This window comes from Micromonospora sp. NPDC005215 (genome assembly GCF_040607915.1).
Classification (GTDB): domain Bacteria; phylum Actinomycetota; class Actinomycetes; order Mycobacteriales; family Micromonosporaceae; genus Micromonospora.
Genome location: NZ_JBEXHQ010000004.1, coordinates 54491 through 165499, shown reverse-complemented (window position 1 = coordinate 165499; position 111009 = coordinate 54491). Strand labels below are relative to the sequence as shown.

General features: G+C 72.2%; 112 protein-coding genes, 1 tRNA gene, 3 pseudogenes and 1 riboswitch (2 of these 117 only partly in view). Of the genes and pseudogenes, 63 read left to right on the top strand and 53 right to left on the bottom strand.

Going from position 1 to position 111009, the window contains the following annotated elements; genetic code table 11:
- The 3 genes from ABZU25_RS05780 to ABZU25_RS05770 form a co-directional block, all read right to left on the bottom strand.
- Window positions 1–245 carry the start of a hypothetical protein gene (locus tag ABZU25_RS05780; protein WP_355028153.1) on the bottom strand. Its footprint begins 253 nt before the window's first position, so the window shows 245 of its 498 coding nt (coding positions 1–245); it begins with the start codon at window positions 243–245; its stop codon lies beyond the left edge, outside the window.
- Window positions 242–1381 (bottom strand): helix-turn-helix transcriptional regulator, encoded by a 1140-nt coding sequence (locus ABZU25_RS05775; RefSeq protein ID WP_355028152.1) that lies wholly within the window; start codon window positions 1379–1381, stop codon window positions 242–244. Before ABZU25_RS05775 ends, ABZU25_RS05780 begins: the two co-directional genes overlap by 4 nt.
- A 173-nt stretch (window positions 1382–1554) precedes the next feature.
- Window positions 1555–1767, bottom strand: coding sequence for a hypothetical protein (locus tag ABZU25_RS05770; protein WP_355028151.1), 213 nt, complete (start codon window positions 1765–1767; stop codon window positions 1555–1557).
- Between the two features lie 126 nt (window positions 1768–1893).
- On the opposite strand from ABZU25_RS05770, the gene ABZU25_RS05765 reads away from it, so the two are divergent.
- The 5 genes from ABZU25_RS05765 to ABZU25_RS05745 all read left to right on the top strand — a co-directional run bounded on the left by ABZU25_RS05765 (window position 1894) and on the right by ABZU25_RS05745 (window position 4399).
- Window positions 1894–2685 carry a GntR family transcriptional regulator gene (locus tag ABZU25_RS05765; RefSeq protein WP_355028150.1) on the top strand — a complete coding sequence of 264 codons (792 nt, stop codon included), beginning with the start codon at window positions 1894–1896 and terminating at the stop codon, window positions 2683–2685.
- Window positions 2682–3236, top strand: a complete 555-nt coding sequence (locus ABZU25_RS05760; RefSeq protein WP_355028149.1) for a GCN5 family acetyltransferase — start codon at window positions 2682–2684, stop codon at window positions 3234–3236. Before ABZU25_RS05765 ends, ABZU25_RS05760 begins: the two co-directional genes overlap by 4 nt.
- A gap of 114 nt (window positions 3237–3350) precedes the next feature.
- Entirely contained in the window at window positions 3351–3641 is a 291-nt protein-coding gene (locus ABZU25_RS05755; protein WP_355028148.1) for a DUF6244 family protein, read from the top strand.
- A gap of 211 nt (window positions 3642–3852) precedes the next feature.
- Window positions 3853–3981, top strand: coding sequence for a hypothetical protein (locus tag ABZU25_RS05750; RefSeq protein WP_355028147.1), 129 nt, complete (start codon window positions 3853–3855; stop codon window positions 3979–3981).
- Window positions 3959–4399 carry a hypothetical protein gene (locus ABZU25_RS05745; RefSeq protein ID WP_355028146.1) on the top strand — a complete coding sequence of 147 codons (441 nt, stop codon included), beginning with the start codon at window positions 3959–3961 and terminating at the stop codon, window positions 4397–4399. Before ABZU25_RS05750 ends, ABZU25_RS05745 begins: the two co-directional genes overlap by 23 nt.
- A gap of 67 nt (window positions 4400–4466) precedes the next feature.
- On the opposite strand, the gene ABZU25_RS05740 is transcribed toward ABZU25_RS05745, so the two are convergent.
- From ABZU25_RS05740 to ABZU25_RS05715, 6 genes are all read right to left on the bottom strand, one after another.
- Window positions 4467–5642 (bottom strand): FAD-dependent oxidoreductase, encoded by a 1176-nt coding sequence (locus ABZU25_RS05740; RefSeq protein WP_355028145.1) that lies wholly within the window; start codon window positions 5640–5642, stop codon window positions 4467–4469.
- A gap of 82 nt (window positions 5643–5724) precedes the next feature.
- On the bottom strand, window positions 5725–6669 hold the full coding sequence (locus ABZU25_RS05735) for an RNA polymerase sigma-70 factor (RefSeq protein WP_355028144.1): 945 nt from the start codon (window positions 6667–6669) through the stop codon (window positions 5725–5727).
- Window positions 6670–6754: 85 nt separating this feature from the next.
- On the bottom strand, window positions 6755–7942 hold the full coding sequence (locus tag ABZU25_RS05730; RefSeq protein WP_355028143.1) for an MFS transporter: 1188 nt from the start codon (window positions 7940–7942) through the stop codon (window positions 6755–6757).
- A gap of 75 nt (window positions 7943–8017) precedes the next feature.
- Window positions 8018–8497, bottom strand: a complete 480-nt coding sequence (locus tag ABZU25_RS05725; RefSeq protein ID WP_355028142.1) for a hypothetical protein — start codon at window positions 8495–8497, stop codon at window positions 8018–8020.
- A gap of 5 nt (window positions 8498–8502) precedes the next feature.
- Complete coding sequence (locus ABZU25_RS05720; protein ID WP_355028141.1) at window positions 8503–8988, bottom strand: GNAT family N-acetyltransferase; 486 nt, start codon at window positions 8986–8988, stop codon at window positions 8503–8505.
- 5 nt (window positions 8989–8993) lie between these two features.
- Entirely contained in the window at window positions 8994–9578 is a 585-nt protein-coding gene (locus tag ABZU25_RS05715; RefSeq protein WP_355028140.1) for a helix-turn-helix domain-containing protein, read from the bottom strand.
- A 143-nt stretch (window positions 9579–9721) separates the two neighbouring features.
- Between ABZU25_RS05715 and ABZU25_RS05710 the strand changes: the two genes are divergently transcribed.
- The 6 genes from ABZU25_RS05710 to ABZU25_RS05685 all read left to right on the top strand — a co-directional run bounded on the left by ABZU25_RS05710 (window position 9722) and on the right by ABZU25_RS05685 (window position 14101).
- On the top strand, window positions 9722–10741 hold the full coding sequence (locus ABZU25_RS05710) for an aldo/keto reductase (RefSeq protein WP_355028139.1): 1020 nt from the start codon (window positions 9722–9724) through the stop codon (window positions 10739–10741).
- Between the two features lie 42 nt (window positions 10742–10783).
- Complete coding sequence (locus ABZU25_RS05705) at window positions 10784–11338, top strand: Uma2 family endonuclease (RefSeq protein WP_355028138.1); 555 nt, start codon at window positions 10784–10786, stop codon at window positions 11336–11338.
- 43 nt (window positions 11339–11381) lie between these two features.
- The gene (locus ABZU25_RS05700; RefSeq protein ID WP_355028137.1) at window positions 11382–11504 is read left to right on the top strand and encodes a hypothetical protein; all 123 of its coding nucleotides are present in this window, start codon (window positions 11382–11384) and stop codon (window positions 11502–11504) included.
- 288 nt (window positions 11505–11792) lie between these two features.
- A complete protein-coding gene (locus ABZU25_RS05695) occupies window positions 11793–12062 on the top strand; it encodes a hypothetical protein (RefSeq protein WP_355028136.1) in 270 nt (89 codons plus the stop codon).
- Window positions 12062–13102, top strand: coding sequence for a hypothetical protein (locus tag ABZU25_RS05690; RefSeq protein WP_355028135.1), 1041 nt, complete (start codon window positions 12062–12064; stop codon window positions 13100–13102). Before ABZU25_RS05695 ends, ABZU25_RS05690 begins: the two co-directional genes overlap by 1 nt.
- A gap of 69 nt (window positions 13103–13171) precedes the next feature.
- Window positions 13172–14101, top strand: a complete 930-nt coding sequence (locus ABZU25_RS05685; RefSeq protein WP_355028134.1) for an LLM class F420-dependent oxidoreductase — start codon at window positions 13172–13174, stop codon at window positions 14099–14101.
- A 23-nt stretch (window positions 14102–14124) separates the two neighbouring features.
- Here the strand turns inward: ABZU25_RS05685 and ABZU25_RS05680 are convergent, their stop codons facing one another.
- Window positions 14125–14562 (bottom strand): hypothetical protein, encoded by a 438-nt coding sequence (locus ABZU25_RS05680; RefSeq protein ID WP_355028133.1) that lies wholly within the window; start codon window positions 14560–14562, stop codon window positions 14125–14127.
- A gap of 20 nt (window positions 14563–14582) precedes the next feature.
- On the opposite strand from ABZU25_RS05680, the gene ABZU25_RS05675 reads away from it, so the two are divergent.
- Window positions 14583–15434, top strand: coding sequence for a hypothetical protein (locus ABZU25_RS05675; RefSeq protein WP_355028132.1), 852 nt, complete (start codon window positions 14583–14585; stop codon window positions 15432–15434).
- Window positions 15431–16714, top strand: a complete 1284-nt coding sequence (locus ABZU25_RS05670) for an FAD-binding protein (protein WP_355028131.1) — start codon at window positions 15431–15433, stop codon at window positions 16712–16714. The genes ABZU25_RS05675 and ABZU25_RS05670 overlap by 4 nt, the downstream gene beginning before the upstream one ends.
- Here ABZU25_RS05670 and ABZU25_RS05665 read toward each other — a convergent pair.
- Window positions 16699–17838 (bottom strand): site-2 protease family protein, encoded by a 1140-nt coding sequence (locus ABZU25_RS05665; RefSeq protein ID WP_355028130.1) that lies wholly within the window; start codon window positions 17836–17838, stop codon window positions 16699–16701. The two genes, ABZU25_RS05670 and ABZU25_RS05665, sit on opposite strands and share 16 nt — an antisense overlap.
- 137 nt (window positions 17839–17975) lie before the next feature.
- On the opposite strand from ABZU25_RS05665, the gene ABZU25_RS05660 reads away from it, so the two are divergent.
- The 3 genes from ABZU25_RS05660 to ABZU25_RS05650 all read left to right on the top strand — a co-directional run bounded on the left by ABZU25_RS05660 (window position 17976) and on the right by ABZU25_RS05650 (window position 18983).
- Complete coding sequence (locus ABZU25_RS05660; protein ID WP_210783943.1) at window positions 17976–18257, top strand: hypothetical protein; 282 nt, start codon at window positions 17976–17978, stop codon at window positions 18255–18257.
- On the top strand, window positions 18254–18664 hold the full coding sequence (locus ABZU25_RS05655) for a PIN domain-containing protein (protein ID WP_355028129.1): 411 nt from the start codon (window positions 18254–18256) through the stop codon (window positions 18662–18664). Before ABZU25_RS05660 ends, ABZU25_RS05655 begins: the two co-directional genes overlap by 4 nt.
- A gap of 112 nt (window positions 18665–18776) precedes the next feature.
- Window positions 18777–18983: a DEAD/DEAH box helicase gene (locus ABZU25_RS05650; protein WP_355028128.1), complete on the top strand. Its 207-nt coding sequence runs from the start codon at window positions 18777–18779 to the stop codon at window positions 18981–18983.
- Window positions 18984–19068: 85 nt separating this feature from the next.
- On the opposite strand, the gene ABZU25_RS05645 is transcribed toward ABZU25_RS05650, so the two are convergent.
- On the bottom strand, window positions 19069–23121 hold the full coding sequence (locus ABZU25_RS05645) for a WD40 repeat domain-containing protein (protein ID WP_355028127.1): 4053 nt from the start codon (window positions 23119–23121) through the stop codon (window positions 19069–19071).
- A gap of 11 nt (window positions 23122–23132) precedes the next feature.
- On the bottom strand, window positions 23133–23462 hold the full coding sequence (locus ABZU25_RS05640; RefSeq protein WP_355028126.1) for a CU044_2847 family protein: 330 nt from the start codon (window positions 23460–23462) through the stop codon (window positions 23133–23135).
- Between the two features lie 383 nt (window positions 23463–23845).
- On the opposite strand from ABZU25_RS05640, the gene ABZU25_RS05635 reads away from it, so the two are divergent.
- Both ABZU25_RS05635 and ABZU25_RS05630 read left to right on the top strand, forming a co-directional pair.
- Window positions 23846–24493: a hypothetical protein gene (locus ABZU25_RS05635; protein ID WP_355028125.1), complete on the top strand. Its 648-nt coding sequence runs from the start codon at window positions 23846–23848 to the stop codon at window positions 24491–24493.
- Window positions 24493–27693 (top strand): DUF87 domain-containing protein, encoded by a 3201-nt coding sequence (locus ABZU25_RS05630; RefSeq protein WP_355028124.1) that lies wholly within the window; start codon window positions 24493–24495, stop codon window positions 27691–27693. Before ABZU25_RS05635 ends, ABZU25_RS05630 begins: the two co-directional genes overlap by 1 nt.
- Before the next feature lie 151 nt (window positions 27694–27844).
- Here the strand turns inward: ABZU25_RS05630 and ABZU25_RS05625 are convergent, their stop codons facing one another.
- The gene (locus ABZU25_RS05625) at window positions 27845–28090 is read right to left on the bottom strand and encodes a PIN domain-containing protein (RefSeq protein WP_355028123.1); all 246 of its coding nucleotides are present in this window, start codon (window positions 28088–28090) and stop codon (window positions 27845–27847) included.
- Between the two features lie 70 nt (window positions 28091–28160).
- On the opposite strand from ABZU25_RS05625, the pseudogene ABZU25_RS05620 reads away from it, so the two are divergent.
- A pseudogene (locus ABZU25_RS05620) lies at window positions 28161–28643 on the top strand (hypothetical protein); the annotation flags it as partial.
- On the opposite strand, the gene ABZU25_RS05615 reads toward ABZU25_RS05620, so the two are convergent.
- Entirely contained in the window at window positions 28565–29419 is an 855-nt protein-coding gene (locus ABZU25_RS05615; protein WP_355028122.1) for an alpha/beta fold hydrolase, read from the bottom strand. The pseudogene ABZU25_RS05620 and the gene ABZU25_RS05615 sit on opposite strands and share 79 nt — an antisense overlap.
- A gap of 289 nt (window positions 29420–29708) precedes the next feature.
- Between ABZU25_RS05615 and ABZU25_RS05610 the strand changes: the two genes are divergently transcribed.
- From ABZU25_RS05610 to ABZU25_RS05595, 4 genes are read left to right on the top strand one after another with little or no spacing between them, the layout of a single operon-like run.
- Entirely contained in the window at window positions 29709–30608 is a 900-nt protein-coding gene (locus ABZU25_RS05610; RefSeq protein WP_355028121.1) for an ABC transporter ATP-binding protein, read from the top strand.
- Between the two features lies 1 nt (window position 30609).
- Window positions 30610–31416 (top strand): ABC transporter permease, encoded by an 807-nt coding sequence (locus tag ABZU25_RS05605; RefSeq protein WP_355028120.1) that lies wholly within the window; start codon window positions 30610–30612, stop codon window positions 31414–31416.
- Between the two features lie 26 nt (window positions 31417–31442).
- Window positions 31443–32573, top strand: a complete 1131-nt coding sequence (locus tag ABZU25_RS05600; protein WP_355028119.1) for a histidine kinase — start codon at window positions 31443–31445, stop codon at window positions 32571–32573.
- Window positions 32570–33214, top strand: coding sequence for a response regulator transcription factor (locus tag ABZU25_RS05595; protein WP_355028118.1), 645 nt, complete (start codon window positions 32570–32572; stop codon window positions 33212–33214). Before ABZU25_RS05600 ends, ABZU25_RS05595 begins: the two co-directional genes overlap by 4 nt.
- Before the next feature lie 10 nt (window positions 33215–33224).
- On the opposite strand, the gene ABZU25_RS05590 is transcribed toward ABZU25_RS05595, so the two are convergent.
- A complete protein-coding gene (locus ABZU25_RS05590; protein WP_355028117.1) occupies window positions 33225–34133 on the bottom strand; it encodes a L,D-transpeptidase in 909 nt (302 codons plus the stop codon).
- A 208-nt stretch (window positions 34134–34341) separates the two neighbouring features.
- On the opposite strand from ABZU25_RS05590, the gene ABZU25_RS05585 reads away from it, so the two are divergent.
- Genes ABZU25_RS05585 through ABZU25_RS05570 form a run of 4 tightly spaced genes read left to right on the top strand, consistent with a single transcriptional unit; the run spans window position 34342 to window position 38969 of the window.
- Entirely contained in the window at window positions 34342–35988 is a 1647-nt protein-coding gene (locus tag ABZU25_RS05585) for a hypothetical protein (RefSeq protein ID WP_355028116.1), read from the top strand.
- A complete protein-coding gene (locus tag ABZU25_RS05580; protein WP_355028115.1) occupies window positions 35988–37451 on the top strand; it encodes an NADH-ubiquinone oxidoreductase-F iron-sulfur binding region domain-containing protein in 1464 nt (487 codons plus the stop codon). The genes ABZU25_RS05585 and ABZU25_RS05580 overlap by 1 nt, the downstream gene beginning before the upstream one ends.
- A gap of 37 nt (window positions 37452–37488) precedes the next feature.
- Window positions 37489–38109, top strand: coding sequence for a redoxin domain-containing protein (locus ABZU25_RS05575; RefSeq protein ID WP_355028114.1), 621 nt, complete (start codon window positions 37489–37491; stop codon window positions 38107–38109).
- The gene (locus ABZU25_RS05570; RefSeq protein ID WP_355028113.1) at window positions 38106–38969 is read left to right on the top strand and encodes a cytochrome c biogenesis protein CcdA; all 864 of its coding nucleotides are present in this window, start codon (window positions 38106–38108) and stop codon (window positions 38967–38969) included. Before ABZU25_RS05575 ends, ABZU25_RS05570 begins: the two co-directional genes overlap by 4 nt.
- Here ABZU25_RS05570 and serS read toward each other — a convergent pair.
- The 5 genes from serS to ABZU25_RS05545 all read right to left on the bottom strand — a co-directional run bounded on the left by serS (window position 38966) and on the right by ABZU25_RS05545 (window position 44301).
- On the bottom strand, window positions 38966–40249 hold the full coding sequence (serS, locus tag ABZU25_RS05565) for a serine--tRNA ligase (RefSeq protein WP_355028251.1): 1284 nt from the start codon (window positions 40247–40249) through the stop codon (window positions 38966–38968). The two genes, ABZU25_RS05570 and serS, sit on opposite strands and share 4 nt — an antisense overlap.
- Window positions 40250–40345: 96 nt before the next feature.
- Window positions 40346–41428 (bottom strand): MerR family transcriptional regulator, encoded by a 1083-nt coding sequence (locus ABZU25_RS05560; RefSeq protein WP_355028112.1) that lies wholly within the window; start codon window positions 41426–41428, stop codon window positions 40346–40348.
- Window positions 41429–41453: 25 nt separating this feature from the next.
- On the bottom strand, window positions 41454–42650 hold the full coding sequence (locus ABZU25_RS05555; RefSeq protein WP_355028111.1) for a saccharopine dehydrogenase NADP-binding domain-containing protein: 1197 nt from the start codon (window positions 42648–42650) through the stop codon (window positions 41454–41456).
- 50 nt (window positions 42651–42700) lie between these two features.
- Entirely contained in the window at window positions 42701–43834 is a 1134-nt protein-coding gene (locus ABZU25_RS05550; RefSeq protein ID WP_355028110.1) for an alcohol dehydrogenase catalytic domain-containing protein, read from the bottom strand.
- Window positions 43831–44301, bottom strand: a complete 471-nt coding sequence (locus ABZU25_RS05545) for a hypothetical protein (protein ID WP_355028109.1) — start codon at window positions 44299–44301, stop codon at window positions 43831–43833. Before ABZU25_RS05545 ends, ABZU25_RS05550 begins: the two co-directional genes overlap by 4 nt.
- A 116-nt stretch (window positions 44302–44417) precedes the next feature.
- On the opposite strand from ABZU25_RS05545, the gene ABZU25_RS05540 reads away from it, so the two are divergent.
- Complete coding sequence (locus tag ABZU25_RS05540; RefSeq protein ID WP_355028108.1) at window positions 44418–47282, top strand: LuxR C-terminal-related transcriptional regulator; 2865 nt, start codon at window positions 44418–44420, stop codon at window positions 47280–47282.
- 12 nt (window positions 47283–47294) lie between these two features.
- Here ABZU25_RS05540 and ABZU25_RS05535 read toward each other — a convergent pair whose 3' ends face one another.
- The 5 genes from ABZU25_RS05535 to ABZU25_RS05515 form a co-directional block, all read right to left on the bottom strand.
- The gene (locus ABZU25_RS05535) at window positions 47295–47843 is read right to left on the bottom strand and encodes a DsbA family protein (protein ID WP_355028107.1); all 549 of its coding nucleotides are present in this window, start codon (window positions 47841–47843) and stop codon (window positions 47295–47297) included.
- A complete protein-coding gene (locus ABZU25_RS05530; RefSeq protein ID WP_355028106.1) occupies window positions 47840–48337 on the bottom strand; it encodes a redoxin domain-containing protein in 498 nt (165 codons plus the stop codon). Before ABZU25_RS05530 ends, ABZU25_RS05535 begins: the two co-directional genes overlap by 4 nt.
- A gap of 64 nt (window positions 48338–48401) precedes the next feature.
- Window positions 48402–49088, bottom strand: a complete 687-nt coding sequence (locus tag ABZU25_RS05525) for a BON domain-containing protein (protein WP_355028105.1) — start codon at window positions 49086–49088, stop codon at window positions 48402–48404.
- A gap of 627 nt (window positions 49089–49715) precedes the next feature.
- A complete protein-coding gene (locus ABZU25_RS05520) occupies window positions 49716–50114 on the bottom strand; it encodes a hypothetical protein (protein ID WP_355028104.1) in 399 nt (132 codons plus the stop codon).
- A 140-nt stretch (window positions 50115–50254) separates the two neighbouring features.
- The gene (locus tag ABZU25_RS05515) at window positions 50255–50392 is read right to left on the bottom strand and encodes a hypothetical protein (RefSeq protein ID WP_355028103.1); all 138 of its coding nucleotides are present in this window, start codon (window positions 50390–50392) and stop codon (window positions 50255–50257) included.
- 385 nt (window positions 50393–50777) lie between these two features.
- Here ABZU25_RS05515 and ABZU25_RS05510 point away from each other — a divergent pair, with 385 nt between their 5' ends.
- The gene (locus ABZU25_RS05510) at window positions 50778–51140 is read left to right on the top strand and encodes an STAS domain-containing protein (protein WP_355028102.1); all 363 of its coding nucleotides are present in this window, start codon (window positions 50778–50780) and stop codon (window positions 51138–51140) included.
- 19 nt (window positions 51141–51159) lie between these two features.
- Here the strand turns inward: ABZU25_RS05510 and ABZU25_RS05505 are convergent, their stop codons facing one another.
- Both ABZU25_RS05505 and ABZU25_RS05500 read right to left on the bottom strand, forming a co-directional pair.
- Window positions 51160–51987 carry a 5'/3'-nucleotidase SurE gene (locus tag ABZU25_RS05505; RefSeq protein WP_355028101.1) on the bottom strand — a complete coding sequence of 276 codons (828 nt, stop codon included), beginning with the start codon at window positions 51985–51987 and terminating at the stop codon, window positions 51160–51162.
- Window positions 51984–52961 carry a PfkB family carbohydrate kinase gene (locus ABZU25_RS05500; protein ID WP_355028100.1) on the bottom strand — a complete coding sequence of 326 codons (978 nt, stop codon included), beginning with the start codon at window positions 52959–52961 and terminating at the stop codon, window positions 51984–51986. Before ABZU25_RS05500 ends, ABZU25_RS05505 begins: the two co-directional genes overlap by 4 nt.
- 188 nt (window positions 52962–53149) lie before the next feature.
- On the opposite strand from ABZU25_RS05500, the gene ABZU25_RS05495 reads away from it, so the two are divergent.
- On the top strand, window positions 53150–53617 hold the full coding sequence (locus ABZU25_RS05495) for an SRPBCC family protein (protein ID WP_355028099.1): 468 nt from the start codon (window positions 53150–53152) through the stop codon (window positions 53615–53617).
- A gap of 127 nt (window positions 53618–53744) precedes the next feature.
- Here the strand turns inward: ABZU25_RS05495 and ABZU25_RS05490 are convergent, their stop codons facing one another.
- From ABZU25_RS05490 to ABZU25_RS05470, 5 genes are all read right to left on the bottom strand, one after another.
- Window positions 53745–54245: a hypothetical protein gene (locus tag ABZU25_RS05490; RefSeq protein WP_355028098.1), complete on the bottom strand. Its 501-nt coding sequence runs from the start codon at window positions 54243–54245 to the stop codon at window positions 53745–53747.
- Window positions 54246–54435: 190 nt separating this feature from the next.
- Window positions 54436–55452 (bottom strand): hypothetical protein, encoded by a 1017-nt coding sequence (locus tag ABZU25_RS05485; RefSeq protein WP_355028250.1) that lies wholly within the window; start codon window positions 55450–55452, stop codon window positions 54436–54438.
- 56 nt (window positions 55453–55508) lie between these two features.
- Window positions 55509–55640: riboswitch (cyclic di-AMP (ydaO/yuaA leader) on the bottom strand.
- Window positions 55641–55751: 111 nt separating this feature from the next.
- On the bottom strand, window positions 55752–56669 hold the full coding sequence (locus ABZU25_RS05480) for a cation diffusion facilitator family transporter (RefSeq protein ID WP_355028097.1): 918 nt from the start codon (window positions 56667–56669) through the stop codon (window positions 55752–55754).
- Between the two features lie 107 nt (window positions 56670–56776).
- On the bottom strand, window positions 56777–58891 hold the full coding sequence (locus ABZU25_RS05475; RefSeq protein WP_355028096.1) for an AAA family ATPase: 2115 nt from the start codon (window positions 58889–58891) through the stop codon (window positions 56777–56779).
- A 108-nt stretch (window positions 58892–58999) separates the two neighbouring features.
- Window positions 59000–59947 (bottom strand): alpha/beta hydrolase, encoded by a 948-nt coding sequence (locus ABZU25_RS05470; RefSeq protein WP_355028249.1) that lies wholly within the window; start codon window positions 59945–59947, stop codon window positions 59000–59002.
- Window positions 59948–60117: 170 nt separating this feature from the next.
- Here ABZU25_RS05470 and ABZU25_RS05465 point away from each other — a divergent pair, with 170 nt between their 5' ends.
- The gene (locus tag ABZU25_RS05465) at window positions 60118–60744 is read left to right on the top strand and encodes a carbonic anhydrase (protein ID WP_355028248.1); all 627 of its coding nucleotides are present in this window, start codon (window positions 60118–60120) and stop codon (window positions 60742–60744) included.
- Between the two features lie 101 nt (window positions 60745–60845).
- Here the strand turns inward: ABZU25_RS05465 and ABZU25_RS05460 are convergent, their stop codons facing one another.
- Complete coding sequence (locus tag ABZU25_RS05460; protein ID WP_355028095.1) at window positions 60846–61175, bottom strand: hypothetical protein; 330 nt, start codon at window positions 61173–61175, stop codon at window positions 60846–60848.
- Window positions 61176–61483: 308 nt separating this feature from the next.
- Here ABZU25_RS05460 and ABZU25_RS05455 point away from each other — a divergent pair, with 308 nt between their 5' ends.
- From ABZU25_RS05455 to ABZU25_RS05445, 3 genes are all read left to right on the top strand, one after another.
- Window positions 61484–61975, top strand: a complete 492-nt coding sequence (locus tag ABZU25_RS05455) for a DUF3145 domain-containing protein (protein WP_112700027.1) — start codon at window positions 61484–61486, stop codon at window positions 61973–61975.
- 87 nt (window positions 61976–62062) lie between these two features.
- Entirely contained in the window at window positions 62063–63796 is a 1734-nt protein-coding gene (locus ABZU25_RS05450) for a glycoside hydrolase family 3 protein (protein ID WP_355028094.1), read from the top strand.
- 55 nt (window positions 63797–63851) lie between these two features.
- On the top strand, window positions 63852–64070 hold the full coding sequence (locus ABZU25_RS05445; protein WP_355028093.1) for a hypothetical protein: 219 nt from the start codon (window positions 63852–63854) through the stop codon (window positions 64068–64070).
- 79 nt (window positions 64071–64149) lie between these two features.
- Here the strand turns inward: ABZU25_RS05445 and fabF are convergent, their stop codons facing one another.
- The 7 genes from fabF to ABZU25_RS05410 form a co-directional block, all read right to left on the bottom strand.
- Window positions 64150–65376 carry a beta-ketoacyl-ACP synthase II gene (gene fabF, locus ABZU25_RS05440; protein WP_355028092.1) on the bottom strand — a complete coding sequence of 409 codons (1227 nt, stop codon included), beginning with the start codon at window positions 65374–65376 and terminating at the stop codon, window positions 64150–64152.
- 2 nt (window positions 65377–65378) lie between these two features.
- Window positions 65379–65618, bottom strand: coding sequence for an acyl carrier protein (locus tag ABZU25_RS05435; protein ID WP_030330276.1), 240 nt, complete (start codon window positions 65616–65618; stop codon window positions 65379–65381).
- 85 nt (window positions 65619–65703) lie between these two features.
- On the bottom strand, window positions 65704–66648 hold the full coding sequence (locus tag ABZU25_RS05430; protein ID WP_355028091.1) for a beta-ketoacyl-ACP synthase III: 945 nt from the start codon (window positions 66646–66648) through the stop codon (window positions 65704–65706).
- Window positions 66645–67571, bottom strand: a complete 927-nt coding sequence (locus tag ABZU25_RS05425) for an ACP S-malonyltransferase (RefSeq protein WP_355028090.1) — start codon at window positions 67569–67571, stop codon at window positions 66645–66647. The genes ABZU25_RS05430 and ABZU25_RS05425 overlap by 4 nt, the downstream gene beginning before the upstream one ends.
- A gap of 78 nt (window positions 67572–67649) precedes the next feature.
- Window positions 67650–68951 (bottom strand): helix-turn-helix domain-containing protein, encoded by a 1302-nt coding sequence (locus tag ABZU25_RS05420; protein WP_355028089.1) that lies wholly within the window; start codon window positions 68949–68951, stop codon window positions 67650–67652.
- Between the two features lie 148 nt (window positions 68952–69099).
- Window positions 69100–69783 carry a response regulator transcription factor gene (locus ABZU25_RS05415; RefSeq protein ID WP_355028088.1) on the bottom strand — a complete coding sequence of 228 codons (684 nt, stop codon included), beginning with the start codon at window positions 69781–69783 and terminating at the stop codon, window positions 69100–69102.
- Window positions 69780–70985, bottom strand: coding sequence for a histidine kinase (locus ABZU25_RS05410; RefSeq protein WP_355028087.1), 1206 nt, complete (start codon window positions 70983–70985; stop codon window positions 69780–69782). The genes ABZU25_RS05415 and ABZU25_RS05410 overlap by 4 nt, the downstream gene beginning before the upstream one ends.
- A 330-nt stretch (window positions 70986–71315) precedes the next feature.
- On the opposite strand from ABZU25_RS05410, the gene ABZU25_RS05405 reads away from it, so the two are divergent.
- Window positions 71316–71636: a hypothetical protein gene (locus tag ABZU25_RS05405; RefSeq protein WP_355028086.1), complete on the top strand. Its 321-nt coding sequence runs from the start codon at window positions 71316–71318 to the stop codon at window positions 71634–71636.
- 31 nt (window positions 71637–71667) lie between these two features.
- Here ABZU25_RS05405 and ABZU25_RS05400 read toward each other — a convergent pair whose 3' ends face one another.
- Window positions 71668–72318: a hypothetical protein gene (locus ABZU25_RS05400; RefSeq protein ID WP_355028085.1), complete on the bottom strand. Its 651-nt coding sequence runs from the start codon at window positions 72316–72318 to the stop codon at window positions 71668–71670.
- Window positions 72319–72570: 252 nt separating this feature from the next.
- Between ABZU25_RS05400 and ABZU25_RS05395 the strand changes: the two genes are divergently transcribed.
- A complete protein-coding gene (locus ABZU25_RS05395) occupies window positions 72571–73185 on the top strand; it encodes a copper resistance CopC family protein (RefSeq protein WP_355028084.1) in 615 nt (204 codons plus the stop codon).
- A gap of 126 nt (window positions 73186–73311) precedes the next feature.
- On the opposite strand, the gene gltX is transcribed toward ABZU25_RS05395, so the two are convergent.
- From gltX to ABZU25_RS05380, 3 genes are read right to left on the bottom strand one after another with little or no spacing between them, the layout of a single operon-like run.
- Window positions 73312–74721 (bottom strand): glutamate--tRNA ligase, encoded by a 1410-nt coding sequence (gltX, locus tag ABZU25_RS05390; protein ID WP_355028083.1) that lies wholly within the window; start codon window positions 74719–74721, stop codon window positions 73312–73314.
- Between the two features lie 51 nt (window positions 74722–74772).
- On the bottom strand, window positions 74773–76050 hold the full coding sequence (locus ABZU25_RS05385; protein WP_355028082.1) for an MFS transporter: 1278 nt from the start codon (window positions 76048–76050) through the stop codon (window positions 74773–74775).
- The gene (locus tag ABZU25_RS05380; RefSeq protein WP_355028081.1) at window positions 76047–77396 is read right to left on the bottom strand and encodes a GH1 family beta-glucosidase; all 1350 of its coding nucleotides are present in this window, start codon (window positions 77394–77396) and stop codon (window positions 76047–76049) included. The genes ABZU25_RS05385 and ABZU25_RS05380 overlap by 4 nt, the downstream gene beginning before the upstream one ends.
- A 188-nt stretch (window positions 77397–77584) precedes the next feature.
- On the opposite strand from ABZU25_RS05380, the gene ABZU25_RS05375 reads away from it, so the two are divergent.
- Window positions 77585–78034: an SRPBCC domain-containing protein gene (locus tag ABZU25_RS05375; RefSeq protein ID WP_355028080.1), complete on the top strand. Its 450-nt coding sequence runs from the start codon at window positions 77585–77587 to the stop codon at window positions 78032–78034.
- A 155-nt stretch (window positions 78035–78189) separates the two neighbouring features.
- On the opposite strand, the gene aceE is transcribed toward ABZU25_RS05375, so the two are convergent.
- Window positions 78190–80928, bottom strand: coding sequence for a pyruvate dehydrogenase (acetyl-transferring), homodimeric type (gene aceE, locus ABZU25_RS05370; RefSeq protein ID WP_355028079.1), 2739 nt, complete (start codon window positions 80926–80928; stop codon window positions 78190–78192).
- Between the two features lie 171 nt (window positions 80929–81099).
- Here aceE and ABZU25_RS05365 point away from each other — a divergent pair, with 171 nt between their 5' ends.
- From ABZU25_RS05365 to ABZU25_RS05330, 8 genes and pseudogenes are all read left to right on the top strand, one after another.
- The gene (locus ABZU25_RS05365) at window positions 81100–81648 is read left to right on the top strand and encodes a hypothetical protein (RefSeq protein ID WP_355028078.1); all 549 of its coding nucleotides are present in this window, start codon (window positions 81100–81102) and stop codon (window positions 81646–81648) included.
- A 26-nt stretch (window positions 81649–81674) separates the two neighbouring features.
- On the top strand, window positions 81675–82079 hold the full coding sequence (locus ABZU25_RS05360; protein WP_355028077.1) for a YjbQ family protein: 405 nt from the start codon (window positions 81675–81677) through the stop codon (window positions 82077–82079).
- A 264-nt stretch (window positions 82080–82343) separates the two neighbouring features.
- The gene (locus ABZU25_RS05355) at window positions 82344–82748 is read left to right on the top strand and encodes a MarR family winged helix-turn-helix transcriptional regulator (protein WP_355028247.1); all 405 of its coding nucleotides are present in this window, start codon (window positions 82344–82346) and stop codon (window positions 82746–82748) included.
- 51 nt (window positions 82749–82799) lie between these two features.
- Window positions 82800–83138, top strand: a pseudogene (locus tag ABZU25_RS05350) (transketolase); the annotation flags it as partial.
- Between the two features lie 474 nt (window positions 83139–83612).
- Window positions 83613–85583 (top strand): annotated as a pseudogene (locus ABZU25_RS05345) (thiamine pyrophosphate-dependent enzyme); the annotation flags it as partial.
- Between the two features lie 112 nt (window positions 85584–85695).
- Window positions 85696–86133 carry a DUF3052 domain-containing protein gene (locus ABZU25_RS05340; protein WP_272612865.1) on the top strand — a complete coding sequence of 146 codons (438 nt, stop codon included), beginning with the start codon at window positions 85696–85698 and terminating at the stop codon, window positions 86131–86133.
- 86 nt (window positions 86134–86219) lie between these two features.
- Window positions 86220–86684: a peroxiredoxin gene (locus ABZU25_RS05335; RefSeq protein ID WP_355028076.1), complete on the top strand. Its 465-nt coding sequence runs from the start codon at window positions 86220–86222 to the stop codon at window positions 86682–86684.
- A gap of 77 nt (window positions 86685–86761) precedes the next feature.
- Window positions 86762–86833, top strand: a tRNA-Val gene (locus tag ABZU25_RS05330).
- Between the two features lie 264 nt (window positions 86834–87097).
- On the opposite strand, the gene ABZU25_RS05325 is transcribed toward ABZU25_RS05330, so the two are convergent.
- Complete coding sequence (locus tag ABZU25_RS05325) at window positions 87098–87553, bottom strand: hypothetical protein (RefSeq protein WP_355028075.1); 456 nt, start codon at window positions 87551–87553, stop codon at window positions 87098–87100.
- Between the two features lie 52 nt (window positions 87554–87605).
- Complete coding sequence (locus ABZU25_RS05320; protein WP_355028074.1) at window positions 87606–88196, bottom strand: TetR/AcrR family transcriptional regulator; 591 nt, start codon at window positions 88194–88196, stop codon at window positions 87606–87608.
- 92 nt (window positions 88197–88288) lie between these two features.
- Between ABZU25_RS05320 and ABZU25_RS05315 the strand changes: the two genes are divergently transcribed.
- Both ABZU25_RS05315 and ABZU25_RS05310 read left to right on the top strand, forming a co-directional pair.
- Window positions 88289–88732, top strand: coding sequence for a nuclear transport factor 2 family protein (locus ABZU25_RS05315; protein WP_355028073.1), 444 nt, complete (start codon window positions 88289–88291; stop codon window positions 88730–88732).
- On the top strand, window positions 88729–88929 hold the full coding sequence (locus tag ABZU25_RS05310) for a heavy metal-associated domain-containing protein (protein ID WP_355028072.1): 201 nt from the start codon (window positions 88729–88731) through the stop codon (window positions 88927–88929). Before ABZU25_RS05315 ends, ABZU25_RS05310 begins: the two co-directional genes overlap by 4 nt.
- Window positions 88930–88933: 4 nt before the next feature.
- Here ABZU25_RS05310 and ABZU25_RS05305 read toward each other — a convergent pair whose 3' ends face one another.
- On the bottom strand, window positions 88934–89686 hold the full coding sequence (locus tag ABZU25_RS05305) for a hypothetical protein (RefSeq protein WP_355028071.1): 753 nt from the start codon (window positions 89684–89686) through the stop codon (window positions 88934–88936).
- A 138-nt stretch (window positions 89687–89824) separates the two neighbouring features.
- Window positions 89825–90565, bottom strand: a complete 741-nt coding sequence (locus tag ABZU25_RS05300) for a 3-oxoacyl-ACP reductase family protein (protein WP_355028070.1) — start codon at window positions 90563–90565, stop codon at window positions 89825–89827.
- A gap of 282 nt (window positions 90566–90847) precedes the next feature.
- On the opposite strand from ABZU25_RS05300, the gene ABZU25_RS05295 reads away from it, so the two are divergent.
- The 3 genes from ABZU25_RS05295 to ABZU25_RS05285 all read left to right on the top strand — a co-directional run bounded on the left by ABZU25_RS05295 (window position 90848) and on the right by ABZU25_RS05285 (window position 93385).
- Entirely contained in the window at window positions 90848–91477 is a 630-nt protein-coding gene (locus tag ABZU25_RS05295) for an HAD-IA family hydrolase (RefSeq protein WP_355028069.1), read from the top strand.
- Between the two features lie 203 nt (window positions 91478–91680).
- Entirely contained in the window at window positions 91681–92139 is a 459-nt protein-coding gene (locus ABZU25_RS05290; RefSeq protein WP_355028068.1) for a GNAT family N-acetyltransferase, read from the top strand.
- Between the two features lie 103 nt (window positions 92140–92242).
- A complete protein-coding gene (locus tag ABZU25_RS05285) occupies window positions 92243–93385 on the top strand; it encodes a polysaccharide pyruvyl transferase family protein (protein WP_355028067.1) in 1143 nt (380 codons plus the stop codon).
- Window positions 93386–93393: 8 nt separating this feature from the next.
- Here ABZU25_RS05285 and ABZU25_RS05280 read toward each other — a convergent pair whose 3' ends face one another.
- Window positions 93394–93600: a hypothetical protein gene (locus ABZU25_RS05280; protein WP_355028066.1), complete on the bottom strand. Its 207-nt coding sequence runs from the start codon at window positions 93598–93600 to the stop codon at window positions 93394–93396.
- Window positions 93601–93682: 82 nt separating this feature from the next.
- Here ABZU25_RS05280 and ABZU25_RS05275 point away from each other — a divergent pair, with 82 nt between their 5' ends.
- From ABZU25_RS05275 to ABZU25_RS05265, 3 genes are all read left to right on the top strand, one after another.
- Complete coding sequence (locus ABZU25_RS05275; protein ID WP_355028065.1) at window positions 93683–94201, top strand: DinB family protein; 519 nt, start codon at window positions 93683–93685, stop codon at window positions 94199–94201.
- 157 nt (window positions 94202–94358) lie between these two features.
- The gene (locus tag ABZU25_RS05270) at window positions 94359–97943 is read left to right on the top strand and encodes an SNF2-related protein (RefSeq protein ID WP_355028064.1); all 3585 of its coding nucleotides are present in this window, start codon (window positions 94359–94361) and stop codon (window positions 97941–97943) included.
- Window positions 97943–98851 carry an SWIM zinc finger family protein gene (locus ABZU25_RS05265; RefSeq protein ID WP_355028063.1) on the top strand — a complete coding sequence of 303 codons (909 nt, stop codon included), beginning with the start codon at window positions 97943–97945 and terminating at the stop codon, window positions 98849–98851. The genes ABZU25_RS05270 and ABZU25_RS05265 overlap by 1 nt, the downstream gene beginning before the upstream one ends.
- 4 nt (window positions 98852–98855) lie before the next feature.
- Here ABZU25_RS05265 and ABZU25_RS05260 read toward each other — a convergent pair whose 3' ends face one another.
- Entirely contained in the window at window positions 98856–99113 is a 258-nt protein-coding gene (locus ABZU25_RS05260; RefSeq protein WP_355028062.1) for a DUF3040 domain-containing protein, read from the bottom strand.
- A gap of 431 nt (window positions 99114–99544) precedes the next feature.
- Here ABZU25_RS05260 and ABZU25_RS05255 point away from each other — a divergent pair, with 431 nt between their 5' ends.
- The 5 genes from ABZU25_RS05255 to ABZU25_RS05235 are packed head-to-tail and all read left to right on the top strand — an operon-like array spanning window position 99545 to window position 105833.
- Window positions 99545–101644 (top strand): DUF1800 domain-containing protein, encoded by a 2100-nt coding sequence (locus ABZU25_RS05255; protein ID WP_355028061.1) that lies wholly within the window; start codon window positions 99545–99547, stop codon window positions 101642–101644.
- Window positions 101645–101652: 8 nt separating this feature from the next.
- Window positions 101653–103035 (top strand): DUF1501 domain-containing protein, encoded by a 1383-nt coding sequence (locus ABZU25_RS05250; RefSeq protein WP_355028060.1) that lies wholly within the window; start codon window positions 101653–101655, stop codon window positions 103033–103035.
- Entirely contained in the window at window positions 103032–104450 is a 1419-nt protein-coding gene (locus tag ABZU25_RS05245) for a ferredoxin reductase family protein (protein ID WP_355028059.1), read from the top strand. Before ABZU25_RS05250 ends, ABZU25_RS05245 begins: the two co-directional genes overlap by 4 nt.
- Window positions 104451–104461: 11 nt before the next feature.
- Window positions 104462–105061, top strand: coding sequence for an FMN-binding protein (locus ABZU25_RS05240; protein ID WP_355028058.1), 600 nt, complete (start codon window positions 104462–104464; stop codon window positions 105059–105061).
- 49 nt (window positions 105062–105110) lie between these two features.
- Window positions 105111–105833: an FAD:protein FMN transferase gene (locus tag ABZU25_RS05235; RefSeq protein ID WP_355028246.1), complete on the top strand. Its 723-nt coding sequence runs from the start codon at window positions 105111–105113 to the stop codon at window positions 105831–105833.
- Between the two features lie 263 nt (window positions 105834–106096).
- Here ABZU25_RS05235 and ABZU25_RS05230 read toward each other — a convergent pair whose 3' ends face one another.
- The gene (locus ABZU25_RS05230) at window positions 106097–106768 is read right to left on the bottom strand and encodes a bifunctional DNA primase/polymerase (protein WP_355028245.1); all 672 of its coding nucleotides are present in this window, start codon (window positions 106766–106768) and stop codon (window positions 106097–106099) included.
- Between the two features lie 247 nt (window positions 106769–107015).
- Between ABZU25_RS05230 and ABZU25_RS05225 the strand changes: the two genes are divergently transcribed.
- The 5 genes from ABZU25_RS05225 to ABZU25_RS05205 all read left to right on the top strand — a co-directional run.
- Complete coding sequence (locus tag ABZU25_RS05225; RefSeq protein WP_355028057.1) at window positions 107016–108245, top strand: helix-turn-helix domain-containing protein; 1230 nt, start codon at window positions 107016–107018, stop codon at window positions 108243–108245.
- Between the two features lie 16 nt (window positions 108246–108261).
- Window positions 108262–108834 carry a flavoprotein gene (locus ABZU25_RS05220; RefSeq protein WP_355028056.1) on the top strand — a complete coding sequence of 191 codons (573 nt, stop codon included), beginning with the start codon at window positions 108262–108264 and terminating at the stop codon, window positions 108832–108834.
- Window positions 108835–108940: 106 nt separating this feature from the next.
- Entirely contained in the window at window positions 108941–109813 is an 873-nt protein-coding gene (locus tag ABZU25_RS05215; protein ID WP_355028055.1) for a Nif3-like dinuclear metal center hexameric protein, read from the top strand.
- The gene (locus ABZU25_RS05210; protein WP_355028054.1) at window positions 109803–110540 is read left to right on the top strand and encodes a C4-type zinc ribbon domain-containing protein; all 738 of its coding nucleotides are present in this window, start codon (window positions 109803–109805) and stop codon (window positions 110538–110540) included. The genes ABZU25_RS05215 and ABZU25_RS05210 overlap by 11 nt, the downstream gene beginning before the upstream one ends.
- A 3-nt stretch (window positions 110541–110543) precedes the next feature.
- A protein-coding gene (locus ABZU25_RS05205; RefSeq protein ID WP_355028053.1) for a bifunctional RNase H/acid phosphatase crosses the window boundary here: on the top strand, window positions 110544–111009 show its start. Its footprint extends 677 nt past the window's final position; only the first 466 of its 1143 coding nucleotides appear in the window; it begins with the start codon at window positions 110544–110546; its stop codon lies off the right edge, out of view.

The window sequence follows — 111009 nt, the reverse complement described above, 5'->3', positions numbered from 1 at the left end:
TCGAGGGTGGGCAGACTGTCGCCAACCTGGTGCTCCGCGCGGGCCGTTGACACGAAGGCGGCCACGTCGTTCGGGGTGGAGGCGACTCCGAAATGGTCGCCGACGGCGACGGCGAAGGCGGCACCGATGAGGTAGAGGCTGCCACCCCAACCGGGCCGGCCGATCTCCACCAACAGGGCGTCGGCCGCGTCCCAGTCGCCGGTGGCCAGTGCCCGGATCAGGTCGCTGAGCAGATCCCCCTTCATCGGGTCAGCCCGACGAGGGTGGCCAGTCGGGCCACGTGGGCGGCCGCCGGGCCGCTGTGGGCGATCTCGGTGATGAGGGTACGGGCGGCAGGGCGGAAGCGGACTTCGGCAGGCGCGACGGTGTCGGCCTCGGCCAGGGCACGACCGGCGGCGGCGGGATCGCCGAGATCGAGGTAGGCGCGGGCGGCGTCGATCAGGTGGGCGGCTCGATGTTCGGCGGGTAGCCGACGCCAGTCGTCGCGGCGGATGGCGGTCCGATGGTGGTGCACGGCCTGGTCGGTGTCGCCGAGGTACAGGGCGGTGACGAAGCGAGCCAGCACCACCGTGATCGGGCCGAATGAGGTGTGGTGGGAGTCGTCGTCTCCGGTGCGTCGGCCTGCCAATGCGGCGGCGTGATCGAGCAGGTCCTCGACGCGGCGACGCTCGCCACACGCGGCGGCGGCCATAGCGGCCTGGAGGAGCAGTGTTCCGCGTACCCCATGGTCGGCGGCGGTGCCGGCGGCGGCGAGGGCCGCGGTGCGGGCGAGTTTGTCGCGGCCGAGGGCGCGTAGCGCCTGGGCGACGGCGATGGTGGCGGCGCCGGCGCGGACGGGGTCGCCGGTGGCGGCGGTGACGGCCCGGTCGGCGGCGAGCCAGGCGAGGTCCGGTTCGCCGAGTTTGACGAGCACGCCGGCGGTGATCCGGTATGCGGGCATCAGCAGGGGTGGTGTGGCGTGGGCGGCGTCCAGTAGGGCGGGCAGCCCTCGCAGAAGCTGGGCGTAGTGGGCGTGCTGGTAGGTGAGCCAGGCATGCGTGACGTGCCGCCGCACCTCATCGACGGGCACGCTGCGGATGGGTCGGTGGTGGTAGTGGGCCAGGGCGGCGCGGACGCCGTCGATACCGTCCAGGCCGGTGACCGCCGTCAGGGGTGGTTTGCGGGGGTCGAGTAGCACGGCCGGGTCGACGCGCAGCACCTCGGCGATCTCCCGCACGACGGAGTAGCGGTCCAGGTTGCGCACGCCGCGCTCGACCTTGTCGACCCAGCTCTTGGACTTGCCGAGCCGGTCGGCGAGCATTTGCTGGGTCATCCGGCGGCGCACCCGCCAACGAGCCACCCGCCGCCCGACGGGCTCGTCGTCCGGTGCGGGCCGGGTCACCGTTCGCGCCCCTCGGGCAGCGGCTGGGTGTGCTGGCCACAGTGGGGGCACCATCTCGCCTTTACCCGGAACGCCAGGAGCCCGAGCAGAAACCCCGGCACCAGGCCACCGAACACCATCGCCACAACTCCGGAAACCATGCGCACTCTCGCTCTCTGAGAAGTTGAGGGAGGTCATGGGCGAGGCATCTCTCGCAGATACGTCGTCACTCGGGCAGCCACCTTCTCGGCCTGCTCGACAAGCGTGAGCAACGGAGAGTTGGTGGGCCGACGCAGCTCCCGCGCGTCCTCGGCCCGAGCGAGAGCAGCCAGATGGACACGGCTTGACTCAAGAGCGCGGTTGACCACTTCGATGTCCCGGGCCAGCTCGCCAGCTTGACCGCCCATGCACAAACCTCCGAGCAATCGGAACGTGACACTAGGTGTCGTTGGATTGATACCAACCATTTCAGTGGCTCGTGAGGTAGTCAAGACCGCCCGATAGATTGGTTGGTACGACAACGGGAGGTGGCAGTGGCTCAGCCGAGATACCGCCAGATCGCGAACGAGCTTCGGGACCAGATTGCATTGGGAACCCTGCGAGAAGGCGACCGGCTGCCGACGGAGCCGCAGCTCCAAGACCAGTACGGCGCCTCGCGCAACACGGTTCGCGACGCGACGGCGCTCCTGGTAAATGAGGGCCTGGTGCAGAGAGTGCCGGGGCGAAGTGGCGGCATGGTCGTCCGTGGGAAGGCCACCCTGACGTTCCATGCCCATCGGGCCGAGATGCCCGCGCAACCGACTGCCGAGACGGACGCGTGGCGCTCAGAGGTGGTGGCGCAAGGATACGAGGCGTCGCAGGATTTCTCTCTGACGATCAAGTCGGTCTCGCCCGACCTCGCCGAACGTCTCCACGTCGAGCCCGACTCGGTCGCCGTGCTGCGGCGGTGCGTCCGGTACGTCAACGGTCAGCCGTCCTCGTTGCAGGACACCTACTACCCCATGGACCTGGCAGAGGAGGTCCGCGAACTGCTCTCGCCCAAGGACGTCCCGCAGGGGACCACCAGACTGCTGGCCGAGCGAGGCCACGAACAGGTGGCCTACTACGACGAGTACGTCTCACGGATGCCGATACCGGAGGAGACGCACCTGCTCGGGCTCCAGCCTGGCACGACGGTCCTGCTGCACATCCGCACCGGCTACACCGAGCGACGCCCTCTCCGGGTCTCGTTCAACGTGTTCGCCGGCGATCGGAACCAGATCGTCACCACTCAGGGCGACATCCGCATCATCGCGAGATTCCGGCCGGAAGAGTCCTCCGAATGATCATCACGCCCGCCCGGCTGGAGGATGTCGACATCATCATGGGGTGGCGGCGCGAGCGAGTGGCCTGGCTCGCCGCCCGAGGTGAGGAGCAGTGGTCCATCCCGTTGCCCCGAACCGCCATCGCATCGACAGTCTCAGCCGGACAAACCTGGATGGTGTGGGACGGTGAGGCGCCGACCGCCACCATCACTCTGACCGCCTACCTCGACGTCGACGGCCTGTGGAAGCCGGACCGGGATCCTGAGGCGCTGTGGCACCCCGAGGACGATCCGGCCGACGCGCTGTATGCGGCAAAGATGATAATCCCGCTCGCCCATGCCGGCGAAAACCTGGGCGGCGAACTACTGGACTGGGCCGGCGGCCGGGCATACGCGGCCGGATTGACCTGGCTACGGCTGGACGCCTGGACGCGCAACCCACGGCTACACGCCTACTACCGGGAACAGGGCTTCCGGCATGTCCGCACCGTCGATTCCCGGGTGTCCGGCGCATGCTTCCAGCGGCCGTCACAGCCCTACCTCAACGGCCGGCTCAAGACGGAGACGGTCTGAGGATCTCGTGTCGGGGCTCTCTGCCCTGCCGATCTTGCTCACAGACGCCAGTCACGGGTATGTATACGTGAGGTCACCTTGCGTAAGCTGCTTCCGACCAATCACGCTCGGTGGATGCTGGACGTTGGCGCCAGGGGAGGGCATGTGAGCGCGGCGCAAATCATCGCGCAGTTGGCCGCTGCATCGCAGAAGTTGGATGAAGCGCAGGCCAAGTTACTTGCGGCGAGGGAGGACGCGAGCCAGGCGCGGACGCTGGTGGCCGGCGCGTTGCAGGGCAGTTCCGGGCAGTTGGTAGGGCAGATTGATGGCCTTGTTGAGGTGCTCGGTCAAGTTGCCAGCCGGCCGGCGGCGACCAAGGAGCAGGTGAAGCAGACGATCGCGAAGGTGCAAGCCCTGGGAAATTAGGTGGGGGTGGTGGCAGCGGATCAAGCCAGCCACCGCGACATCGGCACAAGGGAGGCCGCCTGCCCGCAACGCCTCGGCGGCGGCGAGGGCGCGACGTGCAGCGGACAAAGGGAAGGGCAGGTTCGACCCGCGGCGTGAACTTGTCAGCCCGGAAGCGATCAGTGCCGGTGCTGCGATTGGGTCAGCGGCATGGGCTAGCGTGTCTGAAGTTATGCCGATCACTGCCAAGGCGCTTGTTGGGACGTTGCTGGCCCTCGGTGCGGCGGGCGGCGCACTCAGGGCCTGGGCGGCAAAGCTCGACGAGAAGAAGGGTAAGGATGAAGATCAGCAGCCGAGTTGAGCCGCTGACCCGCAGCGCGATCCACGCGGCAGTGCAACAGGATCGCTCCAAGCTGGAGATGGCGTTGCAGGCGCTGCCCGACGACCAGGCGACGCGAGAAGCAGTCGAGCTTGCCCTGGCCGTCACGCAGCTTGTACTGCGGGAGATCCATCAGGGCAAGCCGAGCGACGAGGAAACCCGAGCGGTTGCTGCCGAGATCGCGCGGGCCGAGGCTTGGGGGCGTGCGACCGAAGAGCAAATCTCCGCCTTCCTCTTGCGGCTGGTCAACGGTGAGCCCTTCGCAGGTGCGGTGCCTACGGAGAACGTCGTCGTCCTGGCGTTCGTCTCAGCAGCAAGTCTGCTGTCGTCGTGTCGGCGCGACGATGAGGAGTGGTGGAACTATCTCGACCGAGTGGAAGCGGCACTAGAGAAGGCATGAGCTGCCCACCACGATCGTGCTGCGCCCTGGACCAGCGATCTCGCCGGAGACCAGGCGGCTTGCCCCCTCACGACGCGGCGGTGGCGCTCTCCGTCCGGGTCGCGACGATGCGGTGGCGGCGCACCGGGTACGGGATCGGGTGGGAGATGCTCCAGGCCGCGCCCGCGCAGACGACCTCCTTGTAGCGGGCTGCCAGCGTGCCCTTGAGCAGGGCGGGCCTGGCCCGGTCGTCGGCGGTCACGTACTGGATGAGGCCGTCGCGCCGGCCGAGGCTGATGCACTGGTTGAAGTACCGCAGCGGGGCCTTCGGGATCTTCGTCCGACCGGTCAGGCGGGTGGCGATGGCGTCGGCGGCCTGCCAGGCCATCGGGGCTCCCGAGGCGCAGGACATCCGCAGCGGTTTCCCGCCCGGTCCTTCGGCGAGCGCGGCGTCGCCGACGGCGTACACGTCGGGGTGGGAGACCGAACGCATCGTGGCGTCGACGACGATCTGCCCGGTGCCCGCGACCGTCAGGGTCGTGGCGGCGGCGATGGGGTGGACGGCGAAGCCGGCCGTCCACACGGTCACCTGGGCCGGGATCACCCGGCCGTCGCTGGTGACCGCGCCGGTGGCGTCGACCCGGGCGATGTCGGTCTGCTCGTGGACGGTGATGCCGAGCCGGGCGCAGACGCCGCGCAGGTGCTGCTGCGCCTTGTCGGTGAGCCAGTCACCGAGAGCGCCCCGGGCGGCGAGCGTGACGTCGAGGTCCGGGCGGGCCTCCGCGATCTCGGTGACCGCTTCGAGGCCGGTCAGGCCGCCGCCGACGACGAGCACTGTCGCGCCGGCCGTGAGGTGGGCCAGTCGGTCGCGCAACCGCGACGCCGACGGCCTGCCGGCGATGTCGTACGCGTGCTCGGCGACGCCGGGGACGCCGTGGTCCGCGCCGGTGCTGCCGAGGGCGTAGACGAGCGTGTCGTACGCGATCTCGTCGGCGCCGAGCGCGACGGTCCTGCGGTCGGCGTCGACGGCGGTGACCCGGGCCACTCGGACCTCGACGCCAGTGCCCGCGTAGACGTCGGTCAGCGGTCGACGCTTGAGGTGCTGACCGGTGGCGAGTTGGTGCATACGGACCCGCTCGACGAAGTCGGCGTCGGCGTTGACGATGGTGATCTGCGTGTCGTCGGGGTGCAGCCGCCTGGCGAGACGCCCGGCGGCGATGGCTCCGGCGTATCCGGCCCCGAGGACGACGATCCGGTGCTTCATGGTGTCACTCCTGTCTCGGTGAGGGTCGCTTCCTGAACCGGACAGCGACCCGATTCCTGACAGGAGTCGGCTGAGAGCTGGGTCACCAGACGCGCAGCAGGGGCTCCCCGTGCGCGGATGCGGACCAGTGCCGGGTGGCGCGTACGAGCTTGTCGGGATTGACCTGGGTGTGCAGGGCCGCGACGCCGTCGGACGTCACCTTCACCGACATGACCCCGACGACCTGATCGTCGAGCACGACCACCAGCGCCGGACCGCCGTTGACGACCTCGGCGTAGAGGGCGGGGCTGCCGCCCACGAGGTCCCGCTTGGCGGTGCTGGGCGCGAACAGGCCACGCAGGAACCTGGCCACCGCCGACGCGCCGACCACCGGTGTGGTCCGGGCCGGGATCTTGCCGCCGCCGTCGCCGATGCTCGTCACGTCGTCGGTGAGGAGGGTGACCAGCCGCTCGGTCTCGCCGTTCGCGGCGGCGGCGAGGAACTCCTCGACGATCCTGCGCGCGGTGGCGCCGTCGACCTCCGCGCGGGGTCGGTCGCCGGCGACGTGTTGCTTGGCCCGCCGGTAGATCTGCTGGCAGTTCGACTCGCTGACGCCGAGAATGTCGGCGATCTCCCCGTGCGCGTACCCGAAGGCTTCGCGGAGCACGTAGACCGCGCGCTCCTTGGCCGACAGCCGCTCCAGCAGGGTGAGCACCGCCATCGAGACCGACTCGCGCTGCTCGGCGGTGTCGAGTGGGCCGAGCATCCGATCCCCGGCCAGCACCGGTTCGGGCAGCCAGGTGCCCACGTAGGTCTCGCGTCGGGCCCGCGCCGAGGTGAGCTGGTTGAGGCACACGTTGGTGAGCGCCTTCGTCAGCCAGGCCTCGGGCGTCTCGACCCGCTGCCGGTCGGCGGCCTGCCAGCGCAGGAACGTGTCCTGGACCGCGTCCTCGGCGTCACTCGCCGAGCCCAGCAGGCGGTAGGCGATCGCCCCCAGGCGAGCCCTGGCGCGTTCGAAGAGCTCGACCTCGTCCGGACTGAGCGGCATGGCTCGATAGTTAACCACGCCCGCCCGCCGGTCGACCTCACCCGTGGAAAACCGCTACCAGCCTCCGGTCTGCACCCGGCGGAGCCTAGCCGGAGTGATCAAGCCCGGGTGCCCGCCGAGTCGTCGTCAGCGGACGGTGGAGCGTGGCGGCCACCGCCGTCAGGCAGATCACGACAGCGGCGACGAGCGGTGGGCGACCGCCGAGGTGGACGGCCACCGAGCCGAGCGGGATGGCCAGCACGAGTGGGCCGAACATCGCGGTGTTCGCCGTCGCGGAAACTCGGCCCAGCAGCGCCGACGGCGTGTGCGTCTGCACGGCAGTCACCGCCGCGACCAGGGTCCAGGGCAGGCCGACGCCGGCGACCACCGCGCCGGCGACCGTGACCGGCCACCACGGCAGGCCACGGGCCAGGCAACCGACAGCGAACAGCACAGTCCCGGCGACGCCGACAGCACTCGGGCCCCGGCTGGCCAGGAGCCTGCCGACGATCAGGCCGCCGATGATGGAACCGGCGCCCTGTGCGCTGGTCAGCACGCCCAGGAACGTCGTCGGGAGGCGGAGGTCGGTGGTCACGATCGTGTAGATCGCCGCGGTCGTGAAGCCGGACATGGCAATCGACACGGCGGCGAGCACGACCGGCACGCCCGTCGTCCGCTGTCCGAACAGGACCAATAATCCGGTACGCAGGCTCCGGTGTCGCGGCGTCGGCTGGACCTGTGGCGTCCGGTTGAGGCGCACCGTCGCGTACAGGATGGCGACCAGGACCGGCGTGGCCGCGCTGAGCACGACGACCGCGTGGCCACCGTGCCAGGCGTAGAGGCCCGCTCCGGCCAGCGGAGCGACGAGCTTCATGCCCTCCTGTGCGCTTGACCGCCACCCGTTGACGTCGCCGAGCTCGGTGGGTGACAGCGCGGACGGCAGCAGCGCCGTCTCGCCCGCGTCGATAAGCACGTAGCTGACGCCGTAGACGGATGAGACGGCGAAGATGAGCCACGTCTGCCCCGGCCCGCGTACCGCGAAGAGGGCCAGCAGGGCGGCGGCCAACCCGAGGTTGACCGCGATGACCAGCGGTCGTCGGGGTGCCCGGTCGAGCAGGCAGCCCAGCCACGGGCCGGCGAGCACCGGGGCGTACACGCACAGCCCGGTGAGGGCCGCGAGGCCGGTGGAGCCGGTCAGGTCCAGGGTCCAGATGCCGGCCACCAGGGACATGGCGCTGCTGCCGAAGCCGGACAGCAGTGAGATCGCCACGAACAGTCCCGCGTTGCGCCGCATGAGTCCTCCAGGTTGAGCCGGGGCGACTCATATCTTTTTCCTTGAGGCTTGCCCGCGCAATGCTGCCGACCGGCGTCAACGTGGCATTGACAAGGCGGCGTCGATCGTCGCTGCGGCGGCTCGGGCGGGTGCCGGCAGACGGTCGTCCGCGTCGGCGAGGTCAGCGACGAGATGCGGGGCCAGCGCGTACAGCGACCCCGGGGCGGCGTCCAGGGCCGCGTCCACAGTGCTGCGCACGAGCGCCGCTCGGCCGAATCGCTCGTTCCACCGCCGGTCCGTGGCGATCCACCGCCCGAGATCGGCCACGGCGGCACGCAGTGCCGCGATCTGTGCCGGGTAGCGGAGGTCGCGGTGCTGCTGCCGGGACCTCCGCGCCGCCACCAGACGCTGTCGGCGCTGCTCGGCGGCCTGCCGGCTGCCGAGGCCCAACGCCTGCGCCACCTGCGACCACGTCGCGCCGCCGTGCCGCGCCCGGTCAATCAGGTCCAACTCCTGCTCGTCCAGGCGGGCACGGGCAACCTGGACGTCCGCCAACTGCGCCAGCTCCGACGTCACAGTGGTCAACGATACGTTGACATCGCGAGGGTCGGTGCGCGCACCATGAACACGTCCACCGGGTCCTCGGCCGTGAGCACGAATCCGTGCCGTTCGTAGAGCCGCCGGGCCGGACTGCCCTGCAACACGTTCAGCCGGACCAGGGTGCCGTCGCGGTCGCACCGGTCCAGCAACTCGCGCAGCACGGCCGTGCCGATGCCGCCGCCCTGCACCTGCGGGGACAGGTAGAAGTGCTCCAACCAGTGGGCGTCGTCCGCCGGGCGCAGCGCCACGCAGCCGGCGAACGTGCCGCCCACCTCGACAACCCAGGTGTACGCCGGGGCGAAGCCGTCCCGCAGGCGCTGCCGCACGCGCTGGTCGTCGTACCGCCCGAGCCGCTCCAGATCGGCCCGCAGCACCACGGCGCGCAACTCGGCCACGGCGTCGACGTCCGCCACCGAGGCCGGTCGCAGCTCCCACTCCTTCATGATCACCACGGTATCGCCGGACATCGGCCCTACGGCAGGCGCAGTCCCGCGACGAGGAGGCCGACCATCCGACGCGCGTCGTAGCGGGGGTCGCCCGCGCCGATGCAGAGATTGCCGACAGCCCGCAGCAACTCGAAGGCGTTCACATCGGGGCGGATGTCGGCCGCCGTGGCGGCGGCGTCGAGCAGTTGGGCGCACACGGGCACGAGGCGGTCGATGAAGTAGGCGTGCAGAGACTCGAAGGCCGTGTTGTCGGACTGTAGCGCCGCGGCGAGACCGTGTTTGGTGACCAGGAAGTCGACGAAGAGGTCGATCCATTGCGTCAGGGCGGCGTGCGGTGTGCTGCTGGTGGCCAGCAGGGTCGGGCCGGCCTGGGCGCACGCCTCGACCTGGTGCCGGTAGACGGCGACGATGAGGTCGGCGCGCGTCGGGAAGTGGCGGTAGATCGTTCCGACGCCGACGCCGGCCCTGGCGGCGATGTCGCGCACGGGCGCGTCCACGCCGGAGGTGACGAAAGCCGAGGCGGCAGCGTCCAGCAGAGTCGCCTCGTTGCGCCGGGCGTCGGCTCGCTTGCGCGGGGCGGGCTGCGCTTCTCCGCTGTCGTTGTCGGCCACCGCGTCGTTACCTCCACCACTCGACTTGGCAAGCGGAACAGTGTTCCGTATTGTTGTTAGCGGAACGCGGTTCCGCTTGTTCAGCATGACAGGGCGGTGGGGCCAGTGCCAAGCCACGCTTTCGTTTGCAGGGAGGAACAGCCATGCGATACCGCACTCTGGGCAGCACCGGGGTCCAGGTCAGCACTCTCGTGCTGGGCGCGATGAACTTCGGCAAACTGGGAGGAACCACCCAGGCTGAGAACACCAGCATTGTCGACGCAGCCCTGGCCGGGGGAGTCAACCTCATTGACACCGCCGACGTGTACGGCCAGGGCGAGTCGGAGGAACTGGTCGGCAAGGCCATCGCCGGTCGCCGGGACGACGTCCTGCTGGCCACCAAGGCCGGCCTGCCCATGGGCGACGAGCGCAACCGTCGGGGCAGCTCCCGCCGCTGGTTGGTCACCGAGTTGGACAACAGCCTGCGCCGCCTCGGCGTCGACCATGTCGATCTCTACCAGATTCACAGGTGGGACCCGAACACCAGCGACGAGGAGACCCTGTCGACCCTGACCGACCTCCAGCGAGCGGGCAAGATCCGCTACTTCGGCTCGTCGACGTTCCCCGCGTACCGCCTCGTGCAGGCCGAGTGGGCCGCCCGGGGAAACCACCTGAGCCGTTACGTCACCGAGCAGCCCAGCTACTCGATTTTGCAGCGCGGGGTCGAGACCCACGTCCTGCCCGTGACCGAGCAGTACGGGCTCGGCGTGCTCGCGTGGAGCCCGCTCGCCTCGGGCTGGCTGTCCGGGGCGATCCGCGCGGGCGAGGAGGTCACCACCAACCGGTCGGCCTTCATGCCGCAGCGCTTCGACACCGCCATCCCCGCCAACCGCGCCAAGCTCGATGCCGTGGAGAAACTGGCCATGGTCGCCGACCAGGCCGGCCTCACCATGATCCAGCTTGCGTTGGGATTCGTCACCGCGCACCCCGCCGTGACCAGCGCGATCATCGGCCCCCGCACCATGGACCACCTGCACGCCCAGCTCGCCGCCGCGGACACCGTGCTCTCGGCCGACGTGCTCGACGCGATCGACGCGATCGTGGCACCCGGCGTCGACCTCGCCGCACACGAGAAGTCCGACACCCCGCCCGCCCTGCTCGACCCGGCACGCCGACGTCGCTGAGCCGAGCAGGCGCGGTGCCGCCTGTCAATTAGGATGAGGCTCATGAGCGCCGAGGCCGTCGGCATGCACATGCCCGCCATCGTGACGCTCGACGACGTGGCGGCGATGAACGCCGCCGACCCGAACGGCCACCGTTACGAGACCAGCCCCGAGGGGGTCCTGTCGGTCACGCCGCCCCCCGATTCGGACCACGCCATGATCGCCAGTCGCCTCTTCGCTTGGCTGATCATGGCGGGTTGGCCCGCCGAGCAGGTGCTTCAGGCGGCCGGTCTGCGCATCTCCGGCCCGGACGGCCACGGCGGTCGCATCCCCGACCTCAGCGTGTGGCGCAAGCCGCCGACCCGCAGCGTCTGGGCGGCGGTCGGCGACGTCGTACTCGTCGTGGAGATCGTCTCGCCAGGCTCGGAGGCGATGGACTCGGTGACGAAGGTCCGCGAGTACACGTCGGCGGGGATCCCGCAGTACTGGGTGGTGGACCGGGACGGCGCGCAGACCGTCACCCTGCATCGGCTGGGCGGGGACGGCACCTACGAGGAGCGGGCACGGATGCCGTTGACGTGGTTGCTCCAGACGATCCCCGCCGATCATCTCGAGTGAATTCCGGCACCGACAGGGCGCGGCGCTGGCCTACGTCACGACGTTGACCAAACCGGCCCGGGAGGCGCTGCGGGAGGTGCTGGCGGCCCGGCTTCCGGTCGAACCGGACGGGTCGATCCGCCTCGTCGCGCGGGCCTGGGCCGTGCGGGGTGTCGCGCCCGAATAGCAGCGGCGACTCGCGTTTCCGCAGCTCAGCGGGGGTCTCTGTCGGGCAACGGACAAGACGGCAGCGCCTCGGACGGGGCACTGTTGGGGCAGGTGCCGACTCCGCTGGGGGCGCCCGCAGCGGGTTCGTCCTCACCGGGACAAGGACGTCATCACCGCCGACGCCGCCGCCTGGCCGCGTCGCCTGGGCCGGTGTTCCGCCTTCCCTCTCGCACCCGTGTGCGTCCGTCGGTCCGGCGTCGCTCAGCGCGCGCCCGGACCCGGCGACCTATCTCAGAGAGGCACCTCCATGGCCGCTCCCACCGCAACCGCAACCCTGAACGCGCCGACCTACTCGCCGGGCGACCAGATGCTGCTGACGGTCACCTACTCCGACGCCGACACCAAGCCGTTGACCGTCACCATCGTGGTCACCGACGCGCAGGGCAACAGCAGCGCGCCCGTCAAGGTCACCGCGGTTATCGACCCGCTCACCCTGACCGTCACCGACAACTCCGGGCGTACCTGGAACCGGGTTTCCGACAACGGCGCGGTCGCCGTCTACCGAGCGGTGGCGTGATGCCCCGCGTCACCGTCCAGGTGCGCGACGTCGCCGGTAACACCGCGACGGCCAGCGCCGACTACACAGTGGGTGGCCAGCCGATACTCGGCGGCTACTACCTCTCCGGGGGTGCCGACCCGACCGCCGACATGGCCGGCGGCAACTTCCGCTCGCTGACCCAGTACCGCAGCTTCGCCGACGGCTACATCTTCCCCGGCTACAACCGGCCCTGGCTGATCAACCTGGGCAGGGCGGGGATACAGATGAACATGGTCCTGGAGCTGAAGCACTACGGCGCCCCGGACACCGGCCCGCAGAGCTTCACCGTGGACGGCGCCACCTACACCGCGCCCGCGCCGTCGATGACCATCCAGCAGCGCCCCGGCACCTCCTGGCCGAAGGCGTACGGGTACGGCCAGGTGCTCAGCGGTCAGTGTGACGGGTTGTTCGCCCGCGCGCTGGCACAGTATCGGACGCTCGGCTTCGGCGTGAACATCCAACTCGCGTCCGAGCTGGACACCGACCACGAGTTCGGCACCACCGAAGGCGGTGTCGGGTACACCTGGGCGCAGTCCGATGCCCGCGCGGTGCAGGCGCTCAACTACATGCTCACCTGGTTCAAGACGCGGAAACTGCCCGGCGGCACGACCTTCTCGGTCGGAACCGCCGGCTTCGACCGGGCCTGCTTCCAGCGCATCCACCCGGAGTCACTGATGACCCGGCTGGACTTCCTCCAGTGGAACGTCTACGGCACCAACGCCAGCCACACCGCGCTGGCCCGGTTCCGGCGCACCAAGGACTGGGCGGTGGCCGACCTCGGCCCGGTGGCGCTGTCCCGTCCGGTGCTCATCGCCGAGTGGGGGGTGCGGGTCGCCGAGATCCCCAACCAGGCCGCCTGGATCGCCACCGTCCCAAAGGCCATCGCCCAGCTCAACGCCGAGCGTGGGCCGCTGATCGTCCGGACCAACTACTTCAACTCCGGGTGGGGCACGCTGACACCGAAGGCGACCGGGCTGGCCGCGTTGCGAGCGGCCTACTCCACCCCGCCGTACGTCTGAGTCCGCGGCCGGTGGCCCGGTCGGCGCGACCACCGACCGGGCCCGACCGGGGGACCCTATGCTCGGATCATGGAACTGCGGATCTTCACCGAACCCCAGCAGGGCGCCAGCTACGACCAGTTGCTCGCTGTCGCCCGCTGCGCCGAGGACGCCGGCTACGGCGCGTTCTTCCGGTCCGACCACTACCTCAAGATGGGTGACGTGACCGGCGCGCCCGGCCCCACCGACGCGTGGACCACGCTGGCTGGCCTGGCCCGGGACACCAGCCGCATCCGGCTCGGCACGTTGATGACAGCGGCCACCTTCCGGCTGCCCGGCCCGCTGGCGATCACCGTGGCGCAGGTCGACCAGATGAGCGGCGGTCGCGTGGAGTTGGGCATCGGCACCGGCTGGTACGCCGAGGAGCACAGCGCGTACGGCATCCCGTTTCCGCCACTGGCCGAGCGGTTCGACCGGCTGGAGGAGCAGCTCGCGGTGATCACCGGGCTGTGGTCCACGCCGCCGGGGGAGCGGTTCGAGTACGCCGGCCGGTACTACCCGGTCCGGGACTCGCCCGCACTGCCGAAGCCCGTGCAGCAGCCGCGCCCACCGATCCTGCTCGGCGGGACGGGCCCGAAGCGCACCCCCGCGCTGGCCGCCCGCTACGCCGACGAGTTCAACCTGCCGTTCGCCTCGGTGCCGGACACCGCTGCGCAGTTCGACCGGGTCCGCGCGGCGTGCGGGGAGATCGGCCGGGACCCTGCCGAGTTGGTCTGGTCCAACGCTCTGGTGCTCTGCTGCGGGCGCGACGACGCCGAGGTGGCGCGTCGGGCCGCCGCGATCGGCCGTGAGCCGGACGAGTTGCGGGCCAACGGCCTGGCCGGGACGCCCGGCGAGGTCCTGGACACCATCGGCCGGTACGCGGAGATCGGCAGCGAGCGGCTCTACCTCCAGGTGCTGGACCTCGGCGACCTGGCGCACCTCGAACTGGTCGCCAGCGAGGTGATGGCGAAGCTCTGAGCCAACGGGACTGCTGCCGGCGGTCAGGCGCGGCGATGGGCGCCCACGCCCGTCCCGGCCGCGTGCGGGTCTCCCAGCACGGTGTCCAGCCGCCCGTCCCGGTCACTGTCCACATAGGTGATGTCGGGTATCCCGTCGCCGTCGACGTCGATCTGGACGACGTCGGCGACGCCGTCGCCGTCGAGGTCGGTGACCACCTCCACCGAGCCGTCCAGGTGCCGGGTCACTATCGACTGTGGCCCGGTGCCGGGCGCGCGCGGCGCCGGGCCGGGTGTGGGCACCGGCGTCGGGGCCGGCGCGGGCGCCGGGGTGGGCCGGGGACCGGGCGTGGGCGCCGGATGGCTGGGCATCCCGCTGGCCGACGGCGCGCTGGCCTGCTCGACGCCGCTGCCGGTCGGGTCCAGCTCCTCCTCGGAGGGAAACACGTCGCCCCGTGGGGCCGGATCACGGTAGCTGCTCATGGGCGTAGGGTTCCCCGGCGATGACGAGAACAACCGTGCCCGATCGACTGGTGTCCTCGGTGGGCGGTTTGGCGGAGGATGCTGGAACCGACGCCGCGGTCATGAACGGGGGTCCGAGCGTGGAACTGCGCCGGAATCGGGGGGCCCGTGCGCTGGCTCTGGTGTGCGTACTCGGTGGGGTGCTCCTGTTGGTTTATCCCAGCGACGGCGCCCTGCTACGGACGATCATCGCGGGCGGCGCTGTCGCGCTCGGCGTTGTCGCGCTGGTCAGCGCGCTGCGACCGTTCCGGTTCGGGATCGGCGCCGAAGGGCTCACCATTCGACGGCCCGGCCTGCGTCGGGACATCCGCTGGGCCGAGGTCGACGCGCTCGTCCTCGACGAGCCGCCCCGCCGCGACGGCTACCGGAAACCGCCGCGGCTGCTGCTGGTGCCCGTGCCGGGGGTGCCGCTGGAGCCGGTGACCGCCCGCCACCCGCTCGACGGCCGCCCGGCCATCGAGTTGCTCGTCCTCGACCAGGTCCGCGAGCAGCCCGACCAGGTGTCCGCCGCGCTCACGCAGTACGCCGGTGACCGTTTCGTCGACCTGCTGGCGCTGCGCCGAGCCGCATTCGCCGACCCGGACCTCCCGGTGGGCCTGCGTGGCTACCAGATGGACCGGGTCGACCGGTTGATCCGACGCGGCCAGGACGCCCTGCTGTCCGGGGACGCGCCGACCCGGCAGGCGGCGCGCGGTGAGATCGAACGCGCCAGCGCGGCCGGTCTGCCGATCGCCCAGCGTGGCTACCACACGTTCCAGACGGATACGGTTCTGGACGCCCTCGTCGCCGCGTTGGCCGACCACCAGTCCACCGATCGGGAGACCGCTACATGATCGCGCACGGACAGCACAGCACACCGACCACCGCGGCCGAGGTTCCGCGCCGCAACTGGGCCGGCAACGTGCGGTACGCCGCTCGGGCGTTCCACCGCCCGACCTCCACCGACGAACTGCGCCGACTGGTCGCCGGCAGCACCCGGATCCGGGCGGTGGGCAGCGGGCACTCCTTCAACCGCCTCGGCGACACCGACGGTGACCTGGTCACCCTCGCCGGGCTGCCCCCGGTGGTCGAGGTGGACCACGAGCGCGGGCAGGTCACGGTGAGCGGCGCGATGCGCTACGGCGACCTCGCCCGACACCTGCACACCCAGGGGTACGCGCTGGCCAACCTCGCCTCGCTGCCCCACATCTCGGTGGCCGGCGCGGTGGCCACCGCCACCCACGGTTCCGGGCAGACCCACGGCAACCTGGCCACCGCGGTCGCCGGCCTGGAGTTGGTCACCGCAGCCGGCGACCTGCTGTGGGTCGACCGCGAGACCGACGCGGACACGTTCGCCGGCATGGTGGTCGGTCTCGGCGCACTCGGCCTGGTCACCCGGGTCACCCTGGACGTGGTGCCGGCCTTCGAGCTGCGCCAGTACGTGTCGCTCGACCTCGACCGGGAGGCGTTGGACGAGGCGCTCGGCTCGGCGTACAGCGTGAGTGTCTTCACCGACTGGCGTACGCCCCGGCTGCGCGAGGTGTGGCGCAAGCAGGTGGCCGACCAGCCGCCGCCCTCGGCGGACTGGCTCGGCACCACCGCCGCCGACCAGCCCCGGCACCCGGTGCTCGGCATGTCGCCGGAGAACTGCACCCCGCAGCTCGGCGAGCCGGGCCCGTGGCACGAGCGGCTGCCGCACTTCAAGCTCGGCTTCACCCCGAGCAGCGGCGACGAGTTGCAGTCCGAGTACCACGTACCGCGTACGGCGGCGGCCGACGCGCTCGCCGCGCTGGACGAGGTCGCGCACCTGATCGCACCGGTGCTGCTGGTCTGCGAGCTGCGGACCGTGGCGGCGGACGAGCTGTGGCTCAGCCCGAACCACGAACGGGACAGCTTCGTCGTGCACTTCACCTGGATCGCCGACACCCCGGCCGTGCTGCCGGTGGTGGCGGCCGTGGAGGCACGCCTGGCGCCGTTCGCACCGCGCCCGCACTGGGGCAAGGTCTTCGTCACCGACCCGGCCGCGCTGGCCGACCGCTATCCGAGGTACGCCGACTTCGCCGCCCTGCTGCCCCGGCTCGACCCGACCGGCAAGTTCCGCACCGACCTGCTGGACCGCTACTTCCCCCGCTGACCGGCCGTGGCAAGGGTGCCGCGTTGCACCGCGCGACTGATGTCGCTGGGCGAGACGATGCCGACCAGTTGGCCGTCCGTGACCACAAGGGCTCGGCCGTCGGCGCACTCACTGAGCCGGGGGAGCAGGTCGTTGAGCTGTTCACCCGGCTGGGCGAGGACCAACTGGTCGGCCCGGCAGGCCACCTCGGCCAGCGTGGTCGACGCCCGCCGTTCGGCCGGCACGCCGCGTACCCGGTCGACGGTGACCAGGCCGGTCGGCCGGCCCTCCTCGGTGAGGGGCAGCGCCGAATGCCGATAGGCGAAGAGGTAGTGGTCGACGAAGTCGGCGACGGTCATCTCCGCCGAGGCGGTCTGCGGTTGCGGCGTCATGACGTCACCCACCCGGACCCCGCGCAGGGCGCTGCCGGTGCGGGCCTGCCGCTCCTCCTGCCCTGCCGCACCGATCAGGAACCAGCCGATCAGGGCCAGCCAGAGCCCACCGAAACCGACCCCGGACAGGAACTGCCACAACCCCAGGCCGATCAGCAGGACGCCCAGCACCCAGCCCGCCCGCGCGGCGACCACCGACGCTCTGGTCCGGTCACCGGTGGCCTTCCACACCGCGGCGCGCAGCAACCGGCCGCCGTCCAGGGGTGCGGCCGGCAGCACGTTGAAGATGGCCAGCAGCACGTTGATGCCGGCCAACCAGGCCACTGCCCCGAAGAGCAGCCCGTCCTGCCCGGCCAGCGCGAGCAGCGCGGCGATCGCGCCGAAGAACGCCCCGAGCACCAGGCTGACCAGAGGGCCGACCCCCGCGATCCGCAGCTCGGCGCCCGGGTCGCGCGGCTCGCCCCGCAGCTCGGCCACGCCGCCGAACAGCCACAGCGTGATGCCGTCGACGGTCAGCCCGTTGCGCTTGGCCATCACCGCGTGCGACACCTCGTGGGCGAGCAGGCCGACGAAGAAGACCACCGCCGCGGCCAGCCCGGCGAGGGTGTACGCCACGGGCGAGCGGTCGGGGTACGAGCGGGGGAACTGGTTGGCGGCCAGACCCCACGCGATCAGCGCGAAGATGACCAGAACGCTCCAGTTGACACCGACCGGCACCCCCGCGATCCGACCAAGTCGGAAACTGGCCCTCATCCCTGCCCGTTACCCCCGGCCGGCCGACACATGCCGGACCAGTGCGAGCGAGCGCCCGAGCGGGCGGCGATGCGCTCGGAGAATGACACGCGGCGCTCGGAACACCCGTCCGAGTATGCAGCGGGTAGGGTCAAAGTATGACTCGCCGCATCACCATCAGCCTGCCCGACGACGTGGCCGCGTACGTGGAGCGCACGCAGGGCAACACGTCGGGCTTCATCACCGGGATCCTGCGCCGGAAGATGCGTGCCGACAGCCTTCGCGCCCGTTGGGCACAACTCGGCTACGTGGTGACCGACGAGGACATCGAGCGCACCCGGTCGCACCTTGCCGCACGAGCGCCGATCACCGACGAACAGCACGCCCGCAACGCCGAATGGCTGCGCCAGTTCGACCAGGACGGGTCGGCCGCGGCGTGAACGGTCTTGTTCTGGACACGTCCGCACTCCTCGCCTACGCCTCCGGCACCAGCGTCGAGCCGGGGGCGATCCTGACCCTCGCCGAGGAGGACCCAGCGCAGGAGGTGTGGATTCCGGCGCTCTGCCTGGGTCAGGCTCAGCTGGAGGTGGCTGGCACGCCAGCGGTTCACCTGCTCGACCTGCTCCTCGGCGAGGAGCGCGAGATCAAGGTCGCGGTGTACGACGCGCCGACCAGTCGTCGGGCGGCCCGGATCGCGGCGCGGTTCGACGTGCCTCTGGACGTCGCCCACGCCGTGGCGACCGCCGTCCTGTACCGCTGCTACCTGGTCACCCGTGACCCCAAGCGTGTCGCTCCGGCGGTACCACCGGGTCTGGAGATCCTGGACATCTCGCTGGGCTGGGGCTGAGTTAGCCAGGTGCCAGACGCGCCGGCGTCGGACGTCACCGCGGCGGACTTCCTCGAGTACGTGGTGGAGCTGGGCGGCTTGCCTGCTGCTCGACCCGTGGTGGAACCCGGCCGTGGAAAACCAGGCGGTCGACCGGACGCACCCCATCGGCCAGACCCGCAACGTGATGGTCTACCGGATGGTCGCCAAGGACACCATTGAGGAGAAGGTGATGGCGTTGCAGGCCCGTAAGGCGGAGCTCTTCAGCAGCGTCCTGGACGGTGGCGAGTCCGGCTCCGCACAGCTCACCGCCAGTGACATCAAGAGCCTGCTGGAGTGATCGGTGCCACCTCACGCCTCCGGGTATCGCCTGATTGGCCCGGCGCCGAGTAATCGGCACCCCGGGCACGCCGGCCTGGCCAGGGCTAAGGACGGGTTGAGCCCTGGGCGTCCTGGCGGTCGGCGATCGCCAGGGCCAGCAGGCCGTGCTCCAGCCCGACGACCAGAGTGCCCGCGACGAAGTGGCAGGTGAGTGCGGGGTGCCGGACCGGAACGCTGCGGAGCAGCCGGTGCGTCTGTGGGTCCCAGAGCCGGACGGTGCGGTCCAGGCTGGTCGAGACGACGATCTCCCGGCCCCTGTACGGCATCGGTTGGACCGCGGTGACCGCGTCGGTGTGCCCGGACAGGCTGGCGACCGGGCGGCCGTCCGCCGGGTCCCACAGCCGGATAGTGCCATCCGCCCCGCCCGAGACGAGCATCGTGTCGGCGTGCACGGTGACAGCGCAGAGCGCACGTACCGCGTCGTGGTGACCCTGCTGTTGCCACAGCGGCGCACCGTCACTGTCCCAGAGCTGCATGGTGCCGGTGTCGTCCGCCGAGGCCAGGAACTGGCGCCCCTGACGCGTGACGACGGTGAGGGCGGTGAGCCATCCCGGGTGCCCGTGCAGGCTGCCCCGGAGGGCTCCGGTCGCCGGCATCCAGAGGCGCACCATCTTGTCGTCCCCGGCCGATGCCACGATCTGCCCGTCGTCGGCGTCGAGCACACAGACCGCGGTGACGGAACCAGAGTGTCCGTTCAGCACCTTCTTTGGGGTTGTCGCGACGTCCCACAGCCGGATGCTTCCGTCGTCGCTGCCGGTGATCAGCAGCGCCGGGTCGGTGCCGATGGTGGTCAGCCCGTTGATCGGGCCGAACCGGCTGTGCAGCTCGCCGCGCGGGGTACCGTCGGTCGGGTCCCAGAGTCGTACGCTGCCGTCGTTGCCGGTAGAGGCCACCAACCGTTCGTCCCCCACCGGTACGGTGCAGAGTGCGGTGACCCGCCCGGCCTGCCCATCGGCGGTCGACCGGTCCGGAAGTTCGGCGTCCGGGTTCCACAGCCGGATCGTGCCGTCGTCCCCGGCGGTGGCGAGCACCTGGCGATCGGTCATCGACAGTTCGCAGACCGCGCGGATCCAGCTGGCGCGGCCCCGCAGGCTCGGTTGCTCGACGGCGGATGCGACGTCCCAGAGCCTGATCACGCCGTCCTCACCGGTGCAGGCGAGCAGCGTCACGCCGCCGGTGTCTATCGTGCACAGGTCGGTCACCGGCCCGACGCCGACCGTGAACTCGTGCACCAGCGTCCCGCCGGCGGCGTCCCAGAGCCGTGCGATGCCGTCGTAGCCCGCCGACGCGAGCAGCGTGCGTGCCCCGGCGCGGACCGGGCAGAGGGCCGTCACCCATCCGGTGTGTCCGACCAGCGTTCCGAGGGCCGCTCCGGTCACCGGGTTCCACAGCCGCACCGACCCGTCGAACCCGGCTGACGCGAGCACCCCCGGCCCGCCAAGCGGGAGGTGCGTCACGGCGGTTGCCCAGCCGGTGTGGCCGGTCAGGGTGTGACGCAGCGTCCCGGTGCCCGGATCCCACACCCGGACCGTCTGGTCGTCGCCGACCGAGGCGAGCAGGTCGCCGGCGGGGAGCGGCACCGCGCACACCCCCCGGACCCAGTCACCATGACCGTCGAACCTGTGCACCGGCTGGCCGCTGAGCGGATCCCAAACACAGACCGACCCGTCGTGGCTGGCGGTGGCGAGGAGCAGTTCGCCGCCCACCCGCACGGTGCAGATGCTGCGTACACAGTCGTCGTGGCAGCTCAACAGGCTCTCGGACCGGTTGGTGAGCGGGTCCCAGAACCGTACTGTGCCATCCTCGCCAGCGGAGGCCAGCAGATTGCTACCGGCCACCGTGATCGGGCAGACGTCGTACACGCCCTGCGCGTGGCTTTCGAAGACTCCGCGCTCCTGCCGGGGTGGGGTTCGCGCCCAGCGCGCATGGTAGGGCGCTCCGGCCGGCGAGACGTCAGCGTGCAGACCGTCGAGTTTGTCGACCACGGAGAAGAGCGCGGCCCGCTCGGCCGGTGCCGCGCCGATCGCGGCCGCCGTACGTTGCAACAGGTGTGTCCGGGCGCGGGCGGCTTCACTCTGCGCCGAGCCGGTCACCCGGAGCAGGCGGTCAAGCCGGGCGTGCAGCAGATAATTGTCGTCGCCGAGGAGGTCGTCGACGCGCCCGGCACGGGCGGCGTGCCCGGGAAGGGACCGCAGCAGGTAGTCGGGCGCCGCCGACCAGTCGCTCTCCCGGCCGATCGCCGACCAGCCCTGGAACAGGCGCCATTCGTCGTCGGCCCGCGTGGTGACGTCGGCCCGGGCGCCCAGCAACGCGTCGTTGAGGGCCTGGTGGAACAGCCGGTACGTGGGTCGTTCCGCACCGCCCGTCTCCACCAGGAAGTTCGCGGCCGAGGTTCGGGCGAACTCCTTCAGTTGGGCCTCGGTGGTCCGGCCGCCGAGCGCCGCCGCAGCGGTCTGCCAGAGCGCCAGTGGCAGTCCGGGCGACTCGGCGTAGGCCAGCGCGGTCAGCGCCAGCCGGGCTGGCGCGGAACCCGCGTCGGGCAGCCAGGTCAGGTAGCTGTCCAGGGCGTCCGCGACGGTTCCGCTGAACGTCACCCGGGCGGGGTCGATGGCTGAGGTGTCCCGCAGCGCCCGGGCCCGCGCGACCAACCCGGCGACGAGAAAGTTGCCGTTCGCGAGCTCGGCGATCCGCCGCGCCACCGGGGCGGCGACGATCTCGTCCGCATACGGGTTGGCGGGGCGTTCGGCGCCCTGAAGCTGGAGAGTCGCGCACGCGTAGTCGACCAGATCCGACTCGGCGAAGAACTCCGGCGTATCGAGGTCGATCAGGTCGGCGAGGTCGCCGAACCGGCCGAGCAGGTCGCCGTGGTCGTCGGAGCGTCGGCTGCCGACGACGACCTGGGCGCCGACGTCGGCGCTGCGGGCCAGCGGCAGGAGCACCTCGTCGATCAGCAGGCGGGCCTGTTCCGGGCTCGATGTCTCGTCCAGCGCGTCCACCAGGACGTTGATCCGCGTCGGCCGGCGGGCGAGGCGTTCCCGCAGCGCCGGCACAAGGTCGCTGACGCGCTGCGGCAACCCGACTCCGGCCGCACGGGCGACCTCGGTCGCCACGTCCAACGCGCTCTTGCCCTTGGCGTGCACGGCGCAGGACACCGAGCCGACCGTGGCTCGCCAGGCGGAGTCCGACGTCGGCAACGCCGCTCTGATCGTCGCATCGGCGGTGCTGATGATCCGGCCGAGGACTGCCGACTTGCCGACCCCGGGCGATCCGGTGACGATCATCGGCCGGCCCGCCGGGTCGGCGTTGTCCAGCCAACCGGTCAACCGTCGCAGCGCCACCTCGCGACCCCGAAACCGGGAACCGCGCTCGGTGGCGACCGCGACCCCGCGGGCCCTCGGCAGCCAGTGTCGCCGCGCCTCGTCGTCGGTGGCGAGCGTCCAGCCCCAGGCGGCGAGCGCGGCGTCGTCGGCGTCCTGCGCCCGCCAGTGGGCGAGCGAGGCCAGCTTCAATTCCGGCATCAGCGCGTCGACGTGGGCGAAGGTCAACGCCTGCCCGTGGCCGGCCGCGTCGGCCTCCAGCAGGATCCCCACCACGGCTTCGTAGTCGGGCGACCACAGGGCCGCACCGCTGAAACCCTTGGCGACGCCGGGCTCGGACTCCGAGGTGAGGCGGACCCGCCCCCAGCCACCCTCGGCACCGATGCGGCCGTGTGCCGGACGGCCACCCTCGACGTCCTGCGGAAAGCCGTAGGCCCACCACGGTTTACTGCCCAGTGTCTCCGCCGGCAGAACCCTCAGTCGGGCCGCCGCCACGCAGATGGGCACGGGCTCAACGAGTTCGAGAAGCACCAGGTCGAGGTGCTGTTCGGGTCGACCATTGTGCAGGCACTGGCTGACCTTTCGGCGATCCCAGTAGGCAACGCCCGCCTTAGGAAAGGAAATCCACAGATCATCGCGGAGTTGGCCCTTGACGAAGGCCACATGCTCACAGGTAAGGATGAGATTTGTGTCGATGACGAAGCCGGCGCCGATCGACCCGTGGTCCCGTGCACCGGGGTGGATCGCGACGGTCCAGGGGGCGGTCGGCGCTGCGGTCACCCGACGGCCCCCTAACTGTCGAACGTGCTGCCGTCGTTTGGCGAGATTCCGGGTTGCCAGGAGAGGGTGATCTCGAAGTTGCCTTCGGAGGCAGCCTTGGCGATGAGCCAGTTCGTGGTGCCGGTCACCTTGACGCCGAACTTGACCTGCACCGCGTCGGGTGTCAACACTCTCACCTGCTCAAGCAACACACGGGCTGCCTGGATCGCGGGTTCCGCGGCGTCCCTGACCCGACCCGCGACGTCACCGGCACTGGCTGGTTGAAACCCGGCGATCGGCTCGATCTCGATCTGGGCGACCGTCTTGTTGTCCACCTCGTAGCGGACGACCTCCGACGACACACCTGACCTCCGGCTTGAGAGAAGGCAGGACAAATGCCGGCAATCGAATAGGCGACGATCACCGCGAACGCCCTGCTGGCAATGAGCGCAATGCTGCATGGGGGTTGAGTTGGTTGGCAAGCGGACCGGACAGGTCAATCCTCGGTGCGCCCGCTCACAGTGGTCGTAAACGCTTTCGACCAGGCATTTTGCGAATCGACGGCGAGGTCGCTGTCGGGTATCTGCCGTTCCAAAATGGACCTTGCGTAGCACTCGTTCGATGGAGAGAATCGGCCCGGTATACCGTGGCCTGCGCGCACACGGTCGACGAGCAAACCCCTCCGGCACCCATCGCAGATGTCCCGCCGTGGCCGGCGGCTGGCTTTCGCACCTACAGGAGCACAATGCCCCACGACGGACTCACCCCCGTGCAGCGTTACGTACTCGTCCGGCTGATGATCAACGCGGATGCCCTGCCAAACAAGCTCTTCGGCAGCCTGAAGCAGGAAAAGCGCATAGATCTGGTCGACCGGAAGCTCCTCGTCGTCACCGGGCGGCCGATGTCCTTGGATCTGACCCAGCAGGGCCACGACCGGGCGGTCGCGGAACTCGGCGCCGAGCCGCCCGAGCGGGCAGGCACGGCTGGCGAGGCCCTTTACGCCGCGCTTGAGTTCTTCCGCCGTTTCTTGGAACACACCGGCATCGAGCCCAAGGACCTCTTCCGGCTCCGGCTGGCGACCGAACGGCTGGTCGTCGCGACCGAGCCGATGCCGGATCAGGTGGCCGAGGCAATCGACCTGGGGCAGCGCATCCGTGCGGCGTACAGCGATCTGTCACCCCGCCCCGGCGACTACGTCGCGCTGGCCGCGTTGCGCGCCGCGCTGGCGGGGGTGCCCGGCCCGGAGGTCGACGCCGCCCTCATCGATCTCAATCGCGCCCCCGACGTGCACCTGGTGCCCGAGTCGAACCAGAAGGCCCTGACGGCCGAACAGCGGGCCGCCGCGGTCAGCATCGGTAATCAGCACAAACATCTGCTCGCCATCGGCCTGTGATGGACGAGGCCGAGCGGCGCGCACTCACGGCGCTTCGGTTCAACTGGGCACCGACCCCGGACGATGTGTGGCAACCCCCGTCCTTCCATGTCGCCGGCCTGCACGAGCACGCGGTCGAGCTGATCCTGGACGGGGTCGAGGAAGCGGGCCGAAGCGTCGACTCCAGCCCGATCGGTGTCGCGCTGCTCGGGCAGCGCGGCACCGGCAAGACCCACCTGCTCGGTCACGTCCGTGAGCGGGTGCAGGCCGAGGGTGGCTACTTCTTCCTGGTGAGCCTGTTGGAGGCAAGCGCCTTCTGGAACAGCGCCGCGTTGTCCATCCTGGACGGTCTTGCACGGCCGGGGGTCGACGGTGAGACCCAGCTCAGGTCCTTCCTGCGGAGGCTGGCGGAGACGGTCGACGCGCCCCGGCCGGTCCGCCGCGCCATCATCGGCGAATATGAGCTGAGCCGGGCGGCGCTCGACGCCTTCGTCGACCTCATCCGCAAGCACAACCGACAGGTCGGCGTCGAGTGTCAGAACACCGCCCGAGCCCTGGTGCTTCAGGCGGCGGAGTCATCGGCCGTGCAGGACGTGGGATACGAGTTCCTCTGCGCCAACGACGAGGAGGAGCCGGGCGAGCGCGCGGCCTGGGGGATCCGGCGCGGCAGACGGTCCGCGCAGGAGATCGTTCGGGAGATCTCCCGACTGCTCGCCCTGACCGGCCCGACAGTCATCGCGGTCGACCAGATCGACCTGCTGATCGCCCAGTCGGTCAATGCCACCAGCGGGAAGAACCAGTCCGACCACTGGCGGACCTCGCTGCTGTTGGAACAGATCGGCGGCGGGCTGATGGCCCTGCGCGAGGAGACCCGCCGGACCCTGTCGGTGGTCGCCTGTCTGCCACACACCTGGACGGAGATCAAGTCCCAGGCCACCGATACCATCCAGGACCGGTTCCGGGAGGCGGTCCGGCTCAGGGAGATCCCCTCTCCAGAGCTGGGCCGGGCGCTCATCGAGCGGCGGTTCACCGCACGCTTCGACGAGATCGCCTTCACCCCGCCGTACCCGACGTGGCCGGTGCTGCCGGCGGCCTTCGCGGACGCGGTGCAGTTCACGCCACGCGAGATGCTGCGCACCATCGACCGCCACGTGCGCGGTTGCCTCGCCGCCGACGAGGTCCGCGAACTGTCCCAGCTGCTCTCCGGAGGGGTGAGCGCCGGTGACACCTCGGGCCGGTCCACGGTGCACGGTAGCTCCGGGTCGGGGGCCGACGCGGCGACTCTCGCGAAGCTGGCCCGCCTCGACGTGGAATTCGCCGAGCTGTCCGACCGAGCCGACCCGAGCACGGCCCTACGACAGGAGACCGAGGACTTCGTCGTACCGGATCTGTTGAAGGCCGGGCTCACCGCGTGGATCGGGGAACGCGGCCCGGCCGGGGACGGGTTCAGCATCGACCCGCAGGCCGGTGGCAAGCCGGCCCTGCACGCCCGCCTGCGGCTCACCCTCGACGAGGAAATCGAGGACGAACAGCACTGGTCGTTCCGGGCGGTCAGCGCAACGCACCACATCGCAGCGCTCAACCGGATCCGCATCGCGAGCACGACCGCCGGCCTGACCGAGGGGGGGTCGAGACGACGGCTCTTTCTGCTGCGTACCCGGGGCTGGTCGACCGGCACCCGGACCAAGGAAGTCATCGCCGCGTTCACCGCGGCCGGCGGCAGCACGCTGGCTTTCACCGAGCAGGACGTGGCGAGGCTGATGGCGCTGCGGGAGCTGATCGGCAGGCACGGCTCGGAGACATTGCGGCCCTGGTTCGCCAGCCGACGTCCGACGGAAAAAATCGCGCTGCTCCGGCAGGCACTCGCCGACGTGGTCGCCGATGCGGAGCCGGCCGATCGCGCGGTCGGGCCGGTGGCGCACGCCGAGCCGGTGGCGCACGCCGAGCCGGTGGCGCACGTGGTGCCGGTCGGCGTGGTGGTCGGCGGCGACGAGTCGGTCACGGTTGACCTGGAGGCGCTCCGGCGACATACGGCGATTTTCGCCGGATCGGGATCGGGCAAGACCGTTCTGATCCGGCGGCTAGTCGAGGAGTGCGCCCTGCGCGGCGTCTCGGCCATTGTGCTCGACCCGAACAACGACCTGGCTCGGCTCGGCGACCCGTGGCCGGTCCCGCCGGAGAAGTGGGGTGGTGACGATGCTCGGCTGGCCGCTGACTACCTCGCCAATACCGACGTCGTGGTGTGGACGCCCCGCTGGCACGGTGGACGGCCGCTGAGCTTCCAGCCGTTGCCGCAGTTCGCCGACATCCTCAACGATTCGGATGCCTTCGCCGCCGGGGTCGACGCCGCCGTGGCCGCACTCGCCCCGCACGCCCGCGCCGACGGGCCGACGGACCGGGCGCGACTGAGTCGGGCCGTGCTGCGCGAGGCGCTGACCAGCTACGCCCGGACCGGGGCGAGCGACCTGCGGGAGTTCATCGCGCTGCTCGGTGCGCTACCCGAGGGTGTCAGCCAGCTCGACGAAGGCGTCAAGATCGGGGCGAAGATGGCCCAACTGCTGACCGCAGCCATGGTCAACGATCCGTTGTTCGGTGGCACCGGCACTGCCGTCGACCCCGGTGAGCTACTCACCCCACCGCCCGGATTTCGGGCCCGTATCTCGGTGATCAGCTTCCTGGGCCTTCCCGACGAACAGCAGCGGCAGACTTTCGTCAATCAACTGCAACTCGCCCTATTCGCGTGGATCAAGCGCAACCCGGCGGGAGACCGACCGCTCGGCGGGCTCTTTGTGATGGACGAGGCGCAGACGCTCGCCCCCTCCGGCGCGATGACAGCGTGCACGCAGAGCACCCTGGCGTTGGCGTCGCAGGCCCGCAAGTACGGGCTCGGCCTGGTCTTCGCCACCCAGGCGCCAAAGGGCCTGCACAACCGGATACCCGGAAACGCCGCCACCCAGTTCTTCGGCCTGCTCACGAGCATGACCCAGATCGACGCGGCGCAGGAGATGGCGCGGGCCAAGGGCAGCTCGATCGCCGACGTGGGTCGGCTCACCACCGGTCAGTTCTACGCCGCTGTCGCGGGGGGTGAGTTCGTGAAGATGCAGGCACCGATCTGCCTGAGTCACCACCCGAAGAGTCCGCTGAGCAGTGAGGAGGTTGTCGAGCGGGCGAACCGTGGTGTTGCCCCAAGCACCCAGTCTGGCCATGCGGAGGGCACCTGACTCGTCACGCATTGCGGCCGGGATCACCTGCAGTTACCTGGACGGGAGAACCCGGGACCGGGCTGCCGTCGTCGACAGCTTCAAGAGCGGCGACAAGAGGCCGACTACTGCCTGCTGCTCGACCCGTGGAGCGGCGCTGCCCAACAGGTGCTCAGTCGGCGGTGCCGGCGGGGACGACCCAGGCGGTGGGCTGCCGGGTGATCGCGGTGATCAGGTCGAAGTCGCTGTCGTCGTGCAGGACGGTGACTCCGTGTCGTTCGGCGGTTGCGGCGATCAGCAGGTCCGCCATGGACAGGGCCGGTTGGTCGCCCTTGTGCAACGCCTGCACCTGGACGTCAACCGCCCGGTCCCAGACCTCGTCGGCATTGCCAGCCAGCGGAAGCCGCTCAACAGCCACCGGGCGCGCTGCGCGTCCTTGGCGGTGCGTGCGCTGTGGATGACCTTGACTTCGGAGCGATGACCCGTACCTCTGGCTGGAGGACCTTGAAGGTGCGGACGCCTCCGGGTGGGTGTGGGCCCGCAACGCGGAGGCCGTCGCCGCATTGACGCGCGATGAGGCGTTCGTCGGCCTGCGGGCCGAGATCCGGCAGGTGTACGACGCCGAGGAGCGGATTCCCTATCCCGGCTGGCGTAGGGGCGGCTTCTACTACGACTTCTGGCGGGACGGGACGCATCCGCGTGGGATTTGGCGGCGGACGACGCTCGACCAGTACCGGCGCCCCGAGCCGAACTGGGATGTGCTTGACGGTCTCAAGTTCGTTGCGGCCCTGCCGAGACACATGGCGACGGCGACGCTCGCCGCACGGTTGGCCGACCTGGATGCGGCAGCCGTGGTACTGAGCAAATCTGTCCGTTTGTCATGGTCTGATGGTCAACGGCGAGGGCTCTCGCTGGCGATGGTCGCCTCCCGGGGCAGGGCCGCCGCGCGTAGCGCCCAGTCCAGCGCGTAGTCGGCGACCTCCTCCCAGCCGTCCTGCCCCACTGTGAAGTGTGTTCGACCGGGAAACTCCTCGTACGCGGTGAGCGCCCGGGACTTCTGGTAGAGCCCCGCGTTGGCCCGGACCACCGACGCCGGCACCACGTGGTCCGCCCCGCCGGCCAGCAGCAGCAGCGGCGGCCGGTCGTCGCGTCCGGTGTCGACCCGGGCCGGTGAGCGCGGGTCGACGTTGGCGAACGCGCCCTCGAAGAACACCCGGCCGGCACCGGGGACGGCATAGCGCTGCCAGGCCCGGTCGGAGTCCTCGCGGCTCATCGTGTTGCCGAAGGTGTAGGCGAAGTCGTCAGGCGTGAACGGCACGGCCCTGCTCCGGTTGGCGGGGCTGCGCAGGATCGGGAAGCCGGAGCGCAGCTGACTCAGTGGCACCTTGAGCACCCCCTTCACCGCCGCCGGATGCACCCCCACCACGGCTGCGCCGAGGCCCCGGTCGGCGAGGACCTGCGCGAACAGACCGCCGAACGAGTGCCCCATGATGATCGGCGGTCGGGGCAGCGCCCGGATGATCTTGTCGTAGTGCGCGACGATCGTGGCCATGCTCTGCTCGGCGATCGGGCCGGGGTCGTCGCGCAACTGCTCCACGGACCGGTCCATGCCGGGCCAGGCCGGGGCGATGACGTGCATGCCCCGCGCGGTGTACCGCTCGACCCACCCCTCCCAGCTGCGTGGGGTCATCCAGAGTCCGTGAATCAACACGATCGTGTCGACCTGGCCCTGCGGCGTGGCACCCATTGCGTCCTCCCGGTGTCGCGGCGTCCGGCCCGGCGGTTACCCGCTGCCGCGCCTGGAATGCCTGTGCCGGCATGTCCTCTGCGGCGCGCAGGTGCTGGGGAGCGTTATGACTCAGAGGTATGAATATGACTCAAAGGTATACCGGTCCGCGCGGTGTGCGTGCCCAGGAAGGTCACGCTCCGTGTCGCCCGGTCCCAGGATCGCCCCGCACGGCCCCTGACAAATGTCATGGCCGGGGCGTGACGGCCGCTCCAGGCATCGGGGTACGCCACGCCGGAACATCTACCCCATGACCAGTACGCATCCGGCCGTCGAGTTGAACGGCCTCACCAAGACCTTCGGCGCGGTCACCGCTGTCGACGGGCTGAGCCTGCGGGTGCAGCCCGGCGAGGTGGTGGCGTTCCTCGGCCCCAACGGGGCGGGCAAGACCACCACCATCGACATGCTGCTCGGGCTGGCCCGCCCGGACGCGGGCACCGTCCGCATCCTCGGCGGCACCCCGGACAACGCGGTGGCCCAGGGCCGGGTCGCCGCCGTGCTCCAGACCGGTGGGCTACTCAAGGACCTCACCGTCGGCGAGACGGTCCAGCTGACCGCCCACTTCTACCGACACACCCGCCCCGCTGCCGAGGTGCTGGAGCGGGCCGGCATCGCCGACATCGCCGGGCGGGTGGTCGGGCGGTGCTCCGGCGGCCAGCAGCAGCGGCTGCGCTTCGCGCTGGCCCTGCTGCCCGACCCGGACCTGATGGTGCTCGACGAGCCGACCACCGGCATGGACGTCGAGGGTCGGCGGGACTTCTGGCAGGCCCTGCGCCAGGACGCGCGGGCCGGACGGACCGTCATCTTCGCCACCCACTACCTGGACGAGGCCGACGCGTACGCCGACCGGATCGTGCTGGTCCGACAGGGGCGCATCGTCGCCGACGGCACCACCGCGGAGATCAAGAACCTGGCCGCCGGCCGCACGGTCCGGGCCACCCTGCCCGGTGCCGACCAGGCCGCGCTGGCCGCGCTGCCCGGCGTGGACGCCGTGGAGGTACGCGGCGACAGCGTGCTGGTACGCACCGGCGACTCGGACGCCATCGCCCGGTACCTGCTCACCCGGACCGACGCCCGGGACGTGGAGATCACCTCCCGCAACCTCGAGGACGCCTTCCTCGCCCTGACCACCGCGCACACCGGAGCCTGAGATGACGACGCTCACCCCCACCCCGACCCCCACCCGTGCCGCCGAGCCGGACCGTCGGCTGCCCGCCCTGGGCGGGTTCGCCCCGGGCGTCCTGCGCATCGAGCTGCGCCGGGTGCTGCGTAACCGCCGCACCCTCGCCTTCACGCTGATCATGCCGGGCGTCTTCTTCCTCATCTTCGGTCTGCCCCAGGGCGGGCAGTCGCTGGACAACGGCCGCCCGGTCACGGCGTACGTCATGATCAGCCTGGCCGTGTACGCGGCCATGGTGGCGACCACCAGCGCGGGCGGCGCGGTCGCCACCGAGCGGGCCCTGGGCTGGAGCCGTCAGCTGCGGCTCACCCCGTTGCGCCCGACCGCGTACGTGGCGACGAAGCTGGTCACCGCGATGACCCTCGGCCTGCTCGCCGTCGTCGTCGAGTTCCTGGTGGGCGCCGCGGCCGGGGTGCGCATCCCCGCGTACGTCTGGCTGCTGTCCGGGCTCGCCGCCTGGCTCGGCTCACTTGTCTTCGCCGCGTTCGGCCTGTTCATCGGCTACCTGGTACCGGCCGAGAACGTCATGCAGTTCATCGGCCCGATCCTGGCCGTGCTCGCCATGTTCGGCGGCCTGTTCGTCCCGGTCGAGGTGCTGCCGGAGGTGCTCCAGCAGGTCGCGAAGTTCACCCCGGTGTACGGCATGGGGGTGCTGGCCCGTGCCCCGCTGACCGGCGACGGGGTGAGCGTGGCGGCGGTGGTCAACCTGGTCGGCTGGGCGCTGGTCTTCGGTGTCGGTGCGGCCCGGCTGTTCCGCCGGGACACCGCGCGGGTCTGACCACCACGACGGCTAGCGTGGACCCGATGGACCCCTCGACCGGGCAGCCCCGGCTGACGAGCCGCCACTGGCGGTTCATCGGCTGGCTGCTGGGCGCCGTGTGGCTGTTCTTCCTCAACGTGCCGCTCGCCACCGCGTGGCACCAGCCACAGCCGGGGCGGCGGTGGCTCGGCGTGGCGGCCCTGATCGTCTTCGGCGTCGGTTACGTGCTGCTGTTCCAGTGGGCCCGCAAGAAGCGCCAGGCCCTGCTGCCGATCCCGGCAGGTCGGGCGCGGGCCGGGCTGGTGCTGCTGCTCGCGGTGGGCCTGGTCAGCATCCCCGGCACCGGCGGGGACTGGCTGGCCACCCTGGTCTACGTGGCGGCGGCAGGGGTGTTCCTGCTGCCGCCGTGGGAGGCGTTGGCCACCGTGGTGGTCTGCGCGCTGACCCCCGCGCTGGCGTCCTGGCTGGTCCCGGGATGGGCAGCGGAGCACGGCATCGTCTGGGCGGTACTGCTCGCCTCGTTCGCGATGTTCGGGGTGTCCCGGCTGGCCCAGCGCAACAGTGAACTACAGGCCGCACAGCGGGAGATCGGGCGGCTCGCGGTCGCCGAGGAGCGGGCCCGCGCCGCCCGGGACCTGCACGACATTCTCGGGCACTCGTTGACGGTGGTGGCGATCAAGGCCGAGTTGGCGGGCCGGCTCATCCAGGTGGACAGCGAACGCGCCGCCGCCGAGATCGCCGAGGTGGAGGCGCTGGCCCGCGCGGCGCTGTCCGACGTGCGGCAGACGGTCGGGGCGTACCGCGAGGTGTCCCTCGCCGCGGAGTTGGCCGGCGCCCGCTCGGCGCTGGCCGCGGCGGGCATCGCGGCGGACCTGCCGGTCGAGGTGCCGGAGCTGCCGGACGAGTGGGACCGGTTGTTCGGCTGGGCGGTACGGGAAGGGGTGACCAATGTGGTCCGGCACAGCGGGGCGCGGTGCTGCACGGTCCGGGTGCACCCGGATCGGGTCGAGGTGAGCGACGACGGTCGCGGCCCGTCTACTCCCGACGCCACCGGGCACGGGCTCGTCGGCCTGCGTGAGCGGGCGTGGGAGTTGGACGCCTCGCTGACCGTCGGCCGCCGGCCCGACGGGAGTGGCTTCCTGCTCCGGGTGCACGTCCCGGCGGAGGCCCGGTGAGTGCCTCCGGCGAGGGCCGGTCCAACCCGATCCGGCTGCTGCTCGCCGACGATCAGGCGCTGGTCCGCGGCGCGCTGGTGGCGCTGCTCTCGATGGAGGAGGACCTGAGCGTGGTGGCCGAGGTCGGCCGGGGCGACGAGGTGGTGCCCGCGGCCCGCCGCAGCAACCCCGACGTCGCCCTGCTGGACGTGGAGATGCCCGGCCTGGACGGGATCGCCGCCGCCGCCGCGTTACGGACCGCGTTGCCGACCTGCCGGGTGCTGGTGGTGACCACCTTCGGTCGGCCCGGCTACCTGCGTCGGGCGATGGAGGCCGGCGCGAGCGGCTTCGTGGTCAAGGACACCCCGGCGCGGCAACTCGCCGACGCGGTCCGTCGGGTGCACGCCGGCCTGCGGGTGGTCGACCCCACGCTGGCCGCCGAGACCCTGGCCGCCGGGGTGAGTCCACTGACCGACCGGGAGACCGAGGTGCTGCGGACCGCCCGCGGCGGTGGCACTGTCGCCGATCTGGCCGGGGCGCTGCACCTGTCCGAGGGGACGGTGCGCAACCACCTCTCGGCGGCGATCGGCAAGACCGGTGCCCGCAACCGGGCCGAGGCGATCCGGGTCGCCGAGCAGAACGGCTGGCTGCTCGGCGAGTGACGGCTGCCGGTCAGGCGGTCGGGGGCGGGGTGGGCAGCTTGTCGACAACCACCACGCTGCTGCCGGGGCGGACCTCGGCGAGCAGCTCCCGCTGACCGCTGCGGGTCAGCCGGATACAGCCGTTTGTGGTGTTCTCGCCCAACTCGTCGTCGTTGTGCCAGGTGTGCACCCCGATGTGGGCGCCCCGCAGCCCGGCCGGCACCGACTCGGGGTCGTCGGGCACCGAGCCGAGGGCGTAGATGTCCACCCCGCCGTAGACCTCCTCGGGCGGCGGGGTGCGGCCCAGGACGAAGGTCCGCCCGAGCGGCGTCTCCTGCCCCGACTGGCCGAGGCTGACCTCCCAGGAGCGCACCGCCGTGCCGGCCCGGTACCAGGTGAGCCGGTGGACCTTGCGTTCCACCACTATGTGGTCGCGCAGCGCCACGGTGTCGAACCCGCCGGGAGGCAGCCAGGCGAGCCGCCGATTGGCAGAGGGCAGTAGGACGGCCGTCCAGCCGGCGCGCCGGTCGGCGATCGGCATGGTGAGCTCGACGCCGTTGATCGTTGGTTCCAGGAAGGCTCGCGGACGGCCACCGGGCGCGTCGTACGCGGTGATCCGCCTGGTCGGGTGCGCACCCTCGGTCAGCGGCGTGGTGTCCATGGCGGCCGGGTCCGCGGGGAAGCCTCCGGGCGCGGGGTCGTAGTCGACCACCGGCAGCCCCGCCGGGGCGGGCGCGGCCGGGGGAACCGACTCCTCGGGGCTCTGCTCGACACTGCTCGGCGGCGGGTCGGCCGCCGCGATCCGTCTGTCGGGGGCCGTCGTGCCGGGCGTCAGGGCCTGGCCCACAAGCAGCGCGGTCACCAGCAGGGTCGGTACGGCGATGGCCGCGGCCACCCAGGGGGCACGGCGGCGGTACGGCGACTTTCGGTCAAACGGCACTAAACCACTCTAAGGTGGCGGACCGTTCGGGGCTCCCGATTCGGTGATACCCGCCGACCGAAGGCGCCGAGCGCAGCGCACGAGTGCGCCGAGGTGGCCGGAGACGCACGTGGCCGCGGTTCGGTTCGATCTCGGCCAGAAATTTTTCCGCACGGATGATCCGCGCGCCCCGCCGGTCCGTACTGGATGGGGGAGCAGGGGTCGGCCGGTGGTACGCCGCCGCGAGACGATCGAGGAGCACATGGCCCGGGCACAGCAGAACCAGAAGGCGGCCACCGTCCGGACCAGCGCCAGCAGTCGGGGGGTGCGCACACCGTCACGATCGGCGGCCACCCTGCTGATCGCGTCGGTGCTCGCCGCGCTGTGGGCGGCGATCATGCTGACGGGCGCCGGGCAGACGGCGTACGCGTACGGCTTCTTCTTCACGGAGTTCTTCGCCGGGGTGATCTCCCTGGTGGCGTTGAGCCTCACCGTGCTGCTCGGCCTGCTCGCCACCGACCGGCTGGTGCTGCGCATCTCGCACCGGGTGCTGATGCAGTCGGCGCACCGGGCCACCGGTGTGCTGGGCGTGGCCGGGCTCGGCTTCCACGTCCTCACCAAGATCGCCACCGGGCGAGCCGCCGCGACCGACGCCCTGGTGCCGTTCGTCGGCGGCCGAGGGCTCTACGTCGGGCTCGGCACCGTGGCCGCCCTGCTGATGGTCAGCGTGATCTGGACCGGCATCATCCGGGCCCGCTTCGCTGGCGTCGGTCCCAAGTGGCTGTGGCGCACGCTGCACTCCACCGCCTACCTGGCCTGGCCGTTCGCCGTGTTCCACGGCCTCAACGCCGGTCGGGCCGCAGCGCCCTGGGTGATGTTCAGTTACCTCGGCTGCATCCTGCTGGTGGTGCTGGCCCTGCTGGTCCGGCTCTCGGTCACCATTGGCCGGCGCAGCCGCGAACAGCACCAGGCGGCGGTGCGCAACGCGGTGATGGCCGGTCGGGCCGACGACGCGAAGACCGCTCGGTTGCTGTTGGGCGGGTTGGGTCGACGCGGCAAGTCCGCCGCGGAGAAGCGTCCCGCCTGGACGGACACCACCACCGCCACGTGGGCCGCGCCGGTCGCGCGGCGCGACCCGGAACGGTTCACCGTCCCGGTGGTGCCCGAGCCCGGTTCCCTCGTCGAGCCGACCCGGCCCAGCCGACGCCGACGTACGGAGGAGCCGGCGGCCGGCCGCGACGCCGAACGGCCGTCGCGCAGCCGGCGCGACGAGGCGGAGCCCGCGACCCGCCGGTCGCGCCGCAGCGTCGAGGAGACCGTCACCCGCGAGCGCGACGACGAGGAGTTGGAGCCGGTGACCCGGCGGCGCGGCTCGCGTACCCGGGACGAGGCTGTGCCGACCGGACGGCGACGCGTCGAGGAACCGGCCGCCGAACGGTCCAGCCGCCGGTCCCGCGACGAGGACGACGGCAGCCGGTACTCGGCCCCACCACAGCCGGTCGAGCCCGAGGAGCCGTGGGACAGCCCGCGCCGGTGGCAGGCCGCCGAGCCGATCTCCGCCGGCCCGGTCTCCGTCGAGCCGATCTCGGCCGGCCCGATCTCCAGCAGCCCGATCTCCGCGACGCCGCGCAGTGGCAGCGGCCGGCACAGCGTCGAGGACGACCTGCCGGAGGAGCCGGACTACTGGCGTCCGCCGGCCCGGTACGACGTGCCCGACGAGGTGCCGCCGCCCGTCGACGACACCCCGACCCTTGTCGACCTGGCGTCTCGCCGCGCCAAGCGAGCCGCCGGCGAGGGCCGGTCCAAGCGCCGCAAGGCCAGCGCCGACGCCGTGGACGGGGCGTACTGGGCTGGGCTGCGGGGTGAGGCGAAGTGATGCGTACGGCAGTGCCACCCGTCGCCTGCGTGGGGGAGCCCCGGCTCACCGCCGGCTTCGCCGAGTTCGGTCGGCTGGACCTGGCCGCGCACGAGGAGGTGCACGGCCCGATCGGCCCGATGGAGCCGGCGCAACTGCTCCGGCTTGCCGAGGGCATGCAGCTCAAGGGCAAGGGCGGGGCGGGTTTCCCGTTCGCCCGGAAACTGCGCGCGGTGCTGGAGTCCTGCGAACGGCAGGACCTCGCCGCCGTCGTGGTCGTCAACGCCAGCGAGGGGGAGCCGGCCAGCTGGAAGGACAAGGTGCTGCTCACCCGTGCTCCGCACCTGGTCCTGGACGGCGCGGCGCTGGTCGCGTACGCGTTGGACGCCGACGAGATCGTGATCGGCGTGGCCGACGACGGGGTTGGCCGGGACTCGCTGATGGAGGCGCTGGAGGAGCGCCGGATGCCGGTGCTGACCACCATCGTCACAGTGCCGCACCGGTTCATCTCCGGCGAGGGCGGCGCACTTGTCAACGGGATCAACGGGCTGCCGCACATCCCGCCGGGCACCAAGAAGCGCTCCAGCGACTCCGGGGTCAGCGGCCTGCCCACCCTGCTGTCCAACGCCGAGACGTTCGCGCAGCTCGCCGTCGGCGCGCGACTCGGCCCGTACGAGTACGCGGCCCTCGGCACGGACGACGAGCCGGGCACCGTGCTGCTCACCGTGACCGGCGCGGCGGGCCGCCCGGCCGTTGTGGAGTGCACCGCCGGCATGCCGCTGCGCGACGTCCTCGACCTGTGCGAGGTGCCGGAGACCCAGGGCATCCTGATGGGCGGCTACCACGGAAAGTGGATCACCCCGGAGGCGGCGGACACCGCTGAGGTGTCCCGCAAGGGCCTGGCCGCTGTCGGTGGCACCCTCGGCGCGGGCATCATCATCCCGCTCGGCGTCGACACCTGCCCACTGGGTGAGGCCGCCCAGGTGGTGCGCTATCTCGCCGGGGAGTCCGCCGGCCAGTGCGGACCGTGCAAGATGGGCCTACCGGACCTGGCCCGCGCTGTGGACCTGGCCGTGGCCGGGAGTCAGCCGGCCGACGTGGTGCGAGCCGCCGCCGGCGAGGTGAAGGGTCGGGGCGCGTGCAGCCACCCGGACGGCACCGCCCGGTTCGCGCTCTCCGCGATCGAGGTCTTCACCGACGACCTGCGGTTGCACAGCACCGGTGACGGCTGTGGCCGGCGGGTCAAGGGTGTGATGGGGCTGCCCGGCGCACCCGATGCGAACCCGCAGAAGCTCACCCTGGACTGGTCGCGCTGCGACGGGCACGGCCTGTGCGCGCACGTCGTACCGGACTTCATCCGGCTCGACGCGAACGGATATCCCGCCTTCCCGCCCACCCCCGTGCCGACCTGGCTGCGAGAGGGCGCGCTGAAGGCGGTCAAGGTGTGCCCCGAGCTGGCTCTCCGCCTCGCCAAGGCCGAGTAGGAAAGGGCACCTTCTCGCCGAACGAACGGAGACGCGCATGCCCAGCTGGCCCGCACGGAGGCGACCGTCAGGGGTTGGTGCGGCCCGCCGTGCCGGCACCGCCGCGGCGCTGGCCGCCGCCCTCCTCGGCGCGGTCTCCTGCACCGGCACGGCCAGCCCGCCACCGGCAGTCGCCGGTACCGCGCCGGCCACCACCGGTGCCGCGTCAACCCCCACCGCCACCGCGACCGGCTCGCCGCCCCCGGCGCAGGTTCCGGACGTGCTGCGCTTCACCGGCACCACCCTCGGCGGGGCCGCGTTCGACGCGGCGCAACTCGCCGGCAAGCCGGTGGTGCTGTGGTTCTGGGCGCCGTGGTGCGCCACCTGTGCCAGCCAGGCCTGGACGGTGGCGGAGGTCGCGCCCCGCTACCGCGACACCGTGCCGATCGTCGGCGTCGCCGGCCTCGGCGAGCAGCGGGCCATGAAGGAGTTCGTCACCGAGTTCGACCTCGGCGGGACACCGCAGCTTGAGGACCGCAAGGGCGTGCTCTGGAAGCGGTTCAAGGTGACCGAGCAGAGCATCTTCGTGATCATCGATCGGAACGGCACGATCGTCCACCAGGGCTTCCTCGACGGAGAGGCGCTCGCCGCCCGGGTCGCCGCACTGGCCGGGGCGTGACCACACCCCTGCTGCTCGCGCTGACCGCCGGCATGCTCGGCGCTGTCAACCCGTGCGGCTTCGCGTTGCTGCCCGCGTACCTCTCGCTGTTGGTCGCGGGGGCGTCGGACGTCCGCGGCGCGGTAGGCCGCGCGCTCACCGCGGCGGCCGGGCTGACAGTGGGGTACGTGCTGGTCTTCGGCGCGTTCGGCCTGGCGCTCGCGCCGCTGGCCGGTTGGCTGCGGCCCCGGCTGCCCTGGCTGACCGTGGCGCTCGGCGTGCTGCTGGCGGTGGCCGGCTGCTGGCTGCTCGCCGGCCGGCGGCTGCCCGCACCCGGCTGGTCCACTCGCGCGCCCCGGCTCACCCGCTCTTGGCCGTCGATGGCGCTGTTCGGCGCGGCGTACGCGCTGGCGTCGCTCGGCTGCGCCATCGCGCCGTTCCTGGCCATCGTGGTGACCAGCCTCCAGGCCGGCTCGACCGGACGTGGGTTGGCGCTGTTCGGCGCGTACGCCCTCGGGATGGGCCTGGTGGTCGCGGTCGCCGCGCTCGGTGTGGCGCTGCTGCGCGACGGCCTGGTGGCCCGGCTGCGCGTCGCCGGCGCGCTGGTGCCCCGCCTCAGCGGCCTGGTGCTGCTGCTCGCCGGCGCGTACGTCGCCTGGTACGGCTGGTACGAGCTACGGCTCGCCGCCGGCCGCCGAGACGCCCTGCGGGACCCGGTGATCCAGGTGGCGTCCCGGGTGCAGCACGCCCTGGCCGACACTCTCGACGCCGTCGGTCCAATCGTGCTGCTGGCCGTCCTCGTCCTGCTCGCCGTGCTGGGCGGGTGGATGCGTCGACGGGGGCGCGGGGTGGACCCGGCCCCCGTCGAACGGATCGGCTAGCGCGGGGTCAGGCGGTCGGTGCCCAGGCGGTCCTGGAGGACCTTGGGGATCAGGACACTGCCGTCGGCCTGCTGGTTCTGCTCGAGGATGGCCGGGAAGAGCCGGCTGGTGGCCAGCGCCGAGCCGTTGAGGGTGTGCACGAAGCGGGTCTGCTTGCCGCCCGGCTCGCGGTAGCGGATGGCCGCCCGACGGGCCTGGTAGTCGCCGGCCCAGGAGACCGACGACACCTCCTTGTACTTGCCGGTGCTCGGCATCCACACCTCGATGTCGAGGGTCTTCTTCATCGAGGCGCTGGCGTCACCGGCGGAGAGCAGGCTGCGCTGGTAGTGCAGGCCCAGCCCCTCGACCAGGCTCTCCGCGTGGGCGAGCATCTCCTCCAGCGCGGTGTCGGCCTGTTCGGGCAGGGTGAACTGGAAGATCTCCACCTTGTTGAACTGGTGCCCGCGCACCGTGCCGCGTTCGTCGGAGTGCGAGCCGGCCGACTCCCGCCGGTAGCACGGCGTGTACGCGAAGGCCTTCAGCGGCAGCTTCGGGGTCTCCAGGATCTCGTCCTGGTACGCGCCGAGGATCGCCGTCTCCGAGGTGGGCAACAGGAACTGCCCGCGCGGGGCGGACTCGGCGTCCAGGTGGTAGACGTCGTCGTAGAACTTGGGGAACTGCCCGGCGGCGAAGCCGGCCGAGTCGAGCAGCAGGTGCGGCGGGAGCAGGAACTCGTACCCGGCCTTGACGTGCTTGTCGATGAAGTAGTTGAGCAGCGCCCACTCCAGCCGGGCGCCGATGCCCGTGTAGATCCAGAAGCCGGAGCCGCCGAGCTTGACCCCGCGCTCGTAGTCGACAAGGCCCAGCGCGCGGCTCAACTCCACGTGGTCGCGGACCTTGTCGATCACCGGCGGTTCGCCGAAGGTCTTCACGACCCGGTTGGCTTCCTTGCCGCCGGCCACGACGTCCTCGGCGGGCAGGTTGGGCAGCTCACTCATCGCCGTGCGCAGCCGGGCCTGCACCTCGTCCAGCTGGGACTCCAGCTCGGCGAGCTGCTTACGCTCGGCCTCCGGCGCGGCGGCCTGCGGTTCCTCGCCGGCCCGCTTCGCCTGCGCGTACGCCCGGGCCTCCGCCTTGCGGCGCTGCCGCTCGGCGTCGATCTCCGTGATCAGGGCGCGGCGTTCCTGGTCGAGTCGCTGGATCTCGTCCAGCGCCCGGGTGACCTCGGCGGGATCCAGACGCTTCGCCAGCGCGGTCGCCACCGCCTCGCGATCCTTCCGGATCAACTCCATGTCGAGCATGCTGCTCCGTACGCCTCCGTCCGGGGTCACAGGTGAACCACCAGATGCTACCGTCGCGGGCTTTTCCTCCCGGAACGGGGACTGCGGGCCGTCAGGTCAGAGCCGGATCGGCATCAACACCGAGTAGGTGTCCGCGTCGTCAGTGCGGCGGACGGCCAGCGGGGCGATCGGTCCGTCCAGCTCCAACACGAGCTGCGGCGCGCCGGCCGCGGTCAACGCGTCCAGCAGGTAGCGGCCGTCCACCCCGACCCGCAGCGCGTTGGTGCTCAGGTCGGCGGCGGGGAGCAGCCGCAGCCCGCCCTGGTCGTCGACGCCGAGCACGGTTACCTCCCGGGTCGTGCCGTCGTGGTCGCGGGCGACAGTGGGGGCCGCCGGGTCGGCCAGCGCGGCGCGCAACGCCGCCACGTCCACCGGGATCCGGCGCGCGGTGGGCCGCTCGCCGACGGCCTTGCGCAGCAGCCGGCGGTAGTCCGGGAAGTCGTACGGCAGGGCGGTGCCGGTCAACGTCCGACCGGCCACCAGCACCCGCAGCTCCGCGCCGGCCACGCTCAACCACACCGGCCCGGCGTCGGTGGCGTCGAGCAGCGGCCGGAGCTGGTCGACGAGGGCCACCGGAACGAACACCCGCGCCGGCGGACCGTCGACGTCGGCCGTGGCGCGGGCGAGCGCGAGCCGGTACCGGTCGGTGGCGACGAGCCGGACACCGTCCGGCTCCACGTCGAGCAGTACGCCGGAGAGCATCGGCAGCTCCGGGTCGACGCCGACGGCGAAGCGCACCGCGTCGAGCGCGGCGGCCAGGCCGGTGGGGGAGAGCAGAAGTGTGGTGGTCACCGGCTGGGCCGGGTCGACCAGGGCCCGGAGTCGGGCGGCCTCCCGGCGGGCGTCGGTGAGCCCGTCGGCCAACCGGCGCAGGTGCGTGTCGAGCAACTGGTGCACCGCCGCCGGCTCGGCGCGTACCGCGGCGGCGATCTCCGGAACCGGCATGCCGATCCGGCGCAGCCCGGCCACCAACCGGGCCGGCGTGATCTGCTCGTCGGTGTACCAGCGGTAGCCGGTCACCGGGTCGACAAGGGCCGGCTCCAGCACCCCCGCCGAGTCGTAGAAGCGCAGCGCGCTGACGGTCAGGCCGCTGGCCCGGGCCAGCTCGCCGATGCTGTGCAGGTCACTCACGCAGGGCATCCTGCCCCCTCGACCCGGTCGAGGGTCAAGCCGAGGCCGCCAGCGTCTCCTGCTTGAGCACCCGGAAGGTGAGGCCGGCCCGGATCAGCCGGTCCAGCAGCGCGTCACCCATCGCGGCGACCGGGGTGAGCTGGCCGGCGGTCGGCGGCAGCTCGTCGAGCGCCAGGCAGAGCGTCGACTCGGCGAGCATCTTCGCCGTCTCGTCGTACCCCGGGTCACCGCCGGCCACCTCGGTGACGACCCGCTGCCCGCCGCCGGTGCCGACGAACCGGACCCGGAACCAGGACGCCGCCCGTTGCTCGGCGGTGGGCCCCTCCCCGGAGGCGAGCCGCCCGAGCAGCCAGCGTCGGCTGGGCGGCAGCTTCACCAGCCCGACCAGCGCGCCGAGCCCGACCGCGCCGGCCAGCACCGTGGGCAACCGCTTCACGGCGGCGAAGTGCCGGTACCGGAAGTCCGGGCCGTACTCCGGTCGGGCCGCCGCCGACCGGCGGACCACCTGCGGGTCGATGGTCGGCAGCGGCACGGCCCAGCTGCCCAGCTCGGCGGAGCGGGCCAGCCGGCCGGGCACCGCGCGGACCCGGCGGTCGGTGGGGCGCGGCTCGACCGCCCGGCGCTCCCGGGCGGCCTGGCTGGCCTGCCCGGTGCGGGAGAACGCGGTGAGCGCCGAATGGTAGGTGCCGGCGGAGAACCGGCCGCCGGCGCGGACGTAACCGTCCACTGTGAGCGGAGCGTCGGCGGGCAGCTGCTTGACAGTGAACCAGACGCCCAGGTCGTGCGGGACGGAGTCGAACCCGCAGGCGTGCACCAGCCGCGCGCCGGTGCGGGTCGCCTCGGCGTGGTGGCGCACGTACATCAGGTCGACGAACTCCGACTCGCCGGTGATGTCCAGATAGTCGGTGCCGGCCGTCGCGCAGGCCGCGACCAGCGGCTCGCCGTGGTGGATGTACGGGCCGACAGTGCTGGCCACCACCCGGGCGCTCTCCGCCACAGCCCGCAGCGAGTCGGCGTCGGTCACGTCGGCGGTGAGCAGCGGCAGGTCGGCGAGCGTCGGGTCGATCGCGGCGAGCCGGTCCCGGACGGCGGCGAGGCGGTCCGGGTTACGCCCGGCCAGCGCCCAGCGCAGTCCGGGCGGGGCGTGTCGGGCCAGGTAATCGGCGGTCAGGCCGCCGGTGAACCCGGTCGCCCCGAACAGCACCACGTCGTACGTCCGCTCCCCAGCCATGCCCAGAGTGTGCCATTCGCCGTCCCCGATGGCAGCTCGCGAGGAGGGCGTCAGGGCGTGAACACGGCTCGCACGCAGCCGTCGGTCCGGTCCCGGAACAGCGCGTACCCCTGGGGGCCGTGCGCCAACGGCAGTCGGTGGGTGGCCAGGTGTTCGGTGTGCAGCTCACCGCGGGCCATCCGGTCCAGCAGCATCGGCACGTCCCGCAGGTCCGGCCGACCGGCCCCGCGCAGCGTCAGCCGTCGGTCGGTCACCGCGCCCAGCGGGAACGCGTCGACGAACCCGTCCGTCCCGCCGAGCAGCACCACCACACCGCCCTTGCGGCACGCGTGCACGGCCTCGCGTCCGGCGTCCGGCCGGTCGGCATGGCCGCCGAACCGCTCAGGCGGCGGCGCGCCGACCGCCACCACGCACACGTCCGGACCCCGCCCACCGCTGCGGTCGCGCAACTCCGCCGCGACGTCGGTACGGAGGTAGTCCAGCGGCTCCGCCCCGACGTGCCGCTCGGCCATCCGCAACCGCTCCTCGTACCGGTCGACGACCAGCACCCGGGCGGCACCGCGCAGCACCGCCGCCCGAGCGGTCAACTGACCCACCGCCCCCGCACCCCAGATCGCCACCACGTCGCCGGGACGCACCGCACCCAACTCGGCGGCCAGCCACCCGGTCGGCGCCGCGTCGGCGGCGAACAGCGCCCGGTCGTCGTCGACCGGGTCCGGCACCCGGAAGGCGCCCACGTCGGCGTACGGCACCCGCACGTACTCGGCGTGACCGCCCGCGAACCCGCCCGCCGCCCGGGGACGACCGAAGCAGCCGGCGTCCGAGTGTCCCCATCCGGGGTCGGCGCTCGCCGGGTCGGCATGGGCGTTGTCGCAGCAGGAGTGCAGGCCCTGGCGGCAGTACCAGCAGCCGCCGCAGGCGATGCTCGCGCCGACGACCACCCGATCGCCGCTGCGGTGCCGGCGGACCCCGGGACCGACCTCGACCACCTCACCCAGGAACTCGGCCCCGAGCACGTCGCCGGCCCGCAGCAGCGGGTTCCGGCCGGCCAGCAGCGGCAGGTCCGCGCCGGAGGTGGCGCTGCGGCGGACCCGGACGATGACGTCACGCTCGTTGCGCAGCTCCGGGTCGGGCACCTCGCGTACCGCCAGCTCGCCGGCGGCCACCCAGCACAGCGCCCTCACCCGCGGACCTTGGGGCGGTCCAGCGCGGACCGGTCGGCGCGCAGCACCTCGCCGGCCTCCACCCGCTGCTTGATCTGGCGCAGGGCCCGGCGGACCAGCAGACCCGGGTCGTCGCCGACCAGGTGCGCGGCCAGCCCGACCGGCGGGGTGACGCCGGCCAGCGGCCGGGCGGCCAGCTCGGTGCCCCGGTCGCCGGGCGCCAGGCGCACCCGCACCTCGACCGCGCCGTCCAGGCGGCGCAGCGGTTCCGGCCAGCGACCAGCGGGAAGCACCTGCTCGGGCGGCCGGTCGACGGTCACCACCTCCCACCGGGGCGGGGTGACCGGGTCGCGGTCCGCGCCGCTCCGGCCGCGCCACCGGGGTACGCCCAGCCGGCGCAAGCCGGTCAGCGCCGCGCCGCCGAGGGCCGGTCCCGCCCGCTCCAGCCGTCCCATCGCTCCCACCGGTCCCACGTCCTCCCCGTCCACGTCCCCCGATCGTCGGTCGCGGTCGGGTGAAGCGTGCTCGCCCGGAAGGGGTGAACCGGCCCGCGTCGGGTAACCGCTCGCCGACCGGGGGCGGAGCGTGGTGGGGGTGGGGCCGAGTGCCAGAGCAGCAGAGTCCGGTACGCGTCGACACCGCGGCGGGGCACCCGGTGGAGTCACCGCTGCTGGCGTCCCGGCTGACCCCGGCCGTGCCACCGGAGCCGGTGCTGGCCCGGCCACGGCTGCTGCGCCGGCTGGACAAGGGTGCCGCCGGACCGGTCACGGTGATCGCCGCACCCGCCGGCTGGGGCAAGACCACACTGCTCGCCACCTGGGCGCGGCTCGACGGTGGGACGCCCGACGTCGAGCCGGGCGCGGTAGTGCCCGACTCCGGCGAACTGTCGGTGTCGCCCGAAGACAGCCCGGTCTCGGCCTGGGTGTCGGTGGAGGGCGGCGACGACACCGACCGGCTCTGGGCGTACCTCGCGGCGGCGTTGCGGACGGCCACCGGGTCGGCCGAGGGTGGCCCGGTGCCCGACCGGCCGCCCCGCCCCGACCAACTGGAGCTGTTGGCCGCCACCCTCGCCGCCGCGGACCGGCCGGTGCTGCTGATCCTGGACGACCTGCACCGGGTCGCCGACCCGGCGGCGCTGAGTGGCGTGGAGTTCCTGCTGCGGCATGCCGGGCAGCGACTACGCCTGGTGATCGGGGCGCGGGCCGGGCTGCACCTGCCCCTGCACCGGCTCCGCCTCGCGGGCGAGCTGACCGAGATCGGCCCGGACGAACTGGCGTTCACCGACGACGAGGTGGCCGACCTGCTCACCGCGCACGGCGCGGCCCTGCCGGCGGCCGACGTGCACCAGTTGCGCGAGCGCACCGGAGGCTGGCCGGCGGCGCTGCGCATCGCCGCCCTGGCGGTACGCGGGCAGCCCGACCCGGGGCGCTGGGTGGGGCAGTTCGGGGGTGACCAACCGGAGATCGCCGGGTACCTGCGCGAGGAGGTGCTGGCAACGCTCGACGCGGCCGAGGAGGACCTGCTGCGCCGGACCGCCGTCGTCGATGCCGTCTGCGCCGACCTGGCCGGGGCGCTGACCGGCCGCGCGGACGCCGGGCAGGCGCTGGCCGACCTGGCCGGGACCGGTGGTCTGCTGCACCGGGAGGACACCCGACCGCCGTGGTACCGCTGCCACCCCCTGCTCGCCGACCTGCTCCGCGCCGACCTGGCCCGGCTGCCCGGCCCCGAGTTGCGCGAACTGCACGTGCGGGCGGCCGACTGGTACGCGGGCGACGGACGGCCCGCCGACGCTCTGCGGCACGCCCTGACCGCCGGCCGGTGGGACCTGGCCGGCGACCTGTTCGTCGCGCACTGGCCGGAGCTGACCCGGTACGACAGCGATCCGGTGTCCGCCCCGGCTCCGGTGGCCCCGCCGACGGAGGTGATCCGGGCCGACCCGGAGGTGGCTCTGGCCTACGCCGCCGAGCGCGCGTACGCCGGCGATCTTCCGGCCGCCACCGGTCACCTGCACGCCGCCGCCGAATACGCCGCAGGGCTGCCGGTGCCTCGCCGGCAACGGTTCCTGCGGTTGGTCACCGCGCTGGAGGTGACAGTGGCCCGGCTCGCCGACGACCCGGTGGAGGTGCGGGCCGCCGCCGCCCGGCTGCTGCAGACCCGCCCGCGGGGCGCCACGCCGACCCGGCTGCCGGACTCCGCGTCGACCACCGGTTCCGCGCCGACGTCCGGTGGGGGTGGCGCCGCCGACGACGCCGACCTGCGGGCGTTCACCGGCATTGCTCTGGGGCTTGTCGAGTTGGCCGGCGGCGCGCTGCCGACCGCCCGGTTCGTCCGCGCCCGGGCGGCCGCTCGGGAGGCGGGCCGGCCACGTACCGAGCTGGTCGGGGCCAGCCGCGCCGCGCTGCTGCTCGCGGTCCGGGGCGAGCTGCGGGCGGCCGAGCAGGCGGCCCGGGACACGCTGGGCATGCCGCCCTGTCGGGGCTGGTCCTGTCGGCTCGACTGCGCCTACGCGTACCTGGCGTTGGCCCTGGTGGCGCTGCTGCGCGACCAGCCCGACGAGGCCACGGCGAACCTCCACCTCGCCGGCCCGGCACTCGGCGTCACCGGCGGCCGGGTCGGCGAGGTGGACGCGGGCGACGGCTGGCTTGCCGCTGCTCCCGGCGAGCCGGTGGCCGCGGCGGTCGCCGCGCTGTGCCGGGCGCAGCTGCACCGCGACTCCGGTGACCCGGCGGCCGGGCAACGACTCCTCGTCCGGGCCCGGGAAGCGCTCGTCGACAAGCCGTCCGCCGCCGAGTTGACCGGCCTGCTGCGGGCCGCCGAGGCCGAACTGCGCGCCGAGCGGGGCGACCTGGACGCCGCCCGGGACCTGCTGGGTGCCGCCGACGCGGGCATCGACCCGGTGCTCGCTGTGACGTCGGCGAAGGTCGAGCTGCTGGCCGGCGACGCCGCTGCCGCCGGCCGCAGGCTGCCGGCCTGGCAGGCGCTGGCGGCCACGGCCTGGCCCCTGCCGGTACGCCTGGACGCGGGCCTGCTGGACGCGGTGCTGGCCGAGCGGGCCGGAGACGGGCGTCGGGCGGGCCGGCTCCTGGAGCAGGTGCTGGATCTGGCCGGGCCGCAGGGTTGCCGGCGGGTCTTCACCCGCGCCGGACCGCCGGTCCGGGACCTGTTGGCCGTGCACCTGGACGCGGGCACCGCCCACTTCGCACTGGTCAGTGACCTGGTGCGCGGGGCCGGCCCGAGCACCGCCCGCCCGGCCGCCGAGCCGAGGGGCACGCTCGACGAGCCGCTCACCGAGCGGGAGCTGACCATCCTGCGCTACCTGCAGAGCATCCTGTCCAACGTGGAGATCGCCAGCGAGCTGTCCCTCTCGGTCAACACGGTGAAGACCCACGTACGCAACATCTACCGCAAACTCGACGCGACCCGCCGGCGCGAGGCGGTCCGGCGGGCGCGCGAGTTGCGGCTGATCTGAGCGGGTCGGCGGTCAGGCGTTGTCCGCCCCGTCCACGGCCGCCAGCAGGTCGGGCAGGTCGTACCCGCCCTCGTGGCGGACGCCGTTGACGAACAGGGTGGGGGTGCCGTTCACCCCGCTGCGGATGCCGCCCACGAAGTCCCGGCGCACCCGGTCCGCGTGCGCGCGGTTCTCCACCTCGGCGTTCAGCTCGTCCGGCGGCAGGCCGACCTGCTCGACACCGAGCGAGAGGTGCACCGGGTCGAGTTGGTCCTGGTGCTCGTAGAGCCAGTCGTGCATCTCCCAGAACCGGCCCCGGACCGCGGCGGCCTCGGCCGTCTCGGCGGCGCGTTCGGCGTACGGGTGCACGTTGGCGATGGGGAAGTAGCGGTAGACCAGCCGGACGGTGTCGGCCCGCTGCCGCAGCAGTTCGTGCAGGTTCGGGTAGGCCGCACCGCAGAACTGGCACTGGAAGTCGCCGTACTCGACGACCGTCACCGCCGCGTCGGCCGGCCCCCGGATGTGGTCCTCGGTGGTGACGGGGTCCCGGAGTCGAGCGGTCACCTGCAGTGGCGTGGTCATCCGGTCGTCACCTTCCGATCGGCGGCGAGTTGGTCGAGCGCGTCGAAGATCCCGTCGGCCCCCGGGTTGACGTCGGGCGGCGAGACGTAGCTCCAGGTCACCTGCCCCGCCGGGTCGAGCACCACAAGTGCGCGGTCGGCCTCACCCCGCGAGTTGTACGCGCCGTAGCGGCGGGTCACCTCGCCCTTCGGCTCGAAGTCGGCAAGCAGCGGGAACTCGATGCCCCGGCTCTCCGCGAACGCCCGGTGTGACCAGATGCTGTCCACCGAGATGCCGAGCACCACCGCCCGGTACTGGTCGAAGACGGGTGCCGCCGACTGGTAGAGCGACATCTGGTCGCCGCACACCGGGCTCCAGTCGGCGGGATAGAAGGCGAGCACGACCGGTCGTCCTCGGAACTGCTCGGGCCCGGTCAGGGCCCCGTCCGGGGTGGCCGGCAGGGTGAAACCGGGCGCGGGGCGCCCGGGTCGGATCAGCCGGTTCGGATCACTCATGCCCCGAGCCTGCTCCCGGGGTGGGTGAGTCCGGCTCACCCACCCCGGGTGGTTTCGCGCTCGCTCAGCGCAGCACCGGCGCGACAGCGATGTGGTTCTGCACCTCCCGGATACCGGGGGCGGACCAGGCCACCTGCTCGACCTCGGCCCGTTCGGGCATCGAGTGCACCAGTCCGGCGAGCACCACGGTGTCGCCGTGCACCCGGACGCTGATCCGTTCGGCCTCGGTCGCTCCGGCTCGGGCGAGGGCGTCGACGATCCGATCGGCCAGGTCGCGGCCGTCCGGTGCGGCGGCCGGCCGTACGGTGATGCCGTTGCTCAGCCCGCGTACGCCGGTCAGGCGTCCCACCGCCCGCTCTGCGGCTCGGCGCTGGTATTCCCACTCGACCTCGCCGTGCAGCGTCACCCACCCGGCCGAGACGGTGACCTGAAGCTTCTCGATGGGCACGAACGCGTCCCACTCCAGCGCGTGGCTGGCCGCGGCGGCCAGGTCGGGATCGGCGCGCTCGGTGCCGTCGGCCAGTTGCACGGCCAGGTCGTTGGCGACCGCCCGGACCCGGGCGACCCGGTGAGCGGCCCGTTCGGCGGCCCACTTCTTGGCGTAGCTGTCCACCCGGCCGGTCAGCGTCACGACGCCCTCGGCGACGGTTACGCCGATCTCGTGCGGTTGCACCCTCGGTTCCCAGGTCAGCTCGTCGAGTACGGCGGACTGGATGTCCTGGTCGGTGCGGTCGATCTCGGCGATCGCCATCTGGGCCTCCTCCCTGCGTGGAGTGGCGGACCGGTGGCGGCTGCGGCCGGAGGTCCGCCGGGTCCGAGCCTGCCGCCGGCCCGGGTGAACCGTCGTCACCCGCACCGGGTGAGGCGTCGCAGGTCCGGGTGCCGTGGGCGGTCCCCAAGGGAGTTGGTGGGAGCGCTTCCAAAGCGAGCGCGTTTCGGTTACCGTAATCGCATTCCTCGATCGCGGAAGCCGTCGCGTCGGGTGGTGGAAGCCAGGGCAGCTCCACCTAGTCCCCGTCGTCGTGCTCGTCCCCCGGGCCACGACGTCACCACCGGATCAGCCTCGTCCCCCGGGGCTTGTCCCGCGAGGAAACCACCGATGCCCGGAAGTCTCCCGGGCATGGTCCGGTCCGGTCCGGTCCGGTCCGTGCTGGTCGCAGGCGCCAGTCGGTGAGCAGACGATCCGGGCGGCGCCGCGGACCACCCCCCCGAACACCGGTCCGCCGGGCTGCCTGAGGGGTCCGGCACCCGGCGGACCGGCCCACCCCGGACCTCGACACAACTGCACACGTGCTACGGCACAGGTCGGCGGCACGACGACAGACCCCGCTCGACCAGTGGTGAGCGGGGTCCGTGGTGGTGCTTGTGGACCGGTCGTTCAGACCGCCGGCGAGTTGGGCCGGTCGACGTCGACGAACTCCACGTCGTCGACGGCGCTGTCGTCCCGGCTGCCGGCGGCCCGCGCGGCGGAGCCGACGGCCCAGCCCACGGCGGCGCCGACCAGCGCGGCGCCGATCAGCAGCGTCCAGGGCAGAGCCGGCTGCCGACCGGCGAGCGCGTCGAAGGCCAGCGAGGCACGGCGTCGTGCCTCCTCGGCGGCGGAGCCCACCAGGCCACCGGCGCCGTCGGCGAGGTCGCCGCTGTTGCGACGGGCCGAGCGGGCGCTGTCCCGGACGCTGTCTCCGGCCGAGTTGACGGCGGAGAGCAGCTGCTCCCAGGCATGGTCCGCAATCCGCTCCGGCTTGCTGCGGCGGTCCAGCACGTTGGTTCCGAACATCGTGGTTACCTCCTCGGGTGCCGAAGCCGCCGGCCACTTCGGACCTCGGCGTCTGTTCAGCGCGTCACGGTTCGCCTACCCGCCAGTGCCCAGGGCCGCCCGGGCGCAAACCCGGCCGGCTCTGGACCGCCACCGGGAACTCAGCGCACCACCACCGCTGCGACACCGCGGGCGAAGTCGTCATCGTCGTCATCGTCGTCTCCACCGCCGAAACCGCAGGCCAGTACGAGAGCGAGCAGAACGCCGACGCCAGCCAGACCGGCAAGTCGTTTGATCATCGAAGGTCCTCTCCGTCACGGGGGGTGTCCCGGTCCGATGCTAGGTGGCGTCGGCAACGGGTGGACCCGGGTCGGGCGGGTGTGGGCAGGCGACACGCCGGTGGCACCGGCGGGCCGCCGGCCGAGGGCGGGTTGTCGGGCGCGTCGGGCCCGGACCGCTACCCTGGTTCGCGGCGCGTCGGTCACGACCGGTCGTCAGAGGTCAAATAACAAAAAGTCTTGAGCAATCAGATACTCAAAAGTACGGATATGGGTGCCTTTGTGGGTCCGGATCCGCGAATTGCTCATCCCGAGGGGTGGCGACCGAGGCTGTCAGAGGAATACTCTCGGTCGCGGCCCGCGTACTGATGAGGCGCCCGGGGGACGGGCGGGTGGAGGTGCTCGCGTGAGCCTGTCGATCGTGAAGTCGGTTTTGTCCGGTGGAGTCGTGGAGATCGCCCCCCGGGGTGAGATCGACGTCGACACAGCGTACGAGGTGCGCGAGGCGATCGCGGAGGTGCTGGCCAAAGGCCGGCCGCTCCGCATCGAACTGAACATGAGGCTTGTCACCTTCATCGACTCCGTCGGCATCAGCGCGATGGTTGCCGGCTTCCAGACGGCCGAGGTCAGCAACGTCAAGCTGATGGTCACCGAGCCGAGTCGGTTCGTGCACCGGCAGCTCTGGGTGACCGGCCTGCTCGGCCTGTTCGGTGCCCCGGAGCCCTACTTCGCTGGCGCTGCCACTCCCGAGGTGCTGCCCGGCGCCTGAGCGCCACCAGGCACGCACCTCAGGGCTGGTCGTCCAGCCCGGTCAGGTCGACGTCCGTCGCTTCGGTGACTGCTCGGATGGCGGTCACCGACGCGTACCCGGCGGCCAGCAACGCCACGTCTGTGCCGGGCTGCGCGGCCTGACCCGGCTCCTCCAGCGAGGTGCGGACGAAACCGTGCCCGGATTCGGCCACCGTCATCTGCACCTGACCGAAGCTGGCCAGCGTGCCGCGTCGCACCCCGCGCAGCCGCCCGTGCGGCAGGTCCGGGGCGTTCACGTTGAGCACGCTCTCCATCGGCCCGGAGGTCAACCGGGGGAGCAGGTCCAGGGCGACCCGCGCGGCGGTGCTCCAGTGCCGCTCGGCGTCGCGTACCCGGGCGGCGGCGTCCACCGCGGCACCACCGCTGGCTGCCGTCGCCTCCCCCGCGGAGAGCACGTCGAGGGAGACCGCCATCGCCCGGCAACCGTTCGTGGCGGCGGTGAACGCGGCACCCACAGTTCCGGAGTGCAGCACGGCCCGGCCCGCGTTGGCACCCCGGTTGATGCCGGAGAGCACCACCGACGGCGGTGGGCCGAATGCGCCGTGCAGCGCGATCAGGGTGATGAAGCCGGGGGAGCCACCCACCCCGTACGCCGGCACACCCGTCAGGTCCGGCAGCGGGTGGTCGTTCACGACGACCCGCCCGTCGCGCTCCACGGCGCTCATCGCGGCGCTGGTGCCGCTCGCCTCCTCCAGCGGCGCGGCGACCACCACGTCCAGGCCCCGCTGTGCCGCGGCCCAGGCCAGTGCCTGAATGCCGGGCGCGGCAATCCCGTCGTCGTTGGTGATCAGCACCCGCAGCGTCATCGCTCGACCACCCGGTCGGCCAACTCGTCCGGGGTGGTCCGTTCCTGTGGCCGGCTGTCCGCCGGCACCAGCCGGACCCGGTCGACCAGGCCGGTGATGGAGTCCAGTCGTCCGGTGCCCAGGCCGTGCCGGGTCACGTTCATCGCGCCGGCGGCAGCGCCGGTGCGGATGGCGGTTCGGATGTCCCCGCCCCGGGCCACGACGGCGGCCACCCCGGCGGTCATCGAGTCGCCCGCGCCGCGCGGATCGGCGGCCTCCAACCGGGGCATCTCGACCTCGAACAGTTCTCCGTCGATGAGCGCCAGCGCCGGCTGTTCGGCCCGGCTCACCACCACCGTCTCCGCGCCGGCGGCGTGCAGTTCGTACATGGTCTGGGTCAGCTCCAGGCTGTCGTCGCTGCGGGCGCGGCCGTCGCGGATCAGTTCCTCGTGGCTGACCTTGAGGAAGAACACGCCGCTCTCGAGCACCGCGCCGAGGTGATCGCCGGAGAGGTCGACCACCACCCGGCCGCCGTTGGCGGCGAGGTCGGCGGCGAAGCGCCGGTACAGGTCGGCCGGGACCAGCCACGGCTCGTTCGGCCCACTGAGGACGCTCACCGCGGCCCGGAGTCCCTCGCCGAGGGCCAGGTTGTACAGCTCGTCCAGTTCGTGTCGGCTCAGCGGCTGCCCGGGCACGTCGGCGATCTCCTGCCGCGAGCCGCCCCGGCGGTCGTGCACGTACCCGCCGCTGCCGGAGTCACGGACCACCACCTTGAGGTCCACGCCCTCGCTGACCAGGAGCGGCTCCAGCACCTGGCCGATCTCGCCGCCGAGGGCGGCGCAGAGCACCACGTCGACACCGAGCGACATCGCCATCCGGGCCTGCCAGACGCCCTGCCCGCCGGGGTGCAGATGCAGCTCGGGGTGGTCGTTCGGCTGGTCCACGGTGACCGTGAGCTGCGGGGTGGGCGCGAAGACCATCACGTGCCCGCTCATCCGTCGTCGCCGCTCATGATGCCGCCCTTCAGCACGGTCGGGTAATTCCTCACCAACCGACCCTAATGCGACAGCTGGTGAGGCGGCATCCCATCGGCCGGGGTTCGTCCTGGCATCGGCGACCGTCAGGCGTTGCCAGCCAGACATCGGTACGGGACGATCGTGCGACAAACGACGGTGGGAGACGTGTGCGCAGCAGCGATACCTTCAGCTACACCGTCCAGGCCCGGTGCTCGCCGGCCGAGGCAGCGGCGATGCTCGGTGACCTGACCCGACACGGCGAGCTGCATCCGCTGATCGTCCGGGTCCGCAAACTGCCGCCCCGACCCGGCGCCCAGGCCAGCTACACGATCAACGACAGGCTGGTGGCCGGCCCGCTACGCTTCCGGACCACGTACCACGCGGACGTGCTGGTCAGCGAGGACGACGAGATCGTCATGGTGGCCCGCCAGTGGCCCGCCACCACGGTACGCAACCACACTCGACTGCGCGCCGAGCCGGACGGCCTGGTCCGGATCGACGTCGAGATCACCCTGACCGCGCCGACGCCGCTGTTCCGGTACGCGTTCCGCCAGGCGCGGGCCGCTCACCTCGCCCTCGCCGCCCGTCTCGGCCCAGCCCTCGACCGCACCGGAGACCTCCCACCCCCGGCCTGACCAGCCCACACCCCGCCCCCTGCGGCCCCAGCTCAGGACCGTGCTCGATCATGGAATGTAGTGGCCCGCGGGCGCGAGGATGCCACGACAGCCGGGTTCTGGCGCGATCACCGCACTGCTGGGACTCTCACGGATTGCTGCCCCGGCCCGCGCGGGCCGGTTGGGCGGCGGGACGTCGGCCCCACGGCTTGTACGTGGACAGCACCGTCGCGATGATCATCAGGCTGGTCGACACCGCGGGTGCGATCACCAGGTCGGCGCGGTCCCGGGCGGGGAGGGCGGCGCCCACCGCACCGGCGTGCCGCAGATTCGGCGTGAGCAGGAACAGCACCAGCCCGACCAGCACCGTGGTGAGCACCAGCTTGACCAGCACCCAGCGGTAGCGCCACAGGCCCCACGGGGTGAGTAGCGCGCTGGCGACCCCGACCAGCCAGACCAGAACACTCAGCGGCGCGAACAGCACTGTGCCGACCAGCGCCGTGACCGGGTAGACCACCGCCGGGTCGGCGCCACGCTGCACGGCGATGCCGAGGGTGAGGAGCACGAGGTCGGCGCCGAGCCAGCCGAGCGAGGTGACCAGATGCAGGGTGAGGAGCCCTTTGCGGGCGGTGGGTGAGATCCGACGCATACCGCGATGCTGCCCGCCGACCAGGTCCGGGTCGTCCGACCGCCGACGACATCCGGGGTACGCCCGGCGACGTAGCCCGGCCCGGCGAAGGCATCGCCGACTCCGGGGGTATCCCGTCGCCCGGATACCCCGGAGTCGGCGAGCGCGAGTGGCTCATCCCCGGACCGAACCCGGGGACTCGTCGGGTGGGTCAGTAGACCGACAGGTGTACGTGGTTGGTGTGGTCGGTGGAGGGGGTGCCACCCGCGCCGCTGTACGACTTCCACCCGCTGCTGGGCAGCCAGATCTGCCGGTACCAGATCACGTACAGCACGGCGAGCTGGTCGGCGTTACGGATGAAGTACGCGGCCAGGTTGTTGCCGTACGTCTTGTCGCCGCCGGTGGCATTGCCGCCGAAGCCGCTCTTCTGGGCGGCGAAGTCGCAGGCCCGGCCCTTGGGGTGTTCGCCGGAGCCGCTGGGGCGGTGGCAGGAGACGTACCTGGTGAAGCCGGCGGCCTTGGCCTGGTTGAGCGCGTGCAGGGTGCGCGGGGTGATGCAGCCGTTGGCGGGCGTGGGGTCGTTGACGCTGCACGATTCGGATGGCCAGGAGCCGTCGGAGTTGCGGGGCGCCGCCTTCGCGTTGGCGGTGGAGGTGCCCCGGTTGGAGCCGGTGTCGGCGGTGGTCTGCGGCTTGGGGGTGTTGGCCACGGTCAGCGCCCGTTCGGCCTGGTCCTTGCGCTTGGCCATCACCGCGACCTGCTTGCGCTGTTCGATGATCTCGCCGTTCAGGGCGGCCCGGGTGCGATTGGCCTGGTCCTTGGTGGCGAGCAGATCGCGGAGCACGCGGTCCTCGTTGGCGGCCACCGCCTCCAGGGCGGCGGCCCGGTCCATGAAGCCCTCCGGGCTGTTGCTGTTGAGCAGTGCCGACACCGTGCCGAGCCGGCCCGTGCGGTACGCCACCCCGGCGATCTGGCCGACCTTGCCGTCGCGCTGGGCGAGCTCGACCTCGATGCCCTTCAGCTTGGTGGCGAGCTGTTGCTGCCGCTGCACGGAGGTGTCCAGAGCGCGTTTCGCGTCCAGATAGCCCTTGCTGGCGGCCTCGAGTTGGGCGCGTAGCGAAGGGCTGCCGCCCTCTTCGTCGGAGTCGGGTGCGGCGGCGGCCCGTAGGCCGGTCGGGGGAGCGGCCGAGGCGGTGCCGGCCGGGATCGCGACGCCGAGGGCGAACATCGCGACGATCAGGGCCGCCAGTCGGGCGGCGGTCGGTCGTGCTGGTGCCACTGCGCGTGTCCTTCCGTCAGCCGCCGACCGGGTTAGCTGACGGGTTCGGGACGGAAGATCCCTACCGCTGACGCGGATGCACCCCAGGAACGTGGTTCCCCGGTTCGCCCAGGTGGGCGATTAGGCGGCGACCGCCACCGGCGCCTGGAGGGCGCCGCCTGGTGGAGGCCGGGACCGAGCTTACCGGTGCCGGTGGGGCTGTTGCAGCCGATGTGACGGACGGTGCGTACGTCGTCACGGGAAACCTGTCACCACTCGATCGAGCCGCAGGCCCCGGAGGCGGCGCCGGGCTCGATCTGCAACGTCGCGTGCTCGATCCGGAAGTCGTCGTGCAGGGCGGTGCGCGCCGCGGTCAGCACCGCGCCGACCTCCGCGCCGGGTGCCATGGTCAGGTGGGCGGAGGCCACCTCCATGCCCGAGGTGAGCGTCCAGACGTGCAGGTCGTGCACCTCGACCACCCCGGGGACCGCGGCGAGCCGGTCGTGCACGGCGGTCACCTGGAGGTGTTCCGGGGCGGCCTGCACCAGGATGCGGACGGCGGCGCGGGCCAGCCGCCAGGTGCGCGGCAGGATGAACGCGCCGATGGCGACCGCGACGAGGGGGTCGGCCCACCACCAGTCGGTGACGGCGATGAGCAGCGCCGCGCCGATCACGCCGAGCGAGCCGAGCAGGTCGCCGAGCACCTCCAGGTAGGCGCCCTGAAGGTTGATGCTCTCCCGGGCTCCGGCGCGGAGCAGGGCGAACGCGGCGACGTTCGCGAGCAGGCCGAGCACTGCCACCGCGAGCATCGGACCGGCGACGACCTCGTGCGGGTCGCCGAAGCGGCGGATCGCGGCGATCACCACGTAGATCGCGACGCCGGAGAGCAGGACGGCGTTGGCCAGCGCGGCGAGGACCTCGAGTCGGTAGAGCCCGAAGGTGCGTTGCGGGTCGGCGGTGGCCCGCCGGGTCGCGGTGATGGCGGCGAGCGCCATCCCGATGCCGAGCACGTCGGTGAACATGTGCCCGGCGTCGGAGAGCAGGGCGAGCGAGCCGGTGTGCAGGGCGGCCACCGCCTCGACCACCATCAGGGTGGCGAGCAGCCCGAACGCCGCCCAGAGTCGGCCCCTGTGCTGGTGTGCGGCATTGGCGACCGACCCATGGTGGTGGTCATGACCTGCGCCCACGAGATCCACCTTCCGCCGCCGGTCGGGGCCCGGTCAAATGTATGCTCACATCGCTATGTATGCAAGTGTGGGGCAGGCCACTGGCCCGCCAGGCAGTTTGCCCCGAATCAGCCCGTTGGATCGATGGTGGTGAGCCGCTGCGTGGCCCGGGAGAGCGCCACGTACAGGGTGCGTACCCCCGCACCCGGATCTGCCCGGATCTCGCTCGGAGCGACAAGCACGACCCCGTCGTACTCCATGCCCTTGGCCTCCAGGCTGGTCACCACCTGCAGGCGCGGCGCGTCGAGCGCGTCGAGCCAACCGGCGACCTCGTCGCGGCGGGGGACCGGCGTGATCACCCCGACCGTGCCCTCCACCTCGGCCAGCAACCCGGCGGCCGCCTTCACGACGGCGGCCTCCAACCCGGTCGCGGGCACCACCAGCTCGACCGGATCGACCCCGGTGGAACGCACGGCGGTGGGCAGCAGCAGGTCAGGGTAGAGCCGGCGGATCTCCGCCGCCGCCACCGCGAAGATCTCCGCCGAGTTGCGGTAGTTGGTGGTGAGGGTGAAATCGTGCCGCTTACGCCGGCCCAGCGCCTGGTCCCGAGCCTGGGTCAGCTCCTCCGGATCACCTGTCCACGCGGTCTGCGCGGGGTCACCCACCACCGTCCAGGAGGCCAGCCGGCCACGCCGTCCGACCATCCGCCACTGCATCGGCGAGACGTCCTGTGCCTCGTCCACCACCACGTGCGCGTACTCCCGGTAGTCCTCCGGACGCTCCCGCGCCGCCGCCCGGGCCGCCCGCTGCCGGTCGCTGGCGGTGCTCAGCTCGCGTACGCCGCCAGCGAGCTGGAACGGGTCGCGCCGGGCCTTGGCCGGCTGCGCCGGCTTGCCGAGCAGGGCGTCCAACTCGTCAAGCAGCGCGATGTCGGCGATGGTCAACCCGTCGGAGTCCAGGTTCCGGTACGCGGCGCTGAGCAGCCGGATCTCCGCGGTGGAGAGGATCTGACCGGCGTACCGGCGCAGCCGGTCCGGCCGCGCCAGCCAACCGAGCACGTGCCGCGGGTGCAGCCGGGGCCACCACGCCTTGAGGAACTCCCGGAATTCGGCCCGCTCGGCGATCTCCGCCTCGAAGGTCCGCTGCTCCGGCAGTCGAATGCCCACCTCGCGGGCCTGCGCCCAGAGCGCGGCGAACACTCCGTCGAAGCCGGCCCGGCGCACCTCGTTGCGGCGGGCGCCGCGGTGCAGCGCGCGGTCCCGGATCCGGTCCAGGTCGGCCCGATCCAGCCGCAGCAGCGTGCCCCGGTAGAGCAGCCGCAGCTCACCCGGACCGCCCGGCACCGCGTCGCGGACCGCGCGCTCCAGCACCCGGCGCATTCGCAGCGAGCCCTTCACCGCCGCCACCTCGGGCGGGTCGGTGCGGGTGGCGGTCAGCCCCGGAAAGAGAGTGCCCAGCGAGTGCAGGGTGGCGGTGTCCTCACCGAGCGCGGGCAGCACCGAGGCGATGTACTCGACGAAGACCGACGACGGGCCGACCACCAGGATGCCGCCGCCGGCGTACCGGCTGCGGTCGGAATAGAGCAGGAACGCCGCCCGGTGCAGGGCGACAGCGGTCTTACCGGTGCCCGGGCCGCCCGCCACGATCGTCACCCCGGAGCCGGGCGAACGGATCGCCTCGTCCTGCTCCCGTTGGATGGTCGCCACGATGTCCCGCATGCCCCGGCCGGTCGCCTTGGACAGGGTGGCCAGCAGGGCGCCGTCACCGACGACAGTCATCCCCTCCGGGGCGGCGTTCGGGTCCAGCAGGTCGTCCTCGATCCGGGTGACCCGCTCGGCGCGGGACTGGATCGTGCGGCGACGCACCACCTCCAGCGGCTGCGCCGGCGTGGCCTGGTAGAAGGCGGCGGCGGCCGGTGCCCGCCAGTCGACGACCAGCGTGGTGGTGTCCTCGTCCCGGATCCCGAGGCGCCCCACGTGCAGCACCTGCCGGTCACGCAGGTCCAGCCGGCCGAAGACCAGCCCCTCGTACTCGGCGTCCAGGGCGTGCCGCCGCTGCGCCGCGTGGAAGACCATCGCGTCGCGCTCGACCAACGCGCCGAACGTGCCCACCCGGGCCATCCGGTAGCCGTCACGCTCGGCGCGGACCGCCGAGCGCCGCAGTTCGGCCAGTCGGGCGTACACCCGGTCGAGGTGTTGTTGCTCGACGGCAATCTCCTGCTCCAGGCCGGTCTGGTCGGTCAACGCACGCTCCTTCGAAGGTCGCCGGCGGGCGGCGGGAACCGCGCAAGCCAACCGCAGAAGGGTACGGCCCCGGGCCAGGCCCGCCGCGCCCGAGGTGCGAGAACGTGCTCAGACACCCGTCGCGGCGGAGGCCGCGCCGGAAATCCGGGGCGTCGGTTCGGCGAGCACCCGGCGCAGCACGCCGGTGAGCGCGGCGTTGACCTCGTCCGGGCGCTCCAACATCAACATGTGCCCGGCACCCGGGCAGACGGTCAGCTCGGTGGCCGGCAGGGCCGCCGCGATCGACTCGGCGCACGGCGGCGGGGTGAGCCGGTCCCGGTCGCCGACCAGGGCGGCGGCCGGCAGGTGCGCCAACGCGGCGAGGGTGTCCAGGCGGTGCTGGGTGCCGATGGAGGCCCGGAAGCCGCCGATCGACCGCAGCGAGGCACGAGCCACCGCCGACGTCACCAGCCGGATGTCGGCCGGGTCGCAGCGGTCACCGAAGAGCATCCACCGGATGCTCGGTTGCAGCGCGTTCAGCAGCGCCCGGGGCGCTCGCCACGAGCCGCACCGGGCCAGCACGCCGGCACCGGTCGTCTCGGCCAGCCGGATCAGTCGGGCGATCCGCGGCGAGAGCCCGTAGACGGTGTGGGCGTGCCCCTCGGCGGTGGTCGACACGAAGACCAGACCGGCCGTACGGGCGGCGAAGTGCGCGGGATGGCGGTGGGCGTACTCCATGATCGTCATGCCGCCCATCGAGTGCCCGACCAGGACCACCGGTCCGACCGGCGCCACCGTGTCGAGCACCGCGGCCAGATCGTCGCCGAGTTGGGCCAGGGTGGCAGTGGGCAACGCCATGCAGCTGGACCGGCCGTGCCCCCGCGCGTCGTAGGTGACCACCCGCACCGGCCCGCCCACCGACGCCGCCGTGAGCGCGTCGACCTGCCGGTGCCAGGCACGCCCGTCCAACGTCCAGCCATGCAGCAGGATCGCGGTGACCTGGGCGTCCGTCGGCCCGGTCGCCTCGACGTTGAGCCGTACACCGTCGGGCAGAGCGACCTCGAACCGCTCCGGCATCGCCACCTCCCCAGGGTCGCCCGGCACCACCAGCACCTTCGATACCCGGTGGTAACACCGGCTACCCAGCAGGACCGCACGCCAATCGCGCCGTGGCCAACATTCCCGACCCCACCCGTGGTGGCCGGCGGCGGGCCAAGCTGGACGGCATGGGGTCGTCGGGAGCGCCGATGGGCGAGGCGTCGGGGCAGCGGCGGCAGGCCGGCGGCACTCCTCGGGCCGCGCTGGCCGACCTGCTCGCCGGCAACCGGCGGTTCGTCAGCGGGCAGCCGATCCACGGGCACGACGTCACGGCCGCCGCGGCAGCGGCCTCGGGTGACCAGCAGCCGTACGCCGTGGTGCTCGGCTGCATCGACTCGCGGGTGCCGCTGGAGGCGATCTTCGACCAGACCTTCGGCGCGATCTGCGTGATCCGTACCGGTGGGCACGTCCTCGATCGGGCTGTGTGCGGGTCGATCGAGTACGTGGTCGGCCAGCTCGGCGTACCGCTGGTGCTGGTCCTCGGACACGAGCGGTGCGGGGCCGTCGGCGCCACCGTGGACGCGGTGCGCGGCGGGGAGCGTCCCGGCGGCTCGCTGGCGTACCTGGTGGACGAGATCGCCCCGGCGGTGACCGCTGTGGGGATCGACGACCCGGCGGTGCTGCCGCTCGCGATCCGGCGGCACGTCCGGCGGACGGTGCGCACGCTGCGCGAGGACGACCTGCTGGCCGGACCGGTCGCCGCCGGTCGGGTGGCAGTGGTCGGCGGTCTCTACGACCTGGCCACCGGCGAGGTCGCCCTGCTCGACCCGGGCTGAGCCCGCCCGGTGCGGTCGACCGTGGCTACGTCGTCCCCGGACACGCGAAAGCGCCCGCCGGGACTCCGGCGGGCGCTCTGCGTGGTGCGGTGGGGGAGGGCTCAGCCCTCGAAGACGCCGGCCGCGACCAGGCGCTTCTCGGTGGCCTCCCAGCCGTCACCCGGGTGGGCGGCAGCCAGGTTGTTGATCTCGGCCCGGATCTTGGTGGCGTGGCCGGCTGCGGCCAGCACACGGATCTCCTCGACGAAGGCGTCGGAGTCCGTGCGCAGGTGCGCGGTCTTGCCGTTGGTCAGGTTCCGCACGTAGGCGTGCTTGCCGCCGTTGAGCGGGATGAGGTACTTGAACTCGCCCAGCACGCTGAGGGCGCCACCCTGGCCAGCCTGGCCGGCCCGGACTGACGCGCGCGCGGTCTTAGAGGTGTTGCTCGCCACGGAGGTACTCCTTGCAAGACGTACGGGAGGACTGGACGTCCGGGGGCTGTGTGCGGGCCACACTGCGCTCGACCCGCGAAGATGTAACGCGGCATAAGCCGCCGGTGGAACTGTACATGACCACGACATCATGCTGGTCGCCGCGGTGTCCTGAGAGGTAACGGCGACCACCCGTCCGGCTATTCCACCCGGCGTTTTTTCCGATTCCCTGGCGCACCACTGGCCACACGAGTCATCATGTGTTGCAGCAACCACCTGGGTGGACGAGGTCGTAGGGGAAGACGCACCTCGCTCTCCGGGAGGTCACCGTGCCAACGCGTGGCGTCGTATACGTCCACTCAACCCCGCTCGCCGTGTGCTCGCACGTCGAGTGGGCGATCGCGCGCGTCCTAGCCGCGCCGGTCAACCTGCAGTGGACGGCTCAGCCCGTCGACCCCGGCGCACGCCGGGCCGAGTGCGGGTGGACCGGTCGTCCGGGGACGGGCGCCGAGCTGGCTGCTGCCCTACGGCAGTGGCCCATGATCCGTTTCGAGGTCACCGAGGAGCCGAGTCCCGGCGCCGACGGCGAGCGGTTCATGTACGTGCCGGCCCGGGGCCTGTTCCGGGCCACCGTCGGCGTGGCCGGCGACATCCAGCTCGGCGAGGACCGGCTACGAGCCCTGATGGTCGCCTCCCGGGCGCCGGAGGCACTGGCGCATGCCCTGGACAAGGCGCTCGGCACCGCGTGGGACGCCGACCTGGAGCCCTACCGGTACGCCGGCGACGGCGCCCCGGTGACCTTGCTCACCCGCGTCGGCTGACCCGGTCGCCGGTCCGCTGGCCGTACGCCGTGGGACCGACGGCGACCGGTAAGGTCAAGTTGCCCCGATAAGGGGGAACCTGGTGGGATGGGCGGCGTGTCGAATCGCCCGTGGCGCGCCACTGTCGCAGTCGCCGCCCTGACCGCCCTGCTCGTCTCCGGCTGCTCAGGCGGCCCCGAGCGGCCTGCGCCGACGGCCAGCCCGGTCGGCGCGTCCGCCGCCCCGAGCGTCCCCGCCCCGACGCCGGCCAGCGATCCCGCCGCCCGTGCCGCGGCCCTGGTCGCCACGCTGTCCGACGAAGATCTTGTCGGCCAGGTGCTGATGCCGTACGCCTACGGCGACTCGGCGACGAAGGTCTCCGCCGGCTCGGCCGCCGGCAACCAGGCGCTGGCCGGGGTCGACACCCCCGCCGACATGATCACCAAGTACCGGCTGGGTGGCCTGATCCTTGTCGGTTTCAGCGCCGACGACCCGACCAAGGGCAACCAGGAGACCACGAACGTCGACAACCCGAAGCAGGTGCACGAACTCACCAGCGGGCTGCGTGCCTCCGCCGGTCGGCTCGCCGCCGGCCCCGCGCCACTGCTGATCGGCACCGACCAGGAGTACGGCGTCGTCACCCGGGTGACCGACGGGGTCACCGTGCTGCCCAGCGCCCTCGCGGCGGGCGCGGCCGGCGACCCGAAGCTGACCGAGGCCGCCTGGCGGGCCGCCGGCGCCGAGCTGGCGGCGATGGGAATCAACGTCGACTTCGCCCCGGTGGCCGACGTGCTGGCCACCCGCAGCACCGTGATCGGCTCCCGCTCGTACGGCGCCGACCCGAAGCAGGCCGCGGCGCAGGTGGGCGGCGCCGTCCGTGGCCTCCAGGCGGAGGGCGTCGCGGCCACCCTGAAGCACTTCCCCGGCCACGGCCACAGCGCCGACGACTCGCACCAGGATCTGCCGGTGCTCACCCAGTCGGCCGCGGCGTTGCAGAGCGGCGCCTGGCCGCCGTTCACCGCCGGCATCGACGCCGGCGCGATGGCGGTGATGTCCGGGCACCTGGACGCGCGCGCGATCGACCCGGGGACCCCGGCGACCTTCTCCCACAAGCTCCTCACCGACGTGCTGCGCGGTCAGCTCGGCTTCCAGGGCGTGGTGATCACCGACGGGATGAACATGCCGCCCGCGAAGCGCTGGGCTCCCGGCGAGGCGGCGGTCCGGGCGCTGAACGCCGGCAACGACCTCATCCTGATGACCCCGAACGTCGGTCAGGCGTACGACGGGCTGCTCGCCGCGCTGCGCGGCGGGTCGCTGCCCCGGACCCGACTGGTCGAGGCGGTCACCCGGGTGCTGACCATGAAGTTCCGGCTCGCGGAGACCCCGGCCGCGCAGATGTCCACGCTCAACGCCCCAGCTCACCGCGCCGCGGCCGACGCGCTGGCCGCCGCCGCAGTCACCGTGCTGCGCGGCACCTGCGGCGGCGCGGTACGCGGACCGGTCACCGTCACCTCCTCCGGTGGTCGCGAGGGCACCCGGGCCGCGCTCACCGCCGCGCTGACCGCCGCCGGGGTGCCGGTCAAGGCCAGCGGGGGCACGATCGTGCACCTGGTGGGCTACGGCGACGGCACCAAGGACCTGCGCGCCGACGCGGCGGTCACCGTCGCCATGGACACCCCGTACGTGCTGAGCGGCGCGAAGTCACCCACGTTGCTGGCCACGTACTCCTCCAGCCGGGCGTCCATGACCGCGCTGGCCGCAGTGCTGGCCGGCAAGGCCCGGCCGGGGGGCCGCTCCCCGGTGGCAGTGCCCGGCCTGCCCGCCACCACCTGCGCGAGCTGACCGGCCGACCGAAATCCTGTCGCTGACACCCCGGTCGCTCTGACAACCTGCTCGGATGGGAGCGGCAGAGGGATTCCGGTACGTCCAACGGGCGGACGGCACGATCGTGATCACACACCACGGGCGGGTGGCGGGCACCCTGCGTGGTGCCCGCGCGGCGCAGTTCCTCGCCGAGGTCGACGACGACCCGCAGCTGGTGATGGCCCGCTGGACCGGCAACTACCGCCACGGCAACGAACGCACAGCGAAGCGGCACCCCCGCAACCGGGCGTGAAACGAAGCGAAGACCCCTCCCCGTCGCCAGGCGACAAGGAGGAGCCTTCCCCACATCCAGGGCGGGACCGTGCCGCCGCTCAGGGGCGCGCGAAGACGAGCGCCACGTTGTGGCCGCCGAAGCCGAACGCGTTGTTCAACGCGGCGGGGATCTCCATGTGGCGTGCCTTGTGCGCGGCGACATCCAGCGTGAGGCCGGGCTCCGGGTCGTCGAGGTTGATCGTCGGAGGGACGACACCGTCGCGGATGGCCAGGATGGTGGCGATCGACTCCAGCGCGCCGGCCGCACCGAGCAGGTGACCGGTCATCGACTTCGTCGCGGACAACACCGGGTGGTCGCCGAGCGCCTTGTGCAGCCCGCCGATCTCCAGCATGTCACCGACCGGCGTCGACGTGGCGTGCGCGTTGACGTGCACGATGTCCCGCTTGGCCACGCCCGCGTCCGCGATCGCCTTGGCGATGGCCCGGATGGCGCCCTCGCCCTCGGCGTGCGGCTGCACGATGTCGTACGCGTCGGACGTGATGCCGGCACCGGCGAGGCGCGCGTACACCCGGGCGCCCCGGGCTGCGGCGTGCTCGGCCCGTTCCAGCACGATGATGCCGGCGCCCTCGCCGAGGACGAAGCCGTCCCGACCCCGGTCCCACGGGCGGGAGGCGCGCTCCGGGTCGTCGTTGCGGGTGGACATGGCCCGCATCGAGCTGAAACCGGCGATCGGCAGCGGGTGGATGACCGCCTCGGTGCCACCGGCCACCACCACGTCGGCCCGGCCGGAGCGGATGATGTCCAGGCCGAGCGCGATCGCCTCGGCGCCGGTGGCGCAGGCGCTGGCCACCGCGTGCACCCCGGCCTTGGCGCCCAACTCCAGCCCGACCCAGGCGGCCGGACCGTTCGGCATCAGCATCGGGATGGTGTGCGGGGAGACCCGCCGCGGCCCGGACGCTTCGAGGATGTCGTCCTGCGCGAGCAGGGTGGTGGCACCGCCGATGCCGGAGCCGACGCTGACGGCCAGCCGCTCCCCGTCGAGGTCGGACCCGGCGAGGCCGGCGTCCGCCCAGGCCTGTTGCGCCGCGATGAGCGCGATCGCCTCGGAGCGGTCCAGTCGGCGCAGTCGGACCCGGTCCAGCACCTCGGACGGTTCCACTGCCAACTGGGCGGCGATCCGGACCGGCAGTTGCGCGGCCCACTCCTGGGTGAGGGCACTCACCCCGGAGCGGCCGGCGAGCATGGCGTCCCAGGTCGACGCGACGTCCCCGCCAAGCGGGGTCGTCGCGCCGAGCCCGGTGACGACGACGTCAGGACGACTCATGATCAGGACTGGGCCGCGATGTAGCTGACGGCGTCACCGACGGTCTTGAGGTTCTGCACCTCGTTGTCCGGGATCTTGACGCCGAACTTCTCCTCGGCGGCCACCACGACCTCCACCATGGAGAGCGAGTCGACGTCGAGGTCGTCGGTGAAGGACTTCCCCTCGGCCACGTCGTCCGGGTTCACTCCGGCAACCTCTTCGAGGATCTCGGCGAGGCCGGTGGTGATCTCGTCACGGGTCATTGCGGTTGGTTCCTTTCATCGGGGTTGTCCGACGGACGGCGTCGCCGACCGCCACTCCTCGGCGCGTACGCGCCGAAGGGGGTCTTCAGGGGCAGCGGACGACCTGACCGGCGTAGGTCAGGCCGCCGCCGAAGCCGAACAGCAGCACCGGCGCGCCCGAGGGCACCTCCCGGCGCTCGACCAGCTTGGACAGGGCCAGCGGCACGCTCGCGGCGGAGGTGTTGCCGGACTCGACGATGTCCTTCGCGATGATCGCGTTGGGGATGTTGAGCCGCTTGGCGATGCCGTCGATGATCCGGGCGTTGGCCTGGTGCGGCACGAACGCGGCCAGCTCCGACGGGTCGACCCCGGCCCGCTCGCAGGCCTGCAGGGCGAGCGGCGCCAGCTCGGTGGTGGCCCAGCGGAACACCGCCTGCCCCTCCTGCTGGACGTACGGGCGCCAGCCCTCGATGCGGACCGCGTCGCTCTTCTCCGGCACCGAACCCCAGACCACCGGGCCGATCCCGGCCGGCTCGTCGTCGGCGGTGGCGGTGACCACCGCCGCACCGGCGCCGTCGGCGAAGATGATGCAGGTGGAGCGGTCGGTCCAGTCGGTGAAGTCGGACAGCTTCTCCGCGCCGATGACGATCGCGTTGCGCGACGCGCCGGCCCGAATGGCGTGGTCGACGGTGCCCAGCGCGTACGCGAAGCCCGAGCAGGCGGTGTTCAGGTCGTACGCGCCCGGGGCGGTGATGCCCAGCTTGGCGGCGACCCGGCAGGCCACGTTGGGGCTGCGGTCGATCGACGTGCAGGTGGCGACCACTACCAGGTCGATGTCGGCGGCGGTCAGGCCCGAGTTGGCAAGCGCCTTGCCGGCGGCGGCAGCGGCCATGTCGGCCACCGTCTCGGTGTCGGCGATCCGCCGGCTGACGATGCCGACGCGGTCGCGGATCCACTCGTCGTTGGTGTCGACGAGCTGGGCGATGTCGTCGTTTGTCACCACCCGCGAGGGCTGGTAGTGCCCCATCGAGACGATGCGACTGCCAGTCATGAACGACCTCCGATGCGGGCGATCAGGTCCCGTGCGGCCGGCAGGTCGTCCGGGGTGTTCAGGGTGACGATCTCCGGGGCGCCCTCACCCTTGAGGTCCCGCTTGACCAGCCCGGCGAGAGTGCCGGCGGGCGGCAGCTCGATCACGCCGGTGACTCCGAGGTCGGCCAGCGTACGCATGCACAGATCCCAGCGCACCGGCGCGGTGACCTGGCGGACGAGGCGCTGCACCAGCTCCGCGCCGTTGTCGACAGCGGTGCCGTCGAGGTTCGAGAGCAGGGTCCGGACCGGGTCGGCGGGGGTGATCTCGGCGGCGACCGCGGCGAGCGCGGTCGCGGCCGGGGCCATGTACGGGGTGTGGAACGCGCCGGCCACCTTGAGTCGGATGACCCGGGTCCGGGCGGGCGGCTCGGCGACGAGCTTGTCGAGGCCGTCCAGCGCGCCGGCGGCGACGGTCTGCCCGGCGCCGTTGCGGTTGGCCGGATACAGCCCGTGCGCCGCGATGGCGGTGAGCACCTCGTCCGGGTCGCCACCCAGCATCGCGGCCATCCCGGTCGGCTCCAGCGCGCAGGCGGCGGCCATCTCCCGGCCGCGTGCGCCGGCGAGGGTGATCGCGGCTTCGGGGGTCAGCACACCGGCGAGGGCGGCGGCGCCCAACTCGCCGACGCTGTGCCCGGCGGTGAGTCCGACGCCGTCCAGTGGCAGGTGCTCGGCGGCGAGCAACGCCGCGGCGACGAGCAGTGGCTGGGTGCGGGCGGTGTCCATGATCTCGTCCGCGTCGGCGGCGGTGCCCAGGTGCACCAGGTCGACCCCGGCCAACGCCGACCACTCGCGCAGCCGCGCCTCGGTGCCGGTCAGGTCGAGCCAGGGGGTCAGGAAGCCGGGTTTCTGAGAACCCTGGCCGGGACTAAGTACGGCGAGCACGCCTATGACTCTCCCGGATTCGCGCGGGTAACGCTGTGCCGCCCCCGACCAAACCACACTAGAACGTTTGGAGGTTTCCTACAAAAATCGGCGGGGATCATCCTCGTTCTGTGCCGTTTTCCGGTTTGCCGGGGTCATTGTCTGAGTTGGTACGGTCGAGGAGAGCGGGACGACCGGATCCAACCGACCCACTGTCAGCGCGACCTGAAGCGCGAACGCGTCCCGGGGCGACAGCGGCGAGAAGCCGGTCACCTCGGCGATGCGGCGCAGCCGATAACGCACCGTGTTCGGATGGACGAACAACGCGCGGGCGGCGCTCTCCAGCGTGCCACCGGCGGCCAGGAAGGCGTCCAGGGTCGCCAGCAACTCACCGCCGGCGCGCACCAGCGTCGCGTACACGTCGTGGCGCAACCGCCGACGAGCCTCCGCGTCGCCAGCCAGGGCCCGCTCCGGCAACAGATCCGCGGCCGGCACCGGACGGGGAGCAGCGGGCCAGGCCGGCGCCGCCCGGAAACCGGACAGCGCGGCCCGCGCCGACTCGGTCGCCTCGTCCAGGCTCGGTACGGCCGGACCGACCACCACCGGCCCGTCGCCGAACGCGCTGAGCAGATTGGCGGTGGCGGTGAGCGGGTCCGCCGCGCCGCCCAGCACGATCACCAGCCGGTCGCCGTGCACCCCGCCGATCACCTCCACACCGATCCGGCGGGCCTGCCGGTAGACCACGTGCAGCACCGCGGAGACCTCCCCGCCCGGCGATCGACCGACCGCCACCGCCACCGGCGGCGCGTCCGCCCAGCCGAGCGCGGCGGCCCGACTGGCCAGCACATCGGGCGAGTCACCGCGCAACAGCGCGTCGACAAGCAGGGCCTGCAACCGGGCGTCCCACGCGCCGCGTGACTCGGCTGCCCGCGCGTACACCCGGGCGGCGGCGAACGCGATCTCCCGGGAGAAGCGCAGCACCGCTTCGCGCAGTTGCTGCTCCTCACCCTCGGCGGCCAGGTGCGAGACCTGCTCCTCGACCACGTCGATGGTCACCTTGATCAACGCGACGGTCTGCTGGAGGGTGATCGACCGGGCCAGCGCCTGCGGTGCGGCGGCGAAGACCTCGTCCGAGACCTCCTGGGTGCTGTCCGCGGTGCCGCCACCCTCGCTCAACCACTGCACAAGCGACCGGGCGCCCGCCTGGGCCACCAGCATCACCCAGGAGCGCTGGTCGGCCGGCAGCGCCCGGAACCACGGCAGCGTCTCGTCCATCCGGGCCACGCTGGAGGTGGCCAACGCCCCAGCCGAACGCTCGATCCGGCGCAGCGTGGCCGCCAGCTCTCCACCCCCCGGCGTACTCACCGCCCTAGCCTGACATGTCGTGAGCAGGCCAACCACGTCGGGCACCGGTCAGCGGGCCGCCAGCGCCAACAGGAGTGCCGTCCCGTACCAGCGTCGCATCTCGTCTCTGTCCCGGTCCGCCACCGTCGGCGTGAATGCCGGGAAGCGTACGTCAGTCCGGTGTCCAGAGTGGACGGCGACGTGCTCACGGTTGCGGGGGAGCGGGCAGACCGAACTCCTGGGCCAGGATCGCGGCCTGCACCCGGCTGCGCAGCCCCAGTTTCGCCAGGATCCGGCTCACGTGCGTCTTGGTGGTGCTCTCCGCCAGCACCAGCCGGTCGGCGATCTGCTGGTTGGACAGGCCCAGGCCGAGACAGGCCAACACGTCGCGTTCCCGCGGGGTGAGGGTGCCCAGCGCGGCCCGGGTGTCCGCCGACGCGCCCGGCGCGGTGGCCGCGAAGGCGGCGATCAACCGGCGGGTCACCGCAGGGGCGATGAACCCGTCGCCACGCGCCACCGTCCGCACCGCGGTCACCAGCCCATCGGCGTCGGTGTCCTTGAGCAGGAACCCGGCCGCGCCGGCGCGCAGCGCGCCGAAGACGTACTCGTCCAGGTCGAAGGTGGTGAGCACCAGCACGTCGGCGAGCAGGTCGGTGACGATCGCCCGGGTCGCGGAGATCCCGTCCCGGCGTGGCATGCGTACGTCCAGCACCGCCACGTCCGGGCGCAACTCCCGGCACAGCCGCACCGCCTCGTCGCCGTCGGCCGCCTCGCCGACCACCGCCAGACCGGGGGCGGCGCCCAGGATCAGGGCCAGTCCGGCGCGTACCGCCGGCTGGTCGTCGGCGAGCACCACCCGCACGATCGCGTCGTCCGCCGGCCCGGTCACCCGCCCTCCCCGGTGGGCAGCGCGGCCCGAACCTGCCAGCGCCCGTCCCGCGGCCCGGCGGTGAACCGCCCGGCCAGCAGCGTGGCCCGCTCCCGCATGCCGATCAGCCCGGCCCCGGCGCCCGGCAACCCGGCCCCGGGCGAGCGCACCGGATTCTCCACCGTCACCACCACCTCCGCCGGCCGGTACGCGATGGTCAGCTCCGCCTCACCAGTGCCGTGCTTGAGCGCGTTTGTCAGCGACTCCTGCACGATCCGGTAGGCGGCGAGGTCCACCCCCACGGGCAGCGGGCCCGGTGTGCCGTCGGTGCGCACCCGCACCGCGAGGCCGGCGGCCTGGATCCGCTCGACCAACCCGTCCGCCTCGGCGAGCCGCGCAGTGACCACCTCCGGCAGCGCCGGGCCGTCGCCGGCCGAACCCGAACCGCCACCGGTTGCTGGCTCGCGCAGCAACTCGATCATCTGCCGCATCTCGGCCAGGCCCTGCACGCTGCTCTCCCGGATCACGCGTAACGCCGAGGAGACCTGACCGCGATCCAGGCCGGGTACGGAGAGCACGGCGGTGGCGTGGATGGCGACCGCGCTGAGGTGGTTCGCGACGACGTCGTGCAACTCCCGGGCCATCCGGGCCCGTTCGGCGCTGACCGCCTGCTGGCGGTCCAACTCGACCAGCCGGGCGGTCTGCTCGGCTCGCGCCCGCTCGGCCGCGGCCTGGTCGCGGTACTGCCGCACGCTGATTCCGGTCAGGACCGGCAGCAGCCCGGCGAGCACCACCGGCACCCCGACGGCAGCTCCGCGCCACGTGCCGAACCCGAGGACGCCGACCACCACCCCGACCAGGCTCAGCGCCACAGTGATCCGCAGCAGCCAGCGCCACAGCCGGGGCGGACCGTACACGCAGGCGTCGTAGAGCACCTGCGTGTAGACCACTACCGTGCCCAGTGAGTTGCCCAGCGCCGTGTCGACAAGCAGCGCCCCGGTCCCCACGGCCAGGCTGGCCCGGGGTGCGATCCGCCGCAGGCCGACGGCGACGCACATCGCCAGCAGGGGCGGCAGGAACAGTGCCGGTGGCACGTCCGGGTGCGGGATGATCTGCGGTTGCATGCCCAGGCCGTACAGCACCAGACCGCCGGCCAACGACGCGCCGGCGAGGGCCAGGTCCCTGCCCAGGGTGCCGGAACCGAGCCACGGTGGCGGTCGCATGCCCCCGATCCCACCACAGCCGCCGACGCTCGGAGGGGCCGAGGCACTCGCCGGTCACGGCGTGGCGCTGCGGGTGCTCCTGCGCCGGGCCGACCTGGAGGCGCACCGCGCCCGCTGAGCGCCGGTCCGCTCCGGCTGCGGCCTCCGGGTGAACGGCGCGAAAAGAAGCTGTGAACTGCGCTACCGGCTTGCGCGTTCACCGTCGTCGTCGGGAGCTGGCCGGTGTCGACCCCAGGTACGCTGCGCGCGGCCCGTCGGTTCCGGCCAGTACGGTGACAGGGGCACGTCGGGGGAGTACCCGCGGGTGAGGCGAGCGTGAGGAGACCGGGAATGGCGCACGGGGAGGCCGAGTACGGCTGCGCCCAGGGCGAGCCCGGCCGGCCGGGGCACCACGACCCGCAGGCGGCTGGCAAGCACCGTCGGCCGGCCGTCGGCGCGCCGTCGCACCCGGTGGAGCCGCGGCCCGACGACGAGACCGCGCCTCCGCGCCAGCGCTCCGCCGAGGCCTCCGCCTGGACCGAGCCCGACACCGACGTCCCTGCTGGTTGCCTCAGCGAACTTCCCGGCTGGGCCGGAGCACATCGACACGGCCCGGTCCGGCCGCGCCCACGGGCCACCCGCCGGGAGCGCCCGCCGCGCCGCTGGTGCTGAGCCCCCGGCGTCTCGGCACCGTGGCCAGGAGTTAACGGGTACGACGGCGGATCAGCAGGGCGATCCCGGCGAGGCCGACCGTGATCGTCAGCATCACCCCGACGTTGAGCAGCAGCAGGCGCTGCAGGTCGCCAAGCGCGTCGTCGAGGTCCTTCGCCGGGTCGAGCGTGTCCTCCGGGAGCACCCGCTCGCCACCACCCGCACCACCGCTGACCGTGTCGAACTGCCGCTCCAGCGGCACACCGGCGGTGCGCAGGGTCTCGGACATGCTGAGCCGACCCAGGAACCAACCAGCGCTGATCTTGCGGGCGTCCGGCTGCTTCGCCGGCCGGTAGACCCGCGGACCGCCGAGCGCCTTGGGATAGAGGTCGTACGTCTGCTGCGCCGTCTCACCGGCGAACACCACGACTGTGTACTTCGGACCGAGGTCGCCCGGCTTCGGGCCGGTCGACATGCCGGTGCGCCCGAGGAAGTTGACCTGGTCGATGACGGCGCCCACGTGGGCGGGTTGCGTGTCCGCGCGTAACCGCAGGGGCGCGGAGAGCCCCACGCCGGTGATGTCCACTCCGGCTGGTGCCGGGTTCGGCGCCGCCGAGGCCGGGCCGGCGGTGCCGAGCGACAGCAGCGCCGTCGCCAGCGCGCCCGCCAACACGGCGGCCAACCGCCTCATGTGTCGGACCATCCCGCCTCCTCGCCCCGTTCGATGGATGGCTTCGGTGTGACGCGTGGAGCGGTCTGTCGATGCGACGCCGACCAGAGGGTCGGGTCTACACCTACAGACTCCGCAAAACGTCGATGAGTTGCAGCTTCTGGAACAGTATTTGGAACTATCTGCGATCTCTGCTCGACTAATGAGGAGCCGTTTGATCAGCGGGCGGATCGTACCCTTACGGAGGGGTTCATGGGGGGCAGGGTTACACGTACGGCGCGGGTTGTGCCAGTGGTACTCGGCGTGGCGCTCGGTGTGTCGTTTCTGGCGCCGGCAACCCCGGCCGCCGCGCACAACTCGTTGACCGGCAGCGATCCGCGCGACGGTGCCCGGGTGGCGACGGCCCCCGCCCGGATCGAGCTGCGGTTCCTCGCCAGGCCGGCACCGGCTACGACGAAGATCACAATAACGGGACCGGACAATGTGGCCGCCGGCGGCCCACCCGTCTTCGACGGCAGCCGCGTGCGGGTGCCGTTCAAACCGGCCGCAGCGGGGCTCTACGTCGTCGGCTACCAGCTCGCGTCCGGCGACGGGCACCCGGTGAAGGGTGAGGTGCGGTTCACCCTCACGACAGGGACCGCCGCCGACCCGTCCGCGAGCCCGTCCGCCCTGCCGTCGGCTGACGGTGGCACCGCCCTGCCGCCGGGCGTCGCTGTCGGTTCGCCGTCGGCCGGGCCGGCCTCGACCGCACCGGGCGTCACCCCGACGGCGGTCGTGCCGCTGGCGCAGGAACGCGCCAACTCCGCCCAGCGCTTGTGGCTTTGGGCGCTCGGCGCGCTGGTGCTGCTCGCGGCCCTGGTGAGCGGCCTGCTGATTCGCCGCCGGGCCACCCGCGGCTGAGTCCGATCCAACGCCTGCGCAACCCTCGGACACCCGCCCCACAGTCGTCGAGCAGGGCGGCGGGTGTCAGATCAGCGTCGAGCGGGGCGGCGGGTGTCAGATCAGCGTCGAGCGGGGCGGCGGGTGTCAGACCAGGCGGAGTCGGGCGGCGCGCATCCGGGTCAGGGTGCGCTCGCGACCGAGCACCTCCAGCGACTCGAACAGCGGCAGGCCCACGGTGCGGCCGGTGACCGCGACCCGTACCGGTGCCTGCGTCTTGCCGAGCTTCAGGCCACGCTCGGCGCCGACCGCCTCCAACGTCGACTTCAGGGCTTCGGCATCCCACGACCCCAGCGTCTCGAACGCCGCGACGGCGTCGTCCAGCAGCTCCGCCGAGCCGTCCTTCATCGTCTTGGCCCAGGCGGCCTCGTCGATCAGCGGTGAGGCGAGGAACAGGAAGTCGACGTTCGGCACGATCTCGCTGAGCAGCGCGAGCCGGGTCTGGGCCAGCGGGGCGACCGCGGCGAACGCGTCGGCGTCGAACTCCTCCGGCTGCCAGGGCGGCGGGGCGATGGTTTCGGTGCCGGTCAGCCACGGCTGGCAGGCGTCGATGAAGTCGGGCACCGACAGCGCCCGAATGTAGTCGCCGTTGAACGCGCGCAGCTTCTTCTCGTCGAAGAACGCGGGGGAGGGGTTGACCTCCTCCAGCCGGAACTCGTCCTCGATGACCGACCAGGGGACGATCTCCCGGTCGCCGGAGGGCGCCCAGCCGAGCAGCATCAGATAGTTGCGCATCGCACCGGCGAGGTAGCCCTCCTCGCGGTACGCCTCCAGGGCGACCTTGTCCCGGCGCTTGGAGAGCTTCTGCCGCTTCTCGTTGACCACCACCGGCACGTGCGCCCAGATCGGCGGCTTGACCCCGAGCGCGTCCCAGAGCAGCTGCTGCTTGGGCGTGTTGGGCAGGTGCTCCTCGGCCCGGATCACGTGGGTGATCCCCATGGTCATGTCGTCGACGACGTTGGCCAGCAGGAAGACCGGCGAGCCGTCGCCCCGGGCGATGACGAAGTCCTCGATGAGCTTGTTTTCGAAGGTGGGCTCGCCGCGGATCAGGTCGACCACCACCGTCGTTCCCTCGTCGGGCGTCCGGAAGCGCAGTGCGTGCCCCGGACCCGGGCCGAGGCCACGGTCGCGGTGGTAGCCGTCGTAGCCCTGGTACTGGGAGCCGGTGCGGGCCTGTACGTCCTCGCGGGTGCAGTCGCAGTAGTAGGCGCGGCCCGAGTCGTAGAGACGAGCGGCGGCGGCCCGGTGCTCGCCGGCGTTCTCCGACTGGAAGTACGGACCCTCGTAGCTGCCCCGCGAGATGCCGATCCAGTCCAGCGCGGAGAGGATGCCCTCGGTCCACTCGGGCTTGTTGCGCGCCGCGTCGGTGTCCTCGACGCGCAGCACGAACACCCCGCCCTGCTGCTTGGCGTAGATCCAGTTCTGCAGCGCCGAGCGGGCACCGCCGACGTGGAACATACCGGTCGGGGAGGGGGCGAAGCGCACACGTACCGTCACGTCCCCCAGCCTACGGCGGCCGGCTAGCGCTTTTGGCCACGGCCCCCTGACTCACGGCACCGAGCGGATCTTCACCACCAGGGCGCTGCCGACAAGGGTGACCACGGCGGTGACCGCGTAGAGCGTGGGGTAACCGCCCAGGTACACCACGAGCGGGGCGGACAGCGCCGGGCCGAGCACCTGCGGCGCGGAGTTGGCGATGTTGATGACACCGAGGTCCTTGGCCCGGTCGGTGGCTCGGGGCAGCACCTGGGTGATCAACGCGGCGTCCACCGAGAGGTAGACGCCGTAGCCGGCGCCGAGCAGCAGCGCGGCGACGATCGCCATCGGCCAGACCGGCGCGACAGCGAGCAGCAGCGCCGCCACCGCCATGATCAGCCCGGACGCGATGACGTAGATCTTGCGGCGGCCGGAGCGGTCCGACAGTCGGCCGGCGACCACAGCGGTCAGCATCATGCCGAGCGTGTAGAGCAGGATCAGCACCAGCAGCCCACCCTCGGGGTCGGGGTGGCGCACCCCGTCGGTGAGGAAGTACAGCAGGTAGAGGGTGCCCAGCGCGTTGCCGAGCTGGACCAGGAACCGGGTGATCCAGGCCCAGGCGAAATCCGGGTGCCGGCGCGGGCTGATCCACATCGAGGCCAGCAGCGCCCGCGTGCGCAGCACGGGTCGATGCGTACGTGGCAGGGGTTCGTCGGGAGTGAGCAGCGCGAACGGCAGCGACAGCAACAGGATGGCCACCGCGATGGCCAGGTAGCCGGCCGCGTTGCCGGTGACCACGGCGGTGACCAGCACCGCGCCGAGCACCAGCCCGAGCGCCTGCGGAATGCCCACCCAACCCGAGACACCGCCGCGCTGGGTGACCGGCACCCGGTCCGGGAGGGCCGCGCTGAGGCTGGCCAGCATCGCGTTGAAGCAGACCTGCGCGGCCACCCAGCCGAGGGCCACCCCGAGGATGGTCCGCTGCTGGGCCAGCAGCACCAGGGCCACCGCGCCGAGCAGCGCCCCGCCAGCGGTCCAGACGTGCCGACGGCCGAACTCCCGGCCGGCCACCCGCAGGCAGGTCCGGTCGGAGAACGCGCCAGCGAGGGGGTTGGCGAGCACCGCGGCCAGGGCGCCGAGGCCGGTGACCACCGCCAGCATGTTCTCCTTGTCGCCGGGCGCGATCTGCTCGATCTGTTGCGGCAGCAGCACCTGGATCGGCGTGAAGAACGCCATCCAGACCCCGAGGTTGGCCGCGAAGATCAACCCGATCCAGCCGCGCCGCACCGGCACTGTCGGCTCGGCGAGCGCGGCCGGCAGCGACGTCGGCGTCGGGTCGAGGGTGGTCACCGCGCCGACCCGTCCCGGGAGGCCGCGATCACGTCCCGCAACCAGGTGTACGACGACTTCGGCGTACGCGTCTGGGTGGCGTAGTCGACGTGCACCAGCCCGAAGCGCTTGGTGAACCCCTCGGCCCACTCCCAGTTGTCAAGCAGCGACCAGACGAAGTACCCGCGTACGTCCACCCCGTCGTCGATGGCGGCCCGGACCGCCCGGAGGTGCCCGTCGAGGTACGCGACGCGCTCCGGATCCGCCACCTGCCCGCCCGCGTCCGGTGCGTCGTCGTACGCGCAGCCGCTCTCGGTGATCTCGATGGGCGGCAGGGCGTCGCCGTAGGTGTCGCGGAGCCAGCCGAGCAGCTCGCGCAGCCCGTCGGGGGCCACCGGCCAGTCGAAGGCGGTCCGTGGGTAGCCGTCCAGCGGCACCAGGTCGAACGGCAGTGGCGAACCCGCCTCGGCGGCCCGTACGCCGGTGGGGTTGTAGTAGTTGACCCCGAGCACGTCGATCGGCGCGGCGATGGTGTCGAGGTCGCCGGGGCGGATGACGCCCGTGTCGAAACCGGGCAGTTCCGGGTAGCCGCGGCCGAGCAGCGGGTCGGTGAAGAGGCGGTTGTGCAACGCCTCGTACGCGGCCCCGGCGGCCCGGTCGGCGTCGCGGTCACCGAGCACCCGCACCGGCGAGTAGTTGTTGGCGATCGCCACCGGGCTGGTGGTGCGGGCGCGCAGCGCGGCGACCGCGAGCCCGTGTCCGAGCAGTTGGTGGTGGGCGACCGGGAAGGCGTCGAAGAGCAGCGTCCGGCCGGGAGCGTGCTCGCCCATGCCGTACCCGAGGCTCATGTGGATGAACGGCTCGTTCAGGGTGATCCAGAGCCGGACCCGGTCGCCGAGTCGGGCGGCGGTCAGGTCGGCGTACTCGGCGAACCGGGCGGCGGTGTCGCGGTGCAGCCAGCCGCCGGCGTCTTCGAGAGGTTGCGGCAGGTCCCAGTGGTAGAGGGTCGCCACCGGGTCGACACCGGCGGCCAGCAACTCGTCCACAAGTCGGTCGTAGAAGTCCAGGCCGGCCGGGTTGGCCGGGCCGGTGCCGGTGGGCCGTACCCGGGGCCAGGCGATGGAGAACCGGTACGCGCCGACGCCGAGACCGGCCATCAGCGCGACGTCCTCGGCGTGGCGGTGGTAGTGGTCGCAGGCGACCTCGCCGCTGCTGCCGTCGCTGATCCGTCCGGGGGAGTGCGCGAACGTGTCCCAGATGGACGCACCGCGCCCGTCGGCCGTGGCGGCGCCCTCGATCTGGTGGGCCGAGGTGGAGACGCCCCAGCGGAAGCCGGCGGGGAACTCGGGCATCGGTGCTGTCGACATGCGCCCTCCCGGTCAACGTGAAACGTGTTCGGGACTTTAGGGCGCTCTCCACCAATGCGCCATAGGCCGGCCTGGCGCAATCCGCAATGGTTGATCGGCGTGTCTTTTTCCAAACCCGTCCCGGTAAGTCCGATTTAACGCATAGAGTGCCGATATCGTGGGATGTCCTCACCGGAGGAAAGACGGAAATGATCCTCGTTGAACGCAGTGCGCACGTGGCGGCGCCAATTGAAGTGGTCTGGGATGTCGTGCAGCGGGCCGAGCAGTTGCCGGCCTGGCTGGCCGGCGTCCGCGCGGCCGAAGTGCTCTCGGGAGAGGGCTTCGGCCGGCGACAACTGGTCCAGGCCGGGCGCGGCTCGGCGCATGAGGCCGAGGTGATCGCCTACCAGGAGCCGACGCTGATCGGTTGGCGGGAACGGGCCAAGGGCGCGGGCTCTCGGGCGGAGGCACGCACCGAGATCTACGTCCAACTCACCACCGACGAGGAGGAGGAGGGCGGGACCATCGTGCGGCTCATCGTGGTCCGCTGGCCGGCCGGCCCGGTCAAGGCGGCCCTGCTGCGCCTCGGACTGCGTCGGGTCGGCGCCGACCTGGAGGACTCGCTGGCCCGGCTCACCGACCTGGCCGCCGTCGGCTGACGAGCGCCCATCCTCCCGGCGTCACCCGCGACGGCGGTGGTCCGGATCCCCGCCAGGGACCCCGGACCACCGCCGCTTCCGCCCTCGGACAGGGTGTGGCCGTACCGAAAAGGGCCCGACGCGGGTGCGCCGGGCCCTTTCTGGATCGTGCTCGATCAGCTGTCGCCGCCGGTCTCGCCGACCGGGGCGGCGTTGACATCGTCGATCGCGTACTTCTTGGCGGCCTCGGCCGGCACGCCGGCCGCCACCGCACCGCTACGGGCAAGCTGCCGCAGCGTGGCCACCACGATCGACTCCGCGTCGACGTGGAAGTGCCGGCGCAGCGCGTGCCGGGTGTCCGACATGCCGAAGCCGTCGGTGCCGAGCGACGTGTAGTCGCCGGGCACCCAGCGGGCGATCAGGTCCGGCACCGCCCGCATCCAGTCGCTGACCGCGACCTTCGGCCCGTCCGCGTCGGCCAGCTTCCGCTGGATGTACGGCACCTTCGCCTCGGCGCCCGGGTTGAGGAGGTTGTACTCCTCGGTCTCCACCGCGTCGCGGCGCAGCTCGGTCCAGGAGGTCACCGACCAGACATCGGCGGCCACCCCCCAGTCCTGGGCGAGCAGCTGCTGGGCCTTGAGCGCCCACTGCATCCCGGTGCCGGAGGCGAGCACGTTGGCCTGCGGGCCGTCGACCTGCGGTGCCGCCGAGTAGCGGTAGATGCCCTTGAGCAGGCCCTCCACGTCCACGTCGGCTGGCTCGGCCGGCTGCAACGTCGGCTCGTTGTAGACCGTCAGGTAGTAGAAGACGTTCTCCTGCGCCTCCCCGTACATCCGGTGCAGACCCTGCTCCATGATGTGCGCGATCTCGAACGAGAACGCCGGGTCGTACGCGACCACCGCCGGGTTGGTGGCCGCGATCAACATCGAGTGGCCGTCCTCGTGCTGGAGGCCCTCACCGTTGAGCGTGGTCCGACCGGCGGTCGCGCCGAGCAGGAAGCCCCGCGCCATCTGGTCGGCCGCCGCCCACAACCCGTCGGCGGTCCGCTGGAACCCGAACATCGAGTAGAAGATGTACATCGGGATCATCGGCTCGTCGTGCGTGGCGTACGCCGAACCCGCGGCGGTGAACGAGGCGACCGAGCCGGCCTCGTTGATCCCCTCGTGCAGGATCTGCCCGGTGGTCGACTCCTTGTACGACAGGAACAGCTCCCGGTCGACCGAGGTGTAGCGCTGGCCGTGCGGCGAGTAGATCTTCGCGGTGGGGAAGATCGAGTCGAGGCCGAAGGTGCGGGCCTCGTCCGGGATGATCGGCACCCAGCGCTTGCCGAACTCCTTGTCCTTCATCACGTCCTTGAGCAGACGGACGAAGGCCTGCGTGGTGGCCACCTTCTGCTTGCCCGAGCCGCGCTTGACGTCGGCGAACCGCTCCGGGCCGGGGATGGCCAGCCGCTTGGTGCTGGTCCGCCGGGACGGCAGGTACCCGCCGAGCTGCTCCCGCCGCTCCTTCAGGTACTGGATCTCGTCCGACTTCTCACCCGGGTTGTAGTACGGCGGCAGGTAGGGGTTGTCCTCCAGCGCCTTGTCCGGGATGTCCAGGTAGAGGCGGTCGCGGAAGGTCTTCAGATCCTCCAGCGTCAGCTTCTTCATCTGGTGGGTCGCGTTGCGGCCCTCGAAGTGCGAGCCGAGGGTCCAACCCTTGATCGTCTTCGCCAAGATGACGGTGGGCTGACCGGTGTGCTCGGTGGCCGCCTTGTAGGCCGCGTAGAGCTTGCGGTAGTCGTGCCCACCCCGCTTGAGGTTCCAGATCTCGTCGTCGCTCAGCGGGTCGACCATCTTGCGGGTCCGCGCGTCGCGGCCGAAGAAGTGCTCCCGCACGTACGCGCCGGACTCGGCCTTGTAGGTCTGGTAGTCACCGTCGGTCGTGGTGTTCATGAGGTTGACCAGCGCGCCGTCGGTGTCCGCGGCGAGCAGCGGGTCCCACTCGCGGCCCCAGACCACCTTGATGACGTTCCAACCGGCACCCCGGAAGAACGACTCCAGCTCCTGCATGACCTTGCCGTTGCCCCGGACCGGGCCGTCCAGCCGCTGGAGGTTGCAGTTGATCACGAAGGTGAGGTTGTCCAACTCCTCGCGGGCGGCCAGGCCGATGGCGCCCAGCGTCTCCGGCTCGTCCATCTCACCGTCGCCGAGGAACGCCCAGACGTGCTGCTGTGAGGTGTCCTTGATGCCGCGGTGCTGCAGGTACCTGTTGAATCGGGCCTGGTAGATCGCGTTCAGACCGCCGAGACCCATCGAGACGGTGGGGAACTCCCAGAAGTCCGGCATCAGCCGCGGGTGGGGGTACGACGGCAGCCCACCGCCGGGGTGCGACAACTCCTGGCGGAACCCGTCGAGCTGGTGCTCGCTGAGCCGCCCCTCCAGGAACGCCCGCGCGTACATGCCGGGGGAGGCGTGACCCTGGTAGTAGATGTGGTCGCCGCCGCCCGGGTGGTTCTTGCCCCGGAAGAAGTGGTTGAAGCCCACCTCGTAGAGCGACGCCGAGCTGGCGAAGGTCGAGATGTGCCCGCCGACGCCGATCTCCGGACGCTGTGCCCGGTGCACAAGCATGGCGGCGTTCCACCGGACGTACGCCCGGATCCGCCGCTCGACGTGCTCGTCACCCGGGAACCACGGTTCGCGCTCCGACGGGATGGTGTTGATGTAGTCGGTGGTGGTCAGGGGCGGAACCCCGACCTGGCGCTCACGGGCCCGCTCCAGCAGGCGCAGCATGACGTACCGGGCGCGTTTGGCACCGCGTTCGTCGATGACACCGTCAAGCGACTCGACCCATTCGCTTGTCTCTTCAGGGTCGATGTCCGGAAGCTGGCTCGGTAGGCCGTCGCTGATCACCGGGCGCTTGCGTTCCGTAGCCACAGGCGTTCCCTCGGTTGTGTGTGGGATAGGTCTCTAGCGCCATCCTGCCCCCTGGTGGCACCCCTCGTCACGTCTAGGTCCCCCGGACGCGATGCTGAACACAGGTACCCGCCGGTAACTTAGCGCTACGGAGGCCCCTGGCCCCTTGTTCGGGCTTCCTACCGTGACGGTATGAACGGGCGACGAGTGACTGTCGGCGGCGTGCTTCTGACGGTCGCGGTGCTCGCGGCGATCCCCGGGACACGGGTGTTGCTGTCGGGTGATCCCGCAGCGCTTCCGGTCGTGATCTTCGGCCTGGCCGCCGTGGTGTTCGGCGCGGTCCAGGCACGCGGCGGCCTGCGGGCTCCAGCCGCCGAGAGTGCTCGGCTGGTGGCCGGTCACCGCCACGGGTACGCGGACACCAGCATCCCGTCGACCTACTACGGGAGCGACCCGGACGGTGGGCACCGGTCGGACGGCGTTGGCTCGTCCGACGGCGTTGGCTCGTCCGACGGCGTTGGCTCGTCCGACGGCGTTGGCTCGTCCGACGGCGTTGGCTCGTCCGACGGCGTTGGCTCGTCCGGAGGTGGCGGTGACTCGGGCGGTGGTGGCGGCTGGTCCGGAGGTGGCGGCGACTCGGCGAGCGGTGGCAGCTGGTCCGGAGGTGGCGGCGACTCGGGCGGTGGTGGCGGCTGGTCCGGAGGTGGCGGCGACTCGGGTGGCGGTGGCGGCGGCTCCTGACCCGTGCCTGCGGCAGAATGCGACGTATGCGCAGCGACGTGATCACCGTCCAGACCGGGTCCCGCCCGACCGTCCGGGACATCACCGCAGAGGCCCAGCAGTTCGTCTCCAGCGAGGGCGACGGCCTGCTGCACGTCTTCGTGCCGCACGCCACCGCCGGCCTGGCGATCATCGAAACCGGGTCGGGCTCCGACGACGACCTGCTCAGCGCGCTGAACGACCTGCTGCCCACGACAGATCGCTGGCGACACCGGCACGGCTCGCCCGGCCACGGCCGCGACCACGTGCTGCCGGCGTTCGTCCCCCCGTACGCCACACTGCCGGTGCTCGGCGGACGACTGGCGCTCGGCACCTGGCAGTCGATCTGCCTGGTCGACACCAACGGCGACAACCCCACCCGCCAGGTCCGCTTTTCCTTCCTCCCCGGCTGACCGCACCTCCCCCCGCCCCGTCAAGATCCGCGCAACTTCCCCGAAGCTGCTGGCTCGGCGGGTGCCGAGGCAGCAACTTCCCTGATGTTGCGCGGATCTTGACGGGGCGGGGCGGGGCGGGGCGGGGCGGGGCGGGGGCAGCGCCCGAGCGCTGAGCTGGAGGAACGGCGCGCTGCGTACGATGTGGCAGTGACGCAGGAGGTGGGTTCCGTAGCAGGTGGACCGGTGGATCGGGCTGGTCTCGCCGACGATGTGGTGCGCCGGATGGCCCAGGTGACCACCGCGCTGCGACACCGGCAGGGCGCCGCGTTCGCTCAGTTGGGGCTCACCCCCGCTACGGCCCGGGCGTTGCACGAGCTGGACCCGGACCACCCGCTGCCGGCCCGCGATCTCGCCGAGCGGTTGGGTTGCGACCGGTCGAACGTGACGGTGCTGGTGGACAAGCTGGAGCAGGCCGGGCTGGTCCAGCGCCACACCGACCCGACGGACCGTCGGCAGAAGACGCTTGTGGTGACCGGGGAGGGCCGCGGCGTGCGGGACCGGGTGACCGAGGTGATGTCCGACTCCCGACTCCTGTCCGGGCTGACCGACCGGGAGCTGAGCACCCTTCGTGACCTGGTCCGAAAGATGTCCGACGGTGACTGTCCGGACCCCTGTGGGCCGGAGTGAGTCGACCCGCGCCGACCGTGTCCCACTGGGCGACGAAGGCTTCCGTCGGTAATGCTGTCCCTCGTGACAACCCCGCAAGATCTCGACGACCGGTTCCGGGAGACGCTGGCGGCGCTACCCGCCGCGGGGCGGCGGCGTGACCCCGCCGACCCGGTCAACGACGATGCCCCACTGACCGGCGCACAGGTGGTGGACCTGTTCGACGCGCAGGTGACCAGCCGGCAACTCGACCTGGCCGGCCGGTGGCTGCGCAGCTTCGGGGAGGGTTTCTACACCATCGGTTCGGCCGGACACGAGGGCAACGCCGCGGTCGCCGCCGCGCTGCGCCCCACCGATCCGGCGCTGCTGCACTACCGCTCCGGCGCCTTCTACTGCGTCCGCGCCGCGCAGGCCGCCGCCGGCCCAGCATCGACCGCCAACCCGGTGCCGCCCAGGTCCGTGCCGCCTGGGTCCGTGCCGCCTGGGTCCGTGCCGTCCGGGTCCGTGCCGGCGGGGGCCGTGCCGTCCGGGTCCGTGCCGGCGGGGTCCGTGCCGTCCGGGTCCGTGCCGTCCGGGTCCGTGCCGGCGGGGGCCGTGCCGGCGGGGGCCGTGCCGGCGGGGGCCGTGCCGACCGGCTTCGAGCCGGCTGGGGCCGTGCCGTCCGGGTCCGTGCCGTCCGGGTCCGTGCCGGCGGGGTCTGTGCCGCCTGGATCCGTGCCGGCTGGGGCCGTGCCGCCCGACCCCGAGCGGTTGACCGACCTCGAACGGCCGACCGAGCGGTCGACCGACCCCGAGGCGCTGATCGATCCCGAGCGGCTGACCGACTCCGAGTCGACCGACCCCCAGCCCACCGGGTCCGAGCCGCCCACCGGCGTATTCGCGCCGTACGCGGAGGCGGCCCGGGACGTGCTGCGCGGGATGGTCGCCTCCAGTCAGGAGCCGAGCGCCGGCGGCCGGCACAAGGTGTTCGGCCGGGCCGACCTGGCCATCGTGCCGACCACCTCCACCATCGCCTCGCACCTGCCCCGCGCGGTCGGGATGGGACTGGCCGTGGAACGGCTGCGCCGGCTGGACAGTGTGGGGCGGCGTACCGGGGCCGGGGTGCGGGTTGGCAGCGGTGCGGGCGCCGCAGCCGCCCCGTGGCCACCGGACGCGATAGTGGTCTGCTCCTTCGGCGACGCCTCGGTCAACCATGCCAGCGCCACCGCCGCGTTGAACACCGCCGGCTGGTACGACCACGCCGGGCTGCGCATTCCGGTGCTCTTCGTCTGCGAGGACAACGGGCTGGGCATCAGCGTGCGCTCACCGGAGGGCTGGGTCGAGGCGACCCTGCGGGCCAGGCCGGGCATCCGCTACTTCAGCGCGGACGGGGCCGACCCGGTGCAGACGTACGCGGTGGCGGCGGAGGCCGCGGCCTGGGTGCGCCGTAACCGGCGGCCGGCCGTGCTGCACCTGCGCACGGTACGGCTGATGGGACACGCCGGGGCGGACGCGGAGTCGGCGTACCGTAGCCCGGCCGAGCTGGCCGAGGACCTGGACCGGGACCCGGTGGTCGCCACCGCGCGGCTGCTCGTCGACGCTGGTGTGGCCACCGGCGAGGAGTTGCTGGCCCGGTACGACGAGACCGGCTGGCAGGTACGCCGGCTGGCCGAGGAGGTGCTGGGCGAGCCGAAGCTGTCCTCCGCGGCCGACGTGGTGTCGGCGCTGGCGCCCCGCCGTCCGGTGCGGGTGGCGCGGGCGGTGGGCGACGCCGCCGCGCGGGCGAGCGGGCCGGGCGCCGGTGCCCGGGCGGAGGCGTTCGGGGGCAAGCCGCCGGAGCTGGCCGGCCCGATGACCCTGGCGCAGAGCATCAACGCGGCGCTCGCCGACGGGATGCTCGACCACCCGCAGATGGCGATCTTCGGTGAGGACGTGGCTGCCAAGGGCGGCGTGTACGGGGTGACGAAGGGGCTGCGGGACCGTTTCGGGGCGGCCCGGGTCTTCGACACGTTGCTCGACGAGACGTCGGTTCTCGGGTTGGGCCTCGGCGCGGGGTTGGCCGGGATGCTGCCGGTGCCGGAGATCCAGTACCTGGCGTACCTGCACAACGCGGAGGACCAACTGCGCGGGGAGGCGGCCACCATGCAGTTCTTCTCGCGGGGGGCGTTCCGCAACCCGATGGTGGTCCGGGTGGCCGGGCTGGCGTACCAGGAGGGGTTCGGCGGGCACTTCCACAACGACAACTCGGTGGCCGTACTCCGGGATGTGCCCGGTCTGGTGGTCGCGGTGCCGGCGCGGCCGGACGACGCCGCGCCCATGCTGCGGACCTGCCTGGCCAGCGCGGCGGTGGACGGCAGTGTGTGCGTGTTCGTGGAGCCGATCGCGCTCTACCACACCCGCGATCTGTACGCGGCTGGCGACGGGGAGTGGCTGGCCGGTTATCCGGAGCCGGGCGCGTGGGTTTCCGGGCACGTGCCGATCGGTCGGGCCCGGGTCTACCGGGTCGGCTCGGCCGACGACCTGACCATCATCACCTTCGGTAACGGGGTGCGGATGTCGCTGCGGGCCGCGGCGGTCCTCGCCGAGGAGGGCGTGGGCACCCGGGTGGTGGACCTGCGCTGGCTGGCACCGCTGCCGGTGGCCGACATCATCCGGGAGTCCTCGGCGACCGGCCGGGTGCTGGTGGTGGACGAGACGCGCCGCTCCGGCGGGGTGGGGGAGGGGGTCATCGCCGCCCTGGTCGACGCCGGATATGTCGGTGCCGCACGGCGCGTGGCGGGAGTTGACTCGTTTGTACCATTAGGTCCGGCAGCCCGTCACGTTCTGGTCTCCGCGGAAGCCATTACCGACGGTGCCCGTACGCTGCTGGCACGGTAAATTCCGTTCCACCCGGTGCGCCACTTGCGCGCGGACGCACAACTGTGTGGACTCTGCCTGACGGCGTCGCACCGACGCCGCGAGCAGGGACGAGATGAGGAGGCACGCGACAGTGAGCGCGACCGCTGGTCAGGCCGCCGACGGGGTACGCAGCCTGGCGGACCGGTTCGGAATGGAACCGGGGATGGTCGTCATGGAGATGGGGTACGACGACGACGTCGACCAGGATCTCCGGGACGCCCTGACCGACCGCTGTGGAGAGCTGGTCGACGAGGACACCGACGAGGTGGTCGACGCGGTGCTGGTCTGGTACCGCGACGGCGACGGTGACCTTTTCGAACTTCTCGTCGACGCCCTCGGCCCGCTGGCCGACAACGGGGTCGTGTGGCTACTCACCCCGAAGGCGGGGCGTGACGGGCACGTCGAGCCGAGCGAGGTCGCGGAGTCCGCGCCCACCGCCGGCCTTCAGCAGACCTCGACCGTCAACGCCGGCCGGGACTGGAGCGGCGCACGTCTGGTGCTGCGCCGAGGGGCCAAGGCCAAGAAGTAGCCCGCGCCGCTTCGCAGGCCCGGCGGTCCGCACCGTCGGGTCGCAGGCTGGTGCGGTTTCCCCGACTCGACCCGAGGAGAGTACGCATGCCCATCGAGGTTGGTGCCGAGGCGCCGGACTTCGTCCTGAAGGACCAGAACAACCAGGAAGTCCGACTCTCGGACTTTCGGGGCAGGCGCGCCGTGCTGCTGGTCTTCTACCCGTTCGCCTTCACCGGCACCTGCCAGGGTGAGCTGTGCGAGGTGCGGGACAACCTCGACGCGTACGTGAACGACCACGTCCAGGTGTTGACGATCAGTGTCGACTCGGTCTTCAGCCACAAGGTCTGGGCCGACCGTGAGGGTTACCAGTTCCCGATGCTCGCCGACTTCTGGCCGCACGGCGCCGTCGCCCAGGCGTACGGGGTCTTCAACGACACTGCGGGCTTCGCCAACCGGGGCACCTTCGTGATCGACAAGGCCGGCGTGGTCCGCTTCGCCGAGATGAACGGTCCGGGCGAGGCCCGCGACCAGCAGGGCTGGCGCAAGGCCATCGCCGAAGCGACCGGCTGACCGGAGTACGCCGTGCGCCGGTGCCGGCGGCGAGCAGGGTAAGCTTGCCAGCCACCGGCCCGCCGCACTGGCGATCCGGGCGCGTAGCTCAGTGGGAGAGCACCCGCCTTACAAGCGGGGGGTCGCAGGTTCGAAACCTGCCGCGCCCACCCTTCATCACAAGTGTCCGGGCGACGACCGCGAGGGGTTGCTTGACCGCACCCGCTATCTTTCGCGGCTATGGGCGCGATCAAGCCGTGGCATCTCGCGATTCTCAGTCTCTGTTGTCTGCTTCCGTTGGCGGCGGCGGTCGCCGGTGGGGTCTGGGCCGCACGCCGAAATTGCACCCGGCGCTGAGTCGCGGCGGCAGTGGGGTCGTTGACGGCGGGCTTCATCGGGCGGGATCCGTCAGGTCCCGGTTGACGAGCGGCGCATCAGAGGCTGCCCAGGTTGAGCCGTAGGGCGTGCATCGCCACCTCCTCGAACGACTTGTCGAACAGTTCGACGCTCACATCGTCGGCGAGGATCTCCACGAGGTCTTCGTGGCAGACCACGAGGAAGTGGCGTAGCTGCCGCCAACCCGAGGAGGTCTGGTCCGGGAACGGCACCCGGTTCTGTGCCTCCAACCGGCCGGGCCATGGCGACCCCCGCACCTCGTGGAACCCGTACTCCCAGTCGGGGTCGTAGAGAGGATGACCGGGCAGCGCCTCGTCATTCGGATAGCCGAAGAGCACCTGCGCGAAACCGGCGAAGGTCGCCATCGCCACGCGGTGCGGCTTCTCGGTGGCGAAGACGAGGCGGCAGCTCCGCTCGTCCGCCAGCAGCAGCTCACCCGACCCGGCGGGCGACGGACCTACTCCCAGGTCCAGCCGGACCACGCGTGGATTCACCTGCGGGATGGTAGCCCTCGTCATCGTCGCCGGTCACTGGGGAACCTGCGGCTCAGCTCGCCGGGCGCAGCGCCCGGAGCAGGATGGTGCGTAGCGCGCCGGCGGCTTCGACCGGCGGCATCCGGCCGGCGTCCACCTCCTCGCCAGCGGCGTGCCCGATCTTGATGGTGACCGCGGCGAGCCACTCGGCCGGGAGGTCCTTGTCGAACTCGCCGCTCGCCTGACCACGCCGGATCACTCGGCTGATCCGATCGGCGATCGGTGCGTGGCGTTCCTGGTCGGCCTGCGGGCTCATTGGGACCGACGCGATCTGCTGAACGAGGACCGGATGGCGCCCCGCGATCCCGCTGCCGGCCTGAAGGACGCGGATCAGCGCCTCGGCGGCCGGTCCGGTGTCGGGCTCGGCGGCGTCCATGGCGGCGACGGCCTCATCGGTGATCCGGTCGACGACTGCTGCCAGCAGGTGTTCGCGAGACGGGAAGTGGGAGTAGACGGTCTGCCGGGTCACCCCGGCGGCGCTGGCAATGGCGTCGAGGCTGGCGTCCGGCTGCGCGTCGAGCAGACGCAGTGCCGCGTCGACGATCGCGCTGTTGTTGCGGCGGGCGTCGGCACGGCGGCGGTGGCGCTGCGCTGGACCACTCATCTTTTACACCTTGCCAAGGTTTCTCGGATGTCGATATATTACAGCCCGTAAAGTTTCGTTCGTTCGAAGATCACGGGCTGGCGGTGGGCAGTATGCGCGCTCTCGATGGCACCGATCCCAGGCAGTTCATAGCCGACTTCTTCACCTCCTTCATGGCCGACCTGGTCCGCGGGGACGAAGACACGGCGCTGGTCGTCGACAGGTACCACACGCCCGACATCGTGCAGATCGCCGATGGCAGCCGGATGGACCGCGCCAAGCTCATCGCGCACGCCCAGCCGGCTCAGAAACACCAACCCGACGCCAGATGGGAGGTGCACGAGGCGCTGGCCGACGGCGACCGGATCGCCGCCCGCTACACCCTGCACTTCCAGAACCGGAAGCGGGAGGGCAGCGTGGAGGTGCACTTCTTCGGGCAGTTCGCCGACGACGGGCGGATGCGGCGGGCGCACCTGCTCACCCGGCCCCTTCCCGTCCGGGCCGGCTCGGCACCACCACCGCCGGAAGCGCCCGCCGGCCGCCAGGTCCCGGCATGACCGTCGGCGTCTACCGCGTGGCAGGCATGGCGTGCGGCCACTGTGAACGCTTCGTCACCGAGGAGATCGAACGAATCCCCGGCGTCACCGGCGTAGCCGTCGATGTCGAACTCGACACCGTCACGGTGACCAGCAACCGGCCTCTCGACATCGGCGAGGTGCGCGCCGCCGTCGAGGAAGCCGGCTACGAACTTTGACGGTTCACGTCACTGTGGCGTGGAGCCGTTCCAGTTCGCGTTGCGTGCCGATGGCCGTGCGGCGGTCGGGGTGCTCCACGTACTGCCGAACCGTGTTCGCGAGGAACCCCGGGTCCACGTGCAGCCGTCCGACCGGCAGCGGATACGCGTGGGGCGGCTTGCCCGGCATCGCGGCCAACCGCATCAGGGGGATGCTCGCGGCTTTCCGGGTCGGAGGAGGCGGTCCGCCGGGGAGTAGGTGATCCCAGCGAAGAACGGTCCGCGTGACAAGGCCCTGTGCCGTGATGCCATCGCGGTCCAGGGCCAGGAGTGGCCGGTTCAGCAGCAGAGTGATTGCGATACCACCCAGGACCACGGCCGGGACCGCGATGGCCAGCGCCAGCATGCCCGTTATCTGGACGAGTTGTCCGCGATCCTCGCCGGCAATCCGTTCGGTCTGCACGAAGGCCGCCGCGATCCAGCCAAGGACCATCGCCCAGGGGCCGAGCCACTTCGGGCTCGCCGGCGCGACGAAGCGGTTCTGGTCCGTGTCCACCTGCCAGGTCGCGGGCCGCCGGATGCTTCTGGTCGACAGGGCATAGCCGGCCCACGGCACCAGGAGCGTGCCGGACAGGACGGCCACCCACACCAGGAGGGCGACGCCACTCGGATCGATCCGCCAGGTCACCGGCTTGAACCACAGCTCGGCGCAGACCCGTAGGGCGAACGCGGCCACGGCGAAGGGCCAGACCAGCAGGCGTGCCGCGCGAAGGGACATGGTCGGCACCGTAGGCGGTCCGGTCAAGCCGTCGGGCTCAGCGCCGCGCCCACCCCCTCGTTCAGGAGAAACGCCTCCCACCCGAAGAACGGTTGAGGTCGGGGGGCGCCGGAGGTCGGGCGGCGCCGCCCGGGCTCCTCAGCTGGTGAAGCCACCGTCCACATTGATCACCGCGCCGGTCACGTAGCCGGCCTCGGGGCTGGCCAGGTGCGCGACGGTGGCGGCGATGTCGGCGGGGCGAGCGTAGCGGCCGACGGCGGTGAATCCGCTGATGGCTGCTGCGTTCGGTCCGTCCGCCGGGTTGGCGTCCGTGTCCGTCGGCCCGGGGTTGACCAGGTTGACGGTGATGTCCCGTGGGCCCAGCTCGCGGGCCAGGCCCCGGGTCAACCCAACCAGAGCGGTCTTGCTCATCGAGTAGAGCGTCAGCCCGGGAAAGACGGCCCGTTCACCGACGTTGCTGCCGATGCTGATGATCCGTCCGCCTTCGCCCAGGTGCCGCAGCGCCGCCTGCACGGCGACGTACGGTGCCCGGATGTTCACCGCGATCGTCCGCTCCATCTCGGCTGTGCCTAGTTCGTCCATGGCGCCGACCAGGAAGACCGCCGCGTTGTTCACCAGGATGTCCAGCCGGCCCAGTTCGGCGGCCACCTGGTCGACCGCTCCCCGCACGGCGCTCGGGTCGGCGCCGTCGGCCTGCACAGCCAGCGCCCGCCGGCCCAGCGCCTCGATCTGCCGTACCACGGTCGCGGCGCGCTCCGCGTCCTGCCGGTAGGTCAGAGCCACGTCGGCCCCGTCCTGAGCCAGGCGTAGGGCGATGCCGGCCCCGATGCCGCGGGAGCCACCGGTCACCAGGGCGACCTTGTCCTTCAGTGTCATCATGCAAACGATCATGTAGCCGTGCCGGCCTCGCCGTCTGGCGGCAATCGGACCCCTCGTTCCCACCCCCAAGTCCGATACCCGCCCCCCGCCGCCCTCGCCGCCCACCCCGCCCCGTCGCCCCGCCACCCCGCCGCCCCGCCGCCCCGCCGCCCCCAAGATCCGCGCAACTTCAGGGATCCTGCTGCCTCAACGGGCGACGAGACAGCAGGATCACCGAAGTTGCGCGGATCTTGATGGTGGGGGAGGGTCGCCTGGAGAGCCGGGCGACTGGGGAGGGTGATCGTGGGGCTGGGCGGTATTGGCGCAGTGCTGTTCGACATGGACGGCACCCTGGTCGACTCCGACGCCGCCGTCGAGCGGGCCTGGGAGCGCTGGGCCGCCGAGTACGGGGTCGACCCCGTGGCCGCGTTGGCGATCGCCCACGGCAGCCCGGCGGACCGGACCATCCGCCGCCTGATGCCCGCGCTCGATGACACCACTGTCGCCGCGGCGGCGGCGCGGCAACTCGCGTTGCAGTACGACGACCTGTCCGACGTGGTGGCCACCCCCGGGGCGCACGAACTGCTGACCGCGCTGGCCCGGCTGGGGCTGCCCTGGGCGGTGGTCACCAGCGCCGACACGCGGCTGGCCGAGGCTCGGCTCGGTGCCGCCGGCATCATCGCTCCCGTACTGGTCACAGTGGACGACGTGCGCGTCGGCAAGCCGGACCCGGAGGGTTACCGGCGGGCCGCCGCCCTGCTGGGCGTGCCCGTGACGCGGTGCCTGGTCGTCGAGGACGCCGAGGTCGGCCTGCGGGCCGGGCGGGCCGCCGGCGCGATGACCGCCGCGCTGAAGGGGCTCGATGGCGACCTGCGCCTCGACGACCTAACGCAGTTGGCGCGCCAACTGGACCGCTCGCCAACCGCGCGCTGACCGGCTCGCCAACCGCGCGCTGACCGGCTCGCCAACCGCGCGCTGACCGGCTCGCCAACCGCGCGCTGACCGGCTTGCCATCCGCGCGCTGACCGGCTTGCCATCCGCGCGCTGACCGGCTAACCCGGTGGCGTACCCGGATTGGATCTGCTGCACTCGGCAACGACGGAGGGGAGGATTCGGTGGAGTTGACGCTGACACCGATGACGGAGCAGGAGCTGGCCCGGTTACAGGAGCCGCTGGAACAGGGATACGCGGAGGACCTGGTCGCGCACCGGGGGATGACCCCGGAGGCGGCCCTGGAGCGCTCGGTCAGCCAGATCCGGGAGTCGCTGCCGGCGGGCGCGGCGACCGAGGGGACGCTGCTGCGGGTGGGCCGGGTCGACGACACCGAGGTCGGTTGGATCTGGGTGACCCTGCCGACGTCGGCCGCCCCGAGGCATGCCTGGATCCAGAACATCGAGGTACGTCCGGCGCACCGGGGCCGCGGCTACGCACGTCGGATGATCCAGCTCGTCGAGGCCGAACTCGCCCAGCTCAAGGTGCCCGAGTTGGGGCTGAACGTCTTCGGTACGAACGCTGTCGCGATCGGGCTCTACCAGAGCCTGGGCTTCGAGGTCACCTCGCAGCAGATGGCGAAGCGGATCGCCCCGGCGGGCTGAGTGGGCGTCGCCGGTCTGGAGCGACCCAGGACGATCCCCCGGCAGGACTGTTCACCTGTCCAGCGGGAAACCGGCGCGGACCGCACCTGGGGAGGAGCGACGGATGACGCACGGTGCCGGACTGACCATCGGTGTGCTCGGCTCGTACGGGGGGCGAAACCTCGGCGACGAGGCGATCCTCACCGGTCTGCTCACCGATCTGCGTACGCAGGAACCAAACGCCCGGATCATCGTCTTCTCCCGTAACCCCGAGCACACCAGGGCCGCCCACCCGGACGTCGAGGCGGTCCCCTGGGAGGGCGTCAGCCGTACCGACTCCTCCCTGGTCCTGGCCCAGCTCGACCTGCTCATCCTGGGCGGCGGCGGCATTCTCTACGACCGGGAGGCCCGCCGGTACCTGCGGGTGGTCCGGGTCGCCCAGGAGCGCGGCCTGCCCCTGATCACGTACGCGGTGGGGGTCGGGCCGCTCAGCGACGGGGTGGATACCGGCATGGTCCGGGAGACGCTCTCCGGCGCGACCCAGGTGACGGTCCGTGACCAGGAGTCCCGGATGGTGCTGGAGGAGGCCGGTCTGCTCAATCCGATCACGGTCACCGCCGACCCGGCGTTCCTCCTGCAACCCGAGGACTTCCCGGCCCACCTGCTCGCCGAGGAGGGTGTGCCGGTCGGTAAGCGGCTGGTCGGGATCAGCGTGCGGGAGCCGGGGCGGGCCGCCGAGCGGCTCGACGTGGACGGCTACCACCGGCTGCTGGCCCAGATCGGTGACTTCCTGGTGCACCGGATCGATGCGTATGTGCTGTTCGTGCCGATGGAACGCGACGACATCCGGCACGCCCACGGGGTGCTCTCCCACATGGTCGCCGCCGATCGCGGTCGGATCCTGCACGGCACCTACTCGCCGCAGCAGGTGCTCGGGCTGATGCGCCACTTCGACCTGGCCGTCGGCATGCGCCTGCACTTCCTGATCTTCGCGGCGATGGTCGGCACACCGTTCCTGCCCCTGCCGTACGCCGGCAAGGTCTTCGACCTCGCCCAGCGACTCGGCGTGCCGGCGCTACGCGGCGTGGAGCGGGAGGTCGAGGGGCCGCTGCTGGCCGAGGTCGACCGGCTGTGGGACGAGCGGGAGCAACGCGCGGAGGCCACCGCCCGACGGGTGGCGGAGGTGTGCGAGCAGGCGCGGGGCACCTCGGAGGTCACCCGCGGCGTGCTGGAGGGGCTCCGCAGCCAGGCTCTCGCCCGGGTCTGAGTGGGCGGTCAGACCGCAGGACCGGTCCACCGGTACCGCCACTCGCGGGCTTCTTCGTGGGCGGTCTCCAGCTCGTAGATCTGTGCCTCCGCCAGCCCACCCGAGCCGAGGTGATGGTGGGTCAGCGGTGGACGGCCGTTGCTGTCCAGTTCGACGGTGATGGTCTGCCCGTCCGCCGTGCCGCCGACGAGAAGGATCCGCACGGATGAAGCCATGCGCCCATCCTGCCCGTCGTGCCGCCCGCCCGCAGCGGTTAGTGGGGCAGCGGGGAGACCGGCCCGTGGCTAGGGTCGGCGGATGGAGCAGACGATCGATCCGACGCTCGGCCCGGTGCTCGCCCGTACCGGCGACGAGCGCGCCGTACTGGACTCGTTTCTCGACTTCCACCGTGGTGTGCTGCTGCGCAAACTGCGCGGTCTCTCCGATGCCGACGCGGGCCGACGGCTGGTGCCCTCGGCGACCACGCTCGCCGGGCTGGTCAAGCACCTGACCCTGGTCGAGCGGAACTGGTTCCCGACCCTGCTGGCCCCCGAGCCGGGCGACGTCTACCTCACCTCGGAGGAGGACGCGGTGGCGAGCTTCACGCTCGGCGACCAGGACACCGTCGCCGGGCTCACCGAGGCGTACGAGCGGGCCTGCGCACGGTCGCGGGCGATCGCCGCGAGCTTCGACCTCGACCACGTGGTGCCGCACCCGCAGCTCGGCGAGGTGTCGCTGCGCTGGATCCTGGTGCACCTGATCGAGGAGACGGCCCGGCACGCCGGTCACGCCGACATCCTGCGCGAGCTGACCGACGGCGAGTCCGGCGCGATCTGAGCCTCGTTGATCAGGTGATGAAAAGTAGGTCAGGAACCGATCCTGAACCTACTTTTCATCACTTGATCTTGGTGGAGTCGGTGCCTGGGGCGGTGGGGCGGGTGATCGCCCAGCGGGGCCGCCTATCCTGGGCGCGGGCGGCGACAAGGGGGAGCAGGTGCTGGTCATCCACGGGCTGTGGCTGCCCGGTGACGGCTCGACCGGCGGCCTCGCGGTCTGGGCCGAGGACAGCGCCGCGCCGCCCCCACCGGCCCGCCCCGGCCGACCGCCCCGGGAACGTCCGCACCCCTTCGCCGCCGGGCACGCCGACCTGGCCGCCGTCCTCGCCGACGCGGCGGAACCGGCCCACCCCGGCACCGCGCTGCTCACCCTGCCCACCCGGGCGGGCACGCCGACCGACTCACCCGAGCTGATCCGGACCGCCGTCGCACCCCCGGCCCGCAGCCGGCTCACCCTGGCCGGGTGGCGGGTGCCCGTGCTGGTGTACGCCCCGGACGACGCGCTGTCGCTGCTACGCGCCCTGGACGACCTCCCGGCGGTGCCCGGGGCGACCCTGCGTCACCTCGCCGAGCTGGCCGACTTCGCCGCCGACCTGGTGACCCGTGGCCGCGTCCTGCCCGGTGTCAGCACGACGGCGGCGAGCACCACGGCGGCGAGCGCCACGGCGGCGAGCGCCACGGCGGCGAGCGCCACGGCGGCGAGCACCACCGCAGCGAGCGTCACCGCGCGGGCGGTCTGGCGGCCGCTGCTGACCGGCACCGACGCCGCCTGGGCGCGATCGCTGGCGCTGGCCCTGCCGCCAGCCGCCCGAGCCGCCGCTGTCGTCCCGCCGACGCCCACCGCCTCCGCTCTGCCATCCACCCCGAGCACAACCTCGGCCACCACAATCCCCACCCCCGCCGGCACGAGCCCGGCCGCCATGAACCCCGCCGCCACCAGCCCGGTCGGCACGAGCCCGGCCGGCACGAGCCCGGTCGGCACGAGCCCGGTCGGCGCGAGCCCGGCCGCCATCAGCCCGTCCGGCGCGAGCCCGTCCGGCGCGAGCCCGTCCGGCGCGAGCCCGTCCGGCACGAGCCCGGTGGGCATGAACCCCGCCACCATCAGCCTGGACGGCGCTGCCGGGGTGGGCAGCGGTTCGGGCGGGAGTGAGCTGACCGCGGCCGACGTGGTCACCGGTGCGCTCGACGCGCTGACCGACGCCGCCGCGCGGGCTGCGCTGGCGACCACCACACTGGCCCGGGGGCTGCGGCCGGGTGGCCCGGCACCGGCCTGGTTGGCGGCGCTCGCCGGCCCGCAGCGTGATTTCACAGTCGATCCCACGGCGTTGGCCACGCTGCGCGAAGAGTTGGACCTCTGGCAGCGAGACGCCGCCGGTGGCCCGGTGCGGGCCAGTTTCCGGCTTGTGGAACCGGCCCCGGACGAGGTCACCGAACCGATCCTGGCCACCCGCCCGGTGCCGGCCCAAAGCACGTCGGCGCCGACAGGGAGCACGTCAGCTGCGACGGGGAGCACCCCAGCGCCGACGGGGAGCACGCCGGTGCCGGTCGAGAGCACCCCAGTGCCGGTCGAGGCTACCGGCGGTGGGCGGTGGCGGTTGGAGTTCGGGTTGCAGGCCGCGGACGAGCCCGGCCTGCACGTCGACGCCGGGCAGGTCTGGCGGGCACCGCAGACGCTCGGCGGTCTGACCGGTCGGACGACCAGCCCGCAGGAGACACTGCTCGCCGAGCTGGGCCGGGCCAGCCGGCTCTGGCCGGATCTGGATGCCGCGCTGCGCACCGCCGCCCCCGAGGCGATGGAGCTCGACGTGGAGGGGGCGCACCGGTTCCTCAGCGAGGGCGCCCCGGTGCTGCACGCGGCAGGTTTCGGGGTGCTGCTGCCGTCCTGGTGGCAGCGCCCGTCGGCGCGGCTCGGCGCCCGGCTGCGGGCCCGCAGCCGTACCGCGCCCGGCACTGTGGGTGGCACCGAAGCCGGTGTCGGTCTGGACGCTCTGGTCGACTACCGCTGGGAGATCGCCCTCGGTGACCAGCCGCTGTCCGCCGAGGAGTTGGCGGCGTTGGCCGAGATGAAGACCCCGCTGGTGCGGCTGCGCGGCCGGTGGGTCGAGCTGGACCCGGGTCGGCTCGCCGCCGGTCTGCGTCTGCTCCGCTCGGCAGGCGAGCTGACCGTCGCCGACCTGCTCCGCCTCGGGCTGGCCGACGGCGAGGCCACCGGGGCGCTGCCGGTGCTGGAGGTGACCGCCGACGGGACGCTGGGCGACCTGCTCGCCGGGGCGGTCGAGCGCCGGCTCACCCCGTTGGATCCGCCGCCGGGTTTCCAGGGGACGCTGCGGCCGTACCAACAGCGCGGACTCGCCTGGCTGGCGTTCCTGCGCTCGCTCGGCCTGGGTGGCGTGCTCGCCGACGACATGGGGCTGGGCAAGACCGTGCAGCTGCTCGCACTGCTCGCCGGGGACCCGCCGGAGGCCGGACCGACCCTGCTGGTCTGTCCGATGTCGCTGGTCGGCAACTGGCAGCGGGAGGCGGCACGGTTCACCCCGGGGCTGCGGGTGCACGTACACCATGGGGCGGAGCGGGCGCGGGGGGCGGAGTTCAGCGCGGCCGCGCACGGCGCGGACCTGGTCCTCACCACCTACTCGGTGGCCGCCCGCGATGCCGTCGACCTGGCCGGCATCGACTGGCACCGGGTGGTGGTGGACGAGGCGCAGGCGATCAAGAACGCGTCGACCCGGCAGGCCGAGGCGGTCCGCGCGCTGCCCGCCCGGCAGCGGGTGGCGGTAACCGGTACGCCGGTGGAGAACCGGCTCGCCGACCTCTGGTCGATCATGCAGTTCGCCAACCCGGGGCTGTTGGGGCCGGCGGCGACGTTCCGCAAACGGTTCGCCGAGCCGATCGAACGGCACGGCGACGCCGAGGCCGCCGAGCGGCTCCGCCGGATCACCGGGCCGTTCGTGTTGCGCCGCCTCAAGACCGACTCGTCGATCATCTCGGATCTGCCGGAGAAGCTCGAGATGGAGGTGCTCTGCAACCTCACCGCCGAACAGGCCGCCCTGTACCGGGTGGTGGTCGACGACATGTTGGCCCGGATCGAAACGAGCGACGGCATCGAGCGACGCGGCCTGGTGCTGGCCACCATGACCCGGCTCAAGCAGGTCTGCAACCACCCGGCCCAACTGCTGCGGGACGGCTCGCCGCTGGAGGGCCGCTCCGGCAAGCTGGCCCGGCTGACCGAGATCATGGAGGAGGTGCTGGCGGCGGGGGAGCGGGCACTGCTGTTCACCCAGTACGCCGAGTTCGGTGCGATGCTGCGCGGTCACCTGTCGGCGCGGTTCGGCCGGGAGGTGCTGTTCCTGCACGGCGGCCTCGGCAAGGCCGACCGGGACGCCATGGTGCAGCGCTTCCAGTCCGCTGACGGTCCGCCGCTGTTCGTCCTCTCCCTCAAGGCCGGCGGCACCGGGCTCACCCTGACCGCCGCGAACCACGTGGTGCACGTGGACCGGTGGTGGAACCCGGCGGTGGAGGACCAGGCCACCGACCGGGCGTTCCGGATCGGGCAGCGCCGACGGGTGCAGGTCCGCAAGTTCGTCTGCGCCGGCACTGTGGAGGAGAAGGTGGCCGCGATGATCGCGGACAAGCGCCGCCTTGCCGAGCGGGTGGTCGGCACCGGCGAGCAGTGGATCACCGAGCTGTCCACCGGCCAGTTGCGGGACCTGTTCGCCCTGGAGGCCGGGGCGGTGGTGGAGTGATGAGCACCGACCGGTTCGCCGACTACGGGCGTCCCCGCCGGGTCGACGGGGGACTGCGGGCGCGCAGCGCCCGGGGCGCGATCGGCCGCTCCTGGTGGTCGCGGCGTTTCCTGGAGGTCCTGGAGTCGTTCGCGCTCGGCACCCGGCTGACCCGTGGCCGGTCGTACGCGCGGGCCGGTCAGGTGCTCACGCTCGCCATCGCGCCCGGACGGGTCAGCGCGGTGGTGCAGGGCTCCCGGCCGCAGCCGTACCAGGTGTCCATCGCGTTGAAGCCGTTCCCGGCCGCGCTCTGGTCCCGCATCGAGGCGGAGCTGGCCGGCCAGGCGTTCTTCAGCGCCCGGCTGCTCGCCGGGGACCTCCCCGACGAGTTGGAGGAGTTGTTCGTCGCTGCTGGCGCGCCGCTCTTCCCAGCCGGCGTGGACGAGCTGACCCAGCGGTGCAACTGCCCCGACTTCGCGGTGCCGTGCAAGCACCTCGCGGCAACGTTCTACCTACTGGCCGAGGCGTTCGACGCGGACCCGTTCGAGCTGCTGCACTGGCGCGGCCGATCCCGTGCGGAGTTGCTCGACGAGCTGCGCGCCCGGCGGGTCGAGGCCACCGGAGTGGCACTGCCCCCCGCACCGACCGGTCCACCGTCCGAACCGGACGGTCGAGAGTCGGCTGTGGACGTCGCGGCACCCGTCGGCGCGGCCCGCGCGTTTGCCGGGCTGCCGGCAACTCCGCTGGCCGAATCCGCGGACCGGTTCTGGATGCCGCCGGTGCCGCTGCCCGATCGGCCACCCCGACTGGCGACCGGCCCCGACCTCCTGCTGCGTCAGCTCGGAGCGCCAGCGCCGGCCATCGGCGGGCCGGGACTGCTCGAACGGTTGCGCCGCGCGTACCGGGCGTTCGGCCCGGCCGACCGGTGAGCCGTCACGTCCACCGGCGGCGGAACCGCCACATGATCGCGGCGTTGGCCACCAGCACCACCGCGCAGATCGCGCCGGTCAACCGACCGGCGAACACGGCTATCGCCGGCAGCGACGCCCACAGCACGATGGTCAACAACATCAGGTAGCGGCCCCTTCGGGCCCGAGCCCGGTGGTCCAACCGGGCGAAGAAGGCCGGGTCACTTTCCCGGAGCTGACGGGTGATCTGGTCGAACCTGCGCTGATCCTCTTTGCTGAGCATGGCGCTGCCTTCCCCTCACGCGTCCAGCGGTTCGGCGGCATACCCGCTGCTGCGGCGGCTCACGCTCGCCCGTTGCTGCTACTTTTCCGTCACGTGAGGTCACCTCACGTCCGGCTTACCCGAACCTTAAGTTTGCCTGTGGTGGTGAACGGCGTGGAACGTGTCGCGTGTGGCGGCGCGGTCCGGTCTGTGCCCGGCTGCCGCGCGTACGCCCTGCTGGGAAGGTCCGCGCTGGGTTTCGGCCCGACGCCGGCCCGAGATGTCGCACTGAGCGCTGCCTTAAGTGCCCTCGCGAGGGTGTTCGGCCCACCTTGAAGGCACCTGAGGGCTTGGTTACCTTGCCGTAGCAACCCCCTCAGGCAACAGTCGCCGCACCTGCCGCACCTGCCCGGTCGCAGCTTTCGGCGCTCATCAGAAATCGGGATTGGTACATGGCCGACCAGAATGTGCCACCACGTCGACCGCGGGACGACCGCGGTTGGGACGGACGCCAGCACCACAACGCGGACGGCTACGGCGACCCCAACACGTCCGCGCCCTACGGGTACGACTCGCCCCACCCCTACCAGGGCGGCTATCCCGCGCAGGCCGACCCGCGCGAGCAGTACGGCGACGGTTACGCCCACGCCGGACACCCGGCACCCGGTCCGCGCGGCCCGCAGTGGGTCGGCCCTGAGGGTCTCAGCCGCCCGGCGCCAGCGCGCCCGGCCGGCGTCGGACTGCCCCCTCTGGACGATGACGACGAATCGGGTCGCAAGGTCGGCCGGCGCAAGGCCATTGTCGCCCTCGGTGGCACCGCTGCCGTCGTCGCCGGTGGCGCGGCGCTCGCCATGACCCCACAGTTCCGTGGCCTCTTCGGCGACGAGGCGGTGGCCGGCGACGCGACCGGCAGCACGGTGACCGACGGCACCGCGGCGCGGCCCAGTGGCCAGCAGCCCAGCACGGTGCGTACGTACACCGAGCAGAACGAGAGCTACATGGGCTCCCGGGCCGGTGAGGCGCTGAAGAAGAACGCGCCAACCACCGGACGGACCCTGTCCGGTCCGGCCGCCGCCGCGGCGGCGACCAAGGTGACAGTCAAGACGGTGCTGGCCAAGGACCCGATCCTGCACCTGGCCCGGCGCGCCTCCTTCGGGCCGACGCCAGCGCTGATCGCCGACATCAAGAGCCAGGGCATCGACGCCTGGATCCGCGCCCAGTTCGAGCCGGACAAGCTCGCGCCGAGCAAGGCCGAGCTGAAGCTCTCCGAGTTGCCCACCCTGAAGCTCGACCCACAGCAGCTGCGCGCCCAGCGGGACCAGCTCAACGAGCAGGGCGCCCAGCCGGAGCGCGAGATGGTCGACGCCACCCTCGCCCGGCAGATCTGGTCCAAGCGCCAGCTGTTCGAGGTGATGGTCGACTTCTGGAACGACTTCCTGCACGTCGCCGCCGACTTCGACGGCGGTGAGCCCTACCGCAACTCGTTCGACCAGGACGTCGTGCGCAAGCACGCGCTGGGCAGCTACCCCGAGATGCTCGTCGCCGCGAACAAGCACCCCGCGCTGCTGATCTACCTGAACCAGAAGGACTCCCGCAAGGACGCGATCAACGAGAACCTCGCCCGGGAGAACCTTGAGCTCTACTCGGTCGGCGTCGACGGTGGTTACGGGGAGCAGGACGTCCGGCAGGCCGCGCTGCTCCAGACCGGCCGCGGCATCGACCGGGACGGCAAGTACGTCTTCAAGCCCGAGCAGCACTACGTCGGCAAGGTGAAGGTCCTCGGCTTCACCCACGCCAACGACTCCGCCGACGCGAAGAAGGCCGACGCGGCCATCGACGCGTACATCGCCTACATCGCGCTGCACCCGTCGACAGCGAAGTACGTCGCGCAGAGCCTGGCGACCCGGTTCGTCTCGGACACCCCGCCGAAGTCCCTTGTGGACCGGCTGGCCAAGACGTACACCACGAACAACGGTCTGATCAAGCCGGTGTTGATGGCGCTGTTCAGCTCCTCCGAGTTCTGGGCCGGCGTGGGCCAGAAGGTGCGCCGGCCGATGGAGTACCTGGTCGCCACGTACCGCACCCTGGGTGTCGCACCGGAGGCGTCGCCGAAGCACAACAACGGCGACAACAAGCGCACCCCGTACGCCCGGGGCCTGCGGCAGATCCACGACAAGCTGCGCGAGCTGGGCCACTTCCCGATGGGTCAGCCCACCCCGGACGGCTACCCGGATGTCTACGTCGCCTGGACGTCGGCCGGCACCATGGTCAACGGCTGGAACGAGGCGGGCGAGATCATCGCCGGCTACCGCACCGCCTTCACGTACACGGCGCCGGAGAAGCTGGTCGCCCAGCCGCCGGCCACCGCCGGGGCGTACGTGGACGCGCTCTCCCAGCGGCTGGTGGGTCAGAAGCTGAGCACGCGGGAGAAGAACCTGATCCTCGCAGTGGCCGGTGTGCCGGCGACTGCCAAGGTCGACGCCACGTTCAACGGGGCCATCACCGCCGTCGCGCGGGCGATCCTCGCTTCCCCCCAGCACCACCTCCGGTGAGGCACCCGATGGAGAAGACTGTGTACAAATCTTTCCCCCTGCACCCCGAATGCCCCGACGTGCGACGGCTGGCCGACAACCCGGCCGAGGCGTTGCTGCGCGCGGAGGCGGACATCGTCACCGCCGAGAGCGCCGCCGAGCGGGACCGCTACCGCACTCTGGAGAACCTGGAGGAGGCCCAGCAGGACGGTCGTGGCGTCACCCGGCGGACCTTCGTGGTGGGTGCCGCGGCCACCGCCACGGCCCTGGCCACCGCCCAGTTCGTCACCACGTCGGCGTCGTTCGCGGCGACCAAGACCGGCACCCTGATCCACGTCTTCCTCTACGGCGGCCTGGACGGGCTGAGCCTGGTCGCGCCGGACGGCGACGCAGTGCTCGCCAAGGCCCGTCCCGACCTGCTGCTCGGCAACGACTCGCTGGCCCTGGACCGGGGCTTCAAGCTGACCAGCGCGTTCAAGCCGCTGGAGAAGTGGCTCACGGCCGGTCAGCTGGGCTTCGTCCCGGGGACCTCGGACGAGCGGCTGTCCCGTAGCCACTTCCAGGCCGCGGACGCCTGCAACCTGGGTGGCCTGCCCAACGAGACCGGCGGCCGGGGCTGGCTCGACGGTCTCGTCGATCACCTGGGCAAGGGCACCGCGTTCCGCAGCGTCGGCATCGGCAGCACGCTGCCCCGCTCACTGGTGGGCACCAACGGCGCGCTGTCGCTGAACAACGTCGGGTCGCTGCGGCTCAACGGCGACCAGCGGTTCCGGGCCGCCACCGAGGCGGCCATCAAGGGGCTCTTCACCGGGATCAACCACCCGGTCGAGGAGGCCGTGCAGGAGGGCATGGGCGCGCTGGCCACCGCCCAGCAGTTGGCCGCCAAGCCGTACGAGCCCGCCGAGGGCGTCAAGTACGAGGGCGTCGGCAACGCGTTCAAGCAACTCGCCCAGCTGATCAAGGGCGGGGCGAACGTCCGGGTCGCCACCGTCGGGATGGGCGGTTACGACACCCACGAGAACCAGGGCACCCGGGAGGGCGGCCAGCTGCACCGCCGGCTGAACGAGCTGGCCAGCGCGATGGCGGCCTTCTTCACCGACCTCGGCCCGCAGGCCGCCGACGTGACGATCATGGTGTCCAGCGAGTTCGGGCGCCGGGTCGGTTCCAACACCGGCGGCACCGACCACGGGCACGGTGGGGTGGTCACGATCCTCTCCGGCAAGAAGCTGGCCGGGTCGCTGCTCGGCGACTGGAACGGTCTGGACAAGCTGGACTCCGGTGACGTGCCGGAGTACAACAACATGTTCAACGTGTACGGCGCGGTGGCCCAGGGCCGGTTCGGGCTCACCAACGCGGAGGTCGAGAAGGTCTTCCCCCGCCAGAAGTACGCCCCGATGAAGCTGTACGCGTGACGTACCCGCACACCCACGCCGCCGGCCGTCGTACCGGGACCTCGTCCCGGCACGGCGGCCGGTCGGCTGCGCCCGTACCCCCGCAGATCCCGGACCGGCGCGGACCCGGCGGTCGGCGGCTGCTCGGCCTGCTGCTCCTGGTCGGCCTGCTCGCCAGCGTGCTGCCGTGGTGGCTGGGCACCCCCGCCGGCTCGCTGCGCAGCACCGCGGCCACCGTCACCGCGGCGGGCCGGATCAGCGGTCTGATCGCCGGTTACCTGCTGCTGGTGCAGGTGCTGATGATGAGCCGGCTGCCGGTGCTGGAGCGGTGGATCGGCGGCGAACAGATCGCCCGCTGGCACCGCGACGTCGGGGCCACCCTGCTGGTCGCCGTGCTGGCGCACCTGTCGTTGATCCTCGTCGGCTACGCGGACCTGCGGAACCAGTCGGTTCTCGCCGAGGTCGGCACGCTGCTCGGCGACTACGAGGACATGGTCTCGGCGTTCGTCGCCACCGGCATCATGATGCTGGTCGGGCTCAGCAGCATTCGGGCGATCCGCCGGGCGCTGCCCTACGAGCTGTGGCACCTGCTGCACCTGTCCAGCTACCTGATCCTGCTGCTCGGCTTCGGCCACCAGTTCACCCACGGCGCGCAGCTGTACAAGCCCGGACCGGTCCGCACCGGTTGGATCGCGCTCTACCTGCTGGTGGTCGCCGCCCTGCTCTGGGGTCGGGTGCTCGCGCCGTTGACGTTCAACCTGCGCTACCGGCTGCGGGTCGCCGACGTGGTCGCCGAAAGCCCCGACACCATCTCCATCTATCTCACCGGCGAGCGGCTCGGTCGGCTGGCGATGCTCGGTGGCCAGTACTTCCGCTGGCGTTTCCTCACCCGGGGCTGCTGGTGGCAGTCGCACCCGTTCTCCGTCTCCGCCGCCGCGAACGGTCGCTGGTTGCGGCTCACCGTCAAGGTCGTCGGCGCGCACACAGCGGACCTGCGCGACCTGACCGCGGGCACCCGGGTCTGGGCGGAAGGCCCGTCGGGCACCTTCACCGCCGCGCACCGGGTCCGCGAGCGGGCCCTGCTGATCGCGGGCGGCAGCGGCATCACGCCGATCCGGGCGATGCTTGAGGAGTTGCCGCCGGGCGCGGCCCTGATCTACCGGGCCCGTACCCCCGCCGACGTGCTGCTCAGCCACGAGCTGGACTGGCTGGCTCAGGAACGCGACACCTCGGTCTGGTACGTCATCGGCTCCCGCGACGACCCCGGTCCCCGGCAGCTGATGAGCCCGGACGGGTTGCGGCAACTGGTGCCCGACGTGGCCCGGCGCGACGTCTACCTGTGTGGGCCACCCGGCCTGGTGGAGCAGTCGGTCCGCGCGTTGCGCCGCGCCGGCGTGCCCCGACGGCAGATCCACCTGGCCACGTTCGAGTTGTAGGAAGGCATCCCATGCGTCGCGCGTTGCTCGCGATCACCGGCCTGGCAGCCAGCACCACCGCGCTTGTGGTGTTCAAGGGCTCGCCGGCCGCCACCCAGGTCGCCCAGAACCTGCCGACCGCCCAGCCGGTCAACCCCACCCCGCAGGATGTCGACCCGGCCGCCGATCCGGTGGCCGACCCGGTGGCCGGGGCACCGACGCCGTCGGTGGCGCCCAGCGCGCCGTCGTCGGCCAAACCCAGCAAGAGCACCGCCCGGCCACCCGGCAGCCCCCGCACCACAGCGAAGGCCCCTTCCGCGCCGCGGACCACCACCAAGGCGCCGCAGTCGACCACCCGGCGGGTCACCGGGCCGGGCGTGGACAACGAGTACGGGTTCGTGCAGGTGCAGATCGTGGTCTCCGGCAACCGGATCGTCGAGGCCGTCTCGCTGTCGCTGCCCAGCGGCGGCGAGTCCGACATCCACAGCGACGACGTCAGCAGCAGGTACGACGGCACCGGCGGCGAGGTGGTGCAGAAGCAGAGCGCCAACGTCAACACCGTCTCCGGCGCCACCGAGACCAGCAACTCCTACAAGCAGTCCCTGCGGGGCGCGATCGAGCAGGCGTTCTGACGTGCCGGCCGCGATGCTCCGACCAGGGCTGTGCCGGGTCGAGCAGATCATGGGTACGGCGATCACGGTGGACCTGGCCGACGACCTGCCGCCGGCGACCCTGCACGAGTTGGCCGACGAGGTCTTCGCCTGGATGCGCGAGGTGGACGCCCGGTTCAGCACGTACCAGCCGGACAGCGAGGTGTGCCGCTTCGACCGGGGCGAGGTGCTGCTCTCCGAGGCGTCAGCGGAGCTGCGGTTCGTGTTGGAGGCCTGCGCCGACCTGTGGGGTGCCACCGACGGGTTCTTCGACGCGTACGCCACCGGGCGGCTCGACCCGTCCGGCTTCGTCAAGGGCTGGGCCGCTCAGGTCGCCTCGGATCGCCTGCTCGCCGCCGGTGCCGCGAACCACTGCGTGAACGCCGGCGGTGACGTGCGGGTACGCGGCTTCTCCTCGGCCGGGGCACCGTGGCGCGTTGGCATCCGGCACCCCTGGGACGCCATGGCGACCTGCCTGGTGCTCACCGGCACCGACCTGGCCGTGGCCACGTCCGGTGTCTACGAGCGGGGCCGGCACGTCCTGGACCCGCGCCGGGGCGCCCCGGCCAGCGGGTTGCGCTCGGTGACAGTGGTCGGCACGGACCTCGGCGTGGCCGACGCGTACGCCACCGCCGCCCTCGCCATGGGGGCCGCCGGTCTCGGCTGGCTGAACGGCCTCGACGGCCACACCCACGCGGTGGTGACCGACGACGCCCGCCAGTACCATTCCGTCGCCCTCCCGTCTACCGACTAGCGGAGCGGGCGGTGGGTGCCGGCCGGGCGGGAGCCGGTGGGGCGTGGGCGGCCGGGGCGCGAGCCGGACGGCCGGGTGCCGGCCCACCGGTGGCGTGGGTGGCTGCGTCGGGGCGGCTCGGTGCCGCCGGGATGAGGCGCCCTGTCGTTCGTGGACATCGTTCCCCCGTTCGTGGCGCGCGTTCGCGCCGTCTCCCTGTCAACGAGGACCGGCGCCCCGGCGACGCTGTCGCACACCGGATGGAATCGTCGGCCGGGCCCGTTTCACCTGCCTCGTCGGGGCAGTGGCAGGTGACCGGGGAGCAGGTCGGGGGCGAGGGTCACCCCGGCGGCGCGCAGCGCCCCGATCAACGTGTTCTGCACGAGGTACGAATCTGGAAGTTGCCAACGGGCCTGCTCGGGGGCGACCGCCCAGCGGACCGTGCCCTCCGGCAGCCGGGTGGGCGGCGCGGGGACCCACGAGCCCGGCCCGTGCCGGACCACGTGGAAGCAGTGCTCCAACTCCGGCCGGAGCGGGTCGCCGGGGCGGACCAGGAACATCCACCGCCCGGTGGGGGTGACCAGCACCGGCCCGCGTACGCCGGTGCCGGCCGGGTGGATCTGCACCGCGTCGAGCACGTGCCGGCCCAGGTGGGCGGGCACCTCCAGCACGTCGAAGGCCCGGCCGGTGGGCAGCAGCACCCCGTGTGGGCGGTTCCGCCACCAGGTGGCCACCCGGGCCGGGTCGGCGCTGGCGGCCAACTCCCAGTTCTCCAGGGCGGGGTGGCAACCCACTGTGGGACAGCCGGCCCGGCCGCAGACGAAGCGGCTGCGGGCCAGACAGGCCCCCGGCGTGACCTCCCACCCGTGTGCGGCGTACCGCATGGCGACCCGGCGCAGCCGGACTCGTTCCAGCGGCGACAGTTCGGCGACGCGCGGTCCGACGTTCCCCCACATGTGTGCCATCTCCCCTCGTCGGGCCCGGCGGTCGCCAGGTCGCATGTCGAGCACCGTCACTGCCGTAACCCACGATCGTTGAGGTTGACGAACGGCTCGTGCAACTTGCACGAAAAGTACGAGGACTGGCTGTACGGCTGACGCACATCGTGTGCGACCAGCGAAAACCTGAAAGTGAACGACAGTCGCCGCACCCGCGGACATCGCCTCGACTCGATCGGTCCGGGCGGCAGGGGAGGATGGGCAGATGGACGAGCTACCCATAGGACGGCGAGTGGCTTACTGGCGGGGGCGCCGCAAGATGTCGCAGCAGGTCTTCGCCGACCGGCTGGGCAAGTCCAAGAGTTGGGTGGACAAGGTCGAACGCGGCGTCCGCCGGTTGGACAAGTTCTCCGTGCTCTACGAGATCGCCGACATCCTCCAGGTCGATGTGCAACTCCTCCTGGGCAAGGACCCCGAGCGCCGTACCGACGCGCTGAACTGCATCGACCAGGTCGAGGTGCAGGAGATCCGGGCGGCGCTGGAACGCTACGACTCGATGAGCGCGTACTTCGACGCGGTGCCGTGTCCGCCGCCGCTGGAGGACCTGCGCAAGGCCGTCAACCACGCCTGGCTGACCTACCAGTACGGCCGCTACGGCATGCTCACCCGGGCGCTGCCCAAGCTGCTGCGCGACGCTCAGGCCGCCGACGCCGCCTACGGCGGTGACCGGGCCCCCGAGGCGGCCCACCTGCTCGGGCAGGTCTACCAGATCGCCTCCTCGGTGCTGCGCAAGCTCGGTGAGTGCGAGCTCGCCTGGTTGGCCGCCGACCGGTCGATGGCGGTGGCCCAGCGGGCCGACGACCCCCTGCTGGCCGGCATCGCCACCACCCGGGTCTGCAACGCGCTGGTCGCGATGGGCCGGGCCCGCCCCGCGCTGGAGCTGAACGTCCAGATCGCCAACCGGCTGGCCCCGGGCGGGAGCAACGAGGTCACCCCGGCCCGCCTCTCCGTCTACGGGATGCTGCTGCTCCAGGGTGCGATGGCCGCGTCGCGCATCGGTGACACGGCCAGCGTCGACGACCTGATCAACTGCGCGCAGGAGGCCGCCACGCTGCTCGGCGGGGACCACAACCACTACTGGACGTCGTTCGGCCCGACAAACGTCGAACTGCACCGGGCCGCCGCCGCGGTGGAACTGGGGGACGGGGGTCGGGCCGTGGAGGTGCACCAACTGCGCATCGCAGATGCCCCCTTCAACGCGCTGCTGCCCGAACGCCGCGCCCATCACCTGCTCGACATCGCCCGCGGGTACGCCCAACTGGGCGACGTGGCGAACGCCGGCGAGATGCTCCTGCTCGGTGATCGACTCGCGCCGTCGGAGATCCGCTGCCGGCCGATCGCCCACGAGGTGATGTCGGACATCCTTCGTCGCACACGTGGTGCGCCGCCTTCTCCGGTAGCGGAGTTGGCTGAGCACATGGGAGTAGGGGTATGAGCGCGGAGCCGGTTTGATGGCCGGTTCGCCACGTCACAGCGGGCACCGCCAGGTGCTCTACGTCATCGCCTGCGGTTCACCGCTGGCCCGGCACGTCGGTTGTCTGGTCGACCTTGCCCAGCAGGATGGTTGGGACGTCTGCGTGGTCGCCACGCCGGACGGCGCCAAGTTCGTCGACCAGGCCGCACTGGTTCGGCAGACCGGCCACCCGGTGCGGACGCACTACAAGAATCCCGGTGACCCGGACGTGTTGCCGCCCGCCGACGCCATGATCGTCTGCCCGGCCACCGTCAACACGGTCAACAAGTGGGCGGCCGGGATCGCCGACACCCTGGCGCTCGGGCTGCTCGTCGAGGCGCAGGGCAAGGGCGTCCCCATCGTCGCGGTGCCGTACACCAACGTCGCGATGGCCGCCCACCCCGCGTTCCGTACCGGGGTGGCCCGGCTGGCCGAGTGGGGCGTCACTGTGCTCTTCGGTGACCACGTGATCGCCCTGCATCCGCCCGGCACGGGGGAGCAGCACCTGCACGCCTTCCCCTGGGCGATGCCGCTCACCGCGCTGCACGCCGTCTCCGCGAGCGCTGCCTAGCACTCACCAGTGCGGCCTGCTGGCACTCACCAACGCGGCCTGCCCGCGACGCGGCCGGGCCGGGTGTCACCGCTGGACCGCCCCCGCGCCGGTAAGCTGGCCCGCCGTGAGCACTAGCAGATCCGCCCCCACTGTGACCGACGTGGTGGCCGAGCTGGAACGGCGCTATCCACCGGTCTGGGCCGAGGAATGGGACCGGGTGGGCCTGGTGCTCGGCGAGCCGGCCGCCCCGGTCCGCCGGGTGCTCTGCGTGGTCGACGTGGTGCCCGAGACGGTCGCCGAAGCGCTGGCCGCCGACGTGGACATGATCGTCGCGCATCACCCGCTGCTGCTGCGCGGGGTCTCGTCGGTGGCGCCGACGACCTTCAAGGGCCGGATCATCCACCAGCTGATCCGGGCCGGGGTGGCGCTCTACGCCGCGCACACAAACGCCGATGTGGCCGCCCCGGGCGTCTCCGACGCCCTCGCCGCCCGATTCGGGCTGACCGGGCTGCGCCCGCTACAGCGGCCCGCGCCCGGCTCGGCCGCCCACGGCGACGACCGGGGCTTCGGCCGGATCGGGGAGCTGCCCCAGCCGATGACTCTCGCCGAGCTGACCCGGCACGCGGCTGCCGTGCTCCCCGTCACGTCCTGGGGAGTTCGCGCGGCGGGGGATCCCGGGCGTATGGTTCGTACCCTCGCCGTCAGCGGCGGGTCGGGGGACAGCTTCCTCGGCGCCGCGACCGCCGCCGGGGTGGACGCGTTCCTCACCGCCGACCTGCGGCACCACCCGGCCGGCGAGCACCTCGCCGCCGATGGTCCCGCCCTGATCGACGCCGCCCACTGGGCGACCGAACGACCGTGGCTGGACGACCTGGCCGCCCTCCTGCGGGAGGCGCTGGGCGTCGAGACGCTGGTGTCCGACCTGGACACCGACCCGTGGACCGTGCACGCCGCCGCACCCGCTGTGGACGACAAGGAGCCCGACCGTGAAGGCTGACCCTCAGGTGCAGCGCCGCCTGCTCGACCTCCAGGCGATCGACACCAACCTCGCCCAGCTCGCGCACCGCCGGCGAACGCTTGCGGAGCGGGCCGAGCTGGAGTCGCTGGCCCGGGAGTTGTCGTCGTTGGAGGATGAGCGGGTCCGCGCCCAGGTGGCGGTCGACGACCTGGACCGGGACATCGCCCGGCTGGAGAAGGACGTCGAGCAGGTCCGCGCCCGTAAGGAGAAGGACGAGAACCGGCTCGCCGCCGGCACCGGCCCGGCCCGCGAGCTGGAGGCGCTCCAGCACGAGCTGGTCTCGCTGAACCGGCGCCAGGGCGACCTGGAGGACGCCGAGCTGGAGCTGATGGAGCAGCGCGAAACCGCGCAGGGCGTCCTGGACGGTGTGGAGCAGCGGCTGGCCGAGACCCGGGACAAGCGGGCCGCGACCGAGCAGCGCCGCGACGACGCGCTGGCCGAGATCACCAAGGACGAGGAGTTCAAGAAGGGCGCCCGTCAGCCGCTCGCCGCCGACCTCCCGGCCGACCTGGTCACCCTCTACGACAAGATCCGTGCGGACACCGGGCTGGGTGCCGCGCTGCTCACCGCGCACCGCTGCGGCGGGTGCCGGCTGGAGCTCTCCGGTGCCGACCTGGCCCGGATCCGCAAGGCCGCCCCGGACGACGTGGTCCGCTGCGAGGACTGCCGTCGGATCATGGTCCGTACCAACGAGTCGGGTCTGTAGGTCGTGGCGCCGCGGGTGGTCAGCGTCGAGGCCGACGGCGGATCCCGGGGCAATCCCGGTCCCGCCGGCTACGGCGCGGTGGTGCGTGACGCGGAAACCGGCGAGGTGCTCGCCGAGCGCTCCGAGTCGCTCGGCACGGCGACCAACAACGTCGCCGAGTACCAGGGGCTGATCGCCGGGCTGACCGCCGCCGCCGAGCTGGGCGCCGCCGAGGTGGACGTCCGGATGGACTCCAAGCTGGTGGTCGAGCAGATGTGCGGCCGGTGGCAGATCAAGCACCCCGGCCTGCGACCCCTCGCCGCCGAGGCCGCCGGGCTGGTGGGCCGGTTCACGGCGGTGCGGTTCGCGTGGATTCCGCGCGAGCAGAACCGGCACGCCGACGCGCTCGCCAACGCCGCAATGGACGCCGCCGCCGGCCGACCCGCGCGGACCCCGACGACGGGCCAACCCCCGGCGACGCCAGCGACGG

Excerpts from the sequence above, each read along its gene's own strand:
- ABZU25_RS05515 (WP_355028103.1), bottom strand. The coding sequence starts at position 50,392 with ATGATCAAACGACTTGCCGGTCTGGCTGGCGTCGGCGTTCTGCTCGCT.
- ABZU25_RS05500 (WP_355028100.1), bottom strand. The coding sequence starts at position 52,961 with ATGAGCGGGCACGTGATGGTCTTCGCGCCCACCCCGCAGCTCACGGTC.
- ABZU25_RS05260 (WP_355028062.1), bottom strand. The coding sequence starts at position 99,113 with ATGCTCAGCAAAGAGGATCAGCGCAGGTTCGACCAGATCACCCGTCAG.
- ABZU25_RS05525 (WP_355028105.1), bottom strand. The coding sequence starts at position 49,088 with ATGGCGATCGCCGAGATCGACCGCACCGACCAGGACATCCAGTCCGCC.
- ABZU25_RS05665 (WP_355028130.1), bottom strand. The coding sequence starts at position 17,838 with ATGAGGGCCAGTTTCCGACTTGGTCGGATCGCGGGGGTGCCGGTCGGT.
- ABZU25_RS05740 (WP_355028145.1), bottom strand. The coding sequence starts at position 5,642 with ATGAAGCACCGGATCGTCGTCCTCGGGGCCGGATACGCCGGAGCCATC.
- ABZU25_RS05630 (WP_355028124.1), top strand. The coding sequence starts at position 24,493 with ATGGACGAGGCCGAGCGGCGCGCACTCACGGCGCTTCGGTTCAACTGG.
- ABZU25_RS05300 (WP_355028070.1), bottom strand. The coding sequence starts at position 90,565 with ATGATGACACTGAAGGACAAGGTCGCCCTGGTGACCGGTGGCTCCCGC.
- ABZU25_RS05405 (WP_355028086.1), top strand. The coding sequence starts at position 71,316 with ATGGCGCACGGGGAGGCCGAGTACGGCTGCGCCCAGGGCGAGCCCGGC.
- ABZU25_RS05315 (WP_355028073.1), top strand. The coding sequence starts at position 88,289 with ATGCGCGCTCTCGATGGCACCGATCCCAGGCAGTTCATAGCCGACTTC.
- ABZU25_RS05770 (WP_355028151.1), bottom strand. The coding sequence starts at position 1,767 with ATGGGCGGTCAAGCTGGCGAGCTGGCCCGGGACATCGAAGTGGTCAAC.
- ABZU25_RS05465 (WP_355028248.1), top strand. The coding sequence starts at position 60,118 with ATGGGCGAGGCGTCGGGGCAGCGGCGGCAGGCCGGCGGCACTCCTCGG.
- ABZU25_RS05730 (WP_355028143.1), bottom strand. The coding sequence starts at position 7,942 with ATGCGGCGCAACGCGGGACTGTTCGTGGCGATCTCACTGCTGTCCGGC.
- ABZU25_RS05520 (WP_355028104.1), bottom strand. The coding sequence starts at position 50,114 with ATGTTCGGAACCAACGTGCTGGACCGCCGCAGCAAGCCGGAGCGGATT.
- ABZU25_RS05735 (WP_355028144.1), bottom strand. The coding sequence starts at position 6,669 with ATGCCGCTCAGTCCGGACGAGGTCGAGCTCTTCGAACGCGCCAGGGCT.
- ABZU25_RS05320 (WP_355028074.1), bottom strand. The coding sequence starts at position 88,196 with ATGAGTGGTCCAGCGCAGCGCCACCGCCGCCGTGCCGACGCCCGCCGC.
- ABZU25_RS05530 (WP_355028106.1), bottom strand. The coding sequence starts at position 48,337 with ATGAGTGATCCGAACCGGCTGATCCGACCCGGGCGCCCCGCGCCCGGT.
- ABZU25_RS05430 (WP_355028091.1), bottom strand. The coding sequence starts at position 66,648 with ATGACTGGCAGTCGCATCGTCTCGATGGGGCACTACCAGCCCTCGCGG.
- ABZU25_RS05720 (WP_355028141.1), bottom strand. The coding sequence starts at position 8,988 with ATGTCCGGCGATACCGTGGTGATCATGAAGGAGTGGGAGCTGCGACCG.
- ABZU25_RS05305 (WP_355028071.1), bottom strand. The coding sequence starts at position 89,686 with ATGTCCCTTCGCGCGGCACGCCTGCTGGTCTGGCCCTTCGCCGTGGCC.
- ABZU25_RS05750 (WP_355028147.1), top strand. The coding sequence starts at position 3,853 with ATGCCGATCACTGCCAAGGCGCTTGTTGGGACGTTGCTGGCCCTCGGT.
- ABZU25_RS05485 (WP_355028250.1), bottom strand. The coding sequence starts at position 55,452 with ATGTTCGCCCTCGGCGTCGCGATCCCGGCCGGCACCGCCTCGGCCGCT.
- ABZU25_RS05240 (WP_355028058.1), top strand. The coding sequence starts at position 104,462 with ATGCGTCGCGCGTTGCTCGCGATCACCGGCCTGGCAGCCAGCACCACC.
- ABZU25_RS05560 (WP_355028112.1), bottom strand. The coding sequence starts at position 41,428 with ATGCCCTGCGTGAGTGACCTGCACAGCATCGGCGAGCTGGCCCGGGCC.
- ABZU25_RS05360 (WP_355028077.1), top strand. The coding sequence starts at position 81,675 with ATGCGCAGCGACGTGATCACCGTCCAGACCGGGTCCCGCCCGACCGTC.
- ABZU25_RS05675 (WP_355028132.1), top strand. The coding sequence starts at position 14,583 with ATGACGAGAACAACCGTGCCCGATCGACTGGTGTCCTCGGTGGGCGGT.
- ABZU25_RS05400 (WP_355028085.1), bottom strand. The coding sequence starts at position 72,318 with ATGGTCCGACACATGAGGCGGTTGGCCGCCGTGTTGGCGGGCGCGCTG.
- ABZU25_RS05685 (WP_355028134.1), top strand. The coding sequence starts at position 13,172 with ATGGAACTGCGGATCTTCACCGAACCCCAGCAGGGCGCCAGCTACGAC.
- ABZU25_RS05275 (WP_355028065.1), top strand. The coding sequence starts at position 93,683 with ATGGAGCAGACGATCGATCCGACGCTCGGCCCGGTGCTCGCCCGTACC.
- ABZU25_RS05255 (WP_355028061.1), top strand. The coding sequence starts at position 99,545 with ATGGCCGACCAGAATGTGCCACCACGTCGACCGCGGGACGACCGCGGT.
- ABZU25_RS05445 (WP_355028093.1), top strand. The coding sequence starts at position 63,852 with ATGGGAGCGGCAGAGGGATTCCGGTACGTCCAACGGGCGGACGGCACG.
- ABZU25_RS05355 (WP_355028247.1), top strand. The coding sequence starts at position 82,344 with ATGGCCCAGGTGACCACCGCGCTGCGACACCGGCAGGGCGCCGCGTTC.
- ABZU25_RS05705 (WP_355028138.1), top strand. The coding sequence starts at position 10,784 with ATGAGCGCCGAGGCCGTCGGCATGCACATGCCCGCCATCGTGACGCTC.
- fabF (WP_355028092.1), bottom strand. The coding sequence starts at position 65,376 with ATGAGTCGTCCTGACGTCGTCGTCACCGGGCTCGGCGCGACGACCCCG.
- ABZU25_RS05310 (WP_355028072.1), top strand. The coding sequence starts at position 88,729 with ATGACCGTCGGCGTCTACCGCGTGGCAGGCATGGCGTGCGGCCACTGT.
- ABZU25_RS05600 (WP_355028119.1), top strand. The coding sequence starts at position 31,443 with ATGGACCCCTCGACCGGGCAGCCCCGGCTGACGAGCCGCCACTGGCGG.
- ABZU25_RS05285 (WP_355028067.1), top strand. The coding sequence starts at position 92,243 with ATGACGCACGGTGCCGGACTGACCATCGGTGTGCTCGGCTCGTACGGG.
- ABZU25_RS05230 (WP_355028245.1), bottom strand. The coding sequence starts at position 106,768 with ATGTGGGGGAACGTCGGACCGCGCGTCGCCGAACTGTCGCCGCTGGAA.
- ABZU25_RS05755 (WP_355028148.1), top strand. The coding sequence starts at position 3,351 with ATGCTGGACGTTGGCGCCAGGGGAGGGCATGTGAGCGCGGCGCAAATC.
- ABZU25_RS05410 (WP_355028087.1), bottom strand. The coding sequence starts at position 70,985 with ATGCGACCGCCACCGTGGCTCGGTTCCGGCACCCTGGGCAGGGACCTG.
- ABZU25_RS05470 (WP_355028249.1), bottom strand. The coding sequence starts at position 59,947 with ATGCCGGAGCGGTTCGAGGTCGCTCTGCCCGACGGTGTACGGCTCAAC.
- ABZU25_RS05710 (WP_355028139.1), top strand. The coding sequence starts at position 9,722 with ATGCGATACCGCACTCTGGGCAGCACCGGGGTCCAGGTCAGCACTCTC.
- serS (WP_355028251.1), bottom strand. The coding sequence starts at position 40,249 with ATGCTCGACATGGAGTTGATCCGGAAGGATCGCGAGGCGGTGGCGACC.
- ABZU25_RS05505 (WP_355028101.1), bottom strand. The coding sequence starts at position 51,987 with ATGACGCTGCGGGTGCTGATCACCAACGACGACGGGATTGCCGCGCCC.
- ABZU25_RS05435 (WP_030330276.1), bottom strand. The coding sequence starts at position 65,618 with ATGACCCGTGACGAGATCACCACCGGCCTCGCCGAGATCCTCGAAGAG.
- ABZU25_RS05280 (WP_355028066.1), bottom strand. The coding sequence starts at position 93,600 with ATGGCTTCATCCGTGCGGATCCTTCTCGTCGGCGGCACGGCGGACGGG.
- ABZU25_RS05575 (WP_355028114.1), top strand. The coding sequence starts at position 37,489 with ATGCCCAGCTGGCCCGCACGGAGGCGACCGTCAGGGGTTGGTGCGGCC.
- ABZU25_RS05250 (WP_355028060.1), top strand. The coding sequence starts at position 101,653 with ATGGAGAAGACTGTGTACAAATCTTTCCCCCTGCACCCCGAATGCCCC.
- ABZU25_RS05555 (WP_355028111.1), bottom strand. The coding sequence starts at position 42,650 with ATGGCTGGGGAGCGGACGTACGACGTGGTGCTGTTCGGGGCGACCGGG.
- ABZU25_RS05605 (WP_355028120.1), top strand. The coding sequence starts at position 30,610 with ATGACGACGCTCACCCCCACCCCGACCCCCACCCGTGCCGCCGAGCCG.
- ABZU25_RS05615 (WP_355028122.1), bottom strand. The coding sequence starts at position 29,419 with ATGGGTGCCACGCCGCAGGGCCAGGTCGACACGATCGTGTTGATTCAC.
- ABZU25_RS05745 (WP_355028146.1), top strand. The coding sequence starts at position 3,959 with ATGAAGATCAGCAGCCGAGTTGAGCCGCTGACCCGCAGCGCGATCCAC.
- ABZU25_RS05660 (WP_210783943.1), top strand. The coding sequence starts at position 17,976 with ATGACTCGCCGCATCACCATCAGCCTGCCCGACGACGTGGCCGCGTAC.
- ABZU25_RS05535 (WP_355028107.1), bottom strand. The coding sequence starts at position 47,843 with ATGACCACGCCACTGCAGGTGACCGCTCGACTCCGGGACCCCGTCACC.
- ABZU25_RS05450 (WP_355028094.1), top strand. The coding sequence starts at position 62,063 with ATGGGCGGCGTGTCGAATCGCCCGTGGCGCGCCACTGTCGCAGTCGCC.
- ABZU25_RS05335 (WP_355028076.1), top strand. The coding sequence starts at position 86,220 with ATGCCCATCGAGGTTGGTGCCGAGGCGCCGGACTTCGTCCTGAAGGAC.
- ABZU25_RS05235 (WP_355028246.1), top strand. The coding sequence starts at position 105,111 with ATGGGTACGGCGATCACGGTGGACCTGGCCGACGACCTGCCGCCGGCG.
- ABZU25_RS05760 (WP_355028149.1), top strand. The coding sequence starts at position 2,682 with ATGATCATCACGCCCGCCCGGCTGGAGGATGTCGACATCATCATGGGG.
- ABZU25_RS05220 (WP_355028056.1), top strand. The coding sequence starts at position 108,262 with ATGGCCGGTTCGCCACGTCACAGCGGGCACCGCCAGGTGCTCTACGTC.
- ABZU25_RS05670 (WP_355028131.1), top strand. The coding sequence starts at position 15,431 with ATGATCGCGCACGGACAGCACAGCACACCGACCACCGCGGCCGAGGTT.
- ABZU25_RS05690 (WP_355028135.1), top strand. The coding sequence starts at position 12,062 with ATGCCCCGCGTCACCGTCCAGGTGCGCGACGTCGCCGGTAACACCGCG.
- ABZU25_RS05610 (WP_355028121.1), top strand. The coding sequence starts at position 29,709 with ATGACCAGTACGCATCCGGCCGTCGAGTTGAACGGCCTCACCAAGACC.
- ABZU25_RS05290 (WP_355028068.1), top strand. The coding sequence starts at position 91,681 with ATGACGGAGCAGGAGCTGGCCCGGTTACAGGAGCCGCTGGAACAGGGA.
- ABZU25_RS05580 (WP_355028115.1), top strand. The coding sequence starts at position 35,988 with ATGCGTACGGCAGTGCCACCCGTCGCCTGCGTGGGGGAGCCCCGGCTC.
- ABZU25_RS05375 (WP_355028080.1), top strand. The coding sequence starts at position 77,585 with ATGATCCTCGTTGAACGCAGTGCGCACGTGGCGGCGCCAATTGAAGTG.
- ABZU25_RS05365 (WP_355028078.1), top strand. The coding sequence starts at position 81,100 with ATGAACGGGCGACGAGTGACTGTCGGCGGCGTGCTTCTGACGGTCGCG.
- ABZU25_RS05635 (WP_355028125.1), top strand. The coding sequence starts at position 23,846 with ATGCCCCACGACGGACTCACCCCCGTGCAGCGTTACGTACTCGTCCGG.
- ABZU25_RS05680 (WP_355028133.1), bottom strand. The coding sequence starts at position 14,562 with ATGAGCAGCTACCGTGATCCGGCCCCACGGGGCGACGTGTTTCCCTCC.
- ABZU25_RS05490 (WP_355028098.1), bottom strand. The coding sequence starts at position 54,245 with ATGCGTCGGATCTCACCCACCGCCCGCAAAGGGCTCCTCACCCTGCAT.
- ABZU25_RS05225 (WP_355028057.1), top strand. The coding sequence starts at position 107,016 with ATGGACGAGCTACCCATAGGACGGCGAGTGGCTTACTGGCGGGGGCGC.
- ABZU25_RS05380 (WP_355028081.1), bottom strand. The coding sequence starts at position 77,396 with ATGTCGACAGCACCGATGCCCGAGTTCCCCGCCGGCTTCCGCTGGGGC.
- ABZU25_RS05265 (WP_355028063.1), top strand. The coding sequence starts at position 97,943 with ATGAGCACCGACCGGTTCGCCGACTACGGGCGTCCCCGCCGGGTCGAC.
- ABZU25_RS05695 (WP_355028136.1), top strand. The coding sequence starts at position 11,793 with ATGGCCGCTCCCACCGCAACCGCAACCCTGAACGCGCCGACCTACTCG.